At 62.9% G+C, this 114503-nt stretch carries 105 protein-coding genes (1 of these 105 running past the window's edge); 53 read left to right on the plus strand and 52 right to left on the minus strand.

Annotation, left to right across the window (positions count from 1 at the left end):
- From MHM97_RS12385 to MHM97_RS12410, 6 genes are all read left to right on the plus strand, one after another.
- Positions 1-197 (plus strand): NAD(P)(+) transhydrogenase (Re/Si-specific) subunit beta (locus MHM97_RS12385; protein WP_239322671.1); only part of this gene is annotated, 197 nt, incomplete at its 5' end.
- 83 nt (positions 198-280) lie between these two features.
- Complete coding sequence (locus tag MHM97_RS12390) at positions 281-1531, plus strand: Zn-dependent hydrolase (protein ID WP_239322672.1); 1251 nt, start codon at positions 281-283, stop codon at positions 1529-1531.
- Between the two features lie 4 nt (positions 1532-1535).
- Positions 1536-2996, plus strand: a complete 1461-nt coding sequence (gene hydA / locus MHM97_RS12395) for a dihydropyrimidinase (RefSeq protein ID WP_239322673.1) — start codon at positions 1536-1538, stop codon at positions 2994-2996.
- Positions 2997-3086: 90 nt separating this feature from the next.
- A complete protein-coding gene (locus MHM97_RS12400) occupies positions 3087-4577 on the plus strand; it encodes an NCS1 family nucleobase:cation symporter-1 (protein ID WP_239322674.1) in 1491 nt (496 codons plus the stop codon).
- 66 nt (positions 4578-4643) lie between these two features.
- The gene (locus tag MHM97_RS12405) at positions 4644-4931 is read left to right on the plus strand and encodes a DUF1330 domain-containing protein (RefSeq protein ID WP_239322675.1); all 288 of its coding nucleotides are present in this window, start codon (positions 4644-4646) and stop codon (positions 4929-4931) included.
- Positions 4932-5227: 296 nt separating this feature from the next.
- Entirely contained in the window at positions 5228-7732 is a 2505-nt protein-coding gene (locus MHM97_RS12410) for an ATP-binding protein (RefSeq protein WP_239322676.1), read from the plus strand.
- A gap of 186 nt (positions 7733-7918) precedes the next feature.
- Here MHM97_RS12410 and MHM97_RS12415 read toward each other — a convergent pair whose 3' ends face one another.
- Genes MHM97_RS12415 through MHM97_RS12430 form a run of 4 tightly spaced genes read right to left on the minus strand, consistent with a single transcriptional unit; the run spans position 7919 to position 11696 of the window.
- Positions 7919-8701 (minus strand): heme ABC transporter ATP-binding protein, encoded by a 783-nt coding sequence (locus MHM97_RS12415; protein ID WP_239322677.1) that lies wholly within the window; start codon positions 8699-8701, stop codon positions 7919-7921.
- Entirely contained in the window at positions 8698-9786 is a 1089-nt protein-coding gene (locus MHM97_RS12420; protein WP_239322678.1) for a FecCD family ABC transporter permease, read from the minus strand. The genes MHM97_RS12415 and MHM97_RS12420 overlap by 4 nt, the downstream gene beginning before the upstream one ends.
- A gap of 3 nt (positions 9787-9789) precedes the next feature.
- Positions 9790-10641 carry a heme/hemin ABC transporter substrate-binding protein gene (locus MHM97_RS12425; protein ID WP_239322679.1) on the minus strand — a complete coding sequence of 284 codons (852 nt, stop codon included), beginning with the start codon at positions 10639-10641 and terminating at the stop codon, positions 9790-9792.
- Complete coding sequence (locus MHM97_RS12430; protein ID WP_239322680.1) at positions 10641-11696, minus strand: hemin-degrading factor; 1056 nt, start codon at positions 11694-11696, stop codon at positions 10641-10643. Before MHM97_RS12430 ends, MHM97_RS12425 begins: the two co-directional genes overlap by 1 nt.
- Positions 11697-11948: 252 nt before the next feature.
- Between MHM97_RS12430 and MHM97_RS12435 the strand changes: the two genes are divergently transcribed.
- From MHM97_RS12435 to MHM97_RS12465, 7 genes are all read left to right on the plus strand, one after another.
- On the plus strand, positions 11949-13949 hold the full coding sequence (locus tag MHM97_RS12435; RefSeq protein WP_239322681.1) for a TonB-dependent receptor domain-containing protein: 2001 nt from the start codon (positions 11949-11951) through the stop codon (positions 13947-13949).
- A 19-nt stretch (positions 13950-13968) separates the two neighbouring features.
- On the plus strand, positions 13969-14415 hold the full coding sequence (locus MHM97_RS12440; protein ID WP_239322682.1) for a hypothetical protein: 447 nt from the start codon (positions 13969-13971) through the stop codon (positions 14413-14415).
- Entirely contained in the window at positions 14412-15095 is a 684-nt protein-coding gene (locus tag MHM97_RS12445) for a MotA/TolQ/ExbB proton channel family protein (RefSeq protein ID WP_239322683.1), read from the plus strand. The genes MHM97_RS12440 and MHM97_RS12445 overlap by 4 nt, the downstream gene beginning before the upstream one ends.
- Before the next feature lie 41 nt (positions 15096-15136).
- Positions 15137-15496 carry an ExbD/TolR family protein gene (locus tag MHM97_RS12450; RefSeq protein WP_239322684.1) on the plus strand — a complete coding sequence of 120 codons (360 nt, stop codon included), beginning with the start codon at positions 15137-15139 and terminating at the stop codon, positions 15494-15496.
- A 3-nt stretch (positions 15497-15499) separates the two neighbouring features.
- On the plus strand, positions 15500-15895 hold the full coding sequence (locus MHM97_RS12455) for an ExbD/TolR family protein (RefSeq protein ID WP_239322685.1): 396 nt from the start codon (positions 15500-15502) through the stop codon (positions 15893-15895).
- The gene (locus MHM97_RS12460; RefSeq protein WP_239322686.1) at positions 15892-16845 is read left to right on the plus strand and encodes an energy transducer TonB; all 954 of its coding nucleotides are present in this window, start codon (positions 15892-15894) and stop codon (positions 16843-16845) included. Before MHM97_RS12455 ends, MHM97_RS12460 begins: the two co-directional genes overlap by 4 nt.
- Positions 16846-16922: 77 nt before the next feature.
- Positions 16923-18167, plus strand: a complete 1245-nt coding sequence (locus tag MHM97_RS12465; RefSeq protein ID WP_239322687.1) for an NAD(P)/FAD-dependent oxidoreductase — start codon at positions 16923-16925, stop codon at positions 18165-18167.
- 44 nt (positions 18168-18211) lie between these two features.
- Here the strand turns inward: MHM97_RS12465 and MHM97_RS12470 are convergent, their stop codons facing one another.
- A complete protein-coding gene (locus MHM97_RS12470) occupies positions 18212-19663 on the minus strand; it encodes an aldehyde dehydrogenase family protein (RefSeq protein ID WP_239322688.1) in 1452 nt (483 codons plus the stop codon).
- Positions 19664-20182: 519 nt separating this feature from the next.
- On the opposite strand from MHM97_RS12470, the gene MHM97_RS12475 reads away from it, so the two are divergent.
- The 9 genes from MHM97_RS12475 (at position 20183) to MHM97_RS12515 (ending at position 32712) form a co-directional block, all read left to right on the plus strand.
- Positions 20183-22942, plus strand: coding sequence for a HAMP domain-containing methyl-accepting chemotaxis protein (locus MHM97_RS12475; protein ID WP_239322689.1), 2760 nt, complete (start codon positions 20183-20185; stop codon positions 22940-22942).
- A gap of 209 nt (positions 22943-23151) precedes the next feature.
- Complete coding sequence (locus MHM97_RS12480) at positions 23152-25242, plus strand: FAD-dependent oxidoreductase (protein WP_239322690.1); 2091 nt, start codon at positions 23152-23154, stop codon at positions 25240-25242.
- Between the two features lie 23 nt (positions 25243-25265).
- Complete coding sequence (locus MHM97_RS12485) at positions 25266-26444, plus strand: acetyl-CoA C-acyltransferase (protein WP_239322691.1); 1179 nt, start codon at positions 25266-25268, stop codon at positions 26442-26444.
- Positions 26445-26456: 12 nt separating this feature from the next.
- Positions 26457-27653, plus strand: a complete 1197-nt coding sequence (locus MHM97_RS12490) for an acyl-CoA dehydrogenase family protein (RefSeq protein ID WP_239322692.1) — start codon at positions 26457-26459, stop codon at positions 27651-27653.
- Positions 27654-27665: 12 nt separating this feature from the next.
- A complete protein-coding gene (locus MHM97_RS12495) occupies positions 27666-28796 on the plus strand; it encodes an acyl-CoA dehydrogenase family protein (RefSeq protein WP_239322693.1) in 1131 nt (376 codons plus the stop codon).
- Positions 28797-28910: 114 nt separating this feature from the next.
- A complete protein-coding gene (locus tag MHM97_RS12500; RefSeq protein WP_370645725.1) occupies positions 28911-29741 on the plus strand; it encodes an IclR family transcriptional regulator in 831 nt (276 codons plus the stop codon).
- Positions 29742-29816: 75 nt separating this feature from the next.
- A complete protein-coding gene (locus MHM97_RS12505) occupies positions 29817-30530 on the plus strand; it encodes a DUF1868 domain-containing protein (protein WP_239322694.1) in 714 nt (237 codons plus the stop codon).
- A gap of 234 nt (positions 30531-30764) precedes the next feature.
- Positions 30765-31727, plus strand: a complete 963-nt coding sequence (locus MHM97_RS12510) for a glucokinase (protein WP_239322695.1) — start codon at positions 30765-30767, stop codon at positions 31725-31727.
- A gap of 190 nt (positions 31728-31917) precedes the next feature.
- Positions 31918-32712 (plus strand): ORF6N domain-containing protein, encoded by a 795-nt coding sequence (locus tag MHM97_RS12515; RefSeq protein WP_239322696.1) that lies wholly within the window; start codon positions 31918-31920, stop codon positions 32710-32712.
- Positions 32713-32766: 54 nt separating this feature from the next.
- Here the strand turns inward: MHM97_RS12515 and MHM97_RS12520 are convergent, their stop codons facing one another.
- The 3 genes from MHM97_RS12520 to MHM97_RS12530 all read right to left on the minus strand — a co-directional run bounded on the left by MHM97_RS12520 (position 32767) and on the right by MHM97_RS12530 (position 35591).
- Complete coding sequence (locus MHM97_RS12520; protein ID WP_239322697.1) at positions 32767-33459, minus strand: FadR/GntR family transcriptional regulator; 693 nt, start codon at positions 33457-33459, stop codon at positions 32767-32769.
- Positions 33450-34286, minus strand: coding sequence for a sulfite exporter TauE/SafE family protein (locus MHM97_RS12525; RefSeq protein WP_239322698.1), 837 nt, complete (start codon positions 34284-34286; stop codon positions 33450-33452). The genes MHM97_RS12520 and MHM97_RS12525 overlap by 10 nt, the downstream gene beginning before the upstream one ends.
- A 108-nt stretch (positions 34287-34394) precedes the next feature.
- Positions 34395-35591 carry an ROK family transcriptional regulator gene (locus MHM97_RS12530; protein ID WP_239322699.1) on the minus strand — a complete coding sequence of 399 codons (1197 nt, stop codon included), beginning with the start codon at positions 35589-35591 and terminating at the stop codon, positions 34395-34397.
- A 184-nt stretch (positions 35592-35775) separates the two neighbouring features.
- On the opposite strand from MHM97_RS12530, the gene MHM97_RS12535 reads away from it, so the two are divergent.
- The 4 genes from MHM97_RS12535 to MHM97_RS12550 all read left to right on the plus strand — a co-directional run bounded on the left by MHM97_RS12535 (position 35776) and on the right by MHM97_RS12550 (position 39412).
- On the plus strand, positions 35776-36792 hold the full coding sequence (locus MHM97_RS12535; protein WP_239322700.1) for a sugar ABC transporter substrate-binding protein: 1017 nt from the start codon (positions 35776-35778) through the stop codon (positions 36790-36792).
- Between the two features lie 159 nt (positions 36793-36951).
- Positions 36952-38013 carry an ABC transporter permease gene (locus MHM97_RS12540; RefSeq protein WP_239322701.1) on the plus strand — a complete coding sequence of 354 codons (1062 nt, stop codon included), beginning with the start codon at positions 36952-36954 and terminating at the stop codon, positions 38011-38013.
- On the plus strand, positions 38013-38789 hold the full coding sequence (locus MHM97_RS12545) for an ATP-binding cassette domain-containing protein (RefSeq protein ID WP_239322702.1): 777 nt from the start codon (positions 38013-38015) through the stop codon (positions 38787-38789). The genes MHM97_RS12540 and MHM97_RS12545 overlap by 1 nt, the downstream gene beginning before the upstream one ends.
- A complete protein-coding gene (locus MHM97_RS12550) occupies positions 38786-39412 on the plus strand; it encodes a nucleoside/nucleotide kinase family protein (RefSeq protein WP_239322703.1) in 627 nt (208 codons plus the stop codon). The genes MHM97_RS12545 and MHM97_RS12550 overlap by 4 nt, the downstream gene beginning before the upstream one ends.
- A gap of 87 nt (positions 39413-39499) precedes the next feature.
- Here MHM97_RS12550 and MHM97_RS12555 read toward each other — a convergent pair whose 3' ends face one another.
- The 9 genes from MHM97_RS12555 to pgi form a co-directional block, all read right to left on the minus strand.
- Positions 39500-40051, minus strand: a complete 552-nt coding sequence (locus tag MHM97_RS12555) for an AAA family ATPase (protein WP_239322704.1) — start codon at positions 40049-40051, stop codon at positions 39500-39502.
- Between the two features lie 122 nt (positions 40052-40173).
- Positions 40174-41049 (minus strand): NAD-dependent epimerase/dehydratase family protein, encoded by an 876-nt coding sequence (locus MHM97_RS12560; protein WP_239322705.1) that lies wholly within the window; start codon positions 41047-41049, stop codon positions 40174-40176.
- Positions 41050-41258: 209 nt separating this feature from the next.
- Complete coding sequence (locus tag MHM97_RS12565; RefSeq protein WP_239322706.1) at positions 41259-43448, minus strand: xanthine dehydrogenase family protein molybdopterin-binding subunit; 2190 nt, start codon at positions 43446-43448, stop codon at positions 41259-41261.
- Between the two features lie 4 nt (positions 43449-43452).
- A complete protein-coding gene (locus MHM97_RS12570; protein WP_239322707.1) occupies positions 43453-43917 on the minus strand; it encodes a (2Fe-2S)-binding protein in 465 nt (154 codons plus the stop codon).
- A 299-nt stretch (positions 43918-44216) separates the two neighbouring features.
- Positions 44217-45194 carry an AraC family transcriptional regulator gene (locus MHM97_RS12575; RefSeq protein ID WP_239322708.1) on the minus strand — a complete coding sequence of 326 codons (978 nt, stop codon included), beginning with the start codon at positions 45192-45194 and terminating at the stop codon, positions 44217-44219.
- A 451-nt stretch (positions 45195-45645) separates the two neighbouring features.
- Entirely contained in the window at positions 45646-46296 is a 651-nt protein-coding gene (eda, locus tag MHM97_RS12580; protein ID WP_239322709.1) for a bifunctional 4-hydroxy-2-oxoglutarate aldolase/2-dehydro-3-deoxy-phosphogluconate aldolase, read from the minus strand.
- A 4-nt stretch (positions 46297-46300) separates the two neighbouring features.
- Positions 46301-48112, minus strand: coding sequence for a phosphogluconate dehydratase (edd, locus tag MHM97_RS12585; RefSeq protein WP_239322710.1), 1812 nt, complete (start codon positions 48110-48112; stop codon positions 46301-46303).
- Between the two features lie 33 nt (positions 48113-48145).
- Positions 48146-49597, minus strand: coding sequence for a glucose-6-phosphate dehydrogenase (zwf, locus tag MHM97_RS12590; protein ID WP_239322711.1), 1452 nt, complete (start codon positions 49595-49597; stop codon positions 48146-48148).
- Positions 49598-49622: 25 nt separating this feature from the next.
- Positions 49623-51233 carry a glucose-6-phosphate isomerase gene (gene pgi, locus MHM97_RS12595; protein ID WP_239322712.1) on the minus strand — a complete coding sequence of 537 codons (1611 nt, stop codon included), beginning with the start codon at positions 51231-51233 and terminating at the stop codon, positions 49623-49625.
- Between the two features lie 383 nt (positions 51234-51616).
- On the opposite strand from pgi, the gene MHM97_RS22750 reads away from it, so the two are divergent.
- Positions 51617-51748: a hypothetical protein gene (locus MHM97_RS22750; protein WP_255729680.1), complete on the plus strand. Its 132-nt coding sequence runs from the start codon at positions 51617-51619 to the stop codon at positions 51746-51748.
- A gap of 32 nt (positions 51749-51780) precedes the next feature.
- Here MHM97_RS22750 and ureG read toward each other — a convergent pair whose 3' ends face one another.
- From ureG to MHM97_RS12645, 10 genes are all read right to left on the minus strand, one after another.
- A complete protein-coding gene (ureG, locus tag MHM97_RS12600; RefSeq protein WP_239322713.1) occupies positions 51781-52440 on the minus strand; it encodes an urease accessory protein UreG in 660 nt (219 codons plus the stop codon).
- Positions 52437-53081, minus strand: coding sequence for an urease accessory protein UreF (locus tag MHM97_RS12605; protein ID WP_239322714.1), 645 nt, complete (start codon positions 53079-53081; stop codon positions 52437-52439). Before MHM97_RS12605 ends, ureG begins: the two co-directional genes overlap by 4 nt.
- The gene (gene ureE, locus MHM97_RS12610; protein ID WP_239322715.1) at positions 53071-53577 is read right to left on the minus strand and encodes an urease accessory protein UreE; all 507 of its coding nucleotides are present in this window, start codon (positions 53575-53577) and stop codon (positions 53071-53073) included. The genes MHM97_RS12605 and ureE overlap by 11 nt, the downstream gene beginning before the upstream one ends.
- Positions 53578-53626: 49 nt before the next feature.
- Complete coding sequence (locus tag MHM97_RS12615; protein WP_005615377.1) at positions 53627-53854, minus strand: hypothetical protein; 228 nt, start codon at positions 53852-53854, stop codon at positions 53627-53629.
- A gap of 239 nt (positions 53855-54093) precedes the next feature.
- Positions 54094-55806, minus strand: a complete 1713-nt coding sequence (gene ureC / locus MHM97_RS12620; protein ID WP_239322716.1) for an urease subunit alpha — start codon at positions 55804-55806, stop codon at positions 54094-54096.
- Between the two features lies 1 nt (position 55807).
- Entirely contained in the window at positions 55808-56176 is a 369-nt protein-coding gene (locus tag MHM97_RS12625; RefSeq protein ID WP_239322717.1) for a hypothetical protein, read from the minus strand.
- The gene (locus tag MHM97_RS12630; RefSeq protein ID WP_239322718.1) at positions 56176-56481 is read right to left on the minus strand and encodes an urease subunit beta; all 306 of its coding nucleotides are present in this window, start codon (positions 56479-56481) and stop codon (positions 56176-56178) included. The genes MHM97_RS12625 and MHM97_RS12630 overlap by 1 nt, the downstream gene beginning before the upstream one ends.
- A 12-nt stretch (positions 56482-56493) precedes the next feature.
- The gene (locus MHM97_RS12635; protein WP_239322719.1) at positions 56494-57081 is read right to left on the minus strand and encodes a HupE/UreJ family protein; all 588 of its coding nucleotides are present in this window, start codon (positions 57079-57081) and stop codon (positions 56494-56496) included.
- Between the two features lie 27 nt (positions 57082-57108).
- On the minus strand, positions 57109-57411 hold the full coding sequence (locus tag MHM97_RS12640; protein ID WP_065324833.1) for an urease subunit gamma: 303 nt from the start codon (positions 57409-57411) through the stop codon (positions 57109-57111).
- Positions 57412-57430: 19 nt separating this feature from the next.
- Positions 57431-58402, minus strand: coding sequence for an urease accessory protein UreD (locus MHM97_RS12645; protein WP_239322720.1), 972 nt, complete (start codon positions 58400-58402; stop codon positions 57431-57433).
- A 360-nt stretch (positions 58403-58762) separates the two neighbouring features.
- On the opposite strand from MHM97_RS12645, the gene urtA reads away from it, so the two are divergent.
- The 6 genes from urtA (at position 58763) to MHM97_RS12675 (ending at position 66136) form a co-directional block, all read left to right on the plus strand.
- Complete coding sequence (gene urtA, locus MHM97_RS12650; RefSeq protein WP_239322721.1) at positions 58763-60040, plus strand: urea ABC transporter substrate-binding protein; 1278 nt, start codon at positions 58763-58765, stop codon at positions 60038-60040.
- 98 nt (positions 60041-60138) lie between these two features.
- A complete protein-coding gene (gene urtB / locus MHM97_RS12655) occupies positions 60139-62124 on the plus strand; it encodes an urea ABC transporter permease subunit UrtB (protein WP_239322722.1) in 1986 nt (661 codons plus the stop codon).
- A 78-nt stretch (positions 62125-62202) separates the two neighbouring features.
- Entirely contained in the window at positions 62203-63369 is a 1167-nt protein-coding gene (urtC, locus tag MHM97_RS12660; protein WP_239322723.1) for an urea ABC transporter permease subunit UrtC, read from the plus strand.
- Between the two features lie 5 nt (positions 63370-63374).
- Positions 63375-64115, plus strand: a complete 741-nt coding sequence (gene urtD, locus MHM97_RS12665) for an urea ABC transporter ATP-binding protein UrtD (protein WP_239322882.1) — start codon at positions 63375-63377, stop codon at positions 64113-64115.
- 4 nt (positions 64116-64119) lie between these two features.
- Positions 64120-64815, plus strand: coding sequence for an urea ABC transporter ATP-binding subunit UrtE (gene urtE, locus MHM97_RS12670; protein ID WP_239322724.1), 696 nt, complete (start codon positions 64120-64122; stop codon positions 64813-64815).
- A 208-nt stretch (positions 64816-65023) separates the two neighbouring features.
- Positions 65024-66136, plus strand: a complete 1113-nt coding sequence (locus MHM97_RS12675; RefSeq protein WP_239322725.1) for a CaiB/BaiF CoA transferase family protein — start codon at positions 65024-65026, stop codon at positions 66134-66136.
- On the opposite strand, the gene MHM97_RS12680 is transcribed toward MHM97_RS12675, so the two are convergent.
- Positions 66133-66972 carry a helix-turn-helix transcriptional regulator gene (locus MHM97_RS12680; protein ID WP_239322726.1) on the minus strand — a complete coding sequence of 280 codons (840 nt, stop codon included), beginning with the start codon at positions 66970-66972 and terminating at the stop codon, positions 66133-66135. The two genes, MHM97_RS12675 and MHM97_RS12680, sit on opposite strands and share 4 nt — an antisense overlap.
- An 88-nt stretch (positions 66973-67060) precedes the next feature.
- On the opposite strand from MHM97_RS12680, the gene MHM97_RS12685 reads away from it, so the two are divergent.
- Positions 67061-69085: a CocE/NonD family hydrolase gene (locus MHM97_RS12685; protein WP_239322727.1), complete on the plus strand. Its 2025-nt coding sequence runs from the start codon at positions 67061-67063 to the stop codon at positions 69083-69085.
- Positions 69086-69131: 46 nt separating this feature from the next.
- Here MHM97_RS12685 and MHM97_RS12690 read toward each other — a convergent pair whose 3' ends face one another.
- The 5 genes from MHM97_RS12690 to MHM97_RS12710 all read right to left on the minus strand — a co-directional run bounded on the left by MHM97_RS12690 (position 69132) and on the right by MHM97_RS12710 (position 74107).
- A complete protein-coding gene (locus tag MHM97_RS12690) occupies positions 69132-69680 on the minus strand; it encodes a hypothetical protein (protein ID WP_239322728.1) in 549 nt (182 codons plus the stop codon).
- Between the two features lie 103 nt (positions 69681-69783).
- Positions 69784-70260, minus strand: a complete 477-nt coding sequence (locus MHM97_RS12695) for a DUF6505 family protein (RefSeq protein ID WP_005670680.1) — start codon at positions 70258-70260, stop codon at positions 69784-69786.
- 15 nt (positions 70261-70275) lie between these two features.
- Positions 70276-70980 (minus strand): biotin/lipoate--protein ligase family protein, encoded by a 705-nt coding sequence (locus MHM97_RS12700; protein WP_239322729.1) that lies wholly within the window; start codon positions 70978-70980, stop codon positions 70276-70278.
- Entirely contained in the window at positions 70977-72041 is a 1065-nt protein-coding gene (gene apbC / locus MHM97_RS12705) for an iron-sulfur cluster carrier protein ApbC (protein ID WP_239322730.1), read from the minus strand. Before apbC ends, MHM97_RS12700 begins: the two co-directional genes overlap by 4 nt.
- A 107-nt stretch (positions 72042-72148) precedes the next feature.
- Complete coding sequence (locus MHM97_RS12710) at positions 72149-74107, minus strand: 4Fe-4S binding protein (RefSeq protein ID WP_239322883.1); 1959 nt, start codon at positions 74105-74107, stop codon at positions 72149-72151.
- Positions 74108-74474: 367 nt separating this feature from the next.
- On the opposite strand from MHM97_RS12710, the gene MHM97_RS12715 reads away from it, so the two are divergent.
- The 10 genes from MHM97_RS12715 to MHM97_RS12755 all read left to right on the plus strand — a co-directional run bounded on the left by MHM97_RS12715 (position 74475) and on the right by MHM97_RS12755 (position 84299).
- Complete coding sequence (locus MHM97_RS12715) at positions 74475-75008, plus strand: DUF3305 domain-containing protein (RefSeq protein ID WP_239322884.1); 534 nt, start codon at positions 74475-74477, stop codon at positions 75006-75008.
- Positions 75005-75655: a DUF3306 domain-containing protein gene (locus tag MHM97_RS12720; protein WP_239322731.1), complete on the plus strand. Its 651-nt coding sequence runs from the start codon at positions 75005-75007 to the stop codon at positions 75653-75655. The genes MHM97_RS12715 and MHM97_RS12720 overlap by 4 nt, the downstream gene beginning before the upstream one ends.
- 14 nt (positions 75656-75669) lie before the next feature.
- Complete coding sequence (locus MHM97_RS12725; protein ID WP_239322732.1) at positions 75670-76278, plus strand: TorD/DmsD family molecular chaperone; 609 nt, start codon at positions 75670-75672, stop codon at positions 76276-76278.
- A gap of 105 nt (positions 76279-76383) precedes the next feature.
- The gene (locus MHM97_RS12730) at positions 76384-76572 is read left to right on the plus strand and encodes a twin-arginine translocation signal domain-containing protein (protein ID WP_005674136.1); all 189 of its coding nucleotides are present in this window, start codon (positions 76384-76386) and stop codon (positions 76570-76572) included.
- 113 nt (positions 76573-76685) lie between these two features.
- Positions 76686-79580 (plus strand): formate dehydrogenase subunit alpha, encoded by a 2895-nt coding sequence (locus MHM97_RS12735; RefSeq protein ID WP_239322733.1) that lies wholly within the window; start codon positions 76686-76688, stop codon positions 79578-79580.
- A gap of 12 nt (positions 79581-79592) precedes the next feature.
- Complete coding sequence (fdh3B, locus tag MHM97_RS12740; protein WP_005640291.1) at positions 79593-80186, plus strand: formate dehydrogenase FDH3 subunit beta; 594 nt, start codon at positions 79593-79595, stop codon at positions 80184-80186.
- A gap of 113 nt (positions 80187-80299) precedes the next feature.
- Positions 80300-81520 carry a formate dehydrogenase subunit gamma gene (locus MHM97_RS12745; RefSeq protein ID WP_239322734.1) on the plus strand — a complete coding sequence of 407 codons (1221 nt, stop codon included), beginning with the start codon at positions 80300-80302 and terminating at the stop codon, positions 81518-81520.
- Positions 81521-81524: 4 nt separating this feature from the next.
- The gene (locus tag MHM97_RS12750; RefSeq protein ID WP_239322735.1) at positions 81525-82811 is read left to right on the plus strand and encodes a c-type cytochrome; all 1287 of its coding nucleotides are present in this window, start codon (positions 81525-81527) and stop codon (positions 82809-82811) included.
- 1 nt (position 82812) lies between these two features.
- Entirely contained in the window at positions 82813-82938 is a 126-nt protein-coding gene (locus MHM97_RS22755) for a hypothetical protein (protein ID WP_009176220.1), read from the plus strand.
- An 8-nt stretch (positions 82939-82946) separates the two neighbouring features.
- Positions 82947-84299 carry a sigma-54-dependent transcriptional regulator gene (locus MHM97_RS12755; protein ID WP_239322736.1) on the plus strand — a complete coding sequence of 451 codons (1353 nt, stop codon included), beginning with the start codon at positions 82947-82949 and terminating at the stop codon, positions 84297-84299.
- 41 nt (positions 84300-84340) lie between these two features.
- Here MHM97_RS12755 and MHM97_RS12760 read toward each other — a convergent pair whose 3' ends face one another.
- The 9 genes from MHM97_RS12760 to MHM97_RS12800 all read right to left on the minus strand — a co-directional run bounded on the left by MHM97_RS12760 (position 84341) and on the right by MHM97_RS12800 (position 93536).
- The gene (locus tag MHM97_RS12760) at positions 84341-86281 is read right to left on the minus strand and encodes a HAMP domain-containing sensor histidine kinase (RefSeq protein ID WP_239322885.1); all 1941 of its coding nucleotides are present in this window, start codon (positions 86279-86281) and stop codon (positions 84341-84343) included.
- Between the two features lie 240 nt (positions 86282-86521).
- Positions 86522-87262 (minus strand): SDR family NAD(P)-dependent oxidoreductase, encoded by a 741-nt coding sequence (locus MHM97_RS12765; RefSeq protein WP_239322737.1) that lies wholly within the window; start codon positions 87260-87262, stop codon positions 86522-86524.
- Positions 87259-87981 carry an SDR family NAD(P)-dependent oxidoreductase gene (locus tag MHM97_RS12770; protein WP_239322738.1) on the minus strand — a complete coding sequence of 241 codons (723 nt, stop codon included), beginning with the start codon at positions 87979-87981 and terminating at the stop codon, positions 87259-87261. The genes MHM97_RS12765 and MHM97_RS12770 overlap by 4 nt, the downstream gene beginning before the upstream one ends.
- The gene (locus tag MHM97_RS12775; protein ID WP_239322739.1) at positions 87978-88547 is read right to left on the minus strand and encodes a DUF3833 domain-containing protein; all 570 of its coding nucleotides are present in this window, start codon (positions 88545-88547) and stop codon (positions 87978-87980) included. Before MHM97_RS12775 ends, MHM97_RS12770 begins: the two co-directional genes overlap by 4 nt.
- Entirely contained in the window at positions 88544-89761 is a 1218-nt protein-coding gene (locus MHM97_RS12780) for an MFS transporter (protein WP_239322740.1), read from the minus strand. Before MHM97_RS12780 ends, MHM97_RS12775 begins: the two co-directional genes overlap by 4 nt.
- A 2-nt stretch (positions 89762-89763) precedes the next feature.
- Positions 89764-90306, minus strand: coding sequence for a chalcone isomerase family protein (locus tag MHM97_RS12785; RefSeq protein ID WP_239322741.1), 543 nt, complete (start codon positions 90304-90306; stop codon positions 89764-89766).
- A complete protein-coding gene (locus MHM97_RS12790; protein WP_239322742.1) occupies positions 90296-91456 on the minus strand; it encodes an SAM-dependent methyltransferase in 1161 nt (386 codons plus the stop codon). The genes MHM97_RS12785 and MHM97_RS12790 overlap by 11 nt, the downstream gene beginning before the upstream one ends.
- Positions 91456-92229, minus strand: a complete 774-nt coding sequence (locus MHM97_RS12795; protein ID WP_239322743.1) for a DUF1365 domain-containing protein — start codon at positions 92227-92229, stop codon at positions 91456-91458. The genes MHM97_RS12790 and MHM97_RS12795 overlap by 1 nt, the downstream gene beginning before the upstream one ends.
- Complete coding sequence (locus MHM97_RS12800; RefSeq protein WP_239322744.1) at positions 92226-93536, minus strand: NAD(P)/FAD-dependent oxidoreductase; 1311 nt, start codon at positions 93534-93536, stop codon at positions 92226-92228. The genes MHM97_RS12795 and MHM97_RS12800 overlap by 4 nt, the downstream gene beginning before the upstream one ends.
- Positions 93537-93782: 246 nt before the next feature.
- Here MHM97_RS12800 and MHM97_RS12805 point away from each other — a divergent pair, with 246 nt between their 5' ends.
- Entirely contained in the window at positions 93783-94340 is a 558-nt protein-coding gene (locus MHM97_RS12805) for a sigma-70 family RNA polymerase sigma factor (protein WP_370645728.1), read from the plus strand.
- Positions 94337-94972: a ChrR family anti-sigma-E factor gene (locus MHM97_RS12810; protein WP_239322745.1), complete on the plus strand. Its 636-nt coding sequence runs from the start codon at positions 94337-94339 to the stop codon at positions 94970-94972. The genes MHM97_RS12805 and MHM97_RS12810 overlap by 4 nt, the downstream gene beginning before the upstream one ends.
- Here MHM97_RS12810 and MHM97_RS12815 read toward each other — a convergent pair.
- Positions 94951-95223 (minus strand): YjhX family toxin, encoded by a 273-nt coding sequence (locus MHM97_RS12815; protein WP_239322746.1) that lies wholly within the window; start codon positions 95221-95223, stop codon positions 94951-94953. The two genes, MHM97_RS12810 and MHM97_RS12815, sit on opposite strands and share 22 nt — an antisense overlap.
- A gap of 183 nt (positions 95224-95406) precedes the next feature.
- Positions 95407-97149, minus strand: a complete 1743-nt coding sequence (locus MHM97_RS12820; protein WP_239322747.1) for an alpha-amylase family glycosyl hydrolase — start codon at positions 97147-97149, stop codon at positions 95407-95409.
- A gap of 342 nt (positions 97150-97491) precedes the next feature.
- Between MHM97_RS12820 and gap the strand changes: the two genes are divergently transcribed.
- The gene (gene gap / locus MHM97_RS12825; protein ID WP_239322748.1) at positions 97492-98496 is read left to right on the plus strand and encodes a type I glyceraldehyde-3-phosphate dehydrogenase; all 1005 of its coding nucleotides are present in this window, start codon (positions 97492-97494) and stop codon (positions 98494-98496) included.
- A 162-nt stretch (positions 98497-98658) separates the two neighbouring features.
- Complete coding sequence (locus tag MHM97_RS12830; RefSeq protein WP_239322749.1) at positions 98659-99153, plus strand: GNAT family N-acetyltransferase; 495 nt, start codon at positions 98659-98661, stop codon at positions 99151-99153.
- A 26-nt stretch (positions 99154-99179) separates the two neighbouring features.
- On the opposite strand, the gene MHM97_RS12835 is transcribed toward MHM97_RS12830, so the two are convergent.
- Together MHM97_RS12835 and MHM97_RS12840 are read right to left on the minus strand one after the other, a co-directional pair.
- Positions 99180-100406, minus strand: coding sequence for a glycosyl transferase (locus MHM97_RS12835; RefSeq protein WP_239322750.1), 1227 nt, complete (start codon positions 100404-100406; stop codon positions 99180-99182).
- Positions 100399-101178: an HAD-IIB family hydrolase gene (locus tag MHM97_RS12840; RefSeq protein ID WP_239322751.1), complete on the minus strand. Its 780-nt coding sequence runs from the start codon at positions 101176-101178 to the stop codon at positions 100399-100401. Before MHM97_RS12840 ends, MHM97_RS12835 begins: the two co-directional genes overlap by 8 nt.
- A gap of 504 nt (positions 101179-101682) precedes the next feature.
- On the opposite strand from MHM97_RS12840, the gene MHM97_RS12845 reads away from it, so the two are divergent.
- Positions 101683-103350 carry a BCCT family transporter gene (locus MHM97_RS12845; RefSeq protein ID WP_239322752.1) on the plus strand — a complete coding sequence of 556 codons (1668 nt, stop codon included), beginning with the start codon at positions 101683-101685 and terminating at the stop codon, positions 103348-103350.
- Between the two features lie 123 nt (positions 103351-103473).
- Here MHM97_RS12845 and MHM97_RS12850 read toward each other — a convergent pair whose 3' ends face one another.
- Genes MHM97_RS12850 through MHM97_RS12865 form a run of 4 tightly spaced genes read right to left on the minus strand, consistent with a single transcriptional unit; the run spans position 103474 to position 108601 of the window.
- On the minus strand, positions 103474-104073 hold the full coding sequence (locus MHM97_RS12850) for a sarcosine oxidase subunit gamma (RefSeq protein WP_239322753.1): 600 nt from the start codon (positions 104071-104073) through the stop codon (positions 103474-103476).
- Entirely contained in the window at positions 104066-107032 is a 2967-nt protein-coding gene (locus MHM97_RS12855; protein ID WP_239322754.1) for a sarcosine oxidase subunit alpha family protein, read from the minus strand. The genes MHM97_RS12850 and MHM97_RS12855 overlap by 8 nt, the downstream gene beginning before the upstream one ends.
- Positions 107029-107316, minus strand: coding sequence for a sarcosine oxidase subunit delta (locus MHM97_RS12860; protein WP_239322755.1), 288 nt, complete (start codon positions 107314-107316; stop codon positions 107029-107031). The genes MHM97_RS12855 and MHM97_RS12860 overlap by 4 nt, the downstream gene beginning before the upstream one ends.
- A 34-nt stretch (positions 107317-107350) precedes the next feature.
- On the minus strand, positions 107351-108601 hold the full coding sequence (locus MHM97_RS12865; protein WP_239322756.1) for a sarcosine oxidase subunit beta family protein: 1251 nt from the start codon (positions 108599-108601) through the stop codon (positions 107351-107353).
- A gap of 152 nt (positions 108602-108753) precedes the next feature.
- Between MHM97_RS12865 and MHM97_RS12870 the strand changes: the two genes are divergently transcribed.
- The 4 genes from MHM97_RS12870 (at position 108754) to MHM97_RS12885 (ending at position 112859) form a co-directional block, all read left to right on the plus strand.
- On the plus strand, positions 108754-109659 hold the full coding sequence (locus MHM97_RS12870) for a GlxA family transcriptional regulator (protein WP_239322757.1): 906 nt from the start codon (positions 108754-108756) through the stop codon (positions 109657-109659).
- 67 nt (positions 109660-109726) lie between these two features.
- Positions 109727-110425, plus strand: coding sequence for a fumarylacetoacetate hydrolase family protein (locus MHM97_RS12875; RefSeq protein WP_239322758.1), 699 nt, complete (start codon positions 109727-109729; stop codon positions 110423-110425).
- A gap of 397 nt (positions 110426-110822) precedes the next feature.
- Positions 110823-112280 carry an alkaline phosphatase D family protein gene (locus MHM97_RS12880; protein ID WP_239322759.1) on the plus strand — a complete coding sequence of 486 codons (1458 nt, stop codon included), beginning with the start codon at positions 110823-110825 and terminating at the stop codon, positions 112278-112280.
- Between the two features lie 171 nt (positions 112281-112451).
- Positions 112452-112859: a hypothetical protein gene (locus MHM97_RS12885; RefSeq protein ID WP_239322760.1), complete on the plus strand. Its 408-nt coding sequence runs from the start codon at positions 112452-112454 to the stop codon at positions 112857-112859.
- A 58-nt stretch (positions 112860-112917) separates the two neighbouring features.
- Here MHM97_RS12885 and galU read toward each other — a convergent pair whose 3' ends face one another.
- Complete coding sequence (gene galU, locus MHM97_RS12890) at positions 112918-113811, minus strand: UTP--glucose-1-phosphate uridylyltransferase GalU (protein ID WP_239322761.1); 894 nt, start codon at positions 113809-113811, stop codon at positions 112918-112920.
- 183 nt (positions 113812-113994) lie between these two features.
- Positions 113995-114503, minus strand: partial view of a mannitol dehydrogenase family protein gene (locus tag MHM97_RS12895; RefSeq protein ID WP_239322762.1) — the 3' end only. The gene runs 967 nt beyond the window's last position; 509 of the gene's 1476 nt are visible here — the last part of the coding sequence; its start codon lies beyond the right edge, outside the window; its stop codon occupies positions 113995-113997.

Consider the following 114503-nt stretch of genomic DNA (forward strand, 5'->3'; position numbering starts at 1 on the left):
AGGAAGACCCCAACTCGCCCATCGCCGGCATGCCGGTTCTGGAGTGCTGGAAGGCGAAACAGGTGTTTGTCTCCAAACGCGGTCAGGGCACGGGGTATTCTGGCATCGAGAACCCGCTGTTCTTCAAAGAAAACACCCGCATGTTCTACGGCGACGCAAAACAGTCCCTCAGGACGCTCCTCAACCTCATCGACTGAGCGGCGGGGGTGCGGGGAATTCGATTGAAAGATGAGGGAGCGGGTCGAGGAGGCTTGCGGACCTCAAACGAAGGGAGAAGACTATGAAGGATCTTCAGAGCAATACGAGAGTGGACGGCAGTCGGCTCTGGGACAGCCTGATGGAAATGGCGCAAGTTGGCCCCGGTCTGCGCGGCGGCAACAATCGCCAGACGCTGACGGATGCCGACAAGGACGGGCGCGATCTGTTCAAACGCTGGTGCGAAGAGGCTGGCATGACGGTTGGCGTTGACAGCATGGGCAATATGTTTGCCCGCCTTGAAGGGGCGGAGCCGGATCTCGACCCGGTGATGATGGGCAGCCATCTGGATACGCAGCCCACCGGCGGCAAATATGACGGTGTGCTGGGCGTTCTCGCGGGGCTGGAGGTGGTTCGGTCGATCCGCGATCAGGGCATCACGCCGCGTCGCCCGATTGTGGTGGTGAACTGGACCAATGAGGAAGGCACGCGGTTTGCACCGGCGATGCTGTCCTCGGGTGTGTTCGCCGGGGTGCATTCGCAGGACTGGGCCTATGCGCGCGAGGATGCAGAAGGCAAGACATTCGGCGAGGAACTGGCGCGGATTGGCTATGTCGGGGATGAGCCGGTCGGCACCCGCAAGATGCACGCGATGTTTGAGCTGCATATCGAACAGGGACCGATCCTTGAGGCAGAAGGTAAAGACATCGGCGTTGTGACCCATGGCCAAGGGCTGAACTGGTTGCAGGTGACGCTGACCGGGCAGGAGGCGCATACCGGCTCCACCCCGATGCCGATGCGGCGCAACGCCGGGCTTGGTGCGGCGAAAATCACCGATCTGGTGCATGAGATTGCCATGAGCCATCAGCCCGACGCCGTGGGGGCCGTGGGGCAGTGCGACTACTATCCGAACAGCCGCAATATCGTGCCGGGCAAAGTTGTATTCACCATCGATTTCCGTTCGCCCAGTTTCGAGACTCAAGCCGATATGGAAGCGCGCCTGCGCGCAGGGGCGGCAAAGATCGCCGAAGATCTGGACCTGCAACTGGAGATCGAACAGGTCGGCCATTTTGATCCGGTCACCTTTGACGAGGGCTGTGTAAGCGCCGTGCGCAAGGCGGCAGAGAAGCTCGGCTATTCCCACCGCAACATCATCTCTGGTGCGGGGCATGACGCATGCTGGATCAACAAAGTCGCGCCGACCGCGATGGTGATGTGCCCCTGTGTTGATGGCCTCAGCCATAATGAGGACGAAGACATTAGCCGCGAATGGGCCACCGCTGGTACCGATGTGCTGCTGCATGCCGTCCTCGAGACCGCAGAAATCGTGGAGTAAGACAATGAGCGCGAGAACTGTCATCAAGGGCGGCACCATCGTGACCGCCGACCGCAGCTATGACGCGGATGTGGCCATTGAAGGCGGCAAGATCGTCGAGATTGGCCAGAACCTGAGCGGCGGCAAAGTGCTGGATGCTGAGGGGTGTTATGTGATGCCGGGCGGAATTGATCCGCATGTGCATCTGGAGATGCCCTTTATGGGCACCCATTCGGCGGATGATTTTGAATCCGGCACCCGCGCGGGACTTGCAGGTGGCACCACCATGGTGGTCGATTTCTGCCTGCCCAGCCCCGGTCAATCGATGCTGGAGGCGTTGGAGGCCTGGCACGCGAAATCCAAACGCGCCTGTGCGGATTATTCCTTCCACATGGCGGTGACATGGTGGAGTGAGCAGATCTTTGACGAGATGCAGATGGTGGTCGACCATGGCATCAACTCCTTCAAACACTTCATGGCCTATAAGGGCGCGTTGATGGTGGAGGATGACGAGTTGTTCGACAGTTTCCGCCGCTGCGCGGCCATTGGGGCCTTGCCCATGGTGCACGCAGAAAACGGTGATGTTGTCGCGACCATGCAGCAGAAACTGCTGGCAGATGGCATCACCGGCCCCGAAGGCCACGGTATGTCGCGCCCGCCCGAGGTGGAGGGCGAGGCCACCAACCGCGCCATCATGATCGCCGATATGGCGGGGGTGCCGCTCTATGTGGTGCATACCTCTTGTGAGCAGGCGCACGAGGCGATCCGTCGGGCGCGTCAAAAGGGAATGCGGGTCTATGGCGAGCCGCTTATTCAGCATCTGGTGTTGGATGAAAGCGAGTACGGCAACCCAAGCTGGGACCACGCCGCACAGCGCGTGATGTCGCCGCCGTTCCGCGACAAGGCCAATCAGCAAAGCCTCTGGGCGGGATTGCAGGCCGGGTCCTTGCAGGTGGTGGCCACGGATCACTGCGCCTTCAGCATTGAGCAGAAACGCTACGGCATCGAGGATTTCACCAAGATCCCCAATGGCACCGGGGGACTAGAGGACCGGATGCCGGTGCTGTGGACCGAGGGTGTGAACACGGGCCGTCTGACCCCGAATGAGTTTGTGGCGGCGACATCGACCAATATTGCCAAGATCCTCAACATCTACCCGCAGAAAGGCGCGGTGCTGGAAGGCGCGGATGCGGATCTGGTGGTCTGGGACCCTGAAAAGACCAAGGTGATCTCGGCTGAAACGCAGCAATCTGTTGTGGAATACAACGTCTTTGAGGGGCGCGAGGTCAAAGGCCTGCCGCGCTACACCCTCAGCCGGGGCGAGATCGCGGTGGACAATGGCACCGTCTGCGCCACGGCAGGGCATGGCAAATTCGTCACGCGCGCGCCCTATCCAGAGGTCAATAAAGCGCTGTCGAAATGGAAAGAAGTGACCGCGCCCCGCAAGGTGGTGCGTGATCCGGAAAACATGCCGGCCTGCGTCTGAGATTTTCCCCGGTCACTGGCCGGGGAATTTTCGTTTGCGCCCTTTGGAGGAAAGGGCCACAAATCCGAATAAAAGGGAGGAAATTAAGAAATGACCGATATAACAAGTGGGTATACCACGTCTCGGGACAGCGAACCGGGTCAACTGGATCTCGCGGGGCTGGATCCGGAACTCTACAACGAAGACCAACTGCCGACCACCGCAGCAGAGCGCACATGGAACTGGTTGTCCATTTCTGCACTTTGGGTGGGGATGGTGGTCTGTATCCCGACCTATCTGCTGGCGTCCTATCTGATCGGCGCAGGCATGAGCTGGGATCAGGCGGTGATGACCATTCTCGCCGCCAATGCGATCGTCCTGATCCCGATGGTTCTGGTGGGCCACGCAGGCACCAAATACGGCATCCCGTTTCCGGTGCTCTTGCGTTCGTCCTTCGGCCCGGCTGGGGCCAAGATCCCGGCGGTCGCCCGTGGCATCGTGGCCTGTGGCTGGTTTGGTATCCAGACATGGGTTGGCGGGTCTGCGATTTTTGTGATCGTCAACAAGCTCACCGGTGGGGCGCTTGCAGGGGAGGCGTTGCCGTTCCTTGGGATCAGCCTTGGTGAATTTGTCTGCTTCCTCGCCTTCTGGGGCCTGCATCTCTACTTTATCAAGAACGGCACGGAGTCGATCCGCTGGCTGGAGACCTACGCGGCCCCGTTCCTGCTGGCGATGGGCCTTGCATTGCTGGCATGGGCCTATTCTGCGGCGGGCGGTTTTGGCGAGATGCTCTCTACCCCCAGCGCCTTTGATCCGGGTCAGCCCAAAGAGGGGCAGTTCTGGGCCGTGTTCTGGCCAAGCCTGACGGGCATGATCGGCTATTGGGCCACGCTTGCGCTCAATATTCCGGATTTCACCCGCCATGCCCGCAGCCAAAAAGATCAGTTGGTGGGTCAGATGGTGGGTCTGCCGATCCCGATGGCGTTGTTTGCTTTTATCGCGTCGGCTGTGACCTCGGCCACTGTGGTGATTTTTGGCGAGGCGATCTGGGATCCGGTGCAGCTGTCGGAGCGCATGGGCGGCTCTGCGGTGATCATTGCGCTGTTTGCGCTGATCGTGGCGACGCTGACGACAAACCTTGCGGCCAATGTGGTGGCACCCGCGCATGGGTTTGCCAACCTCGCGCCGAGCAAGATCAACCTCAAGCGCGGCGGCTATATCACCGCAGCCATCGGGATCGCCATGTTCCCATGGATTCTAGTGAACCATATCGTCGGCTGGCTGATTGCCTATTCGGCCCTTCTGGGGCCGATCGCGGGTGTGATGCTGGCGGATTACTACCTTCTGCGCAAAACCCGGCTTGAAGTGGCTGACCTTTTTAAGGCCAACGGCATCTATTCGGGCCAGAACGGCACCAACTGGGCCGGTATTCTGGCGCTGGTGATTGGTATTCTGCCGAACCTGCCGGGCTTTCTGGCGGGCGTTGGCCTGACCGATGGGACCTCTGCGTTCTTTGCGACCATCTACACCTACGCGTGGTTTGTGGGGCTCTTTGTGGCGGGCGCGGCCTATCTGCTGCTGTCCAAGGTGATGAACAAGTAAACTCTGTCGCTCCGGGGGGGGTCCCCGGAGCGCCTCCCGTCTGAGGACATAACCAAGGAGAGTTCTATGCCCAAAGCCTATTGGATCGCCCATGTCACCGTGACCAACCCAGACCCTTATGCGCTTTATGCTAAGGGGGCGACTGAGGCCTTTGCCAAACACGGTGCCCGCGTTTTGGCGCGTGGCGGTGCGGTCGAACATCTGGAGGGCGAAGGCCATCCGCGCAACGTGGTGATCGAGTTTGACTCCATGGAGGCCGCGCTCGCCTGTTATAATTCGCCAGAGTATCAAGAGGCCAAGGCCCATCGCGAGGGGGCCGGGATCGCCAATATCATGATCCTTGAGGGCAGTTGATCCTCCCTTCCGATCTCTGCACCCGGGGCCTCGCCCAGTGATAAAGCGCTCGATCAAGAGCGCTTTTTTCATGGCGCGCTGCCAGTTGGCGATACGCAGGCCAAAGCCGGTGATGCTCTTTCGCGGACCGGGGCGCCATCGCTTGTGACGGTGGGCCGTTATGCAACTGCGTCCAATCGGTTACAAATATGATCTTGTTTTGAGGTCGCAGGCAGCAAATGATGCTCGATTAACGGCACGAGAAGGAATTCCTGCCATCAAGATCGGGTACGAGTCTAAGAGGAGTCCCCAATGAGATGGAGACGCTGACGGTGCTCCGGAGGCTTCACCCCCTCGTTCAGGCGTTGGGCAACCGAACCTATCTGCCCACCTGGATCGCGCTTTTGGTCGTGGTCCTCTCCTTTGTGTTTGCCGAAAACCAAAACCGTATCATCCACGAACAGCGCATTCGTGCGGATGTGCAAAGCGAGGCCGGTCTGATCCGATCCCGGCTCGAAGGGTATCTGAACGCGGACATCCAGCTGGTCAAAGGGCTGGTGGCGGTGATCGCCTCGGAGCCTGACATCACGCAGGAACGCTTCAGTGCGCTGGCGGCGGAGACGATCGGGACCAAGTCAGAAATCCTCAATATCGCGGTCGCTCCGGACCTCGTGGTGACGATGGTGCATCCGCTGGAAGCGAACCGGGCGGTGATCGGGTTGGACTATAACCGCAACGCGGCGCAGCGTGCGGTGGCGTTGCAGGTGCGGGACAGCGGCGATGTTGTGCTGGCGGGGCCGGTGGACCTTGTCCAGGGCGGCACCGGCTTTATCGTGCGGTTCCCGATTTTCACCGGAGAGGGCGCAGACCGGCGCTTTTGGGGGCTGGTGTCTGCGGTGATCGACGCCAACATGCTTTATGCCGCGACGGGCGTGTCTGATCCCAACGGAAATCTGGACATCACCCTGCGCGGGCGGGACGGCACCGGAGAGGCTGGCGCCGTGTTTTTTGGCGACTTGGGCGACAAAGATACCCGCGCGCAGGATCCGGTCTCCATGACGATTGTCCTGCCAACCGGCGAATGGCGGTTGGATGCCGTGCCGCGTGGAGGCTGGCCAACGGCACCCGACAATCTCTGGACCCTGCGTCTGATCCTGGTGATCGCCGGCATCCTGATCCTGGTGCCGACGTTCCTGGCCTGTCGCCTGTCGGCGGTGCGGCGCGGCGCGATCAAGATCCTGCGCAAGCGTGAGCGTGAACTGGAACTGAAGCAGGCGGAACTCGAACAGCTCTCGGCGGTTGCCCAGAATGCCTCCGACAGCATCGTCCTGACCGATCCGCAGGCGCGGATCATCTGGGTGAACGACGCCTTCTGCAAGATGACCGGCTTTACCGTTGACGAGGCCATCGGCTGCACGCCGGGCGAATTGCTGAATGGGCCCGAGACCGACCCGGAGACAATCCGGGCCATTGCTGCGCATTTGCAAAAAGGCGAACGATATCGGACCGAGATCCTGAACTACACCAAGTCGGGCGAGACCATCTGGGTCGAGACACATCTGGTCCCCGTGCAGGACGATCAGGGCAACGTCAGCATGGTCATCGGCATCGAGCGCGATGTCACCCAGTCCAAGCGCCACGCGGCAGAGCTGGCGGATGCGAAACTGGCCGCCGAGCAGGCCGACCGGGCCAAGTCGGAGTTCCTCGCCAACATGAGCCACGAAATCCGCACGCCGATGAATGGGATCATCGGCATGGCGGACCTGCTGTCGGACTCGGAGCTGCCGGAAGAAGAAGAGCAATACGTCGAGATCATTCGAACTTCGTCCAGGGCCTTGTTGAAAATCATCAATGATATCCTCGATTTATCCCGGCTTGAGGAGGGCAAGCTCAAGCTTGCGGAGGTCGATTTCGATCTCGAAACCTGTATCGAGAATGCGGTGGATGTGCTGCGTCCTGCCGCGCAGGACAAGGGGTTGACCCTGAACATCGACTATGCGCCGGACCTGCCGAAATCGGTGCGCACGGATGACGGGCGGCTGCGGCAGGTTCTGGTGAACCTGGTCGGAAACGCGGTCAAGTTCACGTCCTCGGGCCGGGTGGATGTGCGGGTGATGGCCGCGCCGGGCGATCCCTACCGGCTGACGATCGATGTCGAAGACACCGGCATCGGCCTGTCTGATCTGCAGCTGAAGAACATTTTCGAGAGATTTTCCCAGGCCGACGCGGCGACAACGCGCGCCTTTGGCGGTACGGGACTGGGGCTGACGATTTCGCGACATCTGGCCGACCAGATGGGCGGCGATATTACCGTCCGGTCGCGACTGGGCCGGGGCAGTTGTTTTTCGTTGCACATTCAATGCGCCCCACCGGCTGGCGCTCTGGAACAGGCCGAGGTGGCGTTGATGCCGGATCTGGATCTGTTGCGCGGGCGCAAGGTGCTGCTGGCAGAAGACAATCGCACCAATCGCCTGTTGATCCGCAAATATCTGTCGGATCTGTCGATCGACCTGATCGAGGCGGAGAATGGACGCCAGGCGGTCGAGCTGTGCCAGCTCCATCAGCCCGACGTGGTTCTGATGGATATGTCGATGCCGGAAATGGACGGGATCACCGCTACACGGGCCATTCGGGGCCTCGCGATGGCTCAACCGCCGATCGTCGCGCTCACGGCCAACGCCTTTGCCAGCGACAAGGAAGCCTGTCTGGCTGCCGGTATGAATTGCTTCCTGTCGAAACCGATCAACAAGAAGCAGCTGTTGCAAAGCATGGCCGCCGTGATTGTCGAGCCTGGCGCCCTGAGCCACGTGGCATCTGCCTGAACCATAGACATCTGCAGCTGCGCGGTGACATGCCGTCGCATCGGGATGCGATCCTGGGGGCTTCTGAACCGAATGCGGCACGGCGGGCAACTCCCGCCATGCCGCACAGAACGCCGAAGGCCTGCGAGAGGGGCGGGCCGCGACCGTGTGCAGGATGCCCGATAGGGCGTCCGGGCGCGCCACAGATCAGGCGCGCGCGGATTGCGGGAGAACAAAGACGCCCGCATCGGGTGGCACGATGCCGGTGCGCAACGGGCATCCGTAGACCTCTGACAGACGCGCATCGGTAAGAACCTCTGCGACTGGCCCGGCGCCGGCGGACCGCCCCTGCGACATGACATGGATGTGATCGGCATACATGGCCGTCAGGTTGAGATCATGCATGACGGCGACCACGCCGCCGCCTGCAGAGGCGAAGCCGCGGGCCAGCTCCATCACCGTCAGCTGATGCGCGATATCCAGGCTGGAGACCGGTTCATCCAGAAACAGCCAGCAGGGCGCCCCATCGCGCATGGGCCGCCAGACCTGCGCGAGCACCCGCGCCAGCTGCACCCGTTGTTGTTCGCCGCCGGACAGTTCCTGATAGAAACGCCCGGCATAGCCATCTAGATCCACCCGGCTCAGGGCGTCAAAGGGCACATCCTGTGCGTTTGCATCCGGGCCGGCGGACAGGCCAAGCCGCACCACCTCCAGCACGGTGAACGGAAAGGCAAGGACGGTCGCCTGGGGCAGAACCCCGCGAATGCTGGCGATTTCCCACGGACGATAGTCCTCTATCCGGCGCCCGTTCAGGGTGATGTCGCCGGAATAGGGCAATTCGCCGACCATCGCCTTGAGCAGCGTGGACTTGCCCGATCCGTTCGGGCCGACAATTGCCGAGAATGTGCCGGGGCGGGCATTGAAACAGACATCCTTCAGGATCTGTTTCTTGCCGATGGTGAGGTCGATGTGATCTGCGCGCAGGGTCATTGGTCCACAAGCCCCCGTCGTTTGAGCAGTATCCACAGGAAGACGGGCGCCCCGAGCACCGCGGTGACAATGCCGATCGGCAATTCTGCCGGTGCAATGATGGTTCTGCTGACAAGATCCGCACCCAGCAGCAAGGTTGCCCCCAGCAACGCCGCATTCGGCAGGAGCATGCCATGATCCGGTCCGGTGGCCAGGCGCAGCACATGTGGCACCACGATGCCCACAAACCCGATGCCGCCGGTGGCGGCGACGGCGACGCCCGTTGCGGCCGCCACCGAGAAGATCGCCGCATTTTTCATGCGCTGGACCGGTATTCCCATGTGGGCTGCTGCCGCCTCGCCGAGGGCAAGGCAGTTCAACCCATGCGCCAGCCAGGTGGAGCCGATGATGGCCAAGAGGATAACCGGCCCGGCAATCAGTGATTTTTCCCAGGTGGCCCCGGCCAGCGACCCCATCTGCCAGAAGGTCAGGTCCCGCAGTTGCTGATCGTCGGCCATGTAGACCAGGATGCCCGAGACCGCGCCCGAGAGTGCACCAAGCGCGATGCCCGCCAGCAGCATTGTTGCCACAGAGGTGCGCCCGCCGCGCGTGGAGACGCGATAGAGGATCAAGGTGCTTCCCCAGCCGCCGATAAAGGCCGCGATCGGGGTCACGTAATGGCCGAACAGGCTCTGCACCCCCAGGGGCAGCAGGCTGCCCAGGACGATCGACACAATCGCGCCAAGCCCTGCGCCGGCGCCGACCCCGACCAGTCCGGGATCGGCAAGCGGGTTCCGGAACAAGCCCTGCATGACCGCGCCGGACACAGCCAGCGCCGCCCCGACCAGGATGCACAGGACGACGCGTGGCATTCGAATATCCCACAGCACGACCCGTTCCATTGTCGTCAATTCCGCGCCGGTGAGGAGTTTGCCAACCGCGCCCCAGAGGGACGTGCCCGACGCGCCGAAGGCGAGGTTTACGACGGTTGCCAGCCCCAGCAGCACCAGGAGAACCACACTCAGTTGCCGGGCAAGGATGCGGCGGTCGAATTCCCGCGCCCGCGGTGGGGGGCTGTGGGTGTCTGTATTGTCATAGGTCACCATGGGTCAAAGCGGCCCGTAGAGAGAGGTTGCCAACTCCAGTGCGGCATCCGCAGTGCGCGGGCCGAAGCCCAACAGATACAGACCGTTCATCCGTACAACCGATCCGGAGGCAGCCGCCGGCGTGGGCTTGATGGACGGGAGCGCAAGCAGTTCCGCATTCGGGGCGCCGTGATCGCCGCCGCGATCCATCATCAGGATCACGTCGGGCGCGGCTCGCGAGACCGCTTCGTCGGTCATCAGCTTGTACCCCTCGAACCCGGTCAGCGCATTGACACCGCCTGCCATGCCGATGATGCCATCCGCAGCGGTATTGGTGCCGGAGGCCATGATCCGTCCGCCACGCGTCGACAACACGAAGAGTACGCGCTTGCGGTCGGCGTCCGGGATGGAGGCCACTTTCTCTGCAACCGCATCAAGATCATCGCGCAGCTTTGTGGCGAGGGCCTCGGCTTCGGCGGTTTTTCCCGTCGCCGCGCCGATTGTCGTGATCTTGTCCAGGATCCCCTGGGGGGTATAGCTGTCCGGGACCTCGACAAGCTCGACCTCCGCCTCTTTGAGCACCTCCAGGGTTTCGGCCGGGCCGGCCCCGGCTTCGGAGATGATCAGGTCGGGATTGACCGACAGCACGCCCTCCGGTGCCAGCGCCCGCATGTACCCGACATCGGGCAGGGTGGTTGCGGCCTCGGGATAGACGGATGTCGTGTCGCGCGCGATCAGCCTGTCTTCTGCGCCGAGCGCATAGATGATCTCGGTCACCGAGCCGCCGATCGCCAGCACGCGATCTGCGGCGTGGAGGGTCAGGGGCGTCGTAAACAGGGCCAGGCTGAGGGCGATGGTGTGCAAGGGAAGACGCATCACAGTGTTTCCTTTTCTTTTGCGCGGGGGAGGGCGGCCACGAGGGTGTCCCAGGCGGGGCGGCTGTCCAGGTCTTCGGTTTTGCGGCCAAAGATCTGCAGGATGAGGCCACCGTCCGCATCAAATGCTTCGACCGAGGTCGCGGGGCCGCGCTGGGTCGGTTTGGTTGCGGCATAGACTTCGGCGATGTGATCCAGTCGCAGATGCAGGTTGAAGCGCGGATCCATCACATTCTGCCACGGTCCCATGGCCTTCAGCCTGTCGATGGGGCCGCCGTGGATCTGGATGCAGCCACGGTTGCCGACAAAGAGCATCACCTCCGTGCCGCTGCCAGCCAGAGCTTGCAGCGCAGCATCAACAGCGCCGACGTCCAGAGCCGCGACGAAAGGCGCGCCGACGTGGCGGTAGGCGCCGAGTCGGTTCATCTTCAGTTTCGAAGTCAGGCGCAGGAACTGGTGGGTGTCGGTCATCTTCGCCCATTCGCTGCGCAAAAGCGCGATCTTATCGAGATTGACCCTGGGCGCTTCGGCCGGTTTGCGCGGGCTCACGTCGCGCGTGTCCGACTGATCTCCGGTTGCGAGTTGCGCCACCACGTCGGACCAGGCGGCGTGATTGGATGTGTCACGCAGGTGGATCTTGTGAACGGCGTCCCCGGCTGCATCAAAGATCTGGATCGAGCGTTTGACGCCGCTTTCGGTCTCCGTTTCCACCGCAAATGCGCTCACCCAATGGGAGGGAAACAGACGCAGATCAATTTCGGGCTGCAGAATCATCGCCGCATGCGGCCCGCTTTTGTAGTTGCCATAGGTGCCGATGCGCTCATGCACGCAGGAGGCGTTGCGGGTGAGCGCCATCACTTCACCCAGATGCGCGATCTGCGGCATCAACGCGTCCGGATGGGCCGAGACAGCTGTCACCCCCTGGCCGACAAAAGCCGCCAGAAGTTGAGCTTCGGCAATATCATGAGAGTCGCAAAAATCGCGTGCGCGCAGGCTGTTGTGCGCCGCGCGCAAGGCGCGGATGTCGTCTGCGGAAGACGGGGGAGCGTGGGCCATCAAGGGTCCTCGTATTGAAGTGTTGGGATTGCTTGCTGGCACGCGCCGCCGTTCGGGCGCTGGGCTGACATTTCGGCTGCGCATATATTTACACAGCGCGATATTTCTTGACAGAATTAATAAATTATTTTAGGCGCGGCAAGTGTGAACACCCGGTGACGCCAACCTCGCCGGAAAAACAGAACGCAAGACACCAAGCCAGCCCCAAGGCGAGCATGCGGTATTCCTCTGCATCAGATCTATGGGGACGACATGAAAATCCATACAATGCGCCGGGCACTTCTGTGCTCCGTCTCGGGCATGGCATTGGCCATGACCGCAACTGGCAGCACCGCTCAGGAGCTGACCGAGGGCGAGGGGTTCCTCGGCTATCTGGTCATCGGCAACAACAAGCGCGACGTTCAGACCGACACCGCCACACCCAAAACCGTTCTCAACGCCGAAGAAATCCAGGACCGGCAGGCCGGCAGCGTGTCGGAACTGATCGATTCCGTGCCCGGCGTCACGCTGGTCAATGCGGGAACGCCGACGGGGGCAGGCATCAATATCCGCGGCTATGGTGCGGACGGGACCTATGGCTCCAACCAGAAAGTGCAGATCCAGCTTGATGGTGCCACGATGGGGTCGGAGGAACTCTATCGGATCGGGACGCAGCTCTATACCGACCCGGCGCTGTTCCGCGAAGTTTCCGTGATCCGCGGCACGGTGGGGTCGTATGAGTATGGTTCCGGCGTCATCGGTGGGGTGGTGAACCTGGAAACCATTGACGCCGCCGACCTGACCGATGGTGAAATCGGCCTCTCCGGGCGGCAGACCTTAGAATATTACGGCAACGCAGATACGCGGGTCAGCTCCACCATCCTCGGCTGGCAGCCGACCGAGAATCTGGAGTTCCTGCTGAACTACACCTATCGCGAGCAGGGCAACTACACCGACGGCGATGGCAACGAGGTGGCCAATACCGGCTACGAATTGCCGTCTTATCTGGTGAAAGGGAAATACAGTTTCGGGAACAATGCGGACCAGTCGCTGACCTTTTCGCATTCGCAGACGACCTCGGACGAGAAGGACGTGCCCTACGACGCCTTTGCGGGGACGACCACGTTTGGCAATGTGGATCGCTACACAGAGACCACGACAACCAGCCTGCAATATGCCTTCAATCCAATTGGGAATGACCTGATCGATTTGACGGCGACCCTGTCCTATGCCGATCAGTATATCGAGCAGGATATGGTCAGCGGCTCGCCCTTCGCCGCGGCACTGTTGAATGCCGATCACCGCTATGAAACCACCAAGCTGACGGTCAAGAATAGCTCTTATTTCGATGCATTCGGCGTGTCTCACAACCTGCGCGCGGGGGGCGAGATCATCCACAAGGACCGTCTTGACGCCTCATCCGCGCCGGGGGGCACCGACAAGCGGTTTGCATTGTTTGCCATCGACGAGATCGATTTCGGCAATGGTCTGACCCTGACACCGGCGATGCGCTACGAGACGCAGAACATCGAAGCAAGCGCCGATGGAACCTATGTCACTGCGGGCGAGAGCTTTGACAACAGCGAGCTGATGGGCGGGATTTCCGCACGCTATGCGTTTGAAAGCGGTTTCGCGGTCTTCGGGTCCGTGGCCTATACCGCAGGGCTGCCCATTCTCGATGACTTCGATTACGCAACCTATCCGACCTACATGACCCAGAGTGAGAAGGCGGTGACCTACGAGCTTGGGGCGTCCTATGACAAGGTCGGTCTGTTCAGCAGCGATGATCAACTCAAGGCAAAGGTGAACTTCTGGCAGACGCGGCTTTGGGATTATACCTCCGGGACCGAATACGCCACCGTCGACCGTGTGAATACCGAAGGCGTCGAGGTGGAGGCATCCTACAGCCACGAGTCGGGCGCCTATGTGGATATGAACGCCAACATGTCCAGCGGTGAATGGGTCTATGTGGGCGGAACCACTGCCGATTACACCCGGATGCCGGCAAACAGCCTTGGTCTCACCGTCGGCAAGAAGTTCAACGACACCCTCGATGTGTCCTGGGAGGCGGTGCTGACCAAGGACATCCGCAGCACCCCCGGCTATGCGGTCCACAACCTGCGCGCCACCTATGACATCGACACCGGTTTCCTGAAGGAAGCGCAGGTGCGCATCGGCGTCGAGAATATTCTCGACAAGCAGTACACGCCGCATCTGGCAACCCGCGCGGCGGCCGGGCGCAACATCAAACTCTCGTTGGCAGCAGCATTCTGATTTCGAAGGAGATGACACGATGAGATACCGGAGCCAGGTTCATACCCTTGCCCTCGTGGCGGCTGCCCTTTCTTTCCTCGGGGGGGCAACCGTTGCACGGGCTGAGGACACCCCGCCACACTCGGGCGTTCAGATCGAACTCAACGCGCTTCAGGATCAGGGCGGTGCGTGTCGCCTGTCGTTTCTGGCGACGAATGCCCGAAACACCGACATCGAAGAGGCGGTCTATGAGATCGTTCTCTTCGACCGGTCCGGTGGGGTGATGATGCTCACCCTGTTTGATTTTCGAGACCTGCCTGCGGGACGTCCCCGGGTCCGGCAGTTCGATCTGCCCGAGACCGCCTGCGCGGATGTCGGGCGGGTGCTGTTGAATGGTGCAAGCCGCTGCCAAAGCGCGGGCGAGAGCACGATTTGCGAAGAGGCGCTGAGCCTCAGCAGCCGCACGGATGTGGAGCTTCTGGGATGATGGATCTAACTCAAATCTGGTCCGGCGTGCTGATCTCGGTTGCTGAAATCGTCGAGGTCGGCGGCCCGGTGGTGGTTTTGCTGCTGGTTCTGTCCGTGGTCAGCGCCGCAACCGTGCTCTACAAGATGTGGCAGTTTCGCCGGGCCGGAGTGGGGCGGCATCGCCGGGTAAAACTGGCGCTCGCGGCCTTCGAACGCGGCGATGCGCGCGCGGCAGAGGCAATCCTGGCGGAGTCCAGGAGCTATCTGGTGGCCCCGGTGCGGCGCGCGCTGCACGGCGCAAAGGCGCCGGGGACCGGTGCCGTTTCGGATCGCTGCGATGCTGAGGCCGAGGCGCTGTTTCTGCGTCTTGAAACCGGTCTGGGGTTCCTTGATCTGGTGGCGCAGCTAGCGCCGCTGATCGGTTTGTTCGGCACCGTGCTCGGCATGATCGAGGCGTTTCAGGGGTTGCAGTCGGCGGGGACTTCGGTTGATCCGACCGTGCTTGCGGGCGGCATCTGGGTGGCGCTGCTGACCACGGCGGCGGGTCTTGCCGTTGCCATGCCGGTGGCTGCGGTGCATGGCTGGTTGAGCGGCGCGGTCGAGCGCGACCGGGTCTTTGCAAATATGGCGCTGCGCCAGGCCTTCGCCCCCGACGGCACTGCGGTGGCGGCGGTTGCGCCGCAAGAGGCAGCAGCCTGATGGGGCTGCGCCTGAATAAACGGCAGGCCAGGCGCCTGTCGATGACGTCTCTGATCGACGTGATCTTTCTGCTGTTGCTGTTTTTCATGCTGTCGTCGACCTTTTCCCGCTTTGGCGCGGTGGAGCTGATGGCAGCCGGGCAAGGGTCGGGAGACAGCGCGACTTCCCGTCCGGTGTTTCTCCGGCTGGCGGCGAACCATCTGTTGCTCAATGGCGAGACGGTTGCGCTTGAGGGCCTTGCGGACCGTTTGCAGCTGTTGACGGCGGATCTGGCGGAGGCGGATGCGCAGGGGACACAGGTGCTTGTCAGCCTGACCGCCGAGGTCAGTTCTCAACGTCTGGTCGATGTGCTTGCGGTGCTGCGTCGTCAGCCCGGCCTCGCCGTTGCTGTATTGGGGTAGGGGATGCTGTCGCGCACTCGCAAAAGCAAAAGCCAACGAGAGCCCACGATCGCGCTGATCAACGTGGTCTTCCTGATGCTGGTCTTTTTTATGGTTGCAGGGTCGCTGGCGCCGGCACTGGACCCGGCGGTGCGCCTGGTCAAGGCGGCGGATCTGGACGCCAGCCCGCCCCCGGATGCATTGGTGATCCGGGCCGATGGCACCTTGCGTTTTCGCGGCGCGGAACTGACCTCGCCAGAGGCCTATGTGCGGATCGTGCGCGAAGAAGATGCCGCGTTCACCGCGCGGCTGGTGCCGGATCGCGCGCTGCCTGCCACCCGGTTGATCGCGGTTGCCAAGACGCTGCGCCAGCTTGGTGCGGCGCGGATCCTCCTGCTGTCGGAGCGCAACCTGTCATGATACCGCGATCCCCTGTCATCGCCGGTCTTTCGGTCGTTGTCGCTCTTGCCGCGCATGCTGCCTTGCTGGTGGAGACCGACGAGGGGCGCGTTGAAATCGCGGGCGGTGGCAGCACCGCCCCGGCGGCCCTGGGCAACAGTTTTGCGGATCTTGCGCAGGGGCGTGCCAGCGCCGTTGAGGCAGAGACGACCACCGAGGCGACAGAGCCTGCCGAGGCCCTGCCGCCGGTCGACGCTGCCGAGGTGCACCCGGCAGAGCAGCCGACGGATGCAACGGCAGCCCCGGCGGTTTCGGCGTCAATCCCGCCGGTGCAGCCGGATGCAAGCGCGGCTGACGGCCTGACGCCGATCACGGAGACCGTGCCGGTTGTGGATGCGGCGGTAACACCGGCCGCCACCGCGACGCCGCAAGCCTCCGTTGCACCGGTTGCACAAGCGGTGGCCCCGGTGACCAATGCCAGGGTCGCTCCGATTGCATCGCCCTCCGAGTTGGCCCCTGACAGCAGCCTTCGGCCCGCGGCCCGCCCGGTGCGTCAGGCCAAGCGGCAGCCGGTGGCAAAGCCCGCACCCGCGGCGCCACGTGGCAACAGTAACCGCAACGCGCAGGCAGGATCGTCAAGCGGTGCGGAAGGTCAAACCGCGCCGCAGGCCGCCAGTGCCCGCGCGGCGCGGGACGCAGGCGAGGGGAATGCCGCAGCCTCCAACTATCCGGGCGAGGTGATGCGACAGATCACCCGCCTGCCCAAGCCGCGAAGCTCCGCCAGGGGCGTGGCGCATGTGGCATTTGTGATCGGGGCCGGGGGGCAGGTGACCTCGGTGCGCATCGCCCGGAGTTCGGGCTCGCCCGCACTTGATCAGTTGGCGGTGCGGCAGATCCGGCGCGCGGCCCCGTTTCCACCGCCGCCAGCCGGTGCGCGGCGCCAGTTCACCATCGGCATCAAGGGATCCTGATCCGGCCGCAGTTCCTGTTTGATTAATGCCCGCCAAGGCGCCAGTCTTCAACGCAGCAGGCGCGGTGGAGGATGGGCATGTCCAGTCAGAAAGTTGTGGTGATCGGAGCGGGAATTGTCGGAGCCGCCAGCGCCATCTGGTTGCGGCGCGCGGGGCTGGAGGTGACGCTTGTGGACCGCGCCGCGCCGGGCAGCGGCGCCTCATATGGCAACGCCTGCCTGCTGGCCCGATGTGCCATGGTCCCCGTGACGGTGCCCGGGCTGCTGGCCAAGGGGCCGCGCTATCTGCTTGATCCGGAGTTTCCGCTGTTCCTGAGGTGGCCCTACCTGCCACGGCTGCTGCCGTGGCTTGCGCGGTATCTCGGCCATGCCAATGACCGCGATACCCGCCGGATCGCGACGGCCCTGCTGTCCATCACCGGCGACAGCGTCGATCAGCACAAGGCCCTGACCGACGGCACGCCCGCCGCAAAATGGGTGCGTGACTGCGATTACAGCTTTGTATACCGCGACCGGGCGGCCTTTGAGGCCGACAGCTACGCGTGGTCGCTGCGCCGCGAGGCCGGGTTCCTGCCGGAGATCGTCGAAGGGGGCGCGGTGCGGGAAATGGAGCCGATCCTGTCGGACGAGATGCAGCTGCTGGCCGTGAACAAGGACCATGGGTTCATCCTCAACCCCGCGCATTATGTGCGGGATCTCGTGGCCCAGGCCGAGGCCATGGGGGCGAAATACCTGCAAGCGGAGGTCAAGGCGCTGGATATGGCCGGGGGACGGGTCTCGGCCGTGGATACCGACCTGGGGCGTCTGCCCTGCGACCGGGTTGTGCTATCTGCGGGGGTCTGGTCGGCAGAATTGATACGCAATCTGGGCCTGCGGGTGCCGTTGGAGGCCGAGCGCGGCTATCACCTTCTGTTCCGTGAGCCGAGCCAGTTGCCAAACAATCCGATGATGCTGACCGAAGGGAAATTTGTCGCCACGCCAATGGACCAGGGGTTGCGTTGCGCCGGCGTGGTGGAGTTTGGCGGGCTGAGCCCGGTCAAATCCCAAAAGCCACTGTCGTTCCTGCGCCGCACCACACGGCGCAGCTTTCCTGCGCTCCGGTATTCACATGAGGAGGAATGGCTTGGCTTCCGCCCCTCTCCCTCCGACAGTTTGCCTCTGATCGGAGAGGTGCGCGGCAGCGGCGTTTACACGGCGTTTGGGCATCAGCACATCGGCCTGACCGGCGGGCCAAAGACGGGCCGCCTCGTGGCGGATATGATTGCGGGCAACTGGCCCAACGCCGACGTCGGACCCTTTGACCCAATGCGTTTTGCCGATTGATTTCACTGCCGGCTGAAAGGTCACGAGCGGGACCGAGGCGGCCCCTAACGCAGTCGGATCGCGATGTTCTTGGTCTGGACGTAGTTCCACAGAGCCTCACGCCCCTTTTCACGACCATATCCGGATTTCCCAACCCCTCCGAACGGGGTTTCGACCCCGCCCGCATACCATTCGTTAACAAAGACCTGACCTGCGCGGATCTGGCGGGCAGCGCGGGTGGCGCGGTCCAGATCCCGCGTGAAAACACCGCCGACCAGCCCGTAGTCGGTCGAATTGGCAATCTCCACCGCCTCGGCGTCGTCCTTGAACGTCAGGACGGAGAGAACGGGGCCAAAGACCTCTTCGCGGGCGATTTCCATATCGGGGGAGAGACCGGCCAGAACCGTGGGTTGCAAGAAGGCGCCCGGGCGGTTCAGCGCGTGCCCGCCGGTGACCAGTTGCGCACCCTGATCCACGGCGCGGCTGACCATCGCAACGGCACGGTCGTGCTGCGCATCGGACACCATGGCCCCCATGTTGGCGCCAAATTCGGGGCGGTCCACGCCGGGGCCCACCGACAGGCCGGAGGCAACCGTTTCCGCCCGTGCAATCAGCTCTTCGGCGCGGCTTTCGTGCACGATGACCCGGCTCATGGCAGAACAGACCTGGCCGGCGTTGAAGTAGATTCCCCAGCGGATGTCCGTTTCAAAGGCCTCGAGGTCGGCATCGTCATGGACGATCGCCGCCGACTTCCCGCCCAGTTCCAGCACGCAGGGCACCACATTCTGGGCGGCGGCCTGGGCGATGGCTATTCCGGTGGGGACCGACCCGGTAAAGACGATTTGGTTGACCATCGGATGCGCGGCGAGTGCGGCCCCGGCCTCATGCCCGTAGCCGCACAGGACGTTGACCGTGCCAGCCGGAAAGCCGACGGCCTCTGCCGCCTTGGCGAACCAGGCGTTGGTCAAAGGGGTCAGCTCCGGGCTCTTGATCACACAGGCATTGCCTGTGGCCAGCGCCGCCGCAAGCGAGCGGGCGGTCATCTCCACCGGGTAGTTCCAGGGGATGATCTGCGCCGAGACCCCCAGCGGTTCATAATCTGTAAAGTCGTAATAGCCGGACCCCAGCGGGATCGACCGACCTTCGACGGTGCTGGCCTGGTTGCCGTAATATTCGAAATAGAGCGCGGCACCTTCGACTTCGATCTCGGCTTCCCAGAGCGGCTTGCCCTGCTCCAGAACCAGCGTATGGGCGATCGTGTGTTTATGCTCCTGCAGATAGCGGCCCATGGCCTGAACCATCCGCCCGCGCTCCAGTGGTCGCATGTCGCTGAGCGCGCCGGAGAGGTGGACGGCCCGCGCCGCCATGACCGCCCGATCCACGTCCCCTGCATCCGCCAGGGCCTGCTCTGCGATTTTCTTGCCGGTGGCCGGATCAATGACGTCGATACGCCCGGCGCCGCCATCCACCCAATGGCCGCCAATGTGGTTTTGCCAGTAGAGGGGCAGATCGGTCATGTCGGGGTCCTTTCGGGCGAGGGGGCGCGTGTTGATGGCCGGTCGGCGGGCGACCAGCGCCGGCGCAGTTCAGCAGATCCGGCGCACAGGTCCAAATTGGAATGCGGCGTCGAGATGGTCTGGGGCGACATCGTCCCGGGGCGGGCCATGCTGGGTGCGTGCAATTTTAACAAAATACGATGTGAAAATACTGCTGTTCCGGCCCCTCCGGAACGCAATTTCAGCGCAAACGGCTGAAAACCGCGGCACTGGGGCTGGTGGGTTTCATCGAATGTTAAGGGCGCCGGGAGCACGCTGTTGCTGGATTGAAACAGGAGGTGTGCTCTTGACAGCATCCGGCCATTCCCATCGCAGGCAGCCCGCATGGCGCGGGCGCCGCGTCCCCGTCGGGGCGCGTGGCCGTCTGCGTCGGGTTGCGTTCGGGTGCCGCGTAGATCCCGACCTCCGTCATGCTGCACTGGGGCACCACGCTCATCTTGCGCCGCTGTCCGTATCTGCCCTTCGCTCAGAGTGAAAGAAATGTCCGAACCCACTGCTCCAGAAACTCCTTCCCGTCGTCGTTTTGGCCTGTTGCGTAGTATTCGCTCAAAGATGGTGGTCATCTTTCTGCTGATGGGCGCGGCTTTTGGCCTGTTCGGTTACATGATGCATGTCGTTTTGGACGAGGTTGGCGTGGATATGACGACGCTGACACAGGACCGTCTGCCGGATCTGGTGATCGCCAGCGAGATTTCCGTGGCAGCGGGCGCAACCAAGGACAATATGATCTCCTTGCTGGTGGCCGAAGATACCGAGGCGGTCGAGGCCGCCCGCGACAGGATCGAAACCTCCACGGCGAAGTTGCAGACCCTGATCTCGACCCTGGATGAGGAGATGCAGCCGCAATTTGCCGCGACCGCGGATGCAGCGACCGTGGCCCTGGAGGATCTGGCACGCGCCCGCCAGACCGTTCTTGAAAGCGATGAGCAGATTCAGGTCCGGATCGACGATCTGCACCGCATCAGCAGCGAATTGCGCAACCTGATGACCGACCTGTCGCAGATTGCATCGGTGGAACTCAACAAAGGTGCGGTGAAGACCTACAATGCGATCGATTCCTCTCTGAAATCACTGCTGGAAGTGGACTTCCACAATCTCCAGCTGCTGCTGGAAGCGCGGGCCGAACTCAACCTTCTGGCGGGCACGGCCGTGGCATTCGGGGGCACCAAGGATGCCGAGACCCTGGCGCAGTTGCAGGAGCTGGCGGACAGTTCCGATGCCCGGCTCCTGGAAATCGCCGACCTGATTGAAACCAATGCACCGGCGCTGCTGGATGTGTCCCTGATCCGCAATGCATCGTTCACCCTGCAATCCGTCATTGCACAGAGCCTGTTTCCGTCGGAAACCCTGCGTCGCGCTGCGATGAAGGCGCGTGCCGACACCGACCGTTTCATCGTCATGGCGATCGATGCGCAGGTCGCCAAACTCACCGCCGCCGCCGAAAAAGCCAGCAAGGACAATGGCGATACGCTACGAGAACTGATGAAGAACGAGGTCGGTTTCCTCAATACGCTGATGGAAATCAGTACCTGGGTCAGCAGTTTCCAAGTCTCCGCGCTGGATGTGTTGACAGCCGCGACCGAGGATCAGGTCACCGATGCCGCTTTCGACATGGAAGGGGCAAGCATGAATCTTTCAGTCTACGAGGACTTCCAGGATGCCCGCGTCGGGGAATTGCTCAAAAGCCTCAGCACGCTGAATAATCCCGAAACCGGTCTGGCTGCGCAGAAGGTGACGGCGCTCAACGCCCGCAATGCGGCAATCGCTGCCACGGAAACAACCGAAGCCAAGGTGGTGGATATCGTCAACCGCGCTGCCGAACTGGCCAGCCAGAACCGCGCGGCCATCGGCACCATGGCGGATGACATTTACGTCGAGGTCGCGGATGCCAAGCGCAATCTTCTCGTGGCGCTGGCATTGGCAGCGGGCGTGTTCCTGACGGCCATGATCCTGGTTCAGGTCCTGATCCTGCGCCCGCTGAACCGCATCAGTTCCAGCACCGAGCGTCTGGCCGAGGGAGATCGCAGCCCGATCTCCGGTTTCGAACGCGCCAGCACGGAGATCTATCGCATCGCGCGGTCGCTTTCGGTGTTCCGCGACGGCATCGTCGAAAAGGAAGAGATGGAGCATCTGGCCGAGGAAGAGCGCCGCGAACGCATGGCCGCTCAGGACAAGGCGGTGTCTGCGCTTGGCACCGGTCTGTCGCGCCTGTCCGAAGGCGATCTGACCGCTCGTATCGAAGAGGAACTGGCGGAGGGCTACGAACAGCTTCGCACCGATTTCAACCGCACGTTGGATACCCTGAACGAAACGGTTGGACAGGTGGTCGAAACCTCGTCTTCGATCCGCAACGGCGCATCGGAAATCAGTCAGGCGTCGCAGGATCTGTCACATCGCACCGAAAGCCAGGCGGCAACGCTGGAGCAAACCGCTGCCGCGCTGGACCAGATGACCGCAAGCGTGAAATCCGCAGCGGAAGGGGCGCGCGATGTTGAGCGCACCACCAACGAAGCCCGGAGCGAGGCTGAGGCCAGCGGAGAGATTGTTCAGAACGCGGTCTCTGCGATGACCGAGATCGAGCAAAGCTCCAGCAAGATTTCCCAGATCATTTCGGTCATTGACGATATTTCGTTCCAGACCAACCTGTTGGCCTTGAACGCAGGCGTCGAGGCGGCTCGGGCTGGCGAAGCGGGGCGCGGATTTGCCGTCGTCGCATCCGAAGTGCGCGGTCTCGCGCAGCGTTCCTCGGACGCCGCGCTGGAAATCAAGACCCTGATCGGGGACAGCTCCAAACAGGTGGAGCGGGGCGTGGACCTGGTGGGCAAGGCCGGGAACGCTCTGGAAAGTATCCTTCAGCGCGTCACGCATATCTCGGAGCTGATTTCCGGCATTGCCACCGGCGCGCAGGAGCAATCCACTGGCCTGGTTGAGATCAACACCGGGATGAACCAGCTGGATCAGGTGACCCAGCAAAACGCCGCCATGGTGGAAGAAGCAACCGCAGCGGGTCAGCTGTTGAACTCTGACGCGCAGGCGCTGGCGGAACTCGTCGCACGTTTCCGCACCGCCGCGGCCGCCATCAGCCCTGCGGTGGACACCGCACCGAGCAGCTGGGGCGCAGAGGAGGCGGAGGTTGCCTGGGATGCAGACGACGTCGTTGCCGCCGAGGAACCGGTTGAAGACACGGATTGGTCTGACTTCAATTGGGACGATGACGCGGCTGCAACGGGGACATCCTGAGGCGCTGAAGCCAGTAAGACTTGCCAGGCAGACACCTGCTCAGGGCTCCGGTGGAAATCCGCCGGAGCCCTTTTCCGTGCGGCACCGCATTGCAATGAATTTCACATTGAGGTACTAAATTCCGCATATTGAAATTTTGCCGGGCAATGCATCCTGCATCATCGAATACGCCCATGCCGTGGAGGGAGGTTCGCACCGTGTCGCAAGCCGTGACAAATCCTGTTCGCTTTGAAGTCACTGACGGCATTGCTGTCATTGCAATCGCCAACCCGCCCGTGAACGCCTTGAGCCAGGCTGTGCGCCAGGGCCTGGACGCGGCGTTTGCAAAGATCGCGGAGAAGAGCGACATCAGGGCCGTGGTGATCTATGGTACGGATCGCACCTTTATCGCGGGGGCGGATATCCGGGAGTTCGGACAGCCTCCGCAGGCGCCGTTTCTGCCCGATGTGATCAACCGCATTGAAGCCTGCGCGGTGCCGGTGATCGCCGCCTTGCATGGCACCGCGCTTGGCGGTGGTCTCGAGGTGGCGCTTGGCGCGCATTACCGCATCGCTGTACCAACGGCACGTTTTGGTTTGCCCGAGGTCACACTGGGGATTCTGCCCGGGGCAGGGGGGACGCAGCGCATGCCACGTCTGGTCGGGGTCGAATTTGCGCTGGATGCGATCACGTCGGGGCGTCAGATCGGCGCAAAGGAAGCATTGTCGGTTGGGTTGATTGACCGCATCAGCGAAGATGCGGACCTGCGCGCGACGGGGATTGCCTATGCAAAGGATCTGATTGCGGACGGGGCGGGGCCGCGTCGTACCAGCGCCATGGTGGTAGATCCGGTTGCTCCGCAGGTTTTCGAAGCTGCACGGGCGAGAATGGCAAAGAAAGCCCGAGGCCAGCTTGCGCCACAGTCGTGCATCAAGGCCGTGGAGGGCGCTGTCGACCTGCCGTTTTGCGAGGGGCTCGCGCAAGAGCGCGCGCTGTTTCAGGATCTGATGGACAGTGATCAGCGGGCCGCATTGATCCATGCGTTTTTTGCCGAACGTCAAGTGGCAAAAGTACCGGAAATCCAGGGTGTGCAGCCGCGCGCCATGGAGCGGATCGGTGTTATCGGGGGTGGCACGATGGGGGCGGGGATCGCCGTATCCGCGCTGCTCGCCGGACTGGATGTCACCCTGATCGAACGTGATGACACCGCCGCCGCGCGCGCGACGGCCAGCGTGACCAAAATTCTCCAGGGCTCGGTCAAACGGGGCAAGCTTTCGCAGGAGCAATACGACACGATTGTCGGCGGCACGTTTCGGGCCAGCGACGACTATGCCACCCTTGCGCAGGCAGATGTGGTGATCGAAGCGGTGTTTGAGAGCCTGGAGGTGAAGAAGGATGTCTTCACCAAGCTGGATGCCATCTGCAAACCGGGTGCGATTCTGGCCTCCAACACCTCCTATCTCGATGTGAACGAGATCGCGCGCATGACAGCGCGCCCGGCGGATGTAATCGGGCTGCATTTCTTTTCGCCCGCGCATGTGATGCGCCTGCTGGAGATCGTGGTCGCTGACGAAACGGCGCCGGAGGTGACCGCAACCGGTTTTGCGCTTGCGAAACGTCTGAAGAAGGTCGCCGTGCGTGCAGGTGTTTGCGACGGGTTTATCGGCAATCGCATCCTGAGCCACTATCGCAAGGCGGTCGACGGGGCGGTGTTGGCGGGGGCCAGCCCGTTTGAGGTGGACCGCGCACTTGTTGGCTTTGGTCTTGCCATGGGGCCCTTTGCGGTCAGCGATCTGGCGGGGCTGGACATCGGCTGGGCCACGCGCAAGCGGCTGGCGCCGACCCGCGATCCGCGCGAAGTCTATGCGGAATTTGCCGACCGTCTGTGCGAAGCGGGCCATTTTGGTCGCAAGACCGGCAAGGGCTATTACATCTACGCAGAAGACGGCACGCAGGAGAACGCCGAGGTGCTGGAACATGTGGCCGCGGATCGCGCCGCCAAGGGCATCACTGCGCGTGAGATCTCCGAGCAGGAGATCGTTGATCGCTATATGGCCGCCATGATCAATGAGGCCGCCCGCGTGGTCGAGGAGGGCATTGCGCTCCGGCCGCTCGATGTCGATGTGACGCTGCTGAATGGATATGGCTTCCCGCGCTGGCGCGGTGGACCGATGCACTACGCGGATACGGTCGGCCTCGACAAGGTGCTTGCTGATATTGAGCGGTTTGCGCAGGAGGATGCCTTCCTCTGGCAGCCCGCGCCGCTTCTGAAACGTCTGGTGGCTGAGGGCAAGTCCTTCGCCGACCTCAACAACGTCTGATCGCCTTCTGAGGGGAATTTTCGATGAAACAAGCTGTTATCGTCTCCACCGCCCGCACCGGGCTCGCCAAATCCTATCGCGGGGCGTTCAACGACACCCATGGGGCTCATATGGCAGGCCATGCCATTGAGCATGCTGTGGCGCGATCAAAGATCGACCCGGCGCTGATCGAGGACGCCTTTATCGGCTGCGGCTATCCCGAGGGCTGGACCGGTGGCAATATCGCCCGTCAGGCGGTGGTGCGCGCGGGCCTGCCGGTGTCGGTGGCGGCCGCAACAGTGAACCGGTTCTGTTCCTCGGGTTTGCAGGCGGTGGCGATGGCCAGCCATGCGATCAGTGTGGAGGGCGCGTCTGCTGCCATCGCCGGTGGCGTCGAGAGCATCAGCCAGATGCCCCCCTCGCGCCCCGCACAGCGCCGGGACACCTGGATCGAGGCGCACAAGCCCGAAGTCTACATGACCATGATCGAGACCGCTGACGTCGTCGCGCAGCGCTATGGCATCTCGCGCGAGGCCCAGGATGAGCTCGCCCTGGAAAGCCAGATGCGCACCGCGGCGGCGCAGGCCTCCGGCAAGCTGGATGACGAAATCGTGCCAATCACGGTCACGCAGAAGATCACCGACAAGGAAACCAAGGAGGTCTCCTACAAGGATGTCACCTTCTCGATGGACGATTGCAACCGTCCGAACACCACGCTTGAGGGGCTCGCCGGTCTGAACCCGGTGCGCGGTGAGGGCAATTTTGTCACCGCCGGCAACGCCTCTCAGCTCTCGGACGGGGCCGCTGCGCTGGTGGTGATGGAGGCGGAGCTTGCCGCGCAACAGGGGCTGGAGCCGCTCGGCGCGCTCAAAGGGTTTGTCACCGCCGGTTGCGAGCCCGATGAGATGGGGATCGGTCCGGTCTTTGCGGTGCCCCGCCTGCTGGAGCGTCACGGGCTCAAGGTTTCTGACATCGATCTGTGGGAGCTGAACGAGGCCTTTGCGTCCCAGGCGCTCTATTGTCGCGAGCGGTTGGAGATCGACCCGGCAATCTGCAACGTAAACGGGGGCTCCATTTCCATCGGCCACCCGTTCGGCATGACCGGGGCGCGGATGACCGGGCATCTGCTGCTGGAAGGCAAGCGGCGCGGTGCCAAGCTGGGCGTGGTCACCATGTGTATCGGCGGCGGTCAGGGTGCGGCTGGCCTGTTCGAGATTTTCTGATCGGCGGCCCGGATGGACCTGAGCTACACCGCTGAACAAGAAGCCTTTCGCGCCGAGGTGCGCGCCTTTCTCGCCGAGAAGCTGCCCGAACAGCTGAGCGAGAAAGTCCGGCTGGGCAAGCGCCTGACCAAGGCCGATATGGAGCAATGGCACGCCATTCTCAACGCGCGCGGATGGCTGGCTCCGAATTGGCCCGCCGCCTATGGCGGTGCGGAATGGGACGCGGTGCAGCGGCAGATCTTTGAAGAAGAAGCCTGTCTTGCCCATGCGCCGCGTGTGGTGCCCTTTGGCCTGACCATGCTGGCGGCGGTGCTGCTGGCGTTCGGCACCGAGCGACAGAAGCGCCACTATTTGCCGCGTATTCTGAACGGCGAGGACTGGTGGTGTCAGGGCTATTCAGAGCCGGGAGCGGGCTCCGACCTTGCCAGCCTCAAGACCCGTGCGGTGCGCGATGGCGATCACTATGTGGTCAACGGTCAGAAGACCTGGACGACCCTCGGCCAGCACGCCAACTGGATCTTCTGCCTTGTGCGCACCAACCGGGATTGCAAGCCGCAGGAGGGGATCTCCTTCCTGCTGATCGACATGGCCGCGCCGGGTGTCACGGTGCGCCCGATCACGCTGATCGATGGCGCGGCAGAAGTGAACGAGGTGTTTTTCGACAATGTGCGCGTCCCCGTCGACAACCTCGTGGGCGAGGAAAACAAGGGCTGGACCTATGCCAAATACCTGCTGACCCACGAGCGGACCAATATCGCCGGTGTCGGGTTTTCCAATGCAGCGCTGGCGACGCTGAAACACGTCGCGGCGACCACCATGTCCGGCGGCAGGCCCCTGGCGCAGAACCCGCAGTTCGCGGCGCGTGTGGCACAGGTGGAAATCGACCTGATGGCGATGCGGACGACCAATCTCCGCATGGTGTCGGCCGCGGCGCAGGGGCAGGCCCCGGGACCCGAAAGCTCGATGCTGAAGATCAAGGGCACCCAGATCCGTCAGGAGCTGACATCCCTGTTGCGCCGCGCCGCGGGACCGGATGCCTTGCCGTTCTGGCCCGATGACCTTGATGGTCCTGACACCGACATTCTCGCGCGACCGGAACATGCTCCCGCCGCCGCGCCGGGCTATTTCAACATGCGCAAGCTGTCGATCTTTGGTGGCTCCAACGAGATCCAGCGCGGCATCATCACCAAGTCCATTCTGGACCTGTGAGGAGGGAACGGCATGGATTTCACGCTGACCGAAGAGCGCGTCATGCTCAGGGACATGCTGCGGCGGTTTCTGTCCGAACAGTATGATCACGACACGCGCCAGGCCGTTCTGGCCGCGGGCGCGCCCTTTGATGCCGGCATCTGGGCGCAATTGGCGGAGCTGGGCATTCTCGGGGCCCTGTTCCCCGAGGCAAACCGCGGCTTGGGCGGCGCGGGGTTCGACATTGCTCTGGTGTTTGAGGAACTTGGCCGTGCCGGCGTGATAGAGCCCGTTTTATCCTCCGCCATCCTGGGCGGCGGCCTTGTCGCGATGCTCGCGTCCGCGGATCAGCAGGCGCTGTTGGCCGAGGTGATGGCGGGCACGACCCGGCTGGCCTTTGCCCATTCAGAACCGGGGGCCCGCTATGACCTGGCCGATGTCTCCATATCTGTGGGGGAGGGGCGCACGTTGAGCGGCATCAAGACCCACGTTCTGGGCGCGGCAGAAGCGCATATGCTGGTGGTGTCCGCGCGCGAGGGTGGGGCTGCGGGCGACACTGAGGGGCTGTCGCTGTTTCTTGTTCCTGCCGATGCGCCCGGCGTCCACATCGCGCAACATGTGACGGTTGACGGGGTCTCCGCTGGAACCGTGCGCCTTGAGAATGTGATCCTGCCCGAGACCGCGCGGCTGGGTCCGGCCGGGCGGGCCTTCGATGCGATCGAAGCGGTGTATGCACGCGGCACCCTCGCCGTAAGTGCGGAGGCGCTTGGTGCAATGGAAACCGCCAAGGAGATGACCATTTCCTACTTGAAGGAGCGCCAGCAGTTCGGGCGTCCGATCGGCAGGTTTCAAGCTTTGCAGCACCGGATGGCGGATGTGGCGATGGAGGTGGAGCAGGCGCGCTCTGCGGTGATCAATCTTGCCGGGCATCTTGAGGCCGCGCGCGGGATACGTGAGCGCAACGTGAGTGCGACCAAGAACCTGATCGGTCGGATTGGCGCATTGGTCGCCGAGGAGGCTGTACAGCTGCACGGCGGCATAGGCATGACGAATGACTATGCACTGTCTCATTTCATCCGCCGCATCGTGATGATCGATCACCTGTTTGGCGATGTCGATTACCACCTCGAACGTTTTGTCCAGCTCGATGCGGCGCTGTTGTGACGCCAGCGCTGGTGCCGACCAGGCCCGGAGGCGGCGCGGCCGGGCCATGGACAGGGCGCCGATCTGTGTGCCGGGGGCAAAGGCGCTTTTCTTGGTGTTGCAAAAGCCTGTATGATGGAACGCCAGATTGATACAGCGGGGCAGGCGATGATGCGCGAACTTGAGCAGGACCGGCGATATGCCAACACGCTGGCACGTGGCCTGCGTATCTTGCGCGCGTTTCGCCCCTCCGACAACGGCCTGGGTAATCTGGAGATTTCAGAACGCACCGGCATCCCGCGCTCGACCGTGTCTCGGCTGACCTTCACGCTCTGTGCGTTGGGATATCTGACCCACGGTCGCCATTTCGACAAGTATCGCCTTGGCCCGGCGGCGCTGGCGCTGGGCAATATCGCCTCGGCGGCGTTTGGGTTTGTGACCGTCGCCGCCCCGATCATGCAGGCCCTGGCCAATGAGGTCGGCGCATTGGTCGGGGTCGCGATTCAGGATGACGGCAACATGCTGATCGTCAAGACCTGGCGTCCGGAAGGCTCCCGCACCATTTGGCTGGATGTGGGGTACAGAATGCCGCTGCTGACCTCGTCTTCGGGGCTGTCCTATCTGGGGGCCCTGTCGCGCGAGGAACGCGAAAAGGTGGAGGGTCTGTTGCCGGAGGAGAGCTCCGGGACCTGCGAGGAACTCTGGCAGCGCGAGCGCGCCCACTTGTGGCGTGAGGGCTATGCGTTTGTGCAGGGCGAGGCGCGGTATTCGCGCTCAATCAACGCCGCTGCGACACCCTTTCGCCCGTCGGAGATCGGCGAGCCGGTGTCCTTTTTCTGCGGTGCGAATACCGACGATCTGAGCGACGCGCGCATCCACGACCAGGTTGGTCCGGCACTGGTTCAGGCGGTTGCCCAGTTGAAGGCGCTCACCGGTCAGACCGTTTCCGCCGTATCCTCCGGCTGAGGCGACACCACTGTCAAATCCCTGATACTTAACAGGCGTAGATCCGGTGGGCACGAACACCAAAGGACTTCGCCCATGGCCACCTTCCGCCCTGATCCCATACGCTTCCTGACCGGAGCAGATACCGAAGTGTCGCGCCCCAGGGCCATTTCCGAACCCGCGCAGGGTGGGAAATTCACCCCCGATGGGGAGGTGCTGCCCTTTCCCGGCAACACGGTGATCTGCCATATCGACCCCAAAAGCGATGTGCATGCGGCGCTGTGTGAAATGCAAGAGGAGGTCCGGCACAGCGATTTTGGTGCTCTCTTCACCTATCTGCCGCCGGCCAGCCTGCATATGACCGTGTTTCAAGGGATCTCGCCGGATTCGCCGGTCTGGCCCGAAGGTGTTCCGAAGGGCGCATCCCGTGACGAGGTCACAAACGTTCTGAAAACGCGGCTGGCAGGACATGACCTGCCGCAGCGCAGGCATGTTACGGCGACGGGCCTGTTTTGCGGTCATTCGGTGACGCTGGAGGGCTCCACCGACATCGAGGAGGCACGCCTGCGTGCTACCCGCGTCTCCCTGCGCGACCTTACCGGATTGCGGCACGATCATTTTGACACCTACACGTTCCATATCACGCTGGGCTACCTGCTGCGCTGGCTGGACCGTGCGGAGGCCGAGGACCTCGTGGCGTTTTCCAATCAGGTTTATGCGCGCCACGCAGCGCGGTTGTCGGCCATAGATCTCGGGCCTCTGGAGCTTTGCTCCTTTGAGGACATGCACCACTTCGAGCCGGTCACCTGACCGCACTGCACGGTCCGCACTGCATTTATGTTTGCGCTAACGCTTGCCATTCCCCGCAAGGCGCGCCAGAGTCGCGCCAACTTCGGGGCGCAGCCGCAAAGCGGGCGTGAAAGAGGCGGCAGCACTTGACCTGCGCCGCGCAAGCCTGTTTGACCCTGAGCAAGTGAAAACCTGAGCATCGGGCTCGACCGTCCGCCCCTGCGTGACAGGGGGGACCGGGCCGGAGGGGCAAAGATGTGGAATCTCATCGCTGACGTTGGCGGAACCAACATGCGGCTGGCAGCCGTGAATGCCGAGGGCGAGATCCTCGAACGGGCGCGCTATGACACCAAGGGCACGCTCAACCTGGAACAGGCCTGCGCCGATTTTGCCGCGCATCGCGGCAGCGCCCCGGGGCGGGCCGTGATTGCGGCCGCTGGCGTGGTCCGGGGCGGCTCGGTTCAGTTGACCAATGCCGATCAGAGCTTTTCAGAGCGTGGCATTGCCGCCGCGCTGAAGATCGAGCGCGCCAAGGTCCTGAATGATTTTGAGGCCGCGGCGTGGTCGCTCGCGTCGGTGGGTGAGGCGGATGTGACCGTGTTGCAAGGCCAGGCCGTGTTTCCAAAGGAACCCTGTCTGATCATCGGCCCGGGTACGGGTCTTGGCGTCGGGGCATTGGTCTGGGCCAATGGCGAGCCCTGCGTGGTTCCGGGCGAGGGGGGGCATGTGGCGCTTGGTCCACGCTCCGCCGAAGAGGTACCTATCTTTGAGGCGCTGCGCGAGGAATGGCCCGAGGTCGGCATGGGCCCGGGACTGGTTGTGGAGGCCGAAGCGATCCTGTCCGGCACCGGTCTGCCCTATTTCTATCGTGCGGTTGCCAAAAGCATGGATCTGACTGCGCCGCTGACGACAGGGGCGGAGATCTTTGAATCGGCCAAGGCCAAGCTGGATACGGCGGCCATCCGCTCGGTGCAGCTGTTTGCCCAGTATCTGGCCGGGGTGGCGGGCGATCTGGGGTTGGTGTTTGCGGCCAAGGGCGGCGTGTTCATCAGCGGTGGGGTTGCGGCGGCCAACCCCTGGATCTTTGATGCTGCTTTTGTGGCCGCCTTTAACGCGGGCGGGCGACACACGGCGTGGCGTCAGGAATTGCCGCTGCATCTCTATCATCAGCCCAATTTCGGCCTGATCGGGGCGCGGAACTACTTGCGGGCACGTTGAAATCGTCGGCGCGTCGATGGCGCCCTCTGACGGCCGCCGCGCTGTTGGATCATCGGCTGACCTGACGCTCCACCTTTGCGGGTGGGCGTGTGTCGATTGCGCGTTGAGCTTGCAGTCACAGCTTGGCATTCTGTTTTGGAAGATCAAGTATTGGACCAAACCCGTTACCCGTCAGGAGGTGCGCGTCGCAATGACGGACAAGACATTGACTACACCGAAGATTTTCACGTTTCGGGGCGCTCCGGTCATCCGCGATGCCGATCTGGCCGCGTTGTTCGACTATAGCACCGGCAACCTCAACAAGCTGGTGAACAACAATGCGGATCGTTTTGGCGAGGATTTTGCATTTCGCCTGTCTCAGGACGAGTTCGAAGACTTGAAACTCCAACTTGGAATATCAAGTGCCCACGGCGGTCTGCGCAAACCTCCGATGGTCTATACGGAGCATGGTGCAGTAATGGCGGCGACGCTGATCCGGTCGCCACGCGCCGCCGAAGCCTCGCGCTTTGTCGTGAAGACCTTTGTGGCGGCACGGCGGGGGCTGCTCTCACGGGCAAAGGGGCAGAACCTGCCACTGACGCTGCCGGTGAATGACCTGTTGCCGGTCGAGGGCAGTGAGCGACACGGGCTGGTGGCGAAACTCGATGCGGCGCTGGGCCGGGTGCTGGATGCGATCGCCGATCCGGAGCAGGAGACCACCGTGCGCGACGAGGCCCGAGCCATCGCGCTTGACGGTCTGTCAGCGATCAAGGCGCATCTGAAAAAGCAGGATATCGCCAACGAGAAAACCCTGGCCGAGGTGCAAAAGCTGCTGAAGGAAGCCGAGGCGATCGATACGGAGATCTCGGCCCGTCATATCGAGAACAACCACCGCCAGCTTGCCTATCTGGCCAAACAGCTGCGGATCGTGATCGAGGTGCAGCGCTATCTGGATCAGGGCAATGTGGAAAACTTGCTCGCGGTGCTCAAGGATCTCGGCAACTAGCCTCCTGTCAGCAGGGGCAGATTGGTTGTGGTGGCGGCAGTGGGGCGGTGCGCTTCAGCTGTCCTGTCGCCCGTCCAGCAGCTGTCCGACGTCCGCCAGGTGCTCCTGCATTGCCGCTTTTGCCGCCTCCGGTGCCCCGGCGCAAATGGCATCGGCAATGGCAGTATGTTGCTGCGACAGCCTGGCGATCTCATGCGTGCCAAGCGCCTGTTGCCGTGATCGTGTCCACTCGGCCGCCTGCCGCAGGCTGCGTATCTCCTCGAACACTGTCAGGAACACCGCATTCCCCGCCATTTCGGCAATCTTGTAGTGAAAGATGTCGTCGGCGCGCTCATAGCTGGCCAGGTCCCGTGCCTGCAAAGTCTCTTCCATCAGCCGCAGCAGGCGGGCCTTGTCCGCAGAGGTGGCGCGCTCGGCGGCCAGGGCCGCCAAGGGAGGTTCGAGCGTCCGTCTGACCTCCATCAGGTCACGCGGCGAGGCACGTCGCGCCAGCACGCCCAGACGTTCCGCACCCTGTGCCGGGGGCGGCTGCAAGAAGGTGCCCTGACCATGGCGGCGAAATATCAGCCCTTCTTGTGCCAGATCTGCAAGAACCGCCCGCAACTGAGTGCGTGACACAGACAATCGCTCCGCCAGGGTGCGTTCGGGCAGCAGTCGCCCCGCGTCAGCCAGCTCGCCACTGAGGATTGCGGCACGAAGGGCGTCCGTCCGGTGGCGCGCCGTGCTGCCCGAGGGTTTCAGAGCCATCCGATTTGTTCGGCCAGATCTGCGAACATCCGCAGCGCCGTGAGCATCAGGAACACTCCGAAACAAAGCTTTAGCGCCCGGCGCGGAATGCTGTGGGCCAGCTTTACGCCAAGACGAGCGAATGTGGTCGAGAGCGGGATGATGACCGCGGCCAGCATCAGGTTCACATAGCCGAGCGACATGGGGGGCAGGCCTTCGGCGGCAAAGCCTGTCGCCATGTAGATCAGCGCGCCGGGCAGGCCGATGATGAAACCGATGGCAGCAGAGGTGCCGACCGCTTTGCGTATGTCATACCCGAGAAAACTTAGCGTCGGCACGCAGACGGTGCCCCCGCCGATCCCCATCATCGCCGAGACCGCACCGGCAAAAACGCCAAGCGCCGCCCAGACCGGCTTGGAAAAACTGCGGGGCGCGGTGGCCTCTGCGGGTTTGCGCAGGATCATGTCGAAGGCCACCGCCATCGCAACCGTTGCAAACACTGCCAGCAACACATTGCCGGATACAACACCGCCAAGAATGCCACCGATCAGCACGCCGGTCAGGATCGAGGGCGCCCAGAGCTTGAGCAACGCGGTGTCGATCGCCCCTTTTTTGTAGTGGCCATAGCCCGAGGAGAGCGAGGTAAAGACGATGGTGGCCAGAGATGTTCCGACCGCAACCTGCATGGTCAGTGCCGGATCCATGCCGGTGAGGGAGAGCGCGAAATAGAGCGCTGGAACAATGACGATACCGCCACCAACGCCCAGCAGCCCGGCAAGGATGCCACCTGCGACGCCCGCCGCCGCTGCTACGCCTGCCAGCGGCAGGAGTGTGTCCAATTCCAACATGTCGCGCCGGCCTTCCGTTCTGCTGCGGTCTGCATTGGCGCTAAACCAGTTTGAAATTGGTTGCAACACTTCTGTCCGGAGACGACATGCCCCGCCGGGTGGCTGGGTTCAGGAGGTGGGGGCAAAGCCGCTGTGGCTGTCCAGAAGATATTGTGCAATCAGGGGTTTTGCCGCAGCGCCAAGCGCGGATGCATTGGCGCCGATCCGGCCTTCCTGGACCTCTGGCAGGAAAAGACCGCGCGCATCCAGTCGGGGCAGTTCCTCGTGGACGCGGGCAACCAGCCGGTTGCGCAGGGAGGGGGGCATGGCGCCGTCGATCACCACCGCCTGAAAATCGATCACGGCGCAGCTGGCCAGCGTCGCTCGGGCCAGCGCATGGGCGGTTTCCTCCAGCCATTGATCTGCCTGCTTGGCGATCCTGCTCCAGTCTTGCGGCTGCTGCCAGAGCACGGCGGGATCAATATCCTCGTCGACAAGCCGCCGTTCCAGCACCCGGATCGACGCCGTATCAAGCAGACGCGCCTCCCGACCGTCCGGCAGGCGCGACGGCAGGGGCCCCAACGCGCCCGCGTTGCCGTGGCTACCTTCGTAGACGGAGCCGTTCAGGATGACGCCGCCCCCAAGGAACGACGCGATAAAGAAATAGAGCCCATCGCGCCAGGCCCGGTTGCCCCCGAACATATGCTCTGCGCGGCAGGCGGCGGTGGCATCATTGATGATGAAAACCTGAAGGTTGCTGAAGCCCGCGATTTCGGTTGACGGATCCAGTTCCCGCCAGGCTTCCAGGCTGGCTTTGGGCGCTCCGACCTGTTCGTGCCAGCGCCAGAGATCAAACGGAGTGGCGACACCAATGCCACAGATACGGTCTTTGTGATCGGCGGTCATGCCCGCCTCGATGTCGCGCAGGCTGGCTTTGATAAACCCAAACACTTCGGCAGGCTGCGGGTAGCGGTAGCGCAGGCGGCGTTCCGCGTGGATGGTGCCGCTGAAATCGATCAGCAACAGGTCGGTGCTGCGGCGGCCAATTTTGATCCCGTAGGAAAAAAGCCCCTCCGGATTGATGGTCATTGGTACCGAAGGTTTGCCCACGCGACCTTTCTGGCTCTCGCCACGCAAGGTCAGCCCGTCCCGTTCAAGTTTGCGCAGGATGACGGACACCGTCTGCGATGACAGCCCGGTGCGCCGGGCCATCTCGCTGCCGGGCATGGCGCCGTCATGATGAAGGACTGAAAGCATCAATCGTTCATTGTAGGCGCGCACTTCGCTCTGGTTGGCGCCGCTGCTGTATTGGCGTGTGTCTGACATGGGCCGCTCTATGCGCTTCTCCTCGTATTGAGGCAAGAGATTGCCGCTCGCCCATTAATAAATCAAGTTGAATTATTTATTGACAGAGACCGGGAATCGCGGCTTTCTGTGGGCGAGCAGCGTACCGGCACAGCACAGAGAGGGTCGGGCGCGGTGTTCTAAAATCAGTTTCTGGGAGGAGACCATGAAGAAACTTCTGATGACCACCATTGCCGGTGTCGGCTTGATGGCAGGCGCCGCACAGGCGCAGGACACGGTGACGGCCTGCCTGATCACCAAGACAGACACCAACCCTTTCTTTGTAAAGATGAAAGAGGGCGCCACCGCCAAGGCCGAGGAACTGGGTATGGAGCTCAAGTCCTTTGCGGGCAAGATCGACGGCGATCATGAAACGCAGGTGGCCGCGATCGAGACCTGCATCGCCGATGGCGCCAAGGGGATCCTGCTGACCGCTTCGGATACGTCGTCCATCGTGCCCGCCGTGCAGCAGGCGCGGGATGCGGGCTTGCTGGTGATCGCGCTCGATACTCCGCTCAGCCCGATCGACGCGGCGGATGCGACCTTTGCCACCGACAACTTCCTTGCCGGCGAGCTGATCGGCCAGTGGGCTGCGGCCGCATTGGGAGATGAGGCCGAAAATGCCAAGATCGGCATGCTCGATCTCGCCGTCAGCCAGCCGACCGTTGGCGTCCTGCGCGATCAGGGCTTCCTCAAGGGCTTTGGCATCGACCTGGGCGATCCGAACAAATGGGGCGACGAGACCGACCCGCGCATTGTTGGCAACGACGTCACCGCCGGCAACGAGGAAGGCGGCCGGAAGGCGATGGAGAACCTGCTCGCCAAGGATCCGATGATCAACGTGGTCTACACCATCAACGAACCCGCGGCCGCAGGGGCCTATGAGGCGTTGAAATCCATCGGGCGCGAAAACGATGTGCTGATCGTGTCCGTCGATGGCGGCTGCCCCGGTGTGCAGAACGTCAAGGACGGTGTGATCGGTGCCACCTCGCAGCAATATCCGCTGATGATGGCATCGCTCGGCGTTGAGGCGATCAAGAAATGGGCCGACGAAGGTGTGAAGCCGGAGCCGACCCCGGGCAAAGAGTTCTTCGACACCGGTGTTGCACTGGTGACCGACAAGCCCGTGGACGGTGTCGACAGCATCGACACCACCGAAGGGACCAATCTCTGCTGGGGCTGATCCGTGTGGGACGGCGCGGTCTCTTGACCCGCTGACCTGATCTGGTTTCCCGGATCGATTTTGAAAAGGGGCGGCGCGCGTTCGCCGCCCCTTCGCCCCAGACCACAAAAAAAACGACACAGACCAACCCCGCCAACCCGGGTGATTTGGAGGAGTATCATGTCAACCCCGCAGAGCTATGAGGCCGCGGTTGCCGGTAGCCCGGACAAGGTGGCCGAGTTCGACCACGGCCCGCAGAGTTTCATTCAAAAGCTCCAGCATGCGCTGCATGTGACACCGTCTCTGGTGCCGCTGATCGTGTTGGTGCTGTCCATCGTGATTTTCGGCCTGCTTCTGGGCGCGAAATTCTTCTCGCCCTTTGCGCTGACGCTGATCCTCCAGCAGGTGGGGATCGTTGGGATCGTCGCCTGTGCGCAGTCGCTGGTGATCCTGACCGCCGGTATCGATCTGTCGGTCGGGGCCATCATGGTGCTGTCGTCGGTGGTGATGGGGCAGTTCACTTTCCGCTATGGATTGCCGCCGGTGATGGGGGTGGCCTGTGGCCTCGTTTGCGGCATGATCTGTGGCTATATCAATGGCTGGCTTGTGGCCAAGATGAAGCTGCCGCCCTTTATCGTGACCTTGGGCATGTGGCAGATCGTGCTGGCGACAAACTTCCTCTATTCCGCCAATGAAACCATCCGCAGCCAGGAAATTTCCGAGCAGGCTGCGTTCCTGCAGTTCTTTGGTGAAAAGATCAAAGTGGGCGGAGCCGTCTTCACCTATGGGGTGATCTTCCTCATCGCGCTGGTGCTGATCCTGGCGTATGTCCTGCGCCACACGGCGTGGGGGCGACATGTCTATGCGGTCGGCGATGACAAGGATGCAGCAGAGCTGTCCGGTGTGAACACCGACAAGGTGCTGATTTCCGTCTATGTCCTTTCCGGATTGATCTGCGCCTTTGCGGGCTGGGCCCTGATCGGCCGTATCGGATCGGTGTCTCCGACCTCGGGCCAGCTGGCCAATATCGAATCCATCACCGCTGTGGTGATCGGGGGAATCTCGCTCTTTGGCGGACGCGGCTCCGTGCTTGGTACCTTCTTCGGGGCGCTCATCGTGGGCGTCTTCACCCTGGGTCTGCGCCTTCTGGGGGCGGACGCGCAATGGACATATCTCCTCATCGGCGTGCTCATCATCGCCGCCGTGGCTGTGGACCAGTGGATCAGAAAGGTATCGGTGTAATGCAACCCATTCTCAAAGGCCGCAATCTGGTCAAACGCTACGGCAAGGTGACCGCGCTCGATCACTGTGACTTTGACCTGATGCCGGGGGAAATCCTCGCGGTGATCGGGGACAATGGCGCCGGTAAATCCACCCTGATCAAGGCACTGTCGGGCGCGGTGATCCCGGACGAGGGCACTGTGGAGCTGGACGGCAAACCGGTCGATTTCCACTCCCCCATCGACGCCCGGGAGGCAGGGATCGAGACGGTGTATCAAACGCTTGCCATGTCGCCCGCGCTTTCGATTGCCGACAACATGTTCATGGGGCGTGAACTGCGCAAGCCGGGCTGGCGGGGTCAGGTCCTGCGCCAGTTGGACCGCAGCCGGATGGAGGAGATCGCCCGCGAAAAGCTCAACGACCTGGGTCTGTTGACGATCCAGAACATCAACCAGGCGGTGGAAACCCTGTCAGGCGGTCAGCGCCAGGGTGTGGCCGTGGCGCGGGCTGCCGCGTTCGGGTCGAAGGTGATTATCCTCGACGAGCCGACGGCCGCGCTTGGCGTCAAGGAAAGCCGCCGGGTGCTGGAGTTGATCCAGGACGTGAAATCGCGCGGTATTCCGATCATTCTCATCAGCCACAACATGCCGCATGTGTTTGAGGTCGCAGACCGCATCCATGTGCATCGCCTGGGCAAGCGGCTTTGCGTGATCGACCCGAAACAACACGAAATGTCGGATGCGGTGGCCTATATGACCGGTGCCAAGGAACCAGATCCGGCGCTTTCTGCGGCATGATGCAGGTGGCCGAAGAGGCGCTCTGCGCAGCGGTTCTGAGCCGTCTCGACCTCCATGCCGACAAACGCTGTCTGGTGGCGCTATCGGGCGCCCCGGGCAGCGGCAAGTCGACGCTGTCGGGCCCTTTGGCGCAGCAGATGACGGAGCAGGGGATCGCGGCCGAGGTGGTGCCTATGGATGGGTTTCACCTGGACAACGGGCTGCTGGAAAAGCGGGATCTCTTGGCGCGCAAAGGGGCGCCGGAGACCTTTGACCTGGCCGGGTTTTCCCATCTGTGCCGCAGGCTCCGGCATGAGGATCACGTGATCTATCCGCTGTTCGACCGCAACCGAGACGCGGCAATCGCAGGTGCGGGGGAGGTCACGCCGGCGTGTCGCGTCGTCATTGTCGAAGGCAACTATCTTCTGTTTGACGAACCCGGCTGGCGTGATCTTTTCCGGCTGTGGGACGTGTCGATCCGAATGGAGGTGCCGCTCGCGGAACTGGAAACACGCCTGATCCGGCGCTGGCGGCAGCAGGGGCTAGGTCCCGAAGCTGCACTGGTGCGTGCGCGTTCCAATGATCTTGCAAATGCGGCGCGGATTGCAGCCGCGCAGCTGCCGGCTGACCTGATGGTGGGCTAAGGCCGGGAGGCCCGGGTCAGACCTCCGCCCCCGTATCCGACATCGCCCCCGTACCCGACCTCGCCCAAGGAGGCGGGGCAAACGGGTCTAGCCATGGGCGGCGTCGCCGGTTGCGGAGGAAGCCGCCTCGGCAGGCGGCAGGCTGTTCAGGAACCCTCGCACATCGCTGAGACTGCGCAGCACATGGATTTGCTTCTCCGCTGGAGCGTGCTGGATCAGGTGCTGGATTTGCTGCCGCGATGTGTGGCGTGTGCGCCAGATGAAACGAAAGAAGTCGAGGTTGAATTGCTCGGGGCAGCCCTCGGGCATATCCGGGCGACTACGTCCCCAGTAAAGAGCAGAGCGACGGATTACCCGCCAGAACCGCAAACCAAGCGGAACATCAAGCCAGATCACCGTATCGGCACGCGACAGGCGCTCTCTCCATGTTGCGGAATGGCCCCCTTCGAAGATCCATTCCGGGCGCGCATGGACCTCCGCGCAGCGGCGGGTTTTTTCATCCCGTGGGCGCTCCACCCACCCGGGTGCCCAATGAATGTGATCGATATGAACCACCGGCAGCCCCGTGCGGGCGCCGAGTTTGCGTGCCAGTGTGGATTTGCCGGAGCCCGGTTGGCCAATGATCATTACCCGTTTCATTCCAGACTCCCGGCCAGTTAATGTGCGTCGATACCCAAGGCGACGAGAGCTACCACCAGGGGTTGCATATGACAAGGCGCGTCGCGCGCCATGCGTGGCGCGTATTGATCCCGCTGCCGGGATCACGCCGGCGGGAAGCACTGCCTCAGATCCGTGTATCGCGGTGCCCAGCCCGTCGCCTGTGCAAGGCGCCTTGCAGAGAGCCGTTGATCGAGCATGGGACCCTCCGCCCAGGCGCCTTCACTGGCCAGCACCTCGGCTCGGGAACGGCAGACGTAGGGGGTGGTTTGCCCGTGAGAGCGTGCAAGGATACCTGCGATCTCTGCCACCGGAACGCCGGTCTGAGCGACCGCATTGTAATGCCCCGTGAGCCCCTGCAGCTCGAGCAGCAGGCGATAGGCCCGCGCCAGGTCGTCTCGGTGAATGAGCGGCCAGCGGGTGCTGGCCTTTCCCCAGATCTCGATCGGGCGTTGTGTCCGGACCTGCCGGAGCATCTGCTCCAGCACGCCACCTTCGGCGTGGTAGACCATGGCGGGATGAAGGACGGCGGTTGAAAGTGCAGGCGACGCCAGGAGGCGCCGGGCGTGGTCCACCATCCAGGCAAAGGCGGGGATCGGCGCGAAGCGATCCGTCTCGGTGGCAAGGGTACCGCCGGTGTCACCATAGAGCCAGCACCCACCGGTATAGACCACACGCAGAGGTGTCGCGCGCTTTTCAGCCTGTTTGAGCAACATGCGCACGACGCCGAGGTCGGCGGCGGCCATGTTGTTGTCAAAGGTGGCAGCGGCGTGGATCACGGCCTCCTGATCCTGGAGGGCATCTGCCCAACCGTCCGGGTCACATAGATCGCCAGCAAGGGGTGTTGCCCCGAGTTTGGCGACGGTCGCGGCACTGCGTTGCGACCGGCACAGGGCGGTGACGTCATGCCCTGTGCCGAGCAGTTCTTTTAGGATGGCTGTGCCGATGGTGCCGGTGGCACCAAGCAGGAAAACGCGCATGGATCAGACCTCTGCAAAAGGATGTCCAGCTCTCTGTGCAGGCTCAACCATGGTTGAGGGCAAGCGTTTTCTCGGCAGGGGGGCCTAGGTTTATAGGCCGGGTCCGCCAACGGGAAGGTTAGACAGCGGACGCGCATGAACGTGGCCCGGCAGTAAACGGGGCGCTGTGGCGCGCCCCGTCTGAGTTTGATCGGTCGTCGGTGCGGCCCTTAGGCGAAATAGACGCCAGCCTCTGCCATCGGCAGTTCGGCCACAACGGTTTCACCTGCGGAAAGACCTGCGATCGCATTGGCCAGGGCAGGTGCCGACGGCGGCGTGCCCGGTTCGCCAATACCTGTCGGGGCAATGGTGGAAGGCACGATATGGGTTTCGATCTGCTTGATGTCAGAGATCCGAAGAGGCTCATAGTCCGGGAAGTTCGATTGCTCCACCTCACCGCCGGCGAGGGTGATCTGATCTCGCATGGCATGACCGATCCCGTATCCGATACCGCCTTCCAGCTGGGCTCTGATCACATCCGGGTTGATGGCGATGCCGCAGTCGACCGCGGCGGTGACCTTTTCGATCACGATGCCATCATCCGGATTGCCGGAGACCTCTACGACCTCGGCGACATAGGATCCGAACGACTTGTGCACGGCGATGCCCTGGCTGCGTCCTTCGGGGGCCTGACCCCAACCGGCCTTTTCCGCGACCAGTTTCAGAACGCCTGCCTTGCGGGTCTGATCGGCGCCGTCGCCGGTCAGATGGGCGAGGCGGAATTCGACCGGATCCCGTCCCGCGGCGCGGGCGGCCATATCCATCATGGTTTCCATGACGTAGGCCGTGTGGGTGTGCCCAACCGAGCGCCACCACAGCACCGAGGTTGCCTTTTGCGTGTCGGTGAGGCCAACCGCCATGCCGGGGATCTGATAGGGGCTGTCGCCAATACCCTCGACCGAGGAATGATCGACACCGTCGTGAACGGACATGGGTTCAAACGCGGTGCCTTTCATGATCGACTGGCCGGCGACCTGGTGTTCCCAGCCCGCAATCGTGCCATCCGCGTTCAACCCGACACGCACCTTATGGCCAAACGCGGGGCGATAGTAGCCGCCGCGAATGTCGTCTTCGCGGGTCCAGACCAGTTTGACCGGGCGTGAGCGATCCGTCATCGCAAAGGCGAGACCCGCTTCTACCTGATAGTCCGCATCCGGTGTCGCGCGGCGCCCGAAGGACCCACCTGCGAGCATTGTCTTGATGTGGATCTTCTCCGCCGGCAGGTCAAAGATCTGCTGATAGGCCATATGCGGCCCGGTCGGCATCTGGGCGCCATCATGCAGCACGATGTCCCCCTCGGCGGTCTGCTCGATGGTGCAGTTCAAGGGCTCCATCGGCGCATGCGCCAGCAAGGGGAAATAGAAGGTCTGCTCCAGGACGGTATCCGCCGCGTCCACGGCGGATTTGACAGCCGCGCGATCCGCCTTGTTGACGTTATAGGTGGGCTCCCCGTCGAGCGCGGTCATGATCTCCTCGCGGATTTCCGCGCTTGATCGGGTTTCAGCCGCGGCCATGTCCCATTCGACCTCCAGCGCCTCGCGGGCCTGGATCGCCGCCCAGGTGTTTTCCGCATAGACCGCAACGCCGTGTTTGGTGGGCAGGGTCTGGGCCATGATGAAGCCTTTGACGTCCTTCGCGGCGCTGTCATCGAAGGAGACCACAAGCCCGCCGCGCTGCGGCGTGCGCTTGATCATGGTGACCATCTGGTTGGGCAGCTGCACATCTATGGCGAATTGCGCCTGACCATTGACCTTGGCCGGGCTGTCGAGGCGGCGGGTCTCGGGGCTGCCGATGATTTTCCACTCCGACGGCGCGCGCAAACGCGGGTTTTCCGGCGGCGTCATCTCGGCGGCAGCGGCGACAAAATCGCGCAGCGGCGCGCTGTTGTCCGCGCCGGTGATCTGACCGTCGACGATGTCGAGCGTCGCCGGGTCAACGCCCCAGGCCTGTGCGGCGGCGGCAATCAGCATTTCGCGGGCGGTGGCCCCGGCGGTGCGGTATTGTTCCCAGGAATTGGCGATCGCGGTGGAGCCGCCAGTGCCCTGAAAGGCGCCAAAAAACAGGTTGTTGTAGACCTGCGGATCGGAAGGGGCAAATTCGAAATCGATCTGCTCCATGGTCACGCCAAGCTCTTCGGCGATGATGGTGCTGAGGCCGGTGGAGGGGCCCTGACCCATTTCGAAGTGCTTGACGATGGCAAAGACCTTGCCATTGGCATCGATTTTCACAAACGGGGTGAGCATGGCGTCGGCGGATTGACCTGCGGCCATGGCGCCCTTGGCGGTGGCGCCGACAAACAGGACGGCACCGGCTGCGGCTGCGGATTTCAGGAACCCGCGACGGGAGGTGTTCAAGGTCATGATCTCAGGCCTCCATGATTTCGGATGCGCGCAGTACGGCGGCGCGGATGCGTTGATAGGTGGCGCAGCGGCAGGCGTTGCCCCACATGTAGCTGTCGATGTCGTCGGCGGTGGGTTTGGGCGTTTCGCGCAGCAGGCCGACGGCGGACATGATCTGGCCGGACTGGCAATAGCCGCATTGCACCACGTCCAGCTCGGTCCAGGCCTGCTGGACGGCGGCGCCGATCTTGTCGTCCTGCATGGCCTCAATGGTGGTGATTTCGGCATCCTCGATGTCGTCGACATAGGTCTGGCACGAGCGCACCGGCTCGCCATCCAGATGCACGGTGCAGGCGCCGCAGGAGGCAACGCCACAGCCAAATTTCGTGCCGGTCATCTTGAGGTCATCGCGGATCACCCAGAGCAGCGGGGTGCCTGGTTCGGCGTCGACCGTCTTGGTCTCGCCGTTGATTTTAAGGGTAAAGCTCATGGCTTAGGATCTCCTGTTGGGGTGGCGGCCCATCCTGAACCGGTGAGCCAATGCCTGCAGGGCGACGGCGGGCGGGGCAAAGCGCGTGCCGCGAAGCCGTCTGGTGGTATCTAAAAGATAGGCGGCAGGGGGGCAGGTTCAAAAACAATTGATGCCAATGTTCATGCAGATGAGGCCAATGGTGTTTCGCGTCAGGCTGCGCCTGACACGACCGGCGGGGGCGCGGGCTCGTTGAGCCCGCGCCCCCGCGCCCCCGAACCGATGTCAGGCAGAGGCCTCCTGCCGTTGGACGCCCGGGTCTAGAGCGATGCCACCAGATCTCCGGCCGCAAGTCGCGCCCGGGCCTGCAAGGGGGTCAGACCGGTCCAGTTGCGAAAGGCGCGATAGAAGGAATTCGGATCGCTGTAGGCCAGGAGATAGGAGATTTCCTCGACGCTGATGTCGTCCTGACGCAGATAATGGAGCGACAGCTCGGTGCGGGTTTCATCAAGGATCGACTGGAAGGTCACCGCCTCCCGCGCCAGATGGCGATACAGCGTGCGTTTGGACATCACCATCTGGCGACACACCGCATCTGCCGTGGCGTGACCGGACGGCAGCAATTCCAACAGCGCTGCCTTGACCCGTGCAGAGGTGGGTTGGCTGGCGCGCCAGTCCAGCATCTGGCGGCGCAGCTCCTTTTCAAAGGCGGGCCAGATCTCCGTGGCCTCGGAAATCAGGCGTCGGGTGCTGTCCTCCGGTGCGAGCAGGAAGCTCAGGCTGTCGCCGGTTGTGATCTCGCAGCCCACATCGGCCTCCAGTGCTGCCATGTCGATTTCAAGGGACAGGACCGAAGCCGGAAGCGTCACAGCCAGCGGCACCACGTGACAGGCCGTGCAGGCGCGGATGAGTTCCAGGAAAAACACCAGCTCAAAGACAGACATGCCCGCCGGCACGGGGCAATCCGGCATGGTGGAGGTGACAATCACCCGCGTGCGGCCCTCCATCTGGGCACAGGTGATCTGCACGGGCGCAACCAGCGGTTTGAAGACGTTGAGCCGCTCCAGCCCGGTCACCACATCCGGGCTGCAGGAAAAGGCAAGCAAGGCGGGCTTGAAGGGGGTCCGTGCCGAGGTCTTTGCAAGATGCAGTACGGTATCCAGCGACCCGGCTTCGGCAAATGTCGCCTCCCAGAGGTCAAAGATCTGGCGACCGGACACCCCGCGCTGTTCGTGATCGAGCAGGTCGACTGGCAATCCGGCACGGCGCATGATCCGTTCGGGATCGATTTGCAGCAAGGCGCAACACCCTTTCAGAGTTTTGACAAAGGGGAAACGCTCTGCTTGCGCCATGGGGACCTCATGTTTCGGGTTGGCCGGTGGAGGCAGGAAGATCCCTAGTAGATCGGTACAAATGGTCGCGGTGCAAGGGGCAGGGCCTCAATTCACACGGAGTGGCATTATTTGCAGGTCTGGTGGCGCGATTTGCAGAATCTACCCATCCAGAATGATCGCGGCTCCTGCGGTTTTGCCGGTAGATCGAGCGCGGTTTGGCATATCGGAGACAGGACAGGCACAGCGCCCTTTGGCGCGGTGCTTTTGAATTGGGTGCGATCCGCGTCGCGCCTTTGCCACCAGTGGTACGGGCGGCAAAGGCGAGGTGCGGTAGGTGAGCGTACCGGCCAGGCAGGGAGGGATCTTGCCACCCCGTTCGGGCCTCTGTCCTGTCGCGGGACCGCCTGCGTGGGGGTCAGGCGCGTTCCAACTGGCTGGCTTCGCGGGCCAGCTCTTCGATCGCCTTCCAGTCGCCCGCCTCGACCAGTTTGGCAGGTGCAACCCAGCTGCCACCGGCGCAGATCACGTTCGACAGGCTCAGGTAGCTGTTGGCATTGGCCGGGCTGACGCCGCCGGTGGGGCAGAAGGAGATTTGCGGCAAGGGCGCGCCAATGGCCTTGAGTGCGGGCGCACCGCCAGAGGCTTCGGCGGGGAAGAATTTCAGCATGTCATAGCCCAGTTCTAGCAGCGCCATGGCCTCGGATGCGGTGGCAGCCCCCGGCAGCATCGGCAGATCGGCGGCCAGTGCGGCGTCCAGCAACAGCGGCGTGGAGCCGGGGGAGACACCGAATTTGGCGCCCGCTGCAACGGCGGCGGTGACATCGGCGGGGGTGACCAGCGTACCGGCACCGACAACGCCGCCTTCGACCTGTGCCATTTCGCGGATCACATCGAGGGCTGCGGGCGTGCGCAGGGTGACTTCCAGTGCGGGCAGGCCACCAGCCACCAGCGCCTCGGCCAGGGGGCGGGCGTGTGCAACATCGTGGACGACCAGAACCGGAACGATGGGGGCCAGCGCGCAAATCTCGCGCGCCTGTTTACTGGCGTCTTGCGGGGTAAGGGCCATGGGATCAGACTCCAAATACGGTTGCGCCGGTGTCGGCGGAGGTCACGGAATTGCGGAACAGGGCGAAGAGTTCGCGCCCGGTGCCGTGCTGATAGGATGTGAGGTCGGCGGTGGCGGCGGGGCGGTCCAGCACGCCTTCGGTCAGTACCTGCAGATCGCCGCTGAGCGCATCCACCCGCACCACATCGCCATCCTGCAGTTTGGCGATCGCGCCGCCGTCCAGGGCTTCGGGTACCACATGGATCGCCGAAGGCACCTTGCCCGAAGCACCGGACATGCGGCCATCGGTGACCAGCGCCACTTTCTGCCCGCGCCCCTGCATGATCGACAGGAAAGGCGTCATGGAGTGCAGCTCCGGCATGCCATTGGCCTTGGGGCCCTGGAAGCGGACCACGATAACCACGTCACCCTTGTCGAGTTCGCCTGCCTTGAAGGCGGCCTTGGCCTCGTCCTGATCATGGAAGACCCGCACCGGAGCTTCGACCACACGGTGTTCCTCGGCCACGGCGGAGATCTTCATCACCCCGGTGCCGAGGTTGCCGGTGAGGCGCGCAAGGCCGCCGGTGGGCTGGAAGGGGTCGGAGGCAGGGCGTACGATCTTGTCGTTGAGCGATTCCGAGGTGCCCTTGCGCCATGTCAGCGCGCCTGCATCAAGGAAGGGCTCCATCAGGTAGGAGCCAAGACCCTCGCCAGTCACGGTTTTGGTATCGGGGTGCAGGTAGCCCGCATCCAGCAGCTGACCGATCATGTAGCCCAGACCGCCTGCGGCGTGGAAGTGGTTCACATCCGCCAGCCCGTTGGGGTAGACCCGCGCGATCAGCGGCACCACGTCAGAGATTTCGGAGAAATCCTGCCAGTCGAGGATGATCCCGCCGGCGCGTGCCATGGCGATCAGGTGGATCAGCAGGTTGGTGGAGCCGCCGGTGGCCATCAGCCCGACCATACCATTCACGAACGCCTTCTCATCAAGGATATCGTAGGTCGGCGTGTAGTCATTGCCAAGCGCCGAAAGCGACAGCGCACGTTTAGCGCCTTCTTTGGTTAGCGCATCGCGCAGCTCGGTGCCGGGATTGACGAAGGAGGAGCCGGGCAGGTGCAGCCCCATGAACTCCATCAGCATCTGGTTGGTATTGGCGGTGCCATAAAACGTACAGGTGCCCGGGCCATGGTAAGCGGCCATCTCGGCCTTCAGCAACTCATCCCGACCGATCTCACCCTTGGCAAACTTCTGGCGGATCTGCGCTTTTTCATCATTGGAGAGGCCGGAGGTCATCGGCCCGGCAGGGAGGAACACTGCAGGCAGATGGCCAAAGGCCTGCGCGCCGATCACCAAACCGGGGACGATCTTGTCGCAGACGCCAAGGAAAACGGCGGCGTCAAAGACGTTGTGCGACAGCGCGATGCCTACGGACATGGCGATGCTGTCGCGCGAAAACAGCGACAGCTCCATGCCTGCTTCGCCTTGCGTGACGCCATCGCACATGGCCGGAACGCCGCCTGCCACCTGCGCGGTGCCGCCCGCCTCGCGCACGGCTTCGCGGATCAACATCGGATAGGTCTCAAACGGCTGATGCGCCGAGAGCATGTCGTTATAGGCGGTGACGATCCCGAGGTGGCCGCCTGTGCCGGTGGCGAGTGTTTCCTGATCGGGGCCGGTGGCAGCGTAAGCATGGGCCTGACCGGAGCAGCTGAGGTGCGCGCGTGCGGGGCCTTTGGAGGCGGCGGCGCGCATCCGCGCAAGATAGGCCTCGCGCGTGGGACGGCTGCGTTCGATAATACGGTCGGTGACGGCGGCGAGTGTGGCATGGAGCGACATTGGCGTGCCTCCTTTTCAGATCTTACAACAGGGTCAGGCGCCGATGGCGCGCCAGCGGCGGCCATCGCGATGCAGGAGCAGGAGCGCGTCCTCGGGGCCGGAGCCGCCCTGATCGTAGGGTTGCGGCGCGCGGGTGGAATTGTCCCAGGCCCCGACGATGGGATCGGCCCAGGCCCAGGCGGCCTCGACCTCGTCGCCGCGCATGAACAGGGTCTGGTTGCCGCGGATCACATCCATGATCAGCCGCTCATAGGCGTCCTGCGGGCGACCGGCCTCGGGCAAGCTGTCGGCAAAGGTCATGTCCAGATCGGCAGAGGTCAGGCGCATGCCGCCCGGACCGGGATCCTTGATGGTGGTCTTGAGCGTGATGCCCTCGTCCGGCTGCAGGCGAATGACCAGCATGTTGCCGTCGATGGCGTTGTCCTCGCCAAAGATGTTGTGCGGTGGCTTGCGGAAGTAGACGGCGATCTCCGACACCCGCTCGCGCAGGCATTTGCCGGTGCGCAGGTAGAAGGGCGTGCCCGCCCATCGCCAGTTGGCCACCTCGACCTTCATGGCAACAAAGCTCTCGGTGCGGCTGGCGGGATTGCCCGCATGGTCGCGGTAGCTGTCATCGCCCGCCTTGGCGCGGTACTGCCCACGCACGATGTTGTCCATCGGCGTCGCCTCGAGGCTTTCGATCACCTTGAGTTTCTCATTGCGCACGGCGTTGGGTTCGAAGGTCGAGGGCGGCTCCATCGCTGTGAGACACAAGAGCTGCATCAGGTGGTTCTGCACCATGTCCCGCATGGCGCCGGATTTGTCGTAGTATTCACCACGCCCCGCCACCGAGATGCTCTCGGAGACGGTGATCTGCACGTGGTCGATGTGGTGCGAGTTCCACTGCGGCTCAAACAGTGAATTGGCAAAGCGCAGCGCCATCAGGTTTTGCACCGTTTCTTTGCCAAGGTAGTGGTCGATCCGGTAGATCTGGCTTTCTTCAAAGTGCTCGCGCAGGGCTGCGTTCAGCGCCTGCGCCGAGGCCAGATCGTGACCAAAGGGTTTTTCCACCACGATGCGGCTGTCGTCATCCGCGATGCCGGTAGATTTGAGCCGCCCGGCAATGTCACCAAACAGAGAGGGCGCAACCGAGAGGTAAAACGCCCGCACCACACCATCGCGCAGTTTGCTGCCGAGGTCGGACCAGCCGCCTTCGCCCTTGGCGTCGACAGAGGCATAGTCGAGCAGCGCCAGAAACCGCTCCACATCGGGCTCCGCATCGGCGGGGATGTCACCGAATTCCTTCAGCGCATCGCCGACGAGGGTCTGGAACTCGCCCTGATCCATCTTTGAGCGTGACGCCCCGATAATGCGGCTGGTGTCGTCGAACTGGCCGATCTGGAACCGGTGGAACAGGCTCGGCAGGATCTTGCGCCGTGCAAGGTCGCCGGTGGCGCCGAACAAGACGAAGTCGAAACTGTCTACGGGGATGACGCGGGATACCATAAGTGTCTTCCTCTTGAATGGCGGGTCAGGTTGAAAGCTTGGCCAGCAGGCCCCGGGTGGAGGCATCTTTTTGGGATGCATCTGCCCCTTCGACCATGGGAAGGAGGCGGGTCGCCAGTTCCTTGCCCAACTCGACGCCCCATTGGTCAAAGGAGTTGATCCCCCAGATCACGCCTTCGGTGAACACTCGATGTTCATATAGCGCAACGATCTGGCCAAACACGAAAGGCGTCAGTTTGGGATAGGCAATGGTCACCGAGGGACGGTTGCCGGGAAAGCTCAGATGCCCGGCCATCCGGTCAGCGTCAGCGCCGCTAAAACCACGTTTTTCAGCGATCTCGCGCGCCTCATCCCAGGACCGCCCCAGCATCAGCGCCTCGGATTGGGCGAGGCAATTGGCCTTCAGGAGGTTGTGCTGATGGGCCAGATCAGGCTCGTGACCTGTGGCGGCGATCAGGAACTCGGTGGGGACCACCTGCGTGCCCTGATGGAGCAACTGATAAAACGCGTGCTGGCCATTGGTGCCCGGCTCGCCCCACACAACGGGACCGGAGGCACGGGGCAGGGGGGTGCCATCCAGCGCGACGGATTTGCCGTTACTCTCCATATCAAGCTGCTGCAAATAGGCAGGCAGGCGGGAGAGCCGCTGATCGTAGGGCAGCACCGCGCGCGAAGCATAGCCGCAGATATTGTTGTGCCAGACACCAATCAGCCCCAACAGAGCGGGTAGGTTTTCAGAGAGTGGCGCGCTGCGGAAATGCTGATCCATCGCCGCCGCACCATCAAGGAACGCGCGGAATGCCTTTGGCCCCACGGCGATCATGATTGGCAGACCGATCGGCCCCCACATGGAGTAGCGCCCGCCCACCCAGTCGGCAAAGCCAAAGACGCGGGCGTCGGGAATGCCCATCGCGGCGGTCTTGTCCATCGCGGTCGATACCGCCGCCAGATGCGCCGAGACATCTTCGCCAAGCGTGCCTTGCAGCCATGTGATGGCGGTCTGGGCGTTGGTCATCGTCTCGATGGTGGTGAAGGTTTTTGAGGCGATCACGATCAATGTGGTTTCAGGGTTCAACCCCGCCAACACATCATGAATATGCGCGCCGTCCACATTGGAGACAAAATGACAGGCAGGCCCGTCGTGATAGGGGGCAAGCGCCAATGTCGCCATCACGGGACCAAGGTCAGAGCCGCCGATGCCGATATTCACCACATCCGTAAACGCCTTGCCGGACTTGGTCACATAGCTGCCATCGCGCAGGGCGGATGCGAACCCACCCATGCGGGTCAACACCTCCTGAATACCGGGCACCACGTTTTCGCCGTCCACCTCGATCACCGCATCGGCGGGGGCGCGCAGGGCGGTGTGCAGCACCGCGCGGCCTTCGGTGGTGTTGATCTTCTCGCCCGACATCAGCGCGTCGATCTTTGCGGTGAGATCCGCGCTTTCGGCCAGCTGCAACAGCAGATCGCGCGCCGTATCATCCAGTGCGGTCTTGGAGTAATCCAACAGCATGTCATCTGCGGAGGCCGTGTACCGGTCAAACCGATCAGCGTCCTGTGCAAACCGCGCGGCCAGCGGCGTGGATTCTGTCGCGGCACGATGGGCCTGGAGTTTGTGCCAAATATCACTCATCGGATCAGCTCCTCATGGGTCTGCGGCGGGACCGGCTATCAGGCTGGCCGGGGCCGGGCGGGGCGAAAAGGGACGGCTGCGTCGACTCTCGCCGCCTATATGCCAAGTTAGCGCTAACAATGCCAGATCTAATTCAGACCTCTCATCGCGATAGCGAAGCGCGGTTGCCCGATCCTGTCTCAGGGTCCGTGACATGTTCGGATCTGCCCGCTGCTTCACTGCTTTGTTCGAGGTCTGTATGCCATGACAGCGCTGTCGTACCAACAGGGCATGCAAAAAAAACCGCAGTTGTGTGAAGCGGTTCATAGTGTCCCAAAGCGCCGCCCGGTACGATCTTTCCCATACGAAGCGGATTACACGCCCGAGATTTGGAGGAAAGTGATATGGTCCAACACATCAAAACCGTTGCCTTGGCGGCCCTGATCGCGGGCGTTTCCCTGAGCAAGGTCTATGCCTCAGATGCCTATTGCCCGACCGCGGATCACGCGGCTGCCGCGGTTGTGACGCAGGTCTGACGCCGACGGTCTGCCGGTTCTGACCTCAGAGCTCAGCCCATGTCTGTGCCCGCGCGGCTTACGGGCGAGTCGAGGCCACCGATCTCGCATAGATGCCGGATCACCTGTTCCACGCCGGTCCCATGGCGCATCGCAGTAAAGACAAATGGCAGCCCCCCGCGCATCCGGGTGGCGTCGCGTTCCATCACCTCAAGTGAGGCCCCCACATGTGGGGCCAGATCGGTCTTGTTGATAATCAGCAGATCGGACCGGGTGATGGCGGGGCCCCCCTTGCGGGGGATTTCCTCGCCCGCTGCGACGTCGATCACATAGAGCGTCACATCCGCCAGTTCCGGTGAAAACGTCGCAGAGAGGTTGTCTCCGCCGCTCTCGATCAGCACGATTTCCACCTCCGGGTGGCGTTTTTGCATCTCGGCCACGGCCGCGAGGTTGATCGAAGCATCCTCGCGGATCGCCGTATGCGGACAGCCCCCGGTCTCGACGCCAATCACACGGTCCTGCGGCAGGATTTGCTGACGCATCAATGCCTCGGCGTCCTCCTGAGTGTAGATGTCATTGGTGATCACACCGATGGAGTGATGATCCTTCAGCGCGCGAGCAAGCTGCGCCGTCAGGGTGGTTTTGCCTGCACCCACGGGGCCACCGATCCCAACGCGAAGCGGGCCATTGTGCGAAGTGGTCTTCGAGGTCATGAGCGGAAGATCCTTGAATATTGGGTTTCATGGCGCATGGATGCGATGTCTGCGGCGAAACTCGCACCAAAGAGATCGTCGAGCGTGCTGGACAAGGCGGCTTGGGCCGTGTCGCGCAAGTGTGGCGAGAGAGCGGAGAGGCGCTGCTGCGCGTCTGTCTGGCCGAGCGCCAGAAGTCTTTGGCCAGCGGCGATGAGGTTTGCGAGAAACGCATGCAGATACATCTGCACGGTGAGATCCAGCGGAATGTCATGTTGCCGTGCGGCACATCCCACCGCCACCGGATAGGTGAGATGCGAGAGGTCATTGCCCCAAGTGGCGGCTGTGGTTCGGCAAAACGCCGCGCCTTGCAGGTCGGTTTCTTGCAAGCGCTCGCCCGTGGGGCAAAACGCGCGGGCGGTGGCGTCGATCTCGGACAGGTCCGCCGCCGTCTCTGCCCGATAGGCACAGGCCAGCAGCACCGCATCAGAGCGTGCGCCCCCATGGGTCAGAAGGTCTGTCAGCCACCGGGACAACCCGCTTCCATCGCTGACATGCCCCTCTGCCACCGCACACTCCAGCCCGTGTGAATAGGCAAAAGCCCCCACCGGATAGGCAGGCGACAGCCATTGCATCAACAAAAGCGTAGCCTCAGTGCTCATGGCTGTGGTCGTGATCGGCGTGGCCGTGATGATGCGTATGCCCGTGTTCATGCGCATGGGTGCGCCCGTGGCCATATGCGCCACCTTCCGGGGTAAAGGGTTCTTCGACCTCGCGCACAGTGGCACCGAGGTGGTCGAGCATCGCCCGGATCACATGATCTCGCTGGATCAGCAGGCGGGTGTCTTCGATCTGGCAGGGGGTGTGGCGGTTGCCGATGTGCCAGGCGATCCTTGGCAGATGGTCGGCAGTGACCTCCAACAGCGGCTCCGAGGCTGCGACCACAAGCACCTCGCCGCCGCCCTCCAGCAGAAGAACGCCGCCATGATCGAGCGAAGTCGTATTGGACAGGTCAACCAGCAGGCGCTCACCGCTCTCGCAGGTCAGCACCTTGCGACGCAGAAAACGGGCGTCATAGTCGAGCACCACACTGTCGCGAGGGCTCTGGTCATGCGGGTGCCCGTGGTAGTGGCGGGCGGTCAGCCGGGGGGCGCTCATGACAGTCCCCCCGCTGTGGTCGTTTTCAGGTATCTTGGCGCGCAGAGGCTCAGACGTACATGATGTCCGAGAAGACGTGTTTTACAACGTCGTCGCGCTTCAGGCCGCGCTTTGCCAGTTCCTCGTCGGACAGCGCCATCAAGGTGCGGGCGCGGTTCACACGATGGTTGGATTCCGCGAGGTGAACCAGACCGTTGCCAATCGCGCGGAAAAAGCCTGCGATCAGGCCCAGCGGATTGAAGGGGGCGCGTGTTTGTGCGTTCGATGCGTATGCCATGGGGATATGCTCCTGTGTTCAAGAATGTCTCTCCCGTGACACCAATATAGCTGCAGCGCAGCAAATAGGTAGGTAGTGTTGACGCATTCCCGCCATGCGTCTGTGACAAGGCAAGGGGTGAAGATTCTGATTTTGCTGAATATTTCGGCATGATGATGGGGCCTTTGATGGATTTGTCGCCGTGTTTTGGCCAAGGGGGCAGCCGCGCGACTATCTCTTGGTTGCAGCTGGGGTGCGCTTCAGAACAGGAAATACCGCTGCGCCATGGGCAGCTCCGCCGCTGGCTGACAGGTCAGCAACTCACCGTCTGCGCGCACCTCATAGGTTTCCGGGTGGACCTCGATATGTGGTGTCGCATCGTTGAGCTTCAGCGCGGATTTACCGATCCCCCGCGTGCCCTTCACGGCGAGCGTCTGCTTTGCCAGGCCAAGTTGGCCGCGAATGCCCGCCGCCTGCGCCGCCTCTGACACGAATGTCACGGCGGAGTGTTCAACAGAGCGGCCATAGGCCCCCCACATGGGCCGGGAATAGACCGGTTGCGGCGTCGGGATCGAGGCGTTGGGATCGCCCATCTGGGCGCAGACAATTGTGCCCCCCATCAGAACCATCTCCGGCTTCACGCCAAAGAACGCTGGATTCCACAGCACCAGATCGGCGCGTTTGCCAACCTCGATCGAGCCAATCTCATGCGAGATACCATGCGCGATGGCCGGGTTGATGGTGTATTTCGCCACATAGCGGCGAACGCGGAAATTGTCGTTCTCGCCGACCTCATCCGAAAGCCGGCCGCGCTGTTTCTTCATCTTGTCGGCGGTCTGCCATGTGCGGATGATCACCTCGCCGACGCGCCCCATCGCCTGACTGTCCGACGCGATGATCGAGAACGCCCCCATATCGTGCAGGATATCCTCGGCCGCGATGGTTTCCCGGCGAATGCGGCTCTCGGCAAAGGCCACATCTTCGGGAATGGATTTGTCGAGGTGGTGACACACCATCAGCATGTCGAGGTGTTCTTCGAGCGTGTTCACAGTGAAGGGCCGCGTCGGGTTGGTCGAGGACGGCAGCACATGCTCCTCGCCGCAGATCTTGATGATATCGGGGGCATGGCCACCGCCTGCGCCTTCGGTGTGAAAGGCATGGATCGTGCGGCCTTTCATGGCCTTTACGGTATGTTCGACAAAACCCGATTCATTGAGCGTATCGGTGTGGATCATCACCTGCACATCCATCGCATCGGCAACCCCGAGACAGCAGTCGATGGCGGCGGGGGTGGTGCCCCAGTCCTCGTGCAGTTTCAACGCGCAGGCACCTGCGTTCACCTGTTCCTCGATGGCCGCCGGCAGCGACGCATTCCCTTTGCCAGCGAAGGCGAGGTTCATCGGAAACGCATCTGCGGCCTGCATCATACGACCAAGGTGCCAGGCACCGGGGGTGCAGGTGGTGGCCAAGGTCCCATGCGCTGGCCCGGTGCCGCCGCCCAGCATGGTGGTGAGACCAGAGTGCAGCGCATCCTCGATCTGTTGCGGGCAGATATAATGGATATGGCTGTCAAACCCGCCCGCCGTGAGGATACGCCCTTCGCCCGCGATCACCTCGGTGCCGGGACCAACGATAATGGTCACATTGGGCTGGGTGTCGGGGTTTCCGGCTTTGCCGATGGCATGGATGCGCCCATCCTTCAGGCCGATGTCAGCCTTGTAGATGCCGGTCCAATCGAGGATCAGCGCATTGGTGATCACAGTATCAACCGCGCCCGCCGCGCGTGTGGTCTGTGCCTGCCCCATCCCGTCACGGATCACCTTGCCGCCGCCGAATTTCACCTCCTCACCGTAAGGTCCGGTGAGGTCGCGCTCCACCTCGATGATCAGGTCAGTATCGGCCAACCGCACGCGGTCTCCGGTGGTGGGGCCATACATGGCGGCATAGTCAGAGCGGGAGATTTTGGCGGGCATGTCAGTCGTCCTTCTCGTGTGCCAGAGCTGAGTTCACAGCAGCACTGTTCGATTGCATCAGCGGGCTCGCCGCTTTCAGAGATCCAGCGTTTGGGGAAAGGCGCGACAATTTCTCTGTCGTGAGGATCATTTTGGGCTCACCGGGGCACGAAACTTGAACTTGGGCAGCGGTGCCTTGGGTCAGCGCAGGCGCAAAGCCGGAGCACTTTGTCCCATCAGGGCGTTCCAAAATGACGTTGCACCCGACAACGCAAGCGCCTTGATACATCTCGAACATCTGCGTTCCGTCGTTGTCGACGATCTGAAACGGTTGGGATCCGCAGGCTGAGAGCATGGAGATCGAAAGGAATAGGCCCGCGACGCGCAGCATCACAACTCCCCCATCACCTGAGCATTGAACCCATAGACCCGGCGTGCACCCCCAATCGGGATCAGTTGCACTTCGCGGCGCTGACCGGGCTCAAACCGCACGGCGGTGCCAGCAGCGATGTCCAGACGCAGTCCACGGGCGGCGGTGCGGTCAAACTCCAGCGCGGGGTTGGCTTCGGCGAAATGGTAGTGACTGCCCACCTGAACCGGGCGGTCGCCGGTGTTGGCAACCATCAAGGTGAGGGCCTCGGCCCCCTGATTCAGGGTCAATTCACCACTGGCGGGGAACATCTCTCCGGGGATCATGTGAAGCGCTCCTCAGCCTGCGAGCCCAAGTGCGGAACCGGCGAGGACAACGCAGGCTCCAAGGACGCGGGGCAGGGTGGCGCTGCGCTGCGCCAGTGTCAGCCCGCCCGCAACACCGGCGGCGTGCAGCAGAGCCGTGGAGAGCGCAAAGCCCGCCAGATACGGCAGGGCCTCGGCTGCACCGATTTCTGCACCGTGGGCATGGCCGTGAAACAGCGCAAAAATCCCGGTAATCGCGGCAGCCCCCGCAGGCGGCATCCGGAGGGCCAGCGCAGCCATACCGCCCAGCACCATGACAGAGGCGAGGATCATCGGCTCGACCAGGGGCAGGCCCACGCCGCGCATGGCGAAAAGGAACCCGAGCGTCATCATGCCCACAAAGGCGGTCGGCAGCAGCCAGAGCGCCCGGGTCTCTCCTGTGCGGCGCGCCTGCACAACGGCCCACAGGCCCACCGCCACCATGGCGAGGATATGATCCGGGCCGAACACCGGATGGCTGGCACCAGCGGCAAAGGAGCCATGCCCGGCCGGGTCCAGATGCGCAAAGGCAGGGCTGGCGGTCAGCAGGGCAGCGAGGGAAAGGGCAATACGGGATTTCATGTCGGTCAGTCCTTGGAAAGCGGTCAGTCAGCGAATGGGGTTATGCACGGTCACCAGCTTGGTGCCGTCGGGAAAGGTGGCCTCGACCTGAACCTCGTGGATCATCTCGGGCACGCCCGCCATGCAGTCTGCACGGGTGATGACCTCGGCCCCGGCCTGCATCATCTCTGCGACGGAACGACCGTCGCGTGCGCCCTCGACCACGGCATCGGTGATCAGCGCGATCGCCTCGGGGTGGTTGAGTTTGACTCCACGGGCGAGCCGCTTGCGCGCGACCTCTGCGGCCATGGCGACCAGCAGTTTGTCCTTTTCTCTCGGGGTCAGGTTCATGGATGTGGCGCTTTCATGGTCAAAGTCTCCAGCAACGGGGCAGGCCACCCTCGGTCAGCCTGTCAAGAAGGGGCAGCAGGCTCTGGCGCAGGACAAAACTATCCACCGCCAAGAGCCGCATGTGCAGTAAATCGGGGGCCAGGAGCGAGGCGCCGCCAAGGGCGTCGCCGCCGTCCGGCAGGTGAGCGCGCAGCCCCCCCAGCGTCGCCTCGGCGTCTGGTGCGGCCAGCAGGAGGGTCGCCATCGCGCTGCAGCGGGCCGACAGGACGCCAGCCACGCCCGGACGGCTAAGCTGCGCCGCCAGATCGCCTTGCAGATGGATTGCATCGCGATAAATAAGCTGTCCCGCGCGCCGGATCTGGATGTGATCGCGAAACCGCGCGGAGGTGAGCGCCTCGCCCATTGCGGCGCGTCCGAACACCAGCGGCTCCACCAGCAAGAGCCGTGCATCCTCTGCCAGATCGGCCTGCAAACTCCGGGTGAAATCGCTGCGCTGAAAGAGGATCGTTTCCTGCGGCAGCCAATTGAGGCAGGCACGGGCGGCGACGCTCAGATGTGTGGTCATCTGGCCACTCTGCCCGGGTTGCGCGCGATAGGCGCGTTCGGCGGCCTGGGTCGTGAGGGTCAGCTGGCTGTCCGGCCCGGCTGCGGCGTCAATGGCAAAGCGATCACCTCCGGTAATGCCACCTGCAATGTTGACCAGAACCGCCTCCAGCGGCGGGCGGCCCTGGGGAAACAGCAGTTTCAGCGCCCCGGACTGATGCAGGTGATCGAGCGCGACCTGACCATCGCCACGGCGCTTGGCCGAGAGGCGCGCGCGCCCGACTGCCCGGGGTTGAGCGATGGCAGCCACATCGGCCAGCGCGGGCACCCGTGCCGTTATGTCGGTGATGTGATTGATCGCCCTCTCCCCGAAATGCCGCCACCGGGTCGGTTCCAATGGCGTGTCCTCACGGTTCGATTTGTCCCAGTCTGGACGCGGAAGTGCCATTTCAGACCGCAATTTCAGGCGGCTGAATGGCGTGTTTGACGATTTTTGCGCCGTTTTGCGCAAAAGCCGCCCAATAAATGGGCATGTGGAAATTTGTCCGCGAGCGGCCGGGGCTGGCAATTGCCAAGCGATGCGGCGTTGCAGAAATCTGAACCCGTCCGGACAGGATGACCCCGCCGCCAAGAATGCGGGGCCCCGGTCCGGCCGCTACCGATAAGGCGTGTGACGACCCTGCGAATTGCACCTCGACCGGGCCGCCACACTCAATCGCAACAACAGTTGCAGGGTGGGAAGGTAATGCTCCGCTGCCGGTTCGGCAAGCGACAGCGGCCCGATGTGCCCTGCGTGGAGGGATCTACGATGACGTTTTTCACCAAACCCGCTGCCAGCGTGCTGGCTTTGACCATTGGCGCAGGCGCCGCCGCCGCAGACTGCCCGATCAAGGTGGGTGTGCTGCACTCGCTGTCCGGCACGATGGCGATTTCGGAAACCACGCTCAAGGACACCATGCTGATGCTGGTGGAGGATCAGAACGACAAAGGTGGCCTGCTGGGATGCGAGCTGGAGGCCGTGGTGGTCGACCCGGCGTCCGACTGGCCGCTCTTTGCCGAAAAAGCACGCGAACTGCTGACCGTTCATGATGTCGATGTGATCTTTGGCAACTGGACCTCGGTCAGCCGCAAATCCGTCCTCCCCGTTATCGAAGAGCTCAACGGCCTGCTGTTCTATCCGGTCCAGTACGAAGGCGAAGAGAGCTCCAAGAACGTCTTCTACACCGGCGCCGCCCCGAACCAGCAGGCGATCCCGGCGACGGATTACTTCCTCGAAGAACTGGGCGTGGAGAAGTTCGCGCTGCTTGGCACCGACTACGTCTACCCGCGGACCACGAACAACATCCTGGAGGCCTATCTCCAGGACAAGGGCATTCCGGCTGAGGATATCTTTGTCAACTACACGCCCTTTGGCCACTCCGACTGGTCCAAGATCGTCGCTGATGTCGTGGCGCTGGGCGCGGATGGCAAGAAGGTCGGCGTGATCTCCACCATCAACGGCGACGCCAATATCGGCTTCTACAAGGAGCTGGCGGCGGCGGGTATCTCTGCCGACGACATCCCGGTGGTGGCCTTCTCTGTTGGCGAAGAAGAGCTTTCCGGCCTTGATACCTCCAACCTTGTGGGGCACCTGGCCGCGTGGAACTATTTCCAATCTGCCGACACCGAAGCCAACTCGGCCTTTGTCGACAAGTGGAAGACTCTGATGGGGCAGGAGCGCGTCACCAATGACCCGATGGAGGCGCATTACATCGGTTTCAACATGTGGGCCAATGCGGTGAGCGCTGCGGAGACAACGGATGTCGATGCGGTGCGAACGGCCATGTATGGTCAGGAGTTCCCGAACCTGACCGGGGGCACCGCCGTGATGCTGCCGAACCACCATCTGGCAAAGCCGGTGCTGATCGGCGAAATCCAGGAGGACGGCCAGTTCGACATCATCTCCGCCACCGATCCGGTGCCCGGCGACGCGTGGACCGATTTCCTGCCCGACTCCGCTGTCCTGACCTCGGATTGGAAGGATCTTGGCTGTGGCATGTACAATACCCAGACCGAGACCTGTGTGCAGTTGAAATCCAACTACTGATTTCTCCTGACGAGCTCCGGGTGCCTGACGGCCCCGGAGCCGATTGACACCGACCTCCGGGTTCAACCGGCGGCACCAATAGGGCCGGACCACCTTCCATGACATGTAAATTTCGTGCTGATCTGCTGCTGTTCTTCTGCGGTGTGCTGGCATTGGCGCTGGCCAGTTTCGCCAGACCCGGGCACGCGCAGGAGGCCGGCACCCTGCAACAGCTGTTGCAACAGGATGCCGCTCTGATCTCCAAAGCCTCACGCAGGACCATCGGACCGGTCATCGACCGCATCGTCGCCTCCGACTTGCCGGCGGTGCCCATGTTCCTGTCGGCCTGGCAGGACAAGACCATCTGGCAACGCCGCGCGGACGGTCTGTTCTTTGTCGGCGCGGACATGGGGGATCGCACCTATCGTCTGACGGATATCGACAGCGGCGCGGTGATCGCGACCGTCCCGAAGGATGATCTCAAGCAGTTGAAACCAAACAGTGGCGTGCGCGGGCTGATCGCCACCGCCCTGGTCCGGTTCCAGCTGTCCGACCCCGACCCCAGTCTTCGGGAGGAGGCGTTGACCGCCATCGAGCGCCGACCGGAGGCGGGGTTGCTTGCCCCTCTGCGCGCCTCTATCGACACCGAACCCGATGCCGAGCTGAAGGCCAGGAAGATGCGGATCGAGCGCCTGTTGACCATCGGCCATGGGCGCGATCCGGCCGAACGCGTTGCCGCGATCAAGGACATGTCGGGCGATCTCGGCGTTGATCTGCGCGCCGCACTCAATCCGCTGGTCGCGACCCGGCTGCAGATCTCCACAGACCTCCCCGAAGGGGTCAATCTCGCCCGTGTGTTGTCTCCCGGAGGGCCCGATCTGGGGCGTCTCGAAGCCTATGACATGCTGGCGGAGGCGGAACTGGCGCCAGCGCGCCAGACGCCGGATCAGATCAAGACCGTGCTGTCGAACCATGTTGAGGGTGGCACCGTCGGAGGGGTCGCGCTGGTGCGGCTTTCGACCCCGGACGCCCGTGCCATCGCCTATGACACCTTGGCGCAAGAAGGCAAGGTGGCGCCCTTGGTCCGGGACGAGGAGATCGACGCGGCACTTGCGGCGCATGTGTTCTTTGAAACCTACGCAGAGCCGAACCCGGAGGTGACCGCCGCCGCTCTTGCAGCGCTGCAGGGCATCGCCACCCGTGTCGGTCTCAATCAGACGCTGGACCTGGGGCTGGATGCGATTTCACTGGCCTCGATCTATTTCCTGGCGGCGATCGGTCTTGCCATCACCTTTGGCCTGATGGGGGTCATCAATATGGCCCATGGCGAATTCATCATGATGGGCGCCTATACCGGCTATCTGGTACAGCAGGTGATCCCGAACCATACGGTGTCGATCCTGCTGGCGATCCCGCTCGCCTTTGCGGTCACCTTTGCCGCTGGCGTCGCAATGGAACGTCTGGTGATCCGCCACCTCTACAATCGGCCGCTGGAAACCCTGCTTGCGACCTTTGGCATCTCCATCGCCCTGCAGCAGCTGGCCAAGAACATCTTCGGCACCCAGGCGCGTCCGCTGACGGCCCCCGGCTGGCTGGATGGGGCACTGGTCCTGAACGACGTGGTGGCGATCAGCTACATCCGCATCGCGATCTTTGTTCTGGCGCTGATCTTCCTCGGCTTTTTCCTCTTCCTGATGAAACGGACCCGTCTCGGGCTTGAAACCCGGACAGTGACGCAGAACCCGCGCATGGCCGCCGCCATGGGCATCAACCCGGGACGCGTCAACATGCTGACCTTCGGTCTCGGCTCCGGCATCGCGGGCATCGCAGGCGTTGCCATCGGCCTCTACGCCAAGGTCACGTCCGAGCTGGGCGCCGACTATATCGTGCAAAGCTTCATGACCGTGGTGGTCGGCGGGGTCGGCAACATCTGGGGCGCGCTCCTCGGCGCCACGATGATCGGCACCCTGCAAAAGGGGATCGAGTGGCTCAACCCCTCCAATACGCTCGCCGCCCAGACCTACATGATCATCTTCATCATCATTTTCATCCAGTTCCGGCCCCGCGGCATCATCGCCCTCAAAGGCCGCGCAGCAGGAGATTGACCGCCATGACCCTTCATCTTTTTCCAAGTACCTCGGGGGGGACGGGGGGCTGGCCCCCCGCCGCAGGAGAGCCGCGCCATGCGTAGATCCTTTGTCGCCCAAAACCCCTCGGTGCTGGTTTTCCTCCTGGGCCTCGCGGCCTTCACCCTCGGCGTCAGCCTCCTGGCCGAAGGGTTTGGCATCGGTCTCATTTCCACCTCTTTCATCAAGACATTGGGCAAAACGCTCTGCCTCTGTCTTGTGGCCATCGCGATGGACCTGATCTGGGGCTATTGCGGCATCCTGTCCTTGGGCCATTTCGCCTTCTTTGGTCTCGGCGGTTATATGATCGGCATGTGGCTGATGTATGCCCGCACCGAGATCATCGTGGAGGCCTCGCTTGCCCAGGGCGTGATCCCGCCGACCCCGCAAGAGGTGATCGACGGCATTGGCAGCCAGATCTTTGGCGTCGTGGGCGCGTCGGACTTTCCGGTGATCTGGATGTTCGCCGACAGTCTGACGCTGCAGCTTGCTCTGGTTCCGCTGGTGCCCGCGATCCTGGCGCTGGTCTTTGGCTGGTTGGCGTTCCGCAGCCGCGTCACCGGCGTGTATCTGTCGATCCTGACCCAGGCGATGACGCTGGCGCTGGCGCTTTACCTGTTCCAGAACGACTCCGGCCTGCGTGGCAACAATGGCCTTTCGGGCTTGCAGAACCTGCCCGGTGTCACAGCGCCGCAATCGGCGATTTCGCTCTGGTTCTTCTGGGCCTCGGCGCTGGCCCTCGGGCTGGGCTATCTCCTCAGCGCCTGGGTGGTCTCCGGCAAATTCGGCTCCGTCATCCGCGGCATTCGCGACAACGAAGCCCGCGTGCGCTTCCTCGGCTACCCGGTCGAAAGCTTCAAGCTGATGCTGTTCACTCTGACCGCGATGATCGCGGCCATCGCCGGCGCGCTCTATTATCCGCAGGCGGGGATCATCAACCCGGCCGAGATTGCCCCCATCGCCTCGATCTACCTGGCGGTCTGGGTCGCCATCGGTGGGCGGGGGCGGCTCTATGGCGCGGTTCTGGGTGCGGGGTTTGTCAGCCTTGTCTCCACCTGGTTCACCGGCGGGCAAGCGCCCGACATCAATCTGGGGTTCTACACCCTGCAATGGGTGGACTGGTGGCAGGTGATCCTTGGGCTGTCCTTCGTGCTTGTCACGCTGTTTGCGCCCAAGGGCATCGGCGGTCTGTTTGACCTTCTGAACCGCGGGGACAAGGCATGAGCCAGATGAATACGCTTCTGGAGGTATCCGGTGTCTCCGTGTCCTTTGACGGGTTCAAGGCGATCAACAACCTGTCGTTTCAGATTGGCCCGGCGGAACTGCGCGCGGTGATCGGCCCCAATGGCGCGGGCAAGACCACCTTCATGGATATCGTCACCGGCAAGACCCGACCCGACGCGGGGCGGGTGCTCTTTGGTGAAAAATCCATCTCTTTGCTCACTCTGTCCGAAGCGCAGATCGCGCAGGCGGGGGTGGGGCGCAAGTTTCAGAAACCCACGGTGTTTGAGGATCAAACCATCCGGGAAAATCTGATGATGGCGCTGAAGGCTCCGCGCAGATGGTGGTCGGTCCTGACCTTCCGGGCAGCGGACACCCATCTCGCACGTGTTTCGGAGCTGGCCGAGGAGGTTGGTCTGTCGGACCAGCTTGATCGCATCGCGGGAGAACTGTCGCATGGGCAAAAACAATGGCTGGAGATCGGCATGCTGCTGGCGCAGGAGCCGCGCCTTCTGCTGGTCGACGAACCTGCTGCCGGCATGACGCCGGAAGAGCGCGCGCATACCACCGATCTGCTGGTCGAGGCCGCCCGCACCCGCGCCGTGGTTGTGGTCGAACATGACATGGAGTTCGTGCGCCGCCTCAATTGCAAGGTCACGGTCCTGCATGAAGGGGCGGTTCTGGCCGAGGGCGGTCTGGACCACGTCACGGCTGATCCGCATGTCATCGACGTGTATCTGGGGCGCTGAACATATGCTGGAATTGAACGATATCACATTGCACTATGGCCATAGCCAGATCCTGAACGGGGTCTCGATGACTGCCGAGGTGGGCGAGGTGACCTGCGTGATGGGCTGCAACGGGGTCGGTAAGACCTCGTTGATGAAGGCGATCACCGGCACCCATGCGCGCTCGGGCGGAGGGGTGACGCTGGACGGTGAGGTGCTGGGGGTGCTGCCGGCGCATGTATTGGCGCAGAAAGGCATCGCCTATGTGCCGCAGGGTCGCGATATTTTTCCGCTGTTGACGGTCAAGGAAAACCTGGAGACCGGCTTTGCCTGCCTGCCCAAGAGCGCGCATCACATCCCGGATCATATTTTTGATCTGTTCCCGGTGCTGAAGGAGATGATCTCGCGTCGGGGTGGGGATCTGTCGGGCGGTCAGCAGCAGCAGTTGGCCATCGCGCGTGCACTGATCACGCGGCCCAAGCTGCTGGTGCTGGATGAACCGACCGAGGGCATTCAGCCCAATATCATCACCCAAATCGGCGAGGTCATCAAACTGCTGCGCGATCAGGGCGAAATGGCGATCGTGCTGGTCGAGCAGTATTTCGACTTTGCCTATGCGCTGGCGGATCGTTTTGTGGTGTTGCGCCGGGGCGATGTGGTGATCGCGGGCAAAAAGGGTGAGGTCGAACGCGCGGCGCTGCTGGACGGTGTGTCCGTCTAAGCGGGGTCTAGGCCGGGGGCAAGAAGGGTGCGCTCCCGCCCGGTTTGCATGCATTGAAAATGCCGTCAAACCCGTTGGGCCCGGCAGCGCACCTGCGATGCGCTGGGGCAGGCGTGCCGTGTCGTCTCCGCGCAATGGGATTGGCCTTTGGCGATCGGGTCGGCTATGCAAGGGACCAAAGTGTTTAACTTGCAAAGGACATTCCAGCATGACTCCGCTTCAAGGTCTCAAGGTGGTGGAACTCGCCCGTATTCTCGCCGGTCCGTGGATTGGGCAAGCCTTGGCGGATCTGGGGGCGGAGGTCGTGAAGGTCGAAAGCCCCGAAGGCGATGACACGCGTCGCTGGGGGCCGCCCTTTGTAGAGCGGGACGGAGACAAGACCGCCGCCTATTACTATGCCGCCAACCGGGGCAAAACATGTGTCACCGCAGATTTTCGCACGCCAGAGGGGCAGGCCAAGGTCCGCGATCTGGTTGCGGGCGCAGATATCCTGATCGAGAACTTCAAGGTCGGCGGGTTGGCGAAATATGGCCTTGATTACGAAAGCCTCGCTGAGGTGAACCCGCGGCTCATTTATTGCTCGGTCACGGGGTTTGGGCAGGATGGGCCTTATGCCAGCCGTGCCGGTTATGATTTCTTGCTGCAAGGCATGTCGGGGCTGATGTCGATCACCGGCGCAGCTGAGGGTGAGCCGCAAAAGGTGGGCGTCGCGATCACGGATGTGGTGACAGGGCTATACGGCAGCATCGGCATTCTGGCCGCAGTCGAGCAACGGCACCGGACCGGACGGGGACAGCATATCGATATGTCCCTGCTGGATTGTGCCACGGCCATGCTGGCGAACCAGAATATGAACTATCTGGTGACGGGCGACAGCCCCACCCGCATGGGCAATGAGCACCCCAATATTGCGCCCTATCAGGTGATGGCGGTGCGCGACGGGCATGTGATCCTTGCGGTCGGCAATGACGGTCAGTTCACGCGGCTGTGCGATGTGCTCAACCTCGGAGGTCTCAAGGATGATCCCCGTTTTCTCACCAACCAGCTGCGGGTCGCAAACCGGGGTGATCTGACGCCGATGCTGACGGCGGCGCTGGCACAGTGGAGCCAGGCGGATCTGCTTGCCGCATTGGAGGCCGCGACCGTTCCGGCGGGGCCGATCAACACCATCGGGCAGGCGTTCGACGACGCGCAGATCAAACATCGACAGATGCAGATCGCGCCCGAAGGCGTGCCGGGCGTGCGGGGACCTTGGGTGTTTTCGGATGCGGAACTGGCGCTTGATCGCTCGGCGCCCGTATTGCCGCGCAAGGCAGACTAACTGGGCGGATAGGCGTCGAGCGTCACACTTAAAGGCACCTCATCGCCAAGCAGACGTCGCACCTTGGGGTCGAGGCGCGCGCTATCCTTTGGCAGGGCACCCACATCAGCAAGAGCCTCGCGCGCAGTGCGTTTTTCCTCAAGCCGCACCCAGACCGTGCGGGTGGAAAACGGGCGCCGATTGGCCCCGGCAGAGACCCCCAGGACCAGCCCTTGCAGATAAGAGATCTGATGCGGGTGTTCCGGCATCAGGATCGTCTCTGAAAGAGCGCCAACGGTGTTGCGGGGGCGTTCTGTCAGGCACAACCGTCCGCCACGTTCTGCAACCAGGCCCAGATAGGTGCTGCGTTGGCGGATACTGCCGTCACTTGCGTGGGCGCGCTCGAATGTGTGGCTTACCACATAGCCATCGACCTCTTTGAGATGGATCAGCGATCGCAGCACCTGTCCGGGCCATGTGGGCGTGCAAAAATACCCATGATAGGTGCCGAGAAACCGGCGCAGGGGGCGGGCCTGATCGGCAAAACCCGTGCCGATGTGCCAAAGCGGCGCGGGGAGCTTGGGCGCGGTGGTCGGGCGACGCGCGGCTGCGAAGTGATCGGGGTCGGTAAAAAGATCGGCCTCTCCTACGTTGAAATGACGCGCGATGCGGCGCAGGTTATGCGCCGAGGGGAGTCCGGCTCCTGAAAGGTAGCGGTTGAACTGTTGCCGGTTGAGGCCGATCTCGCGGCAGATCTGCGCGATCGAGGGGGCCTCGGCGCAGAGAAACCGTAAATTCTGACTGAAGGCCGTGCGCATGGTCCGAGCTTTCGCGATGTGACGCGACTGTGCGTACATCTGCATCATCCCGCGTACAAGTGCGCAGTTTCGCCCTGTCCGGAATTCGCGCACACTCTGCCCAAACGCATAAGGAAACGAGGCCGACATGTCCGCGCAGACTCCCATCACCGTGACCGAACACCTGTGGATCCCGCTGCCCGATGGCCGCAGGCTTGCGGCGCGGATGTGGCAGCCCGCGGGCGCAGGTCCGGCTCCGGTGATCCTTGAATATCTGCCCTACCGCAAACGCGATGGCACGGCCCCACGGGACGCCACCACGCATCCGGTGTTTGCAGCCCATGGCTATGCCTGTGTGCGGGTGGATATTACGGGCTCCGGTGACAGCGATGGGCGCTTTGATGACGAATACTCCGAGCAGGAACTCTCGGATGGTGAGGCGGTGCTGGAGTGGATCGCGCAGCAGCCCTGGTCGACGGGCAAGGTCGGCATGATCGGGATTTCCTGGGGCGGGTTCAATGGCTTGCAACTGGCGTACCGCCGACCGGAGGCCTTGAAAGCGGTAGTTTCGGTGGCCTCTACCGTGGATCGCTATGCTGACGATATCCACTATATGGGGGGCTGCCTGCTCAGCGATAACAAGAACTGGGCGAGCCAGATGTTCGCCTATATGACCCGGCCGCTGGATCCGAAGCTGCGCCCGGATTGGCGCGAGGAGTGGTTGGGCCGGATCAATGATCTGCCCTTTATGGCGGCGGATTGGCTGCGCCATCAGACGCGAGATGCGTTCTGGAAACATGGCTCGGTCTGTGAAGACTGGTCCGTGATCGAGGCGCCGGTGCTGGCAATCACCGGCTGGGCCGATGCCTATGTGAACGCTCCGCCGGCGCTGGCTGCAAAGATGACCGGCGCGCCGGCCAAGGCCTTGATGGGGCCGTGGGAACACCGCTATGCCCATATCTCTCAGATTGAGGCGGCGGATTTTCATGGCGAGGTGCTGCGCTGGTTTGATCAATACCTCAAAGGGGAGGACGTCGGGGCAGAGGCCTTGCCCGACTACCGGGTCTTTATGCAGGAGTTCACCGCGCCAAGCCCGAAGAACCTGCCGCAGAACGGCCGTTGGGTGGCCGAAGCGCAGTGGCCCTCGCCCAATGTCACGGACGTGGAGTGGCCGCTGGCCGAGGAGGGATTTGCACCCGAGCCGCAGGCGGGCACGGCGAGGGTAAAAAGCCTCGCGACGGTTGGGCAGGCGAGCGGCTATTTCTGCCCCGGTATCCGGATCGACAATGAACGCCCCGGCGACCAGAGCGCGGATGACCGGGCCTCGACCTGTTTTGACAGCACCGCGTTGCTCGCCCCGATGGAGATCCTAGGCCGTCCGCGTGTGCGACTGGCCTTTAGTGTCGACAAACCCGTCGCGCAGGTGGTGGCGCGGTTGTGCGATGTTGCGCCCTCGGGTCAGTCGCAGCGCATCACCTATCGCCCCCGCAACCTGTGCCATGACGACAGCCATGAGGTGGCAACGCGGCTGGAGCCGGGCAAGCGGTACGAGGTGGAGTTTGAGCTGAATGAATGCGCGCATCGGGTGCTGGCGGGGCATCAATTGCGGCTGGCGCTGTCGACCTCCTATTGGCCGATTGTCTGGCCCGCGCCGGAGGCTGCCGAGATCACGCTGCATCTGGACGGGTGCGCGCTGATCTTGCCGGAGCGCCGCGTCGAGGTTGAGATTGAGGCCCAGGCTCCGTGCGCGGCGCGTGACTACCCGAAGTATCAGGCCGAGGTGTTGGAAACACCCTGGGGCGAGGCCGAGACACGCATTGAAGCGGACGGGACTCATGTGCTGGAGAGCTTTGACAGCTATGGCGCGGCGCAGGATCTGACCCATGGCCAGCGTGTCGCCAGTAACGTGCGGATGCGCTATGCGATCCACCCCGATGATCCGGCCAGCGCGCGGTTTGACTGCGCTTGGGTCTTCAACTTTGGCCGGGATGGCGATGGCGATGGCGATGGCGAAGGCGATCAGGAGGACTGGGGCGTGCGGATCGAGACCGACAGTTCGATGCATTGCGACACCGAGAATTTCACCCTCTGGCGGGGGATCAAAGCCTATGAGGGCGAAGAGGTGGTGCTGACGCGCGAGTGGACCGAGGTCATCCCGCGCGGCTGTCTCTGACGGTGGGCCCAAAGGGGCCACCCAGTTGAACCAACGCGCGCGCCCGTCAGGATTGCGGCAGGGCGCGCGGGTCGAATTGGCACATCTCGCCCGCTTTGGCCAAGGCCTGATCCAGCCCGGAGAGGGAAAAACCACCGTAGAGCCAGGTTTCCCCTTCGGCTGCGCGATCCACCGCAAAGCCAAAGTCGCCCTTGGCGGCAAGCATGGCGCTGATCAATTCCGAGATGAAGCCCGGTGTCAGGCTCGCACCATAGGTGAAGCCCGGTGCGGTGTAGAAAAACATCTCGTCACCAAACCACACCGGCTCATCCCCCAGATAAAGCGTCACACTATCTGCTGCCTCATCCCAGGGGGCTTCGACCTCATCAGGGCCGTAAGGCGTGTAGATATAGTCGAAGGTGGCATTCAGACCGTTGTTTTCGAACGTGAACTCCAGATAGCCGGAGGTGTCGCGCGCGGAGGAGAGCGTATAGACGTGGCAGGTTTTGCCCTTGTAGACCGCCGCCCAATTGCCGGCCTCAAGGAACAGCGTCGAGGCCTGCGCGAGGCCACCCATAAGAGACAAGGCGAGCGCCGCAGCGATAGATTTCAGCATGAAAGATGTCCTAAACAAACGTGGTTGGCGCAAAGCTACTGCGCAATAGATGCGGAAACCTTAATGCGTTATCGCGTTTGGTGCTCGCCGGGGACACCGTGGTTCAGTCGTCTGTCACATGGATCGCGAATTGCTCGAGCCCCGCGGATTGGGCTTCGATCACGCGGAAACTCTCGCGCACGCCAGCCTCGGTCAGGTCTCGCGCCACTGTCAGCAGCGTGTTGGGGGCGTGATCCTCGCAAAGCTCTGCCATATGGTCGATCTCGGCTTCGGCCACGGGGCGGGCGCTGGCCATATCCGGCGCGCCATAGATCTCCATGAAATGCCGGGCGAGCTGTTCGATCAGTGTGGTGACTTCTTCGGCCTCGATCTGGGTCACGGCGACAAATGTCACCCGACCCGCGGTCTCCAGCCCCATCCAGCCATTGGCAAAGGCCTGACGCTGCTTGCCAACAAGGTCGCCCTCGCTCCAGTTGGAGAACTCGAACCCGCCGGAAATACACCATTCCCCGGTGCGGGCGGGGCTGGCAAAGACGTTCATGTCGCTTTCGTCAAAATGAATGGCACGGGCCAGTTTCATCGCGTCTTTCTCCTGTCAGTCCTGCACCAGAACAGTGGTGAGCGGGATCAGATGGGTTGTTGTGTCGTCGCGCAGGAGCATGCCGAAATCCTCATCGACGCCAAGGAAGGTACCGCTCAGCCCGGCTTGCTGGCGATCTTCGCCGATGCCATGCGCAAGCCCGCGCCATTCTGCATGAAGCGTTTTGAGTTCGCCTTCGTCCCATCGGTTGATCCAATGCAGGCAGTGGCGGGTCCAGCTTTCCAGCAGGCGCGGCGCAGCCACATCGGCGCAGCCTTCGGCATAGAGCGCGGTTTGATCCGGGGTGTCGCCCCCGTCGCCTGCAGGCCAGAGCGGCAGGTCCAAGCCCACAACCAGCCAGTCCGGCTGGGCGTCGGGCGCATCGGTACTGGCCGCGACGCGAAGGCGTCCGCATCGCGCGCCATTGATCAACAGACCACCGTCCCAGTCCAGATGTACGGCAACTTCGGGCGGGGCGAGCGCGCCAAGGGCGTTCTGAAAGCCCAGGCCGCACACGGGCAGCATCGCCATGGCCTTGGCCAGCGGCACTTCGGGCGCGAGCACCAGTGCGGCACGCAAGATGTCAGTGCCGAGGTCATAGACGACAAGCCCCGCATCGACGCCCAGCTCGGCCTTCTGGCAGGCGAGATCAAACGGCTCCTGTCCCGGACCTGCGGCCTCGCCCGTCATCAGAGGGGGGAAGGTGACGGTATCGCTCATACGACGCCGCGCTCCACGAGGGCTGCGGCGATGTCCTGAAAGGCACGTGCCTGTGTGCTGTCGGGTTTGGAGACCACGATGGGCGCGCCGCCATCCGCCGCCAAGCGGACATCCAGATGCAAGGGCACCTCTGCCAGGAGCGGTACGTTCAGTTTCTCAGCCTCTGCCGAAACGCCGCCATGGCCAAAGATATGCTCCTCATGGCCACAGTTGGAACAGATGTGGGTCGACATGTTTTCAATGAGGCCGAGGATCGGCACGTTCAGCTTGTGGAACATATCAATACCTTTGCGGGCATCAATCAGGGCCACATCCTGCGGGGTGGAGACCACAATCGCCCCGTCCACCTGCGCCTTTTGCGCCAGCGTCATCTGCACGTCGCCGGTGCCCGGCGGCAGGTCCACGATCAGCACATCGAGCGCGCCCCATTGCACCTGCATCATCATCTGTTGCAACGCCCCCATGAGCATCGGGCCGCGCCAGACCACGGCCTGATCGTCATTGGTCATCAGACCGATCGACATCATGGTGACGCCGTGATTCCGCAGCGGCAGGATGGTCTTGCCGTCGGGGCTGGCCGGGCGGCCAGAGACACCCAGCATGCGCGGCTGCGAGGGGCCGTAGACATCCGCATCCAAGAGACCCACGCGTTTCCCAGCCTGCGCGAGGGCACAGGCAAGGTTGGCCGAAACGGTGGATTTCCCGACGCCGCCCTTGCCCGAGGCGACCGCGATGATCTTTGCGACGCCGGGGATCTTTTGCGGGCCTTGTGGCTCTGCGGGTTTGTTGGGTTTGAGATCCGGCGGGGCTTTGGTGCTATGGGCCGTCATCAGGGCTGAGACTTTCTCAACACCCGCGAGGTCGCTCACCAGGGCCTCGGCCTGATCGCGCACTGGCGCGTAGGCCTCGGATTTGGCCGGGTCAATTTCCAGCACAAACCGTACATTACTGCCCTCAATGGTGAGGGCGCGGATGATGCCTGCGGCGACGATATCGCTGCCGCTCACGGGGTCTTTCAGGGTCTTCAGGGCGTCGAGGACGGCGTCGCGGGTGATGGACACGCGGGTCTACTCCTTGGTTGGTCTGGTGGTTGGCCTGGTCAGGTCACGCGGCTGCATGGTGCCTGCTGCGCGCGCGGGTTTAAAGGGCTCAGTGGCGCAAGTTTGCGTCAATGGTCGCGCCGCGTGCTGAGATAATCCTCAGTGGTGCGCACGCGGGGACGTTCCTTGCCCGCAAAGGGGGAATCCTTTTGGTGGAATTGCGCGTTCACGCGGCAGTCATCGCACATCTGGATCATCCTGGCGGCATCCGGATTGGCAAACATCGCATGATTGCCCGCAAGCTTTTCCATGATCCGCTCGACGGTGGATTTGACCCCAAAGAGGCTGCCACATTCGATGCAGGCAAAGGGCTCTTCTTCATTCAGAACCACCTGATCCAGCGCCGAGGCGGCAAGGTTCAGGCGCGGCTCATAGGTGATGGCATCCTCCGGGCAGACAGTGGCGCAAAGACCGCATTGCAGGCAGGCATCTTCTTGAAAGCGCAGCTGCGGCAGGTCCGGGTTGTCCCCCAACGCCCCCGACGGGCAGAGCGACACGCAGGACAGGCACAGGGTACAGGCATCCTGATCGACCAGTACCGCGCCATAGGGCGCACCCTCTGGCAGCGGCAATTCTGTGTCAGCGGCGTTCAGGGCCAAGGCGGCCTGTCGGGTGATCTGGCGGCGGGTGCCCATGGGGCGCTGGACCGTCGCGGGGGCTGCGGGCAGATCGCGGGTCTCGTAGAGTGCATCACACAGCGCCTCGGGCTCTGCCGCGTGCAGCAGGCGCGCGGCATCAGCGGAAATCGCATTGGCCAGATCAACCTCACGCGTTTGAACCTCAAGATCGGCGCGCGGCCCGGGCAGCAGGCAGACCTCGCGGAACCCAGCGGCACGCGCCGCGAGGATTTCTGCATGGCCAAAGGTGTTGAAGGCCTCGACCTCCAGCGGAATGACGCTTGCGGGGAGGCCACGGTCAAACCGCGCGGCGAGGCGGATCATCTCGGCACCATGGGCGTCCACCACCAGCAGCCGGGGCGTATCGCCGCCCGCCGCCAGGTAGGCCTTGGCGAGGGTTTGAACACGCAGAAACAGGCTCTCGGCCGGGGGCGCATCATAGGTGATGGCGCTGGACGGGCAGAGCGAAGCACAGGCGCCGCAGCCTGCGCAAATCATCGGATCAATGGCAACGCTGTCGCCATTGGGCGTGATCGCACCGGTGGGGCAGGCATCCAGGCAGCGGGTGCATCCGGTCTGACGCGCGCGGGAATGGGCGCAAAGCAGCGGCTCCGCCTTCACGTAGAGCGGTTTTTCAAAAGTGCCGACCATCTGGCTGGCGGCCAGCACCGCGTCCGCCACCGCAACCGGCGATTTCGGGTCTGCGCGCAGGTAGCCTTCGCGTTTCTCGGGGGCCGGGAACAGGGGGGCGTCACCGCGCAGGTCGAGGATGATATCGCACGCGGAGCGGCCTGCGTCGCGGGGCGCGCTCCACGTCCAGTCACGCCCGGTGACGTCAAGCGATTGCAGCGCGTCCACCGTCACCTCGAAACTGCCAAGCGCCCCGCGCGCGCTGCGCAGCTGCCCTCGGATTGCGTCGAACCCGCGGCTGAGCGGCGGCGCGGCGTCATCGGTCAGCAGGACCGTAACACCAAGGATATCCTGTAGCTTCTCGGCGGCAGGCAGCGCCACATCCGCAGTTCCGACGATCAGGCACAGACCTTCGCTGATCACATCGACGCTCTTGGCGGGGCGGATATCCAGCTGCGCCTCGGCCACCAAGGCGGACATTTTGGGTAGTACATCGCCTGCAGTCTGCGCCTCTTGGGACCATCCGGCCCGGTCCCGCAGGTCGAGGAACCGGGGGGCCTCCCGACCCAATTCCTCAGCCAGGGCGGTGAAAAAGCGGCTTTCCTGGCCGCAACAAAAAATTGCATCCGGGTCCTGAAGGGCTGCGACTGCGGCATCGGTTTGGGTTGTGCAGAGGCTGGAATGCACCTTTGAACACGGCAGCCCCGAGGCGGCGCTAAGCGCCTCTGAATCGAGCGGCTGTGATCCGGAACAATCACACAATATCAACTGCTTGGGCATGTTTTCCTCGCTGGCGGTCAGGCTGGCATTCAGGGCTCTGCGCTGGGTCTTGAGGTATACCCTAGGCATGTTTTTGCCAGAACGTAAACCGCCGCGGAGACGCGGTTTCTGGCTGCGTCGACCACGTTCTGCGGGGTGATTCGCCGAGCGATCAGAAAAACTGAATGCCTGATAAAAAAACTAGAAATAGACAATTCGTCCGCTTCGGCGGGTTGCTCTGCGATGGCGCCGCCAAATTGTCCAGTGATGGCCAAAATCCGGGCAGGTGGTGAACTGCTCGCTTTTGTCCACGGTGTGGTTTGCGGCAAGCTTACGCAACAAAAGTCAGGGATGGGTCGTGGACCAGAACTACGCAAAGATGGACGTGATGCCGCTTGGGGTCGTGATCCGGCGCACGCCGGGGGTGACACCCTGGGCGCGTTGGGCGTGGCGTGTGGTGGCGGTGCTGCCCGGAGCCGCTGATGCCGACTGGAGCCTGATGCGCGAGGAAGGCGAGGCCTGCGAGTTTCACGCAGCCACGCTGCCGCTCGAATTGCACCGCGCCGATGCCGAGGCCTACATGCAGGGTCTCACGGCCAGTCCGCCGAGTATCTACGTGGTGATGCGACCGGGGCCGGATGCCCGCCCGTCGGTGACGCTGGTCACGGCCTCGCCGTTTGAGGCGCAGGATTATGCCGACACCGGCGAGGACCAGGTCGAGAAGGTCGAGATGCCTGCGGGTCTGGTGGCATGGGTGCGCGACTTCACCCTCGCGCATTTCAAGGAAGAAGAGTTCAAGAAGCGCCGTCGTGACCGCCAGCGCGTGGATCTGGAAGAGGACGGCGTGGGCGATGCGCGCATTCCGCAACTGACGGATGTGTATCGCGCCCCGGCCAAGGCCCGGAAGGAGCGCCTGCAATGAGTGCGCAGGATTTCTGGTCCCGCCGTCGCGCCGCGGTTGAGGCGGAAGAGGCGCAGGAAGCCCGCGCGCTCGAGGAAGCCGAAGCGCAGGCGCGGGACGCTGAACTGGCAGAGCGCAGCGATGCAGAGCTTCTCGCCGAGTTGGATCTGCCGGACCCCGATACGCTGGGGCCGGGGGATGATTTCAAGGCTTTTCTCACCGAAGCCGTTCCCGCACGTCTCAAGACACGCGCGTTGCGTCGGCTCTGGGTCACCAACCCGGTTCTGGCAAATGTCGACGGGCTGATCGACTATGGTGAGGATTTCACAGATGCGGCGATGGCGGTGAAAAACATCCAGACCGCCTATCAGGTCGGCAAAGGCATGACCGCCCATGTGGAAGAGCTGGCCCGTCAGGCAGAGCGTGAAGCTGCAGCACAAGACGCCGATGACGTGGCACCGGACGTTGCAGCCTCTGATGTGCATGAGGACACCATCGCGTTGGAGGACGCAGCGGATGCAGATCCTGCGCCGGACGCCTCTGCCGAGGTCGCAACGGTGCAAACCGATGAGTCGGCGCACAGCGATGTGCAGGTCGAAGATACCCCGCCACAGGTGACATCGCGCCGAATGCGCTTTGTCTTTGAGGATGCGGAGGCAACAATATGACACAGGAGAGCCCGATGACAGACGCCGCCGTGACCACAGAGCGGGTCAGCGAAGAAGATCGGCTGCGCGCGGATCTCTACAACTACCTTGGCCTGATGCTGGCCGCGCCGCCGAGCGAGATGCTGCTGGAACAGACGGCTGGGCTCTCCGGGGATGAGACGCCGCTGGGGCAGGCGATCACCCAACTGGCACGGGTGGCCAAACGCACCAAACCCGCCGGAGCCGAACGCGAGTTCAACGCGCTGTTCATCGGTCTGGGTCGGGGGGAGTTGCTGCCCTATGCGAGCTATTACCTCACTGGTTTCCTGAATGAGAAACCGCTGGCAGCGCTGCGCAAGGACATGAGCGCGCGGGGCCTGAGCCGCGCGCCCAATGTGTTTGAACCCGAAGACAACATTGCCTCCCTGATGGAGATGATGGGGGCGATGATCGTGGGCCGGTTTGGTGCCGCCACACCGCTGGCGGAGCAGAAAACCTTTTTCAACAAGCACATCGGCCCTTGGGCTGCGCATTTCTTTGCCGACCTCGAGGGCGCAAAGAACTCGGTGCTGTATGCCTCGGTCGGCGCGGTGGGGCGGGCCTTTATGGAGATTGAGGCTGAAGGATTTCGGATGGGGGGCTGAGCTCTCTGATCCATGACGATGCGCCCGCAGGAGGCAGGTGCAGGGCAGGGCGGCCCGGACGCCCGAACGACTGGACCTGAAGACCAAAAGAGGAGGAGGATCCACATGTCACGGAAAGAGGATGGCGCAAGCCGCCGCGACTTTCTGAAACTGGCTGCAACCACCACGCCCGCAGCGGCGGTGGCCCTTGCAACCACCGGAGGCGAGGCCGAGGCCGCAACCCCGGATCTGTCATCGAACAAGATGCAGGATACCGCGCATACCCGCGCCTATTACGACAGCACCCGGTTCTGACCGGATGCCTTTCATGCCTGAGCCGACTGGTTGCGTGACGCCCGACTGAGCACAGGTTTCTCAATAAACCCAGCGCGTTCCTGACTGCAGGGACAAGCAAGGGAGGTTTTAAAATGCTTAGGAAAAAGACCAACGGGGTAGCGCGACGCCCCCAGCGGACCAGTATCCTGTCCAAGGTTGGCGACACAGCCGTCGACCGCCGCGCGTTCCTGCGCGGATCTGGCCTCGCCATCGGCGGGCTTGCGGCGATCAGCGCCACCGGCGGAACGGTGACGCAGGCCAATGCCGCGGCCTCTGCGACTGGTGAGGTTGAAATCATCAAATCCGTCTGCACCCACTGCTCTGTCGGCTGCACGGTCCTGGCAGAAGTGCAGGATGGTGTCTGGACCGGTCAGGAGCCGGGTTGGGACAGCCCCTTCAATCTCGGGTCGCACTGCGCCAAGGGCGCATCGGTGCGCGAGCACGCCCACGGCGAGCGCCGCCTGAAGTACCCGATGAAGAAAGAAGGCGGTGAGTGGAAGCGCATCAGCTGGGAACAGGCCATCGACGAGATCGGCGACCAGATGATGTCGATCCGCGATGAAAGCGGCCCCGACAGCGTCTATTGGCTCGGCTCGGCCAAGCACAACAACGAACAGGCCTACCTGTTCCGCAAGTTCGCCGCCTACTGGGGCACCAACAACGTGGATCACCAGGCGCGGATCTGTCACTCCACCACGGTTGCGGGTGTTGCCAACACATGGGGCTACGGCGCCATGACCAACAGCTACAACGACATCCATAACTCCAAGGCGATCTTCATCATCGGCGGCAACCCGGCGGAGGCGCATCCCGTCTCGCTGTTGCATGTGCTGAAGGCCAAGGAGCAAAACAACGCGCCGCTGATCGTGTGTGACCCGCGTTTTACCCGCACGGCGGCCCATGCGGACGAGTATGTGCGCTTCCGTCCCGGCACCGACGTGGCGCTGGTCTGGGGGATCCTGTGGCACATCTTTGAAAACGGCTGGGAGGACAAGGAGTTCATCCGCACCCGTGTCTGGGGTATGGACCAGATCCGCACCGAAGTGGCCAAATGGACACCCGAAGAGGTCGAGCGCGTGACCGGCACCCCGGGTAGCCAGCTCAAGCGCGTGGCGCGGACCCTGGTGAACAACCGTCCCGGCACCGTGATCTGGTGTATGGGCGGCACCCAGCACACCAACGGCAACAACAACACCCGCGCCTACTGCATCCTGCAGCTTGCACTGGGCAACATGGGCACCTCCGGCGGCGGCACCAACATCTTCCGCGGTCACGACAACGTGCAGGGGGCAACCGACCTTGGCGTTCTGAGCCACACGCTGCCGGGCTATTATGGTCTGTCGGCTGGCGCATGGGGCCACTGGGGCCGCGTCTGGGGCGAAGACATGGACTGGCTCAAGGGGCAGTTCGAAACCGTCAAATCCGCCGACGGCAAGGACAAGAACCTGATGAACCTGACGGGCATTCCGGTGTCCCGCTGGATCGATGGGATCCTTGAGGACAAGGAGAACATGGATCAGCCCAACAATGTGCGGGCCATGGTTCTCTGGGGCCACGCGCCGAACTCTCAGACCCGGATGACGGAGATGAAGACGGCGATGGAAAAACTCGACATGCTGGTCGTGGTGGACCCCTATCCGACCGTCTCTGCCGTGCTGCATGACCGCACCGATGGCGTCTACCTGCTGCCCGCCTGTACTCAGTTTGAGACACGTGGCTCGGTCACGGCGTCGAACCGGTCGCTGCAGTGGCGCGACAAGGTGGTGGACCCGCTGTTCGAGAGCCTGCCGGATCACGTGATCATGGCCAAGTTCGCCAATAAGTTCGGCTGGGCAGATCGTCTCTTCCGCAATATCGAGATGGAAGACGCCGAGACCCCCAACATCGAGAGCATCACCCGCGAGTTCAATGCGGGCATGTGGACGGTGGGCTATACGGGTCAAAGCCCGGAGCGTATCAAACTCCATATGGCGAACCAGCACACGTTTGACCGCACCACGCTTCAGGCCGTTGGTGGCCCGGCGGATGGCGATTACTACGGGATGCCCTGGCCCTGCTGGGGCACACCGGAGATGAAGCATCCGGGCACGCCGAACCTTTATGATATGTCCAAACCGGTGGCCGAAGGTGGCCTGTGTTTCCGCGCCCGTTTCGGGGTGGAACGCGATGGTGACAATCTGCTGGCCGAGGGGGTCTCGAACCCCGGTGCGGAAATTCAGGACGGCTATCCTGAGTTCACCATGCAGATGCTCATGGATCTGGGCTGGGACGGCGACCTGACGGACGAGGAACGCGCGGCGATCGATGCGGTTGCTGGTCCGTCGACCAACTGGAAAACCGACCTCTCCGGCGGGATCCAGCGGGTTGCGATCAAGCATGGCTGCGCCCCGTTTGGCAACGCCAAGGCCCGTGCCGTGGTGTGGACCTTCCCGGATCCGGTGCCGCTGCACCGCGAGCCGCTCTACACCAACCGGCGGGATCTGGTGGCGGATTATCCGACCTATGAGGATCGGAAATTCTACCGTCTGCCCACTATGTATGCCTCGATCCAGAAGAACGACGTCTCCAAGGAGTATCCGATCATCCTCACCTCCGGTCGTCTGGTCGAATATGAGGGCGGCGGGGATGAGACCCGTTCGAACCCATGGCTTGCGGAATTGCAGCAGGACATGTTCGTCGAGATCCACCCGCGCGATGCCAATGACATCGGCGTGCGGGATGGGGCTCAGGTCTGGGTCGAAGGCCCGGAAGGCGGCAAGGTCAAGGTGATGGCCATGGTGACAGAACGGGTGGGTGAGGGCGTTGCCTTCATGCCGTTCCACTTTGGCGGGCACTTCCAAGGTAAGGACCTGCGGGAGAAATATCCCGATGGTGCGGACCCCTATGTGCTGGGCGAAAGCACCAACACCGCGCAGACATATGGCTATGACTCGGTCACTCAGATGCAAGAGACCAAAGCCACCCTCTGCAAAATCATGCCAGCGTAAGGAGACGGACATATGGCACGAGCTAAATTCCTGTGCGACGCCGAACGCTGCATCGAGTGCAACGCCTGCGTCACCGCTTGTAAGAACGAGCACGAAGTCCCTTGGGGTATCAACCGTCGCCGTGTTGTGACCATCAATGATGGCAAGCCCGGCGAGCGGTCGATCTCTGTCGCCTGTATGCATTGTTCCGATGCACCCTGCATGGCGGTCTGCCCGGTGGACTGTTTCTATCAGACCGAGGACGGGGTGGTTCTGCACTCCAAGGACCTCTGCATCGGCTGTGGCTACTGCTTCTACGCCTGTCCCTTTGGGGCACCGCAGTATCCGCAGGCGGGCAACTTCGGCTCTCGCGGCAAGATGGACAAATGTACCTTCTGCGCCGGTGGTCCTGAGGAAAACAACTCTCAGGCCGAGTTCCAGAAGTACGGGCGCAACCGGATCGCAGAAGGCAAATTGCCGATCTGCGCCGAGATGTGCTCCACCAAAGCGCTGTTGGCCGGCGATGGCGACACAGTCTCCGCTGTCTACCGCGAGCGTGTGGTGGCCCGTGGCTTTGGCTCCGGCGCCTGGGGCTGGGGAACCGCTTACGATCAAAAGGGCGGCTGACGCCCACTTTTGATCCCAATACGCCTACTATGAGGCGGCCCGCCATTGTGGCGGGCCCCTCCTTCTATGCGCACGTTTCCTTTCTCAAATCCGGCTCAACGGGAGGTCCATCCATGCCGCGCCTGATTTTCGTATTCGTCCTTAAACTGGCCCTGCTCTGCGGCCTGTCTGCCCATGCGCAGGACGCACCCCCCGTGGCAGTGGCACCTGATCGTTCCGCCACCGGTGGGGCGCAGACACTGGAGGACATTCTCGCGCGGCAACGTGGCGAGGCGCTGGACGACAGTTTCCGCAGCGATGCGACGGGTGATCCTGACAGCGCCGCTGGGATTGCACAGCAGCTGGGCACCCTGGGTGGCCAGTCCGATCCCGAACTCTGGCGGGCGTTGCGCTACAACTCCGCCGATATTCGCGTCTCTGCCGGGGGCGATGTGGCCACGGTTCTGGTGCAGGACGGCGGTATGAACTGGCTGTCCGTCCGGGCGGGCCCGTTGCGGCAATATGGTGGCTGGCTCCTGCTGGGCACGATTGCCGCGCTGGCGGTGTTCTTCCTGCTGCGGGGCCGTATCCGTGTCGACGGGGAAAAGACCGGGCGCACGGTGACCCGTTTTGCCTTTGTCGAGCGGATGACCCACTGGACCCTTGCCGGATCTTTCATCCTGCTTGGTCTGACCGGGCTTCTGACGCTCTTTGGTCGGGTGGCGATCCAGCCATATCTGGGCAAGGACGTGAATTCGGTGCTGCTCATCGGCTCCAAATGGATTCACAATTCCGTCTCTTGGGCCTTCATGCTGGCGCTCATTTTGGTGTTTGTCATGTGGGTTGCGCATAACATCCCGAACAAGCTGGATCTGGTCTGGATCAAGCAGTTCGGTGGCATCATCGGCAAGAAACACCCCCCCGCAAAGAAGTTCAACGCCGGTCAAAAGGTGATTTTCTGGTCGGTCATCCTGTTCGGGGCCTCGATCTCCGTCTCCGGCCTGTCGCTGCTGTTCCCGTTTGAACTGCCGCTCTTTGCCAAGACCTTTGCCATTCTCAATGACACCGGCATCCCGCAGTGGCTTGGCTACGGCGTCTTGCCCACCGAGCTTGCCCCGCAAGAGGAGATGCAGCTTGCCCAGCTCTGGCACGCGATCGTCGCCTTTGTGCTGATGGCGATCATCATCGCGCATATCTACATCGGCACGCTTGGCATGGAAGGCGCTTATGACGCCATGGGCTCTGGCGAGGTGGATGAGGCCTGGGCGCATCAGCACCACTCGATCTGGCTCGAGGAAGTGCAGAAGAAAGAGAGCGCCAAGGCTGAAAACACAGGCGCCACCCCGGCGGAGTGACGTGATGCGGCGACTGGCGCTAAGCCTTGCGCTCTGTGCTGCGCCCGTCTGGGGCGCGGGGGCAGAGGAATTCGTGACCCTCAAAGGACACGGCGGGCCGATCATGGCGCTTGCCGTGGATGATGCGGATCGCGTGGCCAGCGCCAGTTTCGACAATACCGCTGCCATTTGGCAGGGAGGCAGCGCTACGTGGTTGGAGGCCCATGACGCGGCCACCACCGCAGTGACCTTTGGCCCGCGCGGGGCGCTGTTCAGCGGTGGTGATGATTTTGCGATCTATCGCTGGCAGCAGGGACAGCCGCAGCACATCGGGCGTCATGCGGGCAAGATCCGCGCGCTGGATGTCTCGTCGGATGGGGCGTTTCTGGCCTCAGCCAGTTGGGACGGCACCATCGGTCTTTGGTCGCTGAACGGCGGTGCCGGGCAGCAGATCAAGGTGGGCGCAGGTGTCAACGATGTGCGCTTTGATGCCCAAGGGCGCCTGTTCGCCGCGACCATGGCCGGGCAGGTGCATGTCTATGACACGCTCGACGCCACCCCCCGGCTGTTGGCCGAACAGGGGTTTGGCATCAACCGTCTGGTGCTGTCGCAAGAGGGCTGGCTTGCCTATGGCGCGGTGGATGGCGGCACCCGGGTGATCGACATGGAAACCGGCGCGCAGATTGCCGATTTCACCCTCGACCGCCGCCCGATCCTCGCCTTGGCCTATCATGCGCAAAGCCAGCAGATCGCGGTTGGCGACGGTCATGGCTACATCATGATGATCGATACCCGCAATTGGACCATTGCCCGCGATTTCAGGGCGATGCGCGAGGGGCCGGTCTGGGCATTGGCGTTTTCGCGCGATGGCAGCCGCATCTGGGCCGGGGGCATTCACGATGTGATCTATGGCTGGCCCATTGCGCTGATGGACAGCCATCAGGCCGCAGGAAACGAGACACGCAGTTTTCTGCAAGCCCCCGAAACCATGAGCAACGGCGAGCGCCAGTTCATGCGCAAATGCTCCATCTGTCACGATTTGAACGATGCCGGGCAGCGCCGGGCCGGGCCGCATCTGGCAGGTCTGTTCGGGCGCGCGGCGGGCAGCCTGCCGGGCTACCGCTATTCCCGGACATTGCTGCAATCCGACCTGATCTGGACGGACGAGACCATTGATGCCCTGTTCGACCAAGGGCCTGACCACTATATTCCGGGGTCCAAGATGCCGATGCAACGCATCACCGCCCCCACGGATCGCCAGGATCTGATAGACTATCTGAAAACCGCGACAAAACTTCCGGAGGACGACTGAAATGAAAGCCATGCTGACAGGCTTTGCCCTCATTGCCGCAATCGCGGTGGGCGCTGACTTTGCGCTGGAGCGTGCAGGATTTTCCGCGCAGGACCAGAACTCCGGTGCTGCCGTGCGCCTGAACTGACGCGCCAAATGAACGTCTCCGCCACCATCCGCGACGAATACTCAGAATCGCTGTCGTCCGCATCGATCCTCGTGATTGATGACGAACCCGGCATGCGTCACTTCATGACCAAGATCCTGGAACCTCGCTGCAAACGCGTGGAACAGGCAGCCTCCGCGGCAGACGCCTCTGATATTCTCGACAAGGCCCATTTCGACCTGATCGTGCTGGATAACATCATGCCGGGGAAAACCGGGCTGGACTGGGTGGCTGAACAGCGCCGGGTGGGGCTGTTTGCCGACACTATTCTGGTGACCGCCTATGCGGATCTCGATACGGCCATTCAGGCGCTCAGGATCGGGATTGCGGATTTTGTGCTCAAACCCTTTCGCGCCAATCAGATCCTCAACGCGGTAGCGCGCGCCCTCGACCGCAAGTATCTGCGGCGGGAAAATTACCTGCTGAAACACGAGCTTTCAGCCGAGCAATCCGGCGCGCGTGGCCGCCTTTTGGGCAAATCCGCCGCCATCGAAAAGGTGCGCCAGATGTTGCAGCGGTTGGCCCCCTTGCCGACGCCGGTGCTGTTTACCGGCGCGTCTGGTACGGGCAAGGAAATCGCCGCCCGCACGTTGCATTCGCTCTCGGATCGGGCGGAAAAACCCTTTGTCGCCGTGAACTGTGCCAGCCTGTCGCCGGAGCGGCTGGCGGAAGAGCTGTTCGGGGTGATCGAGGAGCACGAGCGTCGGCGCGACGGTCTGTTTCTGCATGCAGATGGCGGCACATTGTTCCTCGACGAGGTCGCGCAGATGCCGGAACAGGTGCAGGCGGCGCTGCTGCGGGTGCTCGAAGATCAGAAAGTACGCCCCGTGGGGGCAGAGCGCGACATCCCGTTGAATCTGCGCTTTTTCTTTGCCACCAACATGGATTTGCAGCAAGCAGTGGCGGAGGGGCGCTTTCGCGCGGATCTCTACCACCGCATCAATGTCGTCAATATCGAGATGCCACCGCTGAAGGAGCGGGTCGAGGATATCGTCGAACTGGCCGCGCAATTCATGGAGCAGTTCTCGCTCAGTCTGGGCATGCCGGCGCTTGAAATGGACGAAGAGACTCTGTTGAAATTTGCCCGATACGACTGGCCGGGCAATGTGCGGGAACTGCGCAACCTGATCGAACGTTCGGTGATCCTGGGCGCGTTTCCAGAGGCCTTTTCCGGTACCGGCTCGGTGACGGGCGTGGCTGCGGTCGAGAATCTGGATCTGGTGATGCAGCGCCATATCATGCATGTGCTTGACGCCTGCGATGGCAACCGTGCCGAGGCGGCGCGCCGGCTCGGGGTGTCCCGCAAGACCATCGACCGCAAATGTGCCAGCTGGGGCGTCTGATCCGGGGTCGCGCGGGCTGATCCCGGGGATGCATGCGCGCATCAGACTGGCGCTGCTGCGGGCGGGATGCCGGGTGCGGGGGCGTCAGATGCCTGATCCGGGCCGGGCAGCCAGATCAGGAACTCGGCGCCCCGGGCGCGCCGGTTCCGGACGCTGATGTGGCCGCCCGCTCTTTGTATCAGGGTTTGGCTGATCGACAGTCCCAATCCGGTCCCTTCGCCCTGTTTGGTCGTGAAGAACGGATCGAAGATCTGGCCAATCCGGTCGGCGGGAATGCCCGGTCCGGTATCCGCGATGCGCAGGGCAACGCCTGCATGGCCATTCCTGCTCTCGCCCGCGACAGAGAGCGCAAGCGTGCCTTGCCCGTCCATCGCCTGACTTGCGTTGATGATGAGATTGATGATGACCTGTTGCAGCTCGCCGGGGTCGATACGCACACAGGGCGCGTCATCAAACTGCGTCAGGACGCGGATTTCCTGTTTGGAGATCACATGGTCCACCAGCACCAGGCAGTCTCGGACCACGGCCGCCACATCCACATGTTCCGCAAAGGTGCCGAATTCCGACGGGCGGGCGAATTGCAACAGTTTGCCCACAATGGCCCCGATCCGCATCACCTGATTGTCGATCAGGTCAAGCTCGGTGCGCACAGGCTCTGCCCCGTCACCCAGCGTCATCCGCATCACGTCCACATTGCCCTGGATCACCGCGACGGGATTGTTGATCTCATGCGCGACCCCGGCGGTGATTTCACCGATCGAGGCGAGCTTTTCGCTCATCACCAACTGGCGAAAGGTCTCTTCGAGTTTTTCATTGGCGATCTTCAGCTCGCGGGTGCGTTCCTCGACACGGGTGTTCAGTTCATCCGCCCAGTTTCGCAACCGCCGGTCCCGTTCCTGCACCTGATCGAGCAGCGTATCGAGGTGATCGGCAACCTGCCCGATTTCGTCGTGGCGCCCGATGGTGCCATTTCGCGCGGTGAGGTCGCCGCGTTCAACCCGCGCCATGGTGCGGGTCATGCGTTCAAGCGGGGCAAAGATCCCCTTTGCCAGCCACAGGAACAATGGCGCGGACAGGGCAATGACCAGCGCAAATGCGCCAACGACAATCCAGTAGGCTTCCCGTTTTGCGGTTTGATAGGGGGCCTCCAGAAACCCGACGTAGAGCATGCCGACACGTGTGCCAAAGCTGTTGGTCAACGGCAGATAGCCCGAAATATACCAGTCATCGACCACAAAGGCGCGATCCAGCCAGGTCTTGCCCTGGCCCAGAACCGCCTCACGCACCGCGGCAGAGACCCGAGTCCCCAGCGCGCGGACATCTTCGAACAGACGCACATTGGTGGACACACGGGTGTCGTCCAGAAACAGCGTTGCGGTGCCCTGGCGACTGACATCGGATTGCCCATGCAGGTAGACCAGCGCGTTGATGGTATCGATGAAATCGAGGTTTCGGTTCAGCAGCATCCCACCGACCAGCACCCCCCGGTGCCCCTCGACCCGGATGGGCGCGGCGGAATGCACCACCATGCCGCGATCCTCGACGCGGCGGTCGGTCGGCGCGGCGGCTTCGGTTTCGATCAGCTCGATGCGGGCACGGGCTGCCAGCGTGGGGGAAACCGCCTCCAGCTCGGCGGCTGGAAAGATGTCGATCTCGGAGGCCATCCGACCCGCGGCAGCCTCGTGAACCACGGGCCATTTGGCCTTTTCCCGTGTCAGGGCATCGCCTTGCAACAGGTAAAGAAAATCAAGTTGCAGCGCCTCGCGCTGGGTGTCGAGAAACCGCGCGGGCGGAGCGCCGTCAGACAGGACCCGGGCCAGCCGTGCGGAACTGGCAAGCTCTTGCAGGGCGCGCGCGGAATTGGCCTGCAGCTGGCCCAGATATTGCTCGGCAATGCGCAGATCGCTTTCGACATTGGCGATCAGAACCTTGTCGTAATCGGCGTTCCAGCGCGCCATGGCCAGCACCATCAGCAGCGGCATCAAAACGATGAGCGGCAGGAGCGCAAGCAGCAGCAGGCGCAGGCGGACAGATTTGAGCACGTCTGGCGTCCTCCCTCCTGGCGCCGGAATAGGGGCATGTCTGCCGCCCAATGTCGCCGGTTCTCGATCCGGGTGCAAGGTCCCAGACAGTGGGCAATTGGTATGACCTGCAATTGCAGCACGCCGTCGGAGGGGTGATCACGGGCGGGGGAATGCGCGCTGGCGGCACGTCGCCGCCGCTCAGGCCGGCACCTCTGCGCCAGCCCAATCAAACTGTTTGCCGCTGTCCGCCTGCCCCAATCCGGCAAGGACCGATACCAGGCGGTCCGCTGCATAGTGCGCGGTGAATAGTTTACCGTCCGGCACATTGGCCTGAAACGGCGCAGAAAGGGCGGTGTCCACGGTTCCGGGATGCAGGCAGACACAGATCGCGTCGCGGTTCTTGCGTGCAACTTCGATGGCGTAGTTGCGCATCAGCATGCACAGCGCCGCCTTTGAGGCGCGATAGGCATGCCAGCCGCCCAGCTGGTTGTCGCTGATCGATCCCACCCGCGCCGCCAGCGCGGCAAACACGCTGCGCCCTTCGCGGGGCATCCGGCCGAGGATGTGTTTTGCGACCAATGCGGGCCCGAAGGTGTTGATGCGGAACACCTGCTCAAACGCAGCCATATCCTGATGGCGGTAGCTTTTTTCGGGGGCGAGTCCGGTCTCCGGATCGGTCAGCAGGCCGGTGGCGAGGATCACCAGATCCGGCGTGCCGACCTGCGCGGCCAGGGCCTCGATGTCGGCTTCGGATGTGATGTCTGCCTGATGCTGCTGGATTTTGGCCAGCGCTGCCTGAGCGCCCGAAAAGGCAAGGTTCCCACGGCGTGCAACAGCATGAACGCGCTCGACAGTCGCCATCCCGGCATAAGCCTCGACCAGAGCGCGGCCAATGCCGCCGGACGCCCCAAAGATCAACACGTTGCGCGGTTCAGTCATATCAGCCTCGTAATCCATTTGCGGGGCAGATGCGCGGCGATGCGGAACACCCAGGAAAACGGCGCGGGAAAGGAGCTCTGAAAGCGGTTCGAGCGCAGCGCCTTCATGCAGCAGGCGGCGGCCTGTTCCGGGGTTTGGATCATCGGCATCTTGAAATCGTTCTTGGCCGTGAGCCGGGTCTTGATAAAGCCCGGGTTGATTACCTGCACCTTCACATCGGTGTCGCGCAGGTCGCGGTGCAGGTTCTCGCCCAGATGCATGACGGCGGCCTTGGACGCGCCATAGCCAATGGCGCCGGGCAGGCCGGTAAACCCGGCCAGAGAGCCGATCAGCACGATATGTCCCTGTCCGCGGCGCGCCATGCGCGGGGCAACCCGGCCCATCACCCGCATCGCGCCCATGAAATTGACCTCGCAAATCGCCTCTGCCGCTTCCGGCTCCCAGTCCTGCACCGTCATCGGATCATAAAGACCCGCACAATAGATGACGCCATCGACGTCATTTGCCTGCCTTGAGGCCGCCACCACGGACCCCGGATCGGTGACATCCATCGGCAGCGCCTGCGCATCGCGCAATGTCTCAGCGAGCGCGTTCAGCCGATCTGCACCGCGTGCCGACAGGATCAGGGATGCGCCCTCCTTGTCCAGCGCCTCTGCAAGCGCCCGCCCGAGACCTTCGCTGGCGCCGATGATCCACCATGTCTGGCCATTGAACCTCATGGCTGCGCCTCGGATGCGCCATCCGGGGCAGGGCGGATGGTGGCGATCAGCTCGGCCACCTTGATGCCGAATTTGCGCATCTCGGAACGGTTCATGATGGTGCCGTTTTCCATCAGATACATCCAGTCGGTGACATCCAGCACATGCCCGCCAGCATCCTCCGGCAAGCGCAGCCGGTAGCGAAGCTGTACCGTCGCGCCTGTGTGCTGTCCCGTGCCGGTGCCGATAATATCCTCGGCAGTGGCGGTGAACCGGCCGTTCTCGCCGACCTCCAGCATCCACTGGCGGGCCTGTGTGCCGCCGCCCGCGTAGGCAAAATCCTCCGTCAGCGTGCCCGTGGTGCCCTCCCAGCTGCCGTTCATTTCGGCCACGAACCGGGACACCACGCGCCCGGTGGGCCCATAGATCATGCCCTCGGAAATAAAGCGCCCGTTCAGGTGCTTGCGAATGTCAAAGGCGGGATCGGTGTTGCCATAGTCTGACGGGCGCTGCGCGCGAAACCCGAAACCGGGGCGCAACAGCGCCAGGAGCAGCACGAGGATGGTGATGCCGAGGAGCAGTTTCATACATGGACCTCTTCACGGGGGAGTTGCAGCGCCAGCGCGATGGCGGCGCATTTGATGAGACAAGGAAGAACCGCATACCCGAGGGTGAGGGTCGTGAGCGCGGCCTCGGAGTTTTCGGCACCGGGGCGGTAGCCGCTCAGTTCCAGCAGCGGCAGCAGCAGGATGGCGGCGCTCGCCAAGGCAAGTTTCGCGGCAAAGGACCACAGCCCGAAGGCACGCCCTGCCTGGAGCCCTGCGCGGTCCAGAGCGCCTGCAAAGAGTGCGGGCAGGATCACCATATCCGCACCCAGGGCCGCGCCGGAGCCGAGACAGATCAGGGCAAAGCCGACCGCGGCCCCCGCAGGCAGCAGCGCGGCGCCGATAAAGGCAAGGATCGCCAGGCACATCGCAAGGATTAGGGTCCGCGCGGCGCCGTTCCGCGTCGCAGCGCGGGTCCAGAAGGGGACAGAAAGACCTGCCGCCACAAAGAACAGGATCAGGAACGGCCCCGCCAGATCCGGCAGCCCAAGCCGGTCTTCGACAAAGAACAGAAACAGCGTCGAGGTGATCGCCACCGGCAATGCGTTGACAAACGCCAGCGCCAAAAGGCCCAGCCCGCCAGAGGCCCGCAGCTCTGCAAGCGACAGTGGAGACTGCGCAGGCGCCGAGACACGCCACAGCGGTCGACTGACCCAGAGCGCGATCAGGCACACACCGGCCAGCACTCCGCCAAAGGCCGCATAGCCGCTGCCCGTGGCCCCCAGCATCACAAGCACCGCGGGCGCGCTGGCCGCAAGGATGATGCCACCCAATGTGCCCGCCTCGCGGTAGCCGGCCAGATGGATCAGCCCATCGGTTTGTGCGGCAAGGGCCGCGCTTTGGCCGTAAAACAGAATGGTTCCAAGGCTATAGGAGGTGAACACCAGCACAAGGGCCGCGATGAACCACCATAAGCCGCCGCCGTCGGGGCGCAGCGTGTAGAGCATCACAAATCCCAGCGCCATTCCCAGGGCGGCAGAGGTTGCAAAGGCGGTTTTTTTGTCCGGGTAGCGATCCACCAGCCAGCCCAATGCGGGATCTTGCGCAAAATCCATCACCCGGATGGCTGCAAGGATCACGCCAAGGGTTGCAAGGCTCATCCGCAGTTCGCCGGTCGCGTAGCGCGGCAAATGGATATAGAGCGGCAGCCCCGCCGCAGCCAGCATCAGCGCATATGTGCTGACCCGCCAGTGCATGTTCACTCGCCCCGCAACTGTGCCGACAGGCGCGCGGAACGGCTGTTGGGGGACAGCCAGATGCCGAGGAACCGCCTGCGCAGATCAGGGTGCGACACCCGGCAGGTGCGTTGGCCATTGAGGCGCATTTCCACCGTATCCGGATCGGTCGCGATGGCCACGTAACTATCACCCTGTTGGACAGGGCGGTAACAAGTGGCCAGTTTTTGCAACATCTCGGGCAGGTCGGGCTGCGTGCCCTCGATGCGTTGCAATTCCTTCTGCGTGCCTTGCAGGAGTTCCTGATTGGAAAAGCTGCGCGCGTAGTCCAGGCGCAGCGACAGAGGCTGATCCCAGCTGAACCGCTGCGCGCCTTCTGTATGAAGCGTCGCCGTGTAGACCTCGAACCCCAGAAAACGCAGTGTGGCCTGACCCAGTTGCACCGGCGCCTTGAGGCCGGTGGCGCTGGAGCTTGCCAATAAGGGCGGCGCCAGCGACAGGGCGGCCAGCAGCGACAGCCCCGCGATCAGCGAGAGGACAGTTGCAAGGCCGGTTTCAGGTCGCATGGGTCAGCTCCACCTGCACCACATCGGTCTGGCGGGTCTCAAAGGATGCCGCGCAAATCTGCAGGTAGAACTGCCAGTTGCGCAGGAACCCCTGATCGTAACCCAGGCCCATCACCTTGTCCGAGGCCGCACTCAGGCGCTCTGACCACATCCGGCAGGTGCGGGCATAGTCCTGACCAAAGCCAAAGTTGTCGGTGACCTTCAGCCCCGCCCTGGCGGCGTGATGCGCGATCATGGCATCCGACAACAGCATGCCGCCGGGAAAGGTATATTGCCGGATATAGTCCGATCCCTTGCGGTAGATGTCGAAATAGGCATCCGGCACGGTGATTGCCTGCACCACGGCCCGACCGCCCTCGGCCAGACGGTCCTTCAGCATCTCGAAATACTGCGGCCAGTACCGTTCGCCCACGGCTTCGATCATCTCGATCGAGACGATGCCGTCGAATTTGCCCTTGGTATCGCGATAGTCACAGAGCTGGATTTCCGCGCGCCCATCAAGGCGTGCATCGGCAAACCCGTGTTGGCTCGGGGAAATGGTGATGCCGGTCACGTGGCGTCCGCGATCAGCAGCTCGCTCTGCAAACCCGCCCCAGCCACAGCCGACCTCCAGAATGCGTTCGGCATCGCTGGCGCGGTTCAGGATGCGGTCGTATTTGCGGTATTGCGCATCCTCCAACGTCTTGTCGCCGGGGGCAAACAGGGCCGAGGAATAGGTCATGCTTTCATCGAGCCAGAGCTGGTAGAACTCATTGCCGACGTCATAATGCGCCTTGATATTGCGGCTGGCCCCGGCGCGGGAATTGGCGCGCAGGATGCGGTCCACGAGGCGAAACTTCAGCGTGGCAAGGCGGCTCGGGTAGGCAAAGGCCTCAAGATAGTCGAGGTTCAGGAGCGCCACTTGCGTCACGGCCTCGATCGACGGTGTGTCCCACAGCCCGGCCACATAGGTTTCGCCCAGCCCGATGTCCCCGCGAGAGGCCAGTGCGGTCACCACGCCCCAGTCGTTGATCTGCATCTCGGCCGCAGGTTCACCCTGGCCAAAATCATGCACTTCGCCTTCGGGGGTGATCAGCCGCAGGCTGCCCCGTCGGATCCGTGCGCAACTGTCGAGAAAATCGCGTTTCACGCGGTTGGTAATGAACAGCATCAGCTTACCTCCTGTTCGGGCGGAAGCGGGCGTCTTCTGTAGCGCGCGCCCTTGAGTTTGAGTTTCAGGGCCTGCCAATAGATCAGCGCAACAGTGCGCAGCGCGCCGAGCGGGCGGCGCAGGCTGGCTTTGATCAGGCGGGCGTTGTTCAGGTTGTGTACATCGCCCACCAAAGTGGCGATCACGCCTTCCGCGCCGTTTTCATGGGCGATGCGGATGGCGATCCGTGACTTCGTTATATCAAAGGTAAACCGATACGCGCCCGCGACCTCCTGAAAGGGCGAGACGTGAAAGATTTTCTGCGCGGTCAGGCAGGTTTTGGCCGTGATCGGCGTGAAATCCGGCTGCGCGCAGAGATAACTGTGACGGTCCCCGAAGGTGTTTGAGACCTCTGCGATCACCGCGCGCAGGTCATCGCCGTCATAGGCAAGCCAAAAGCTCACGGGGTTGAAAATATAGCCAAGGAAGCTCGGTTGCGTCAGCAGCAGGATGGTTAGGTCGTCCGGGGCAAGCCCTGCGCCTTCAAAGACCTCTTTCGCCCACGTCAGCCCGCGTCCCTGTTTTGGGGCGCCGCCGTGATTGCGATCCATGACGGAGGCAAGATTCCAGCGGTTGCGCGAAAACAGCAGTGGCCCCCGCGTCGAGTTTGGGTCGAGCAGCACATAGTCCACCCCGTAGCGAAAGGCATTTTGGATGCCGCCACGTCGCGCATGGGTGGTGGTGCCCGCCAGATAGTGCGGCCAGCGCGGGGTATGGTCGCCGGGCGTGCTCATGCGAGCAGCTCTGCCGCGTCGCGATTGCTGTGATAGCGGGCGTCGATGCTGCGCGCGACGCGTACTGCGCTGGCAAAGCCGTCCTCATGGAAACCGTGGCGCAGATAGGCCCCCGCAAACCATGTGTGGTTCTGCCCCTGCATCGCCTGTACCGCCCCCTGTGCCCGGATCGCGGCGCGATCAAACACCGGGTGGCGAAAGGTCTTGTCGTCATAGATCAGCTGCGGGTTTACGTCCTGCACCGGGTTGAGAGAGACAAACAGCGGATCGTTTTCCGGCAGGTTCTGCAAGCGGTTCATCCAATAGGTGACGCCGATCGCCGGGCGGTTGTCACGCTGATCCGCCTTGTAGACCCAGGACGACCAGCAGGCGCGGCGGCGGGGCATCTGGCCCGCATCCCGGTGCAGGATCATGTGATTGTCCTGATAACGCATCACCCCGAGAGTGGCCTGTTCCTGGGGCGTGGGGCGGGCCAGCAGGCGCAGGGTATCATCCGAATGGCAGGCAAAGATCACCTCGTCAAAACCCTCAGCCTGCCCATCCGGCAGGCGCAGGGTGACGCCATCCTCAGTGCGCTCGACCGATTGCACCGGGCAGGCTGCGCGCAGATCCACGCCGATCTTTTGCAGATGTTGGGTCAGGCGGCGGACATATTCGCGGCTGCCGCCTTTGACCGTCCACCATTGATGCTGACCCGAGGCCGAAAGCAGCGCGTGGTTGCGAAAGAACCGCACCAAAGAGCGTGCCGGGAATTCGCGGATCTCTTCGGGTGGGGTGGACCAGATCGCGCCGCATATGGGCATCAGGTAATAGCGCTGGAACCAGTCCCCCAGAGACAGTTCCTGCACCATCTCGCCAATGGTGGTGCTGTCATCATGGGCCACGCCCTCGGCGCGGGCGTTGAAGCGCAGAATGTCGCGCACCATGCCAAAAAATGCGGGCCGGCCAAGGTTGCGGCGCTGACCAAACAGTGCGGCGATGTCCTTCAGCCCATATTCCACGGCCCCGTTCTGGATTGTTGCACCAAAGGACATGTCACTGCGCACCACCGGCACATCCAGCGCGTTGAACATGCGCGTCAGATGCGGGTAGTTCACATAGTTGAACACGATGAACCCGGTATCCACCGGCTGATCGCCGCGAATGCCTGCCGTCACCGTGCGTGCATGCCCGCCAAGCCGCGCGGAGGCCTCAAACAGGGTCACATCATGACGTGGACCAAGGAGCCATGCGGCAGCCAGACCGGATATGCCACCGCCGACAATGGCGATCCGGCGGCGCTGAGAGGGCAGGGCATCAAATGACATGTATTCTCCATCGGTTTTCATAAGCTTACGAGGCGACGGGCGAGAACGGATCAAAAAAGTGGAAATTCCCGAGACAATGACGGGTTTTTGCGATCCAGCGGCATTTTTTGTGATCCACCGGTCCCAACGCTGCGTACCCCGATCATGTTTGAAGCTCCTGCCGTTCTCTGCGATGACAGCCTTGAAGACCCCGTCGCGCCCGCTAGGGTGAGCGGGGGCGCAGGCAGTTGCCGGGAGAGCGACAGAGTGACAGGTGAGGCATATTCCGAGACGACGGTCTGGATGCTGGCAGTGCGGGATCAGCGCGACAAGGTGGCCTTTGGTCGCCTGTTTGATCACTTTGCACCGCGGCTCAAAGGCGTCATTTGCCGCTCGGGGCTGCCGCCTGCGCAGGCGGAAGACATTGTGCAGGACGTGATGCTCACGGTCTGGCGCAAGGCGCATATGTTTGACCCCGGTCGCGCGCAGGTCTCTGCGTGGATCTACCAGATCGCCCGTAACCGGCAAATCGACATATTGCGCAAGGAAAAGCGACCGGTGCCGGAAGAACTGAAGCCGGTCGAGGATACAGAGGAAGACGCGTCACAGGTGGTGGCGCTGGAACAGGAAACGCAGGCTTTGCGCGCGGCGCTCAAGACGCTGAAACCCGCGCAGCGCGAAATGGTGGAACGCGCCTATCTGGGCGAGCTGACCCATGCGGAGATCAAGGCCGAGACCGGCCTGCCGCTGGGCACCATCAAATCGCGCATCCGGCTGGGGCTGGAGAAGCTGCGTCACGAGTTGAAGGGAACGGAACGCACATGACGGGCATTACGCACCACATCCCTGATGAGTTGCTGATCGCCTATGCGGCAGGCAACCTGCCAAAGGCTTTTTCGCTGGTGGTGGCCGCGCATGTGTCCATGTGCGACGAGTGCCGCGCTCGGCTCGGCGCGCATGAGGCTCTGGGCGGCGCGCTGCTGGATGACATGCCGGCGACGGATGTGTCGTCGGACCTGAAGGGGCGGCTGTTCGATGCCCTGGACGATCCGATCTCGGTCGAGCAACGCTATGATCGTGCGGGTATTTTCCCGGCGCCTGTCATGGAGGCACTGGGCGGTCTGCCGCCGAAATGGTCCCCGCTGGGGCTGGGTGTGCGGCAGATGATCCTGGATCATGACCGCAGCGGCAGCGTGCGGTTGCTGTATATCCCCGGCGGCCAAGGGGTGCCGGATCATGGCCACAATGGCCTGGAGCTGACGCTGGTCTTGCAGGGCGCCTTTCGCGACGAGACCGGGCGCTTCGGGGTGGGGGATCTCGAGATCGCCGATGGCGATCTCGAGCATGAACCGATTGCCGAGGTTGGTCCCGCCTGCATTTGCCTGGCGGCGACGGATGCATCGCTGCGGTTCCGGTCGCTTGTCCCCCGGCTGCTTCAACCTCTTTTCCGGATCTGATTGTCCAATTGTGCCCGCACGGTCTGCCGCCCTTTTTGCGAGATCTGATAGGGGCTTGAGAACCGGCTCTGGATCAGTCGCTTGCGTCTGAGGCTTTGAAAGATTTCCAGCGTGCAATTGGACAGGATCATCCCGTCGTGGGTGTAGCAGGTCACCGAGGTGATCCGGCCGTTGGCCGCGCGTTCATAGAGGACACGACCGCCCTGTGCCAGCGCGTGCAGCACGCGCTGTTCGTTCTTCGAGATATTCATTGGATATTGCCTGTGATTGAACCATGTCAAACCGGCACGCGCACGCCAAACGGCCGCGCTTGCGCGGGGGGACAGGTTTCGGGACTGCCGAACCTGTCACTGCGTGGTTGCAATCTCCAACATCAACAATTCCATTGTCTGAATGGACGGGTGCCTGTGCTTACCACGCTCGCAGGATGGAATTCAATCACGGTTCGTGATCCAGCGGCACTGATAAGGCGCAAGTGTGATTTCCAGATCGCCCCTGAATGCATCGCCCGACAGCAGGTCGTGCCAGGTTTCGCCTTCGATCAGGTTCAGCGCGCCCGGCGGCAAGCTGACGCTGTCACCGCTGACATTGTGCAGGGCAAAGATCGATTGCGCGCGATCCAGAGACTGGCGCCAGAGCGCAAAGACCCGATCATCCAGATGCAGCGTGAATTGCGTGGCGTTGGGGTGGAACGCCGCCTGTTCTGCCCTGATTTTCAAGCGCGACGACAACGCCGAGAACACCTGCGCCTGATCCGTTTCGGGATCGGCCAATCGCCGGGTCAGCTCCGGGTAGTCCCAGCGGTGGCGGTTGATCGCCCGGTTCATGCCCCGGCGCGCCACGGCGGCGTGATCGTTGGCGGTTGCCAGCAGCGCATGAATGTAGAAGGCAGGAATTCCCTCCAGGCTCATCGGGATGGTTTGCGAGCAGACAAACCGCGCGATCTTTTGGTCGTCCGCGCCCCGCAGCGTCCGGGTCATGGCATCAAAGAAGGTGCAGTTCACCTCGTAGGGGGCCTCACCACCTCCCGGCAGCGAGCGCATGGACACCAGCCCGCCGCTTTCCCTGACGCAGGCGATCATACCGTCGATCTCCTGTTGTGGCAGAACCCCCTCGGCGGGGCGCATGCCGATGCCGTCATGGCTGGCGGTAAAGTTCAGATAGGCACAGCCCAGCGGGGCAGGGGGCATTGCACGCGCCCATTTCAGCAGAAAACGCGCCGACCCGGCCAGCATCGCATGCAGGATCAGCGGCGGCAGCGGGAAGTTGTAGACAACATGCGCCTCGTTGCGGTTGCCGAAATAACTCAGGTTCTCGGTCCGCGGGACATTGGTTTCGGTCAACACCACCACGGTTTCGGTCGCGTAATCCGCCAACAGCCGCAAGAGCTGCACGATCGCATGCGTCTCCGGCAGGTGGATGGAGGAGGTTCCGGCCCGTTTCCAGATGAAGGCCACCGCATCAAGCCGGATGATCCGCACCCCCTGGTCGATGTGCAGGCGGATGATCCGCAGGATTTCCAGCAGCACGTCCGGGTTTTCGAAATTCAGATCCACCTGATCGTGGCTGAAAGTGCACCAGACATGCTTGGGTCCGTTTGCCGTATCGACCAGTTGCAACAGCGGCGTGGTTCTGGGGCGCACCACATCCGAGAGGTCGTCATCGGGACTGGCCTCATAGAAAAAACGATCATAGGGCGCCTGGCCCTGGCGGTAGGCGTTGAACCAGGGGCTCTGTGACGACACATGATTGAGCACCATGTCCGACATCAGGTGAAAGGCCTCGCCGATCCGTCGAATGTCGGCCCAATCCCCCAGTTCCGGGTTGACCTTGCGATAGTCGGTGACCGCAAACCCGTCGTCAGAGGTATAGGGAAAGAACGGCAGGATATGCACGCCGTCCACCACGCCCTGCATATGGGTGAGCAGGAAGTCATGCAGCAGGTCCAGCGGCTTGTGCGTGCCGTCGATCAGCGTGTTGCCGTAGGTGATCATCAGCGCATCGCGCTCCGACCAGAGCGTATTTCCGGGCACCCGCGGCCGTTTGCGCCGGTGTGTGCCATCCGGCCAGAAGGCCTCCACGACCTGCGAACCGAGGATTTCGCAATCGACGTCCGGGTAGATCCTGGTCAGGAGCCGCGACAGGCGGGCTCCGAAAGATGCGCTTCCTTGCGCCATCTGGCTACACTCCCTCACCTGTGCGGATTGATTTCCACTTTGCCGTCAATTGCTTCGCGCTCGGGTGGTTCGAGGATCAGCCTATCCGCGTCGGTGCAGGGGCGTAAACCGCCGAGCCGTGTCCACAGCCTGGACCCCGGCTGAAATGACCATTTAACGGGCAGATGCGCGACATGGGACGGGTCCGCGCTATCTTGAGATGTCGGAGTTCCGTCGCGCATGCAGGTCACCTCTGGTGCGACGGGGCTTGATCGCCAGCGTCGTTAGCGATAACGATTGCCGCGAGTGATAGCGGTACCATCAGGGTGCCGTGCCCGGAAACCGAACCGGAGTTATTGGCAAATGACCCTTAAGATCGCGATCAATGGATTTGGCCGGATTGGCCGCAACGTGCTGCGTGCCCTGCTGGAGAATGACACCACGGATGTGGAAGTCGTGGCCATCAACGACCTGGCGCCGCCGGCCACCCAGGTCCACCTGCTGAAGTATGACAGCGTGCATGGCCGCCTTGGGGCGGATGTGGTTGTCGAAGGCGACACCATGAAAGTGGGCCGTCACGAGATCCGCCTGACCGCGATCCGCAATCCAGAAGAGCTGCCCTGGTCCGATGTGGACATCGCCTATGAGTGCACCGGCCTCTTCACCACCCGCGAGGCTGCGGCCCGCCATCTGGAGAACGGCGCGCAGCGGGTGCTGATCTCCGCGCCCGGCAAGGAAGTCGACCGGACCGTGGTGTTTGGCGTCAACGACGGTGACCTGACTGCGGATGACGTCATCGTGTCCAACGCCTCCTGCACCACAAACTGCCTGGCGCCTGTGGCCAAGGTTCTGGATGACGCCTTTGGCATCAAGACCGGCTACATGACCACCATTCATGCCTATACCGGCGACCAACCGACTCACGACACCACCCACAAGGACCTGTATCGGGCCCGCGCTGCGGCTTTGTCGATGATCCCGACCTCCACCGGCGCAGCCCGGGCGATCTCCGAGGTGTTGCCGCATCTGAAGGGCCGCCTCGAAGGGTCTGCAATCCGGGTGCCGACACCGAATGTCTCGGTTGTGGACCTGACATTCCAGCCGGAGAAGGCGGCCTCGGTCGAGGCGATCAATGCAGCGATCCAGGCGGCCGCGACAGATGGACCTCTGAAGGGCATTCTGGGATACGAAGAAGAGCCGCTGGTCTCGATCGACTTCAACCATGATCGCCGATCGTCGATCTTTGCCGCACCGCAGACCGCAGTCACCTCGGAAGGGCTGGTGCGTGTTGTCAGCTGGTATGACAACGAGTGGGGCTTCTCCAACCGCATGATCGACACCGGTCGCGCGATGGGCAAGTTTCTCTGAGCCACAGCGCAGTCGATATGAGATACCAAAGGGCCGTGGCATCAGCCGCGGCCTTTTTGATTGTCTGCACTTTGGGTGGGCGCGGCACACTGTGGACATGCCCTGCGCGTCTTTGCTCAAGTATCAGACCAGAGACCGCGTTGACACGGGCACGAGGGAGCCATGAAAATACGCAAAGAAAGACGCGGGGATGAATCCGCCATTCACGCACTTACCGTGGCTGCGTTCAGGGGGCATCCCTACAGAGACGGCACGGAGCCCGGGATCATATCCGATTTGCGCAGCGCCGGTGCATTGTCCCTGTCTCTGGTCGCGGCGGATAGGGACGAGGTGGTCGGTCACGTCGCCTTTTCTCCGGTGACTATCGATGGTGCCGACTGCGGTTGGTTTGGCCTCGGGCCGATTTCGGTCACCCCGGATCGGCAGCGGCAGGGGATCGGCTCCCTGTTGATCCGCGACGGTCTGAAACGGCTTTCGGCGCTGGGGGCCAAGGGTGTCGTGCTGTTGGGGGATCCCGCCTATTACACGCGGTTTGGCTTTGCCTGCCACGCAGGTTTGGTGCTGCCGAATGTCCCCGTCGAATATTTCATGGCCCGCACCTTGCAGGGCCCGAACCCAACGGGCGAAGTCGCCTATCATGCGGCCTTTGGCAGCTGAGGCGCATATTTCGCACGGCCCCCCGGTTATTCCGGGACAAACTCGGCCTCATCCGCCAGTGCCGCCGCCTTCAGATCGCCGAGAAAGCTCGGGTTGGCGGAATGGATGCGGTTCCAGTTGGGAATAAAGGGCGTCTCGTGCGGGTTTTCGAGAAAGACCTGCCCCGCGGTCATGATGTTGTTGGCAAACATCTCCACCATCTTTTCCTCGCCATGACGGTCCATTTCCAGGCCGTTCATGATCGCGTCGTGAGAATAGGCCTCCAGCAGGTCCAGCGCCGAGCGATAGTAGGTCGCCTTGAGCGTGCGAAAGACATTGGGCGTGAACACGGTGCCGTCCGCCGCGAGCTTGCGGAAAATGGCCTTGCAGATGTCGGTGGACATGCGGTTGAGACCGGCAGAGGCATCCTCGGGGCTCAGGGACTGGTGTTTGTGATCGTAGTTGTCGGCGATTTCCACCTGGCACACCGCCTTGCGGCCGAGGTTCCGCCAGGCCTCTGACAGGACGCCGATCTCCAGCCCCCAATCGGAGGGAATGCGTAGGTCCGGCAACAGCGGCGCCCGCAGGGCCATCTCGCCGGAGAGCGGATAGCGGAAGCTGCGTAGATAGTCGATGTAGTCGCGATCCCCGATGGTGCGCTTGAGCGCGATCAGCAGCGGCGAGACCAGCAGGCGGGACACCCGACCGTTCAGCTTGCCGCCACCGACGCGGGCATAAAACCCCTTGGACAGCTGGTAGGAGAACGCCGGATGCGCCACCGGATAGACCAGCCGGGCCAGCATCTCCTTGGAATAGGTGGTGATATCGCAGTCATGGATCGCCACGACAGAGCTTTCGGCCTGGGCCAGCAGGTAGCCGATGCAGGACCACACGTTCTTGCCCTTGCCGGGTTCGGGCGGTGCCAGCCCCTGTTCGGCAAGCCGCGCACCAAGCGCGCGCATCCGCGGGCTGTCGTTCCAGAGCACCCTGTGGTTCTGCGGCAGCGAGGAAAAATACTGCCGGGCGTGGCGATACTCCGCCTCCGTGGCCCGGTCGAGGCCGATCACGATGTGGTGCAGATACGGCACCCGCGCCAGCTCATCCAGGATGTGGCGCAGGGCTGGCCCTTCCAGCTCCGAATACAGACAGGGCAGGATCAACGAGATCTTGCGGGTCTGGGCAAAGGTTGACAGTTCGTATTCCAGTTCTTCCACCGGGCGGCAGCGCAGATCGTGAAATTGGGCAATGTTGCCGTTCTGGTGGAAGTCAGCCATGCGTGGCGGTTCCTTTCTGTTCCTGATCCCAGTCTGAGAGAAGTTGCATCACCGCTGCGTACCAGCCGTCGGGACCGGAGTGCTCTGTGCGCAAAATGCGGTGTTCATGTTGAAACGGGGGCAGGTCCGGGCTGTGCGGGTTGCGGATCACCACGCCGCGGTCCGCCGCAGCGATCATGTCAAAATCATTGGGTGCATCCCCGATCGCAATGGTGAAACAGCCGCGATAGCGCTGCCGCAGTTTCATCATCTGATCGGCCTTGGTCGCCCCAAAGGACAGGGTCAGGAACCGCCCGCCCCGGCTGGCATTGATCCCGTGCCGCGCCAGGGCGGCCAGAAACGCGGCGTGCTGATGGGCATCACCCTGCCATAATCCGGGTTCGCTGAATTGCCGGGCCTTGGCGCGCTCGGCCTGAAGATGGGACAGGCCGGTCTGGGCACTGACTTCGGCAACACTCATGTCGCCAAAGCCGCGAAACGGGGCGTTCAGGGTGCTCAACACCTGCCGAATGGCGCGATAATCGGCGGTCTTGCTGCCAATACCCTCGGGCGAGACACAGGCGGCGCCGTTCTCGACAATCATCGGCGTATCGCCCAGGCCCAGATCATGATGAAGCGGCAGCATCTCTGCCGCGGTCTTTGAACTGGCAAGAACCAGTATCCCGCCGCGCGCGTAGATCTCGGCGATGGCGGGCAGCGCCGGAGTATAGTCATAGCTGTCGTGATCCAGCAGGCTGCCATCCAGATCACTGAAAACCAGAAGTCGTCGCATTGCATGCCTCCTTGTCAGAGGGGCCATGTTCTGAGCTTAGGTCGCAGCGCGGATCAGGCAATCAGTGCTAATGCAGGTTTTATTTTAATTCGCACAGTTTTCGGAATTGCGCCTGCTTTTTATGCAGGACTTTCGGCGTGAGGCGGCAAGCACGAATTGCGCGGGCTGGTCGGCGCAAGGAATGGCGCACCGGAACAGCAGCCCGCAACAGAGGTCTTCGGGGCGCGAGGATTCTCATCTTTGCGCAGCGCGCGTGAGGGGCGAATGCGGGTGGCATCTGCTTTGCGACGGCGGCCTTCAGAATTGCGACCTCTCCGGAAAACAAGCCGACATTCAGTGACGTATTGCCGTCATTTCCTGTCGGATCGCCGTTGGCGGTTCGCGTGGCGAAACAGGAGGCTACGCAAATCCACCACATGCTTCCCAGGTTGGTGGCAACACAAAGGGCACATGCGATTCCTTGCCTCATGTGCCGAGAAAATAACAGAGAGGAATGTCAGTTTTATGTCTCTTAAACCTCCTTTGACGGAGCTCGAGATCAAAACCGCACAAAGCGGTTTTTACAAAGGGTTCACCAAAGACGTCACCATCACCGCCAAGATTCTCGTTGCGGCGCTGATCCTCTGGGCCGTTGCCTTTCCCACCCAGGCCGCCGACGTGTTGTCGCGGTTCAATACTCTCATTCTTGCCAGCTTCAATTACTGGTACATTTACGTCGTCGCCTTTTTTGTGATCGTCTGCCTCGGGCTCGCCATCTGGCCCAGTTCCGGCAATCTGCGACTGGGCAACGAGGATGAAAAGCCCGAATTCTCGGCCTTTTCCTGGTTCTCGATGATGTTCGGTGCGGGCATGGGGATCGGCGTGCTGACCTATGCCACCGGCGAACCGATCTACCACTTCCAAAACAACCCCGATGTGATCCAGGGGCTGGTCGAGGGAGCGAGCGCCGAGACGGTCCGCTCGGCCTACAAATGGTCCTTCCTGCACTGGGGCCTGTCCCCGTGGGGGGCCTACGCCTTGACCGGGCTGGCGCTTGCGTTCTTTGCCTATCGCCGCGGTCTGCCGTTGACCATCCGCTCCGCCCTGACGCCGCTGTTTGGCGGGCGCCTGTCCGGCTATGTCGGGCACACGGTTGATGTTGTTGCGGTGATCGCAACGGTCCTCGGGGTGTCGCAGACGCTGGGCTATGGGGTCGAACAGTTCGTCGCCGGTCTGAACCGTATCGGTCTTGGCGACTGGCTGCTGGTGACGGCTGCCGACGGATCGCAAAAGGCTTCGGTCGCGGCGGTCATCCTGTCGCTGGTGGTCATCATGGGGGCCTCGACCCTGTCCGCGCTGTCCGGTGTCGGCAAAGGTATCAAATGGCTCTCCAATATCAACATGGCGCTGAGCTTCTTTCTGCTGTTCTTCTTCCTGCTGTTCGGGTCCACGTTCTTTGGCCTGAATGCGCTGGCAACGGGGATCTATGACTATGTCGTGGCCCTCCCGAGCATGATGTTCACGGTCTGGAGCGACAATGGCACCGAGGTCGGGGCTGCGCTCGAAGGCTGGCAAGGTGGCTGGACTGTCTTCTACTGGGCCTGGTGGATTGCATTTGCCCCCTTTGTCGGCCTGTTCCTGGCGCGGATTTCGCGGGGACGTACCATTCGCGAGTATGTCTTTGGGGCCATGCTGGTGCCATCGGTGATGTGTTTCGTCTGGTTCGCACTGGTCGGCGGCACCGCCATCGATCTGGAGCTGTCCGGCGTTGCGCAGAATGCGATTCTGGGAACCGGCCTGTCGGATCAGCTGTATGCAACCCTCGCAGTGTTGCTGAGCGATGGTCTGGCCTGGGTGTTCTCCGTGGTGGTTGCGGTTCTGCTGCTGACCTATCTGGTGACCTCGGCCGACTCGGCGGTGCTGATCATCAACACCATCAACGCAGCCGGTGACGAAGGGCCAAAGGCACGTCCGCATATCATCTTCTGGGGTGCGGCGCTGGCCCTGGTGGTCGGAGCGCTGCTGATCGTGGGCGGCCTCGGGGCCATCCAGACGGCCATGGTGATCGGCGCGCTGCCGTTCTCGGTGGTCATGGCGTTGATGGGCGTTGCCCTCATCAAGGCGATCATCAACGACAGCATTCGTGGCCGCGCGGGCCTGCCTGTGACCGCGGACGAGATCGCCGGAGAGTAATCTCGGCGGTCCACACCAGTTTCGGTGTTGCCAGACTGAAATCGCCCGCCGGACGTGCTGTCCGGCGGGCGATTTTGCTTTGGTCCCGGGGAAACCGGCTCGGAATACCGGAATCGCAGCGGGTCAGGACATCGTTGACAGCGCCGCGACACTGCGCATGGCTGCGGTCACGGCGTGGTGCAGCGAGAGTGCAAAGGAGCGCGCGACAAGAATGTCATAGGCCTGATCCTGCTCTCGGCAGAGCAGGAAGACGTTCATGTGCTCCAGAAGCAGGCGCTGGGCGCTGCCGTTGCTCAGGGCCCGGAGGTCTGTCATGACCAAACGCTCCAGCACCCGGATCACCCCGTCACCTTGGAGCGTAAAGACCACCCAGCCATCATTCTGCTCCGTCACCGATGCGGTCATGCCCAGGTCGTCCGCCAGCGTCCGGGCGAGGTGCTCCTGTTCGGTGTGATCGGCGGTGACAAACCATTGCTGAAGAGCTGTTCCGAACACATCAACAGAGGGACCTCTGCGAAGCGTGCCGAGGTCCACAGGACCGGAGGCAAGCGTGGCGAGGGTCGCGGCAACTGCATCCTCATGCCCCTGACGCGCGGCCACGGAGGCAATGGCACGGTTCGGACACTCGGTCAGGGTCCAGGGGCCGATGGTCTCCACGCAGGGATGGTCGGCACCAAATGCGGTGCGGGCGATGAGGCGGGGGGCGGGGCTTTGATCAGGCACGCAGACGCTCTCCTTCGGGATCGATGAAATGGGGGCTGACCACGCGGGCCTTCAGGCTCTGGCCTTGCAGCGGGTTGGCGACGGTAACGACCTCGCCCAGGCGGTCCTGTCCGCGTTCGAGAAAGCCAAGCGCGATGGATTTGCCCAGGTGTGGCGAATAGGCGGCGGAGGACAACCAGCCTTCGCTGGCCCCTTGCGCGGTTGCGGTGGTTGCAAAGAGGTGGCTGCCCGCGGGCAGGGTGGTCTCTCCGTCCAGTGCCTCAAACCCCATCAGCCGGACGCCTTCGGGGGCGTTCAGCCCGTCGCGCCGGGACAGCACCGCACCGATGGAGTCCTTCTTCGTCGACACCATGCGCCCCATCCCGAGGTGATCGGCCGAGGTCTGGCCGTTCAGCTCATTGGCGGTGGCGTGACCTTTCTCGATCCGGAGCACGCCAAGGGCTTCGGTGCCATAGGGGGTGACGTCGAACTCCGCGCCCTCTGTCATCAGCTCGCGCATCAGGGCATCGCCATAGCGGGTCGGCACGGCGATCTCATAGGCCAGCTCGCCGGAAAACGAGATCCGGAACAGACGTGCGCGCAGGCCGCCGCAGATGGTGATCTCGCCGCAGCCCATAAAGGGGAAGGCCTCGTTGCTGATGTCATGACCGGGATCGACGAGTTTTTGCAACAGCTTCCGGGCATTGGGCCCCGCCACCGCATATTGCGCCCAGGCGTCGGTGGTGGAGATCAGCTGAACGTCCATCTCCGGCACCAGGCATTGGCGCACGAACTCCATGTGGCGGTAGACCGGGCCGGCATTGGCGGTGGTGGTGGTGACGACGAAGTGATCCTCGGCCAGGCGCGCGGCGGTGCCGTCGTCCATGGCGATCCCGTCCTCGCGCAGCATCACCCCGTAGCGGCATTTGCCGACCGGCAGCTTGGCAAATCCATTGGCGTAGACAAGGTTCAGAAAGGCCGCCGCGTCCTTGCCCTGCACATCGATCTTGCCCAGCGTGGTGACGTCGCAGACGCCGACGGATCTGCGCACGGCAAGGGCCTCGCGGTCGACCGTCTGGCGCCAGTGGGTTTCGCCCTGGCGCGGGAAATACTGCGCGCGCAGCCACAGGCCGGCCTCGACAAAGACCGCACCCTGTTCCTCGGCCCAGTGGTGCGATGGGGTGAGGCGGGTCGGTTTGAAATCCTTGCCCGCAGCGCGCCCGGCCAGCGCCCCCATCGCGACGGGGGTATAGGGTGGGCGGAACATGGTGGTGCCGGTTTCGGCGATGCTCTGTCCGGTGGCCTCTGCCATCACCGCGAGCCCGCCGAGGTTGGAGGTCTTGCCCTGATCGGTGGCCATGCCGAGGGTGGTGTAGCGCTTGAGATGCTCCACCGAGCGGAAACCCTCCTGATGGGCGAGCTTCACATCCTTGACGGTGACGTCGTTCTGGAAATCGAGCCATTTGCGGCCCTTGCCTTCGGCCACATACCAGAGGGGGGCGATGTCATAGGCGCCATCTTCGGCGCGCGGGCAGGGGAGCGCGGTGGTCTTGAGGTCGAGAGCCTCGAGCGCTGCACGCGCGGCGTCGATACCGGATTGCAAGGCCTCAGCAGTGGAGAACAGACCCGCTGCGGCGCCCGCCACACGCATCCCCTGCGGCAACTGCGCGCCGGGCACGAAGCTTGCGATCTGGTCGTTCCAGACCGGGCGGCCACGCTGGTGGCAGGTGAGGGAGACATTGGGGTTCCAACCGCCCGAGACACCAAGCGCCTGACAGGGCAGGGTCCGGGTGCTGCCGTCTGCGCGGCGGATCGTAACGCCGGTGAGGCCAAGCTTGCCCTTGGCGTCCACCACCTGCGCCCCGGCAAAGAGCGGGTAGTCGCCCAGAGCCGCAGAGGTCGCGGTGGCGCTGGGTCGACTGTCGATCACGCCGACGACGTCCACTCCCAGCGCGGCGAGATCGCGTGCCGTGCGGTGACCGTTGTCGGTGTTGGTGAAAACCGCCACCTGCTGTCCCGCCGTGACCGCCCAGCGGTTGGCATAGGCCCGCATCGCGCCAGCCATCATCACGCCGGGGCGGTCATTGTTCTGAAAGGCGATCATGCGTTCGGTCGCCCCGGCACACAGGAGGCTCTGGCGCGCATAGATCCGCCACAGCGTCTGGCGCGGCATGTCTGGCGCAGGCGCGGCGACGTGGTCTGCGTTGCGCTCCAGCGCCGCATAGGTCCCGTGGTCAAAAGCGCCAAGCACCGTGGTGCGATGCATGAGACGCACATTGGGCAGGGTTTGCAGTTCGGCGACGGCAGTCGCGGCCCAGAGATGTGCGGGCGTGCCGTCGATTTCCTCGACCTCGGCATTGAGGCGACCGCCAAGGGTGAAATCCTCATCCGCAAGGATCACCTGCGCGCCATTGCGCCCGGCGGTCAGCGCCGCGGCCAAACCTGCGGGGCCAGCACCGATGACAAGCAGATCGCAATGCAGGAACCCCTTGTCATAGGCATCCGGATCGGCCTCCATCGAGAGCGACCCGAGGCCCGCCGCGCGGCGGATGATCGGCTCGTAGAATTTCTCCCAAAAGGCGCGGGGCCACATGAAGGTCTTGTAGTAGAACCCGGCGGTGAGGACATTCGAGAACAGATCGTTCACGCCAAGCGCATCAAAGGCGAGCGACGGCCAGCGGTTCTGGCTCTGCGCGCTCAAGCCGTCGTACAACTCCGCCACGGTGGCGCGGGTGTTGGGCTCCTGCCGCGCGCCGGTGCGCAGCTCGACCAGCGCGTTGGGCTCTTCGGACCCGGCAGAGACCACCCCGCGCGGGCGGTGGTACTTGAAGCTACGGCCCATCAGGCGCACACCATTGGCCAGCAGCGCCGAGGCCAGCGTGTCGCCGGGATGGCCCGTGTAAGATCTGCCGTCGAAAGTGAACGTCAGGGGCCGGCTGCGATCAAGCTGGCCGCCGGAGAGACGGTTAATCTGGCTCATGCCGCGCCCCTCCGGGCCAGAGCCACATCGCGGGCAAGCTCCACCTTCAGGATTTCATGCGTGGTGGTGTCGCGCGTCACCACGAGCCAGGAGCGGTCGCCTTGTTCATGGAACCACAATTCGCGGTGCTGCCCGGCAGGGTTGTCGCGCAGGTAGAGATAATCGTGAAAGGCGCGTGCAGCGTCCTCCGACAGCCAATAGGGCCGGTTGATAAGCCCTGCATCGCCCAGATAGGTGAATTCTTGCGCGTCGCGGGGGCCGAGGAGCGGGTGGGGAATGATCATCGTTCTGTCCGGGTTTGTCTGTGGGCGTTTCGGGTCAGTGCAGGTTCGGCTGGGCGCCGACGCCTTTTTCGTCGATCATGCGACCAGTCAGGGTGCGGTCGAGACGATAGGCCGTCGCCGTGTCATGCGGCTGGTCGGTGGCAAGGAGATGGGCAAAGGCATACCCAGACGCAGGCGTTGCCTTGAAGCCGCCGTAACACCAGCCGCCGTTGAAATAGAGCCCGTCGACAGCGGTGCGGTCGATGAAGGGCGAGCCATCCATCGACATGTCCATGATGCCGCCCCACATCCGCAGCAGCCGCGCGCGCCCGATCATCGGCATCAGCGCCATGCCGCCTTCGGCCACGTCCTCGACCACCGGCAGGTTGCCGCGCTGGGCGTAGGAGTTGTAGCCATCGATATCGCCGCCAAAGACCAGGCCGCCCTTGTCGGACTGGCTGACGTAGAAATGCCCGGCCCCAAAGGTGATGACGCCCGGGATCACCGGTTTCAGCCCTTCGGAGACAAAGGCTTGCAACACGTGGCTCTCGATCGGCAGACGCATCCCGGCCATCGCCATGACCTTGGAGGAATTGCCCGCCACCGCCACGCCGACCTTTGTGGCACCGATATAGCCGCGCGAGGTCTCGACCCCTTTGATGCGGCCCTGTGCGATGTTAAAGCCGGTGACCTCGCAGTTCTGGATTATGTCGACGCCGTGGCTGTCCGCCGACCGGGCATAGCCCCAGGCCACCGCATCGTGACGCACGGTGCCGCCACGGCGATGCACCAGCGCGCCCTTGATCGGGAAGCGCGCATTGTCGAAGTTCAGGAATGGCGCTTCTTTGCGGACCTGTTCCGCATCCAGCAGTTCCGCATCCGAGCCTTGCAGGATCATCGCATTGCCGCGGCGGCGATAGGCGTCGCGCTGGCTGTCGGTATGGATCAGGTTCATGATGCCGCGCTGGCTGACCATCGCGTTGTAGTTCAGGTCCTGTTCCAGCCCCTCCCAGAGTTTCAGCGAGAACTCATAAAACGGCTCATTGCCGGGCAGCAGGTAGTTGGAGCGGATGATGGTGGTATTGCGTCCCACGTTGCCGCCGCCGATCCATCCCTTTTCAAGCACCGCAATACGGGCCTTGCCATAGACCTTGGACAGGTAGTGGGCGGTGGCGAGCCCATGCCCGCCGCCGCCGATGATGATGTAATCATAAACGGGCTGCGGGTCTGGGTCGCGCCATACAGGAGTCCAGCCCTTGTGTCCGGTCAGGGCTTCCTTGGCGATGCGGAGCGCGGAGTATCGCATGTGGTGTCTCGGGTCCTTGGCAACTGCTTTGCGTGACACTAGGCGTCTTGAAGGCTGTTGACTTTTCCAATTCAGTCGAATTTTTGTCACATATGGACAATCCAGAGACACCCCGCCGATATGGCGTTTTGCTCGTCGACGGGTTTGCGCTGATGTCGGCGGCCTCCGCGGTTGAACCGTTCAGGGCTGCAAATCTCCTGAGCGGGACGGACCTCTACCGCCTCACGTTCCTGTCGCGACAGGGGGGGCGGGTCTGTGCGTCCTGCGGCGCCGGGTTCGACACGGAGCCGATCAGCAGCGGGGCCATGGCGGCTGGAGGGCCGCTTGACCTTGTGTTTGTGATCGCGGGCGGGGATCCGTTTGCAACGCTGGACCCTTTGGTGCTGGCGTGGCTGCGGCGACTACAAGCGGCGGGGGTGCCGCTGGGTGGCATTTCGGGCGGTGCGGTGCTGTTGGCCCGCGCGGGCGTGATGGCAAATCGCCGCTTCACCGTGCATTGGGAGCACTTCGACGCCCTGCGTGCGCTGTCGGAGGACTACCTGATGGAACGGCGGCTCTTCGTCATTGACCGGGATCGCTATACCTGCGCGGGGGGCGTGGCGCCACTGGACCTGATGCATGCGTTGATCCGCTCGGATCATGGGGCGGCGCTGGCCCGCAGGGTCAGCGATTGGTACATCCATACCGGCATTCGCGCCGCGGATGCTCCGCAACGTTCGGATCAGACGGAGGGGCTGCACCGGGCTGTGGCAGCCGCCCTGGCGCTGATGGAGACGCATCTGGCCGACCCCCTGACGCTGGAGCAACTGGCCCAGCTGGTGGGGCTCAGCCCCCGCAGTCTTTCGCGACAGTTTTCTGCCGACATCGGCCAGAGCGTGATGCGACACTACCTGGTGCAACGGTTGGAAAAAGCCGACGACCTACTGCGCCAGACGCGCCTGCCGGTGTCGGAAGTGGCCTTGGCAACGGGGTTTGTCAGCCAGGCGCATTTCGCCAAGAGCTTTGGCGCGCACTTCGGCCACAGCCCGCGCGTCCGCCGAGCCGAGGCGCGTGGGTGACCGGGCCACTTGGCGCTGCGGCGCGAAATGGCTATCCCTGTCTCTGATGATCAGGAAAGGACTGCCCATGCCCGCCGCCCATCCCGCATATGTTGTATCGCCCCCGCCACAAGCGGCCTTGCCCATCCTCGGGTCGCAGGCGCTGTTTCCGGTGCGGCGCGTCTATTGCATCGGCCGCAACTACGCCGCCCACGCGGTCGAAATGGGGCATGACCCGGAGCGCGCGCCGCCGTTCTTCTTTCAAAAAGCGCCGGATAGTCTCGATGCGTCCGGTGAATTTCCCTACCCCGTGATGAGTGCGGAGGTGCACCACGAGGCGGAGCTTCTCGTGGCCCTGGGCCAGGGCGGTCAGGACATCGCCGAGGCAGAGGCGCTGGAGCATGTCTGGGGCTATGGGCTCGCGCTCGATATGACGCGGCGCGACCTACAGGGGCAGGCCAAGGCTGCGGGTCGTCCCTGGGAGATCGGCAAATCCTTTGAACACGCAGCGCCGGTGGCGCCGCTCTTACCGGCCACAGAGATCGGCCACCCGCACGAGGGGGACTTGCGCCTGACGGTGAACGGAGACCTGCGGCAGCAGGGCAATCTCAACCAGATGATCTGGAAGATCCCGGAGATCATCGCCCATCTCTCGCGCTATTACCGGCTTGCGGCAGGGGATGTGATCCTGACCGGCACACCTGCCGGGGTCGGGCCGGTGCAGCGCGGTGATGTGATGGAACTGTCCTGCCCCCCTCTGACATCCCTGCGTGTCGAGGTGGTCTGAAACCTGTCCGCGGGGGCGCGGCCGTCAGGCCGCGCCCCCGCGCTGGTCGGATGCGTCAGCATCCGAAACACCGCACCCTGGTGACGGGTCGTCCGCCCTGGCTCTCCGGCTTGTCCAGGGTCTGCCGGCGCAACACGGGGTCGTTCTTTCCGACGCATGCGGAACAGAACCGCGAGCTCAGCGTTAAGCTTGCACCCCACCGGCGGAGCAACGGCATCCTGTCCATGGCACGAGATCGCGCAGGGTCCTCCGGGGCCGGGTTGGTCACCTGTCGGGCAAAATCCTCAGGTCTTGCCGTATTTGACAGGACCTCGGTCTTCACGGGTTCTTTTGGGGCGACAAACAACCTATGTCTGATCGGGGCCAATGCGGCGGACGGACTGGAAATGAGGGGCAAATGACTTCAGAATTTGATGCGGCGCGTCTGGGGCCCATTCTCTATTATCGCGGGTTGGAGCAGGGCGGTTTGCGCCTGGCTGCGATGGTTCTTCTGCCGGCGGGGGAGCAGCCCGGTCCGCTGCAGGCCGATGGGCGCGCGCATGATCCTCTTCGACTGCGGCAGGTCGGCGAGAATGTGATCTGGCGCTATGATTTCACCCTCTCTCAGGACGCGGGCGGCTATCAGTTCGACGGCGAGACCTACCCGGTCCAGACCAGGGTCGACGGCGACCTGCGGATCGCCTTCGCCTCCTGCAACGGCGAGGAAGAGGGCGATCTCGACCGCGATCAGGAGGAGCGCAACAAGATGTGGGCGCATATGTGCGACGAGCACCGGCACGCCCCCTTTGCGCTGTTGTTGCAGGGCGGCGACCAGATCTATGCCGACGAGGCCACACTGGGCCATCCGCTGAGTGATGCCTGGCCGGATCAGGTGCCGCGCCCCCGAAATGCAGAGGAGCTCGAGGACCTGGCCGATCACCTGCGTGGACGCTTTGCCGCGCGCTATGTGCAGGCCCTGTTTGGCGCGGCCCCCAGCTGGATCATGGCGCGGGTGCCGACGCTTGCGATCTGGGACGATCATGACATCTGCGATGGCTGGGGCTCGCTCTATCGTCGCAAGACCCACTCCGAGGTCGGTCAATGCCTCTACCGGGTTGCCCGCGAGATGTATCTGCTGTTCCAGCATGCGGCGGTGGAGGCGGACATCCCGGATCTGTTCCTGGACAAGACCGGCACCTCCCTGTCCTGGCAGCGCGCCTTGCCCGGGGTGCAGTTCCTGGCCCCAGATTTGCGTGCAGAACGTGGGCGACGTCAGGTGATGGGGGCCTATGGCTGGTCCGCCACCGAAGCCATGCAGCCGGGGACAGAGCACACGTTCCTGATTTCCAGCGTACCGCTGTTGGGGCCCCGCCTGTCATTGGTGGAACGTTTCATGCTGATGATCCCCACGATGCAGAAATACGAAGATGACCTGCGCGATCAATGGCAAAGCCGGGCCCACCGCGCGGAATGGGTTCGAATGCTGAAGCAGGTTCTGAAATGGCATGAAACCAGCCCGGTGACGGTGGTGTCCGGCGAGATCCATCTGGCCACGCGGGCCGAAATGCAGGCCCGGGAGGCGCCGGTGCAACAGCTTGTGGCCTCCGGCATTGCCCACCGGGCCCCGCCGCAAGCCTATGCGCGCGGACTGGGCACGCTGGCGGGGCTGGGGGACGCGCCGGTTCCGGGCCACCCGATCCGTATCCACCCGCTGCCGGGGCAGAAGCATCGCTACGCGGCAGAGCGTAACTACCTGGAATTGAAGCGGGAAAATGGAACCTGGAGCGCCATCTGGCATCTGGAGGACAGCGGCAGTACCGCGCCGATGGCGCTGGCCGAAGGGACGGGCTGCGCCGGATCCTCTTCACCTTTGTGAAATTTGTCTGAACTTTTCCTTGCAGTCCCGGCTTTCGTTAAGGGGAAGATTAACGCTCCTCGGGTCTTCTGTCTGCAACGCCGGGGTGGCGGAGTGGGAAGAAAACTGTGCGTGGATGGGGCGTCGGGGATGCCTTGTCCATACGCAGATCGAGTGGACCGGCGGCATCAGATGACACAGCACAACAGGACCGCGATCACGCTGCAACGGGCGTCTGGCCCGGCATGGTGCCTCAAAGGGGCTGCGATACTGTGCACCTGTCTTCTGCTGTTGTCTCCGGGACAGGCGCATCTGCCCGATAGCCTGTCGGGGGACAGCTCGTTGATGCGGCAGTCTGCGCAAATCCGCACGCCGCTCCGCACGCCTGTTCAAGAACAGCTGCGGCGCGCGTCGATGAACTGGCGGTGTCAGGCGGTCTGTGACGAGACCGGGCGCCTGCGTCAGACCTGCCTGATGCTTGCGGATCCGCGCCTGAGCGGTTTGGGGCAGGGTTTGGATCACCTGTCAAAAGCGCAACCAGCGCAGAAATCACTCAGTGACCTCGGGCTGCTGGAGGGCCGTGATCGCCCAACCTGCTAGGGCAGGCCTGCGCGGTGTCGATCCGGCATCCGGTCCGGCGCAGGCCGGCGCAGGGGAATTACTCTGCCGCATTTGCGTTCAGCGCGATCTGATTGACATAGGCCATCAGATCGTCGCGCAAATCCTCCCGGGCGAGGGCAAAGGCGACCGTCGCACGCAGGAACCCGGCCTTGGAGCCGCAATCGAACCGTTTGCCGTCAAAGCGATAGCCGTATACGGGTTCACCCTGGCCGATGTCCTGAGCGATCGCATCGGTCAGCTGGATCTCGCCGCCCGCGCCTTTCTTCTTCTGTTGGAGGTTTCTCATCACCGAAGGGGACAGGATATACCGGCCGATCACCGCGAGGTTCGAGGGCGCATCCTCTGCCTTTGGTTTTTCGACCATCCCGTTGGCCGAAACCACTTTGCCCATGTCCTCTTTGACATCGAGTACACCATAGGATGAGGTCTTCTCGGGCGCGACTTCCATCGCCGCCACCATATTGCCGCCGGTTTCCTCATAGGCTTCGACCATCTGCTGCAGGCAGGGTTTGTCCGCCGCGATCACATCGTCGGGCAGCATGACCGCAAAGGGTTCATTGCCGATCAACCGGCGCGCACACCATACGGCGTGCCCCAGACCAAGAGCCTGATGCTGGCGGATATAGGCGATGGCGCCGGACTCCATATTGGTGTTCTTCAACACCGAGAGCAGCTCGTCCTTGCCTTTCTTGCGCAGCTCCTGCTCCAGCACCGGCGCATGGTCGAAGTAATCCTCCAGCGCACCCTTGCCGCGCGAGGTGACAAAGATGAACTCCTTGATCCCCGCCGCGCGCGCCTCGTCGATGGCGTATTGCACCAGTGGCCGGTCGACCAGGGTCATGATTTCCTTGGGCACGGATTTGGTGGCCGGCAGAAACCGGGTCCCGAGACCCGCAACCGGAAAAATGGCTTTGGTTACTTTTCTACGCATTCAATCACTCCACCAATGTTCTTATGCAGCCGCTGCAATTGCCTCGTGCGCCCCGGGTCCAAGACCGTGGCCCTTCCCACCAGCATAGTGGCAAATCCCGATCTTCCAAACACTCTGGCAAAAGATTGCAGGCGGCTCAAAGGGTGAGCCGCCTATACAAAAGAACAGGGTGTAGATGATGAATTAACGGGCACTGTAATGCTGCAATGCGGCGCGCGTGCCCCGGTCCCAGACCATCCGGAGCCAATCGGCAAAGCAGGCCGCGAACCGGTCATTCCGCGACAGGTCCCCGTAGAGCCCGGGCTGTGCCAGCCACGCCCGAGGATCCTGGCGTGCCGCCTGAGCGTTCAGGGCGAGCGTCTCCCACCGCGGATCATTGGGCGAAATGTCGCTGCCGTCTTCGCGGGTGCCGGCGCACATGCGCGCCCACAGCGCCTCGACCAGAGCGATCCCGCTGATCGAACCACCGGCATCGAGCGCATCACGCAGCACTGGCAGGATAAATCCGGTGTGGCGCGACGATCCGTCAAACGCCACCCGGCGGGTGGTGTCGTGGATCGCAGCGTTGGAAAACCGCGCGGCAATCAGGGTTACGTAATCCGTCGGCGTGATCTCCGGCACCGGATGTACATAGGGGGCGATTTCCTCGGACTGGACCTTGTGAAAAAGCGCGGCGATGTCGGGATCCCTCA

The organism is Epibacterium sp. Ofav1-8 (assembly GCF_022348185.1).
Classification (GTDB): Bacteria; Pseudomonadota; Alphaproteobacteria; order Rhodobacterales; family Rhodobacteraceae; genus Epibacterium.

Bases quoted from the DNA above. Each gene is read 5' to 3' on its own strand.
- MHM97_RS12390 (WP_239322672.1), top strand. From the start codon at position 281: ATGAAGGATCTTCAGAGCAATACGAGAGTGGACGGCAGTCGGCTCTGG.
- hydA (WP_239322673.1), top strand. From the start codon at position 1,536: ATGAGCGCGAGAACTGTCATCAAGGGCGGCACCATCGTGACCGCCGAC.
- MHM97_RS12400 (WP_239322674.1), top strand. From the start codon at position 3,087: ATGACCGATATAACAAGTGGGTATACCACGTCTCGGGACAGCGAACCG.
- MHM97_RS12405 (WP_239322675.1), top strand. From the start codon at position 4,644: ATGCCCAAAGCCTATTGGATCGCCCATGTCACCGTGACCAACCCAGAC.
- MHM97_RS12410 (WP_239322676.1), top strand. From the start codon at position 5,228: ATGGAGACGCTGACGGTGCTCCGGAGGCTTCACCCCCTCGTTCAGGCG.
- MHM97_RS12415 (WP_239322677.1), bottom strand. From the start codon at position 8,701: ATGACCCTGCGCGCAGATCACATCGACCTCACCATCGGCAAGAAACAG.
- MHM97_RS12420 (WP_239322678.1), bottom strand. From the start codon at position 9,786: ATGGTGACCTATGACAATACAGACACCCACAGCCCCCCACCGCGGGCG.
- MHM97_RS12425 (WP_239322679.1), bottom strand. From the start codon at position 10,641: ATGCGTCTTCCCTTGCACACCATCGCCCTCAGCCTGGCCCTGTTTACG.
- MHM97_RS12430 (WP_239322680.1), bottom strand. From the start codon at position 11,696: ATGGCCCACGCTCCCCCGTCTTCCGCAGACGACATCCGCGCCTTGCGC.
- MHM97_RS12435 (WP_239322681.1), top strand. From the start codon at position 11,949: ATGAAAATCCATACAATGCGCCGGGCACTTCTGTGCTCCGTCTCGGGC.
- MHM97_RS12440 (WP_239322682.1), top strand. From the start codon at position 13,969: ATGAGATACCGGAGCCAGGTTCATACCCTTGCCCTCGTGGCGGCTGCC.
- MHM97_RS12445 (WP_239322683.1), top strand. From the start codon at position 14,412: ATGATGGATCTAACTCAAATCTGGTCCGGCGTGCTGATCTCGGTTGCT.
- MHM97_RS12450 (WP_239322684.1), top strand. From the start codon at position 15,137: ATGACGTCTCTGATCGACGTGATCTTTCTGCTGTTGCTGTTTTTCATG.
- MHM97_RS12455 (WP_239322685.1), top strand. From the start codon at position 15,500: ATGCTGTCGCGCACTCGCAAAAGCAAAAGCCAACGAGAGCCCACGATC.
- MHM97_RS12460 (WP_239322686.1), top strand. From the start codon at position 15,892: ATGATACCGCGATCCCCTGTCATCGCCGGTCTTTCGGTCGTTGTCGCT.
- MHM97_RS12465 (WP_239322687.1), top strand. From the start codon at position 16,923: ATGTCCAGTCAGAAAGTTGTGGTGATCGGAGCGGGAATTGTCGGAGCC.
- MHM97_RS12470 (WP_239322688.1), bottom strand. From the start codon at position 19,663: ATGACCGATCTGCCCCTCTACTGGCAAAACCACATTGGCGGCCATTGG.
- MHM97_RS12475 (WP_239322689.1), top strand. From the start codon at position 20,183: ATGTCCGAACCCACTGCTCCAGAAACTCCTTCCCGTCGTCGTTTTGGC.
- MHM97_RS12485 (WP_239322691.1), top strand. From the start codon at position 25,266: ATGAAACAAGCTGTTATCGTCTCCACCGCCCGCACCGGGCTCGCCAAA.
- MHM97_RS12490 (WP_239322692.1), top strand. From the start codon at position 26,457: ATGGACCTGAGCTACACCGCTGAACAAGAAGCCTTTCGCGCCGAGGTG.
- MHM97_RS12495 (WP_239322693.1), top strand. From the start codon at position 27,666: ATGGATTTCACGCTGACCGAAGAGCGCGTCATGCTCAGGGACATGCTG.
- MHM97_RS12500 (WP_370645725.1), top strand. From the start codon at position 28,911: ATGGAACGCCAGATTGATACAGCGGGGCAGGCGATGATGCGCGAACTT.
- MHM97_RS12505 (WP_239322694.1), top strand. From the start codon at position 29,817: ATGGCCACCTTCCGCCCTGATCCCATACGCTTCCTGACCGGAGCAGAT.
- MHM97_RS12510 (WP_239322695.1), top strand. From the start codon at position 30,765: ATGTGGAATCTCATCGCTGACGTTGGCGGAACCAACATGCGGCTGGCA.
- MHM97_RS12515 (WP_239322696.1), top strand. From the start codon at position 31,918: ATGACGGACAAGACATTGACTACACCGAAGATTTTCACGTTTCGGGGC.
- MHM97_RS12520 (WP_239322697.1), bottom strand. From the start codon at position 33,459: ATGGCTCTGAAACCCTCGGGCAGCACGGCGCGCCACCGGACGGACGCC.
- MHM97_RS12525 (WP_239322698.1), bottom strand. From the start codon at position 34,286: ATGTTGGAATTGGACACACTCCTGCCGCTGGCAGGCGTAGCAGCGGCG.
- MHM97_RS12530 (WP_239322699.1), bottom strand. From the start codon at position 35,591: ATGTCAGACACACGCCAATACAGCAGCGGCGCCAACCAGAGCGAAGTG.
- MHM97_RS12535 (WP_239322700.1), top strand. From the start codon at position 35,776: ATGAAGAAACTTCTGATGACCACCATTGCCGGTGTCGGCTTGATGGCA.
- MHM97_RS12540 (WP_239322701.1), top strand. From the start codon at position 36,952: ATGTCAACCCCGCAGAGCTATGAGGCCGCGGTTGCCGGTAGCCCGGAC.
- MHM97_RS12545 (WP_239322702.1), top strand. From the start codon at position 38,013: ATGCAACCCATTCTCAAAGGCCGCAATCTGGTCAAACGCTACGGCAAG.
- MHM97_RS12550 (WP_239322703.1), top strand. From the start codon at position 38,786: ATGATGCAGGTGGCCGAAGAGGCGCTCTGCGCAGCGGTTCTGAGCCGT.
- MHM97_RS12555 (WP_239322704.1), bottom strand. From the start codon at position 40,051: ATGAAACGGGTAATGATCATTGGCCAACCGGGCTCCGGCAAATCCACA.
- MHM97_RS12560 (WP_239322705.1), bottom strand. From the start codon at position 41,049: ATGCGCGTTTTCCTGCTTGGTGCCACCGGCACCATCGGCACAGCCATC.
- MHM97_RS12565 (WP_239322706.1), bottom strand. From the start codon at position 43,448: ATGACCTTGAACACCTCCCGTCGCGGGTTCCTGAAATCCGCAGCCGCA.
- MHM97_RS12570 (WP_239322707.1), bottom strand. From the start codon at position 43,917: ATGAGCTTTACCCTTAAAATCAACGGCGAGACCAAGACGGTCGACGCC.
- eda (WP_239322709.1), bottom strand. From the start codon at position 46,296: ATGGCCCTTACCCCGCAAGACGCCAGTAAACAGGCGCGCGAGATTTGC.
- edd (WP_239322710.1), bottom strand. From the start codon at position 48,112: ATGTCGCTCCATGCCACACTCGCCGCCGTCACCGACCGTATTATCGAA.
- zwf (WP_239322711.1), bottom strand. From the start codon at position 49,597: ATGGTATCCCGCGTCATCCCCGTAGACAGTTTCGACTTCGTCTTGTTC.
- pgi (WP_239322712.1), bottom strand. From the start codon at position 51,233: ATGAGTGATATTTGGCACAAACTCCAGGCCCATCGTGCCGCGACAGAA.
- MHM97_RS22750 (WP_255729680.1), top strand. From the start codon at position 51,617: ATGGTCCAACACATCAAAACCGTTGCCTTGGCGGCCCTGATCGCGGGC.
- ureG (WP_239322713.1), bottom strand. From the start codon at position 52,440: ATGACCTCGAAGACCACTTCGCACAATGGCCCGCTTCGCGTTGGGATC.
- MHM97_RS12605 (WP_239322714.1), bottom strand. From the start codon at position 53,081: ATGAGCACTGAGGCTACGCTTTTGTTGATGCAATGGCTGTCGCCTGCC.
- ureE (WP_239322715.1), bottom strand. From the start codon at position 53,577: ATGAGCGCCCCCCGGCTGACCGCCCGCCACTACCACGGGCACCCGCAT.
- MHM97_RS12615 (WP_005615377.1), bottom strand. From the start codon at position 53,854: ATGGCATACGCATCGAACGCACAAACACGCGCCCCCTTCAATCCGCTG.
- ureC (WP_239322716.1), bottom strand. From the start codon at position 55,806: ATGCCCGCCAAAATCTCCCGCTCTGACTATGCCGCCATGTATGGCCCC.
- MHM97_RS12625 (WP_239322717.1), bottom strand. From the start codon at position 56,176: ATGCTGCGCGTCGCGGGCCTATTCCTTTCGATCTCCATGCTCTCAGCC.
- MHM97_RS12630 (WP_239322718.1), bottom strand. From the start codon at position 56,481: ATGATCCCCGGAGAGATGTTCCCCGCCAGTGGTGAATTGACCCTGAAT.
- MHM97_RS12635 (WP_239322719.1), bottom strand. From the start codon at position 57,081: ATGAAATCCCGTATTGCCCTTTCCCTCGCTGCCCTGCTGACCGCCAGC.
- MHM97_RS12640 (WP_065324833.1), bottom strand. From the start codon at position 57,411: ATGAACCTGACCCCGAGAGAAAAGGACAAACTGCTGGTCGCCATGGCC.
- MHM97_RS12645 (WP_239322720.1), bottom strand. From the start codon at position 58,402: ATGGCACTTCCGCGTCCAGACTGGGACAAATCGAACCGTGAGGACACG.
- urtA (WP_239322721.1), top strand. From the start codon at position 58,763: ATGACGTTTTTCACCAAACCCGCTGCCAGCGTGCTGGCTTTGACCATT.
- urtB (WP_239322722.1), top strand. From the start codon at position 60,139: ATGACATGTAAATTTCGTGCTGATCTGCTGCTGTTCTTCTGCGGTGTG.
- urtC (WP_239322723.1), top strand. From the start codon at position 62,203: ATGCGTAGATCCTTTGTCGCCCAAAACCCCTCGGTGCTGGTTTTCCTC.
- urtD (WP_239322882.1), top strand. From the start codon at position 63,375: ATGAATACGCTTCTGGAGGTATCCGGTGTCTCCGTGTCCTTTGACGGG.
- urtE (WP_239322724.1), top strand. From the start codon at position 64,120: ATGCTGGAATTGAACGATATCACATTGCACTATGGCCATAGCCAGATC.
- MHM97_RS12675 (WP_239322725.1), top strand. From the start codon at position 65,024: ATGACTCCGCTTCAAGGTCTCAAGGTGGTGGAACTCGCCCGTATTCTC.
- MHM97_RS12680 (WP_239322726.1), bottom strand. From the start codon at position 66,972: ATGTACGCACAGTCGCGTCACATCGCGAAAGCTCGGACCATGCGCACG.
- MHM97_RS12685 (WP_239322727.1), top strand. From the start codon at position 67,061: ATGTCCGCGCAGACTCCCATCACCGTGACCGAACACCTGTGGATCCCG.
- MHM97_RS12690 (WP_239322728.1), bottom strand. From the start codon at position 69,680: ATGCTGAAATCTATCGCTGCGGCGCTCGCCTTGTCTCTTATGGGTGGC.
- MHM97_RS12695 (WP_005670680.1), bottom strand. From the start codon at position 70,260: ATGAAACTGGCCCGTGCCATTCATTTTGACGAAAGCGACATGAACGTC.
- MHM97_RS12700 (WP_239322729.1), bottom strand. From the start codon at position 70,980: ATGAGCGATACCGTCACCTTCCCCCCTCTGATGACGGGCGAGGCCGCA.
- MHM97_RS12710 (WP_239322883.1), bottom strand. From the start codon at position 74,107: ATGCCCAAGCAGTTGATATTGTGTGATTGTTCCGGATCACAGCCGCTC.
- MHM97_RS12715 (WP_239322884.1), top strand. From the start codon at position 74,475: ATGCCGCTTGGGGTCGTGATCCGGCGCACGCCGGGGGTGACACCCTGG.
- MHM97_RS12720 (WP_239322731.1), top strand. From the start codon at position 75,005: ATGAGTGCGCAGGATTTCTGGTCCCGCCGTCGCGCCGCGGTTGAGGCG.
- MHM97_RS12725 (WP_239322732.1), top strand. From the start codon at position 75,670: ATGACAGACGCCGCCGTGACCACAGAGCGGGTCAGCGAAGAAGATCGG.
- MHM97_RS12730 (WP_005674136.1), top strand. From the start codon at position 76,384: ATGTCACGGAAAGAGGATGGCGCAAGCCGCCGCGACTTTCTGAAACTG.
- MHM97_RS12735 (WP_239322733.1), top strand. From the start codon at position 76,686: ATGCTTAGGAAAAAGACCAACGGGGTAGCGCGACGCCCCCAGCGGACC.
- fdh3B (WP_005640291.1), top strand. From the start codon at position 79,593: ATGGCACGAGCTAAATTCCTGTGCGACGCCGAACGCTGCATCGAGTGC.
- MHM97_RS12745 (WP_239322734.1), top strand. From the start codon at position 80,300: ATGCCGCGCCTGATTTTCGTATTCGTCCTTAAACTGGCCCTGCTCTGC.
- MHM97_RS12750 (WP_239322735.1), top strand. From the start codon at position 81,525: ATGCGGCGACTGGCGCTAAGCCTTGCGCTCTGTGCTGCGCCCGTCTGG.
- MHM97_RS22755 (WP_009176220.1), top strand. From the start codon at position 82,813: ATGAAAGCCATGCTGACAGGCTTTGCCCTCATTGCCGCAATCGCGGTG.
- MHM97_RS12755 (WP_239322736.1), top strand. From the start codon at position 82,947: ATGAACGTCTCCGCCACCATCCGCGACGAATACTCAGAATCGCTGTCG.
- MHM97_RS12760 (WP_239322885.1), bottom strand. From the start codon at position 86,281: ATGCCGCTGCTGATGGTGCTGGCCATGGCGCGCTGGAACGCCGATTAC.
- MHM97_RS12765 (WP_239322737.1), bottom strand. From the start codon at position 87,262: ATGACTGAACCGCGCAACGTGTTGATCTTTGGGGCGTCCGGCGGCATT.
- MHM97_RS12770 (WP_239322738.1), bottom strand. From the start codon at position 87,981: ATGAGGTTCAATGGCCAGACATGGTGGATCATCGGCGCCAGCGAAGGT.
- MHM97_RS12775 (WP_239322739.1), bottom strand. From the start codon at position 88,547: ATGAAACTGCTCCTCGGCATCACCATCCTCGTGCTGCTCCTGGCGCTG.
- MHM97_RS12780 (WP_239322740.1), bottom strand. From the start codon at position 89,761: ATGCACTGGCGGGTCAGCACATATGCGCTGATGCTGGCTGCGGCGGGG.
- MHM97_RS12785 (WP_239322741.1), bottom strand. From the start codon at position 90,306: ATGCGACCTGAAACCGGCCTTGCAACTGTCCTCTCGCTGATCGCGGGG.
- MHM97_RS12790 (WP_239322742.1), bottom strand. From the start codon at position 91,456: ATGCTGTTCATTACCAACCGCGTGAAACGCGATTTTCTCGACAGTTGC.
- MHM97_RS12795 (WP_239322743.1), bottom strand. From the start codon at position 92,229: ATGAGCACGCCCGGCGACCATACCCCGCGCTGGCCGCACTATCTGGCG.
- MHM97_RS12800 (WP_239322744.1), bottom strand. From the start codon at position 93,536: ATGTCATTTGATGCCCTGCCCTCTCAGCGCCGCCGGATCGCCATTGTC.
- MHM97_RS12810 (WP_239322745.1), top strand. From the start codon at position 94,337: ATGACGGGCATTACGCACCACATCCCTGATGAGTTGCTGATCGCCTAT.
- MHM97_RS12815 (WP_239322746.1), bottom strand. From the start codon at position 95,223: ATGAATATCTCGAAGAACGAACAGCGCGTGCTGCACGCGCTGGCACAG.
- MHM97_RS12820 (WP_239322747.1), bottom strand. From the start codon at position 97,149: ATGGCGCAAGGAAGCGCATCTTTCGGAGCCCGCCTGTCGCGGCTCCTG.
- gap (WP_239322748.1), top strand. From the start codon at position 97,492: ATGACCCTTAAGATCGCGATCAATGGATTTGGCCGGATTGGCCGCAAC.
- MHM97_RS12830 (WP_239322749.1), top strand. From the start codon at position 98,659: ATGAAAATACGCAAAGAAAGACGCGGGGATGAATCCGCCATTCACGCA.
- MHM97_RS12835 (WP_239322750.1), bottom strand. From the start codon at position 100,406: ATGGCTGACTTCCACCAGAACGGCAACATTGCCCAATTTCACGATCTG.
- MHM97_RS12840 (WP_239322751.1), bottom strand. From the start codon at position 101,178: ATGCGACGACTTCTGGTTTTCAGTGATCTGGATGGCAGCCTGCTGGAT.
- MHM97_RS12845 (WP_239322752.1), top strand. From the start codon at position 101,683: ATGTCTCTTAAACCTCCTTTGACGGAGCTCGAGATCAAAACCGCACAA.
- MHM97_RS12855 (WP_239322754.1), bottom strand. From the start codon at position 107,032: ATGAGCCAGATTAACCGTCTCTCCGGCGGCCAGCTTGATCGCAGCCGG.
- MHM97_RS12860 (WP_239322755.1), bottom strand. From the start codon at position 107,316: ATGATCATTCCCCACCCGCTCCTCGGCCCCCGCGACGCGCAAGAATTC.
- MHM97_RS12865 (WP_239322756.1), bottom strand. From the start codon at position 108,601: ATGCGATACTCCGCGCTCCGCATCGCCAAGGAAGCCCTGACCGGACAC.
- MHM97_RS12870 (WP_239322757.1), top strand. From the start codon at position 108,754: ATGTCGGCGGCCTCCGCGGTTGAACCGTTCAGGGCTGCAAATCTCCTG.
- MHM97_RS12875 (WP_239322758.1), top strand. From the start codon at position 109,727: ATGCCCGCCGCCCATCCCGCATATGTTGTATCGCCCCCGCCACAAGCG.
- MHM97_RS12880 (WP_239322759.1), top strand. From the start codon at position 110,823: ATGACTTCAGAATTTGATGCGGCGCGTCTGGGGCCCATTCTCTATTAT.
- MHM97_RS12885 (WP_239322760.1), top strand. From the start codon at position 112,452: ATGACACAGCACAACAGGACCGCGATCACGCTGCAACGGGCGTCTGGC.
- galU (WP_239322761.1), bottom strand. From the start codon at position 113,811: ATGCGTAGAAAAGTAACCAAAGCCATTTTTCCGGTTGCGGGTCTCGGG.